General features: G+C 65.6%; 91 protein-coding genes, 1 tRNA gene and 1 riboswitch. Of the genes, 44 read left to right on the top strand and 48 right to left on the bottom strand.

What is annotated here, in order from left to right; all coding sequences use genetic code 11:
• From M529_RS48435 to M529_RS37735, 9 genes are all read left to right on the top strand, one after another.
• A partial coding sequence (locus M529_RS48435; protein WP_031295067.1) for an SPOR domain-containing protein occupies positions 1-963 on the top strand: 963 nt, incomplete at its 5' end.
• Between the two features lie 10 nt (positions 964-973).
• Complete coding sequence (locus tag M529_RS37770; protein WP_021318471.1) at positions 974-2,131, top strand: deoxyguanosinetriphosphate triphosphohydrolase; 1,158 nt, start codon at positions 974-976, stop codon at positions 2,129-2,131.
• A gap of 41 nt (positions 2,132-2,172) precedes the next feature.
• Positions 2,173-2,472, top strand: coding sequence for a hypothetical protein (locus M529_RS37765; protein WP_021318470.1), 300 nt, complete (start codon positions 2,173-2,175; stop codon positions 2,470-2,472).
• 58 nt (positions 2,473-2,530) lie between these two features.
• A riboswitch (glycine riboswitch) is annotated at positions 2,531-2,630 on the top strand.
• A 174-nt stretch (positions 2,631-2,804) separates the two neighbouring features.
• A complete protein-coding gene (gene gcvT / locus M529_RS37760) occupies positions 2,805-3,959 on the top strand; it encodes a glycine cleavage system aminomethyltransferase GcvT (protein ID WP_021318469.1) in 1,155 nt (384 codons plus the stop codon).
• A 21-nt stretch (positions 3,960-3,980) separates the two neighbouring features.
• A complete protein-coding gene (gcvH, locus tag M529_RS37755) occupies positions 3,981-4,352 on the top strand; it encodes a glycine cleavage system protein GcvH (protein ID WP_021318468.1) in 372 nt (123 codons plus the stop codon).
• Between the two features lie 44 nt (positions 4,353-4,396).
• Positions 4,397-5,755, top strand: coding sequence for an aminomethyl-transferring glycine dehydrogenase subunit GcvPA (gcvPA, locus tag M529_RS37750; RefSeq protein WP_021318467.1), 1,359 nt, complete (start codon positions 4,397-4,399; stop codon positions 5,753-5,755).
• On the top strand, positions 5,752-7,326 hold the full coding sequence (gene gcvPB, locus M529_RS37745) for an aminomethyl-transferring glycine dehydrogenase subunit GcvPB (protein WP_021318466.1): 1,575 nt from the start codon (positions 5,752-5,754) through the stop codon (positions 7,324-7,326). The genes gcvPA and gcvPB overlap by 4 nt, the downstream gene beginning before the upstream one ends.
• Positions 7,323-7,961: a DUF938 domain-containing protein gene (locus M529_RS37740; protein ID WP_021318465.1), complete on the top strand. Its 639-nt coding sequence runs from the start codon at positions 7,323-7,325 to the stop codon at positions 7,959-7,961. The genes gcvPB and M529_RS37740 overlap by 4 nt, the downstream gene beginning before the upstream one ends.
• Before the next feature lie 44 nt (positions 7,962-8,005).
• Complete coding sequence (locus M529_RS37735) at positions 8,006-8,881, top strand: hypothetical protein (RefSeq protein WP_021318464.1); 876 nt, start codon at positions 8,006-8,008, stop codon at positions 8,879-8,881.
• On the opposite strand, the gene M529_RS37730 is transcribed toward M529_RS37735, so the two are convergent.
• The 11 genes from M529_RS37730 to M529_RS37680 form a co-directional block, all read right to left on the bottom strand.
• On the bottom strand, positions 8,838-10,829 hold the full coding sequence (locus M529_RS37730) for an ATP-binding protein (RefSeq protein WP_021318463.1): 1,992 nt from the start codon (positions 10,827-10,829) through the stop codon (positions 8,838-8,840). The two genes, M529_RS37735 and M529_RS37730, sit on opposite strands and share 44 nt — an antisense overlap.
• A 113-nt stretch (positions 10,830-10,942) precedes the next feature.
• On the bottom strand, positions 10,943-12,205 hold the full coding sequence (gene spt, locus M529_RS37725) for a serine palmitoyltransferase (RefSeq protein ID WP_021318462.1): 1,263 nt from the start codon (positions 12,203-12,205) through the stop codon (positions 10,943-10,945).
• Between the two features lie 37 nt (positions 12,206-12,242).
• Complete coding sequence (locus M529_RS37720) at positions 12,243-12,485, bottom strand: acyl carrier protein (RefSeq protein WP_021318461.1); 243 nt, start codon at positions 12,483-12,485, stop codon at positions 12,243-12,245.
• A gap of 128 nt (positions 12,486-12,613) precedes the next feature.
• On the bottom strand, positions 12,614-12,892 hold the full coding sequence (locus M529_RS37715) for an ETC complex I subunit (RefSeq protein ID WP_021318460.1): 279 nt from the start codon (positions 12,890-12,892) through the stop codon (positions 12,614-12,616).
• A 55-nt stretch (positions 12,893-12,947) separates the two neighbouring features.
• Entirely contained in the window at positions 12,948-15,413 is a 2,466-nt protein-coding gene (gene hrpB / locus M529_RS37710; RefSeq protein WP_031295065.1) for an ATP-dependent helicase HrpB, read from the bottom strand.
• A gap of 42 nt (positions 15,414-15,455) precedes the next feature.
• The gene (gene ruvC, locus M529_RS37705) at positions 15,456-15,947 is read right to left on the bottom strand and encodes a crossover junction endodeoxyribonuclease RuvC (protein WP_021318458.1); all 492 of its coding nucleotides are present in this window, start codon (positions 15,945-15,947) and stop codon (positions 15,456-15,458) included.
• A gap of 22 nt (positions 15,948-15,969) precedes the next feature.
• A complete protein-coding gene (locus M529_RS37700; protein WP_021318457.1) occupies positions 15,970-16,713 on the bottom strand; it encodes a YebC/PmpR family DNA-binding transcriptional regulator in 744 nt (247 codons plus the stop codon).
• Positions 16,714-16,800: 87 nt separating this feature from the next.
• On the bottom strand, positions 16,801-17,295 hold the full coding sequence (locus tag M529_RS37695; RefSeq protein ID WP_021318456.1) for an arsinothricin resistance N-acetyltransferase ArsN1 family B: 495 nt from the start codon (positions 17,293-17,295) through the stop codon (positions 16,801-16,803).
• A complete protein-coding gene (locus M529_RS37690) occupies positions 17,292-17,618 on the bottom strand; it encodes a heavy metal-binding domain-containing protein (RefSeq protein ID WP_021318455.1) in 327 nt (108 codons plus the stop codon). The genes M529_RS37695 and M529_RS37690 overlap by 4 nt, the downstream gene beginning before the upstream one ends.
• A 29-nt stretch (positions 17,619-17,647) precedes the next feature.
• Positions 17,648-17,890: a DUF2312 domain-containing protein gene (locus M529_RS37685; RefSeq protein ID WP_021318454.1), complete on the bottom strand. Its 243-nt coding sequence runs from the start codon at positions 17,888-17,890 to the stop codon at positions 17,648-17,650.
• A 39-nt stretch (positions 17,891-17,929) separates the two neighbouring features.
• On the bottom strand, positions 17,930-18,229 hold the full coding sequence (locus tag M529_RS37680; RefSeq protein ID WP_021318453.1) for a DUF1244 domain-containing protein: 300 nt from the start codon (positions 18,227-18,229) through the stop codon (positions 17,930-17,932).
• Between the two features lie 105 nt (positions 18,230-18,334).
• Between M529_RS37680 and pyk the strand changes: the two genes are divergently transcribed.
• Positions 18,335-19,786 (top strand): pyruvate kinase, encoded by a 1,452-nt coding sequence (gene pyk, locus M529_RS37675; protein WP_021318452.1) that lies wholly within the window; start codon positions 18,335-18,337, stop codon positions 19,784-19,786.
• A gap of 50 nt (positions 19,787-19,836) precedes the next feature.
• On the opposite strand, the gene M529_RS37670 is transcribed toward pyk, so the two are convergent.
• The gene (locus M529_RS37670) at positions 19,837-21,126 is read right to left on the bottom strand and encodes a class I SAM-dependent methyltransferase (protein WP_031295062.1); all 1,290 of its coding nucleotides are present in this window, start codon (positions 21,124-21,126) and stop codon (positions 19,837-19,839) included.
• Positions 21,127-21,233: 107 nt separating this feature from the next.
• On the opposite strand from M529_RS37670, the gene dgcA reads away from it, so the two are divergent.
• Positions 21,234-22,211 carry an N-acetyl-D-Glu racemase DgcA gene (gene dgcA / locus M529_RS37665; RefSeq protein WP_021318450.1) on the top strand — a complete coding sequence of 326 codons (978 nt, stop codon included), beginning with the start codon at positions 21,234-21,236 and terminating at the stop codon, positions 22,209-22,211.
• Here dgcA and M529_RS37660 read toward each other — a convergent pair.
• The 3 genes from M529_RS37660 to M529_RS37650 form a co-directional block, all read right to left on the bottom strand.
• A complete protein-coding gene (locus M529_RS37660; RefSeq protein WP_021318449.1) occupies positions 22,205-22,603 on the bottom strand; it encodes a hypothetical protein in 399 nt (132 codons plus the stop codon). The two genes, dgcA and M529_RS37660, sit on opposite strands and share 7 nt — an antisense overlap.
• A gap of 126 nt (positions 22,604-22,729) precedes the next feature.
• A complete protein-coding gene (locus tag M529_RS37655; RefSeq protein ID WP_021318448.1) occupies positions 22,730-23,890 on the bottom strand; it encodes a mechanosensitive ion channel family protein in 1,161 nt (386 codons plus the stop codon).
• A gap of 21 nt (positions 23,891-23,911) precedes the next feature.
• Positions 23,912-24,919, bottom strand: a complete 1,008-nt coding sequence (locus M529_RS37650; protein WP_031295061.1) for a DNA topoisomerase IB — start codon at positions 24,917-24,919, stop codon at positions 23,912-23,914.
• Between the two features lie 108 nt (positions 24,920-25,027).
• Between M529_RS37650 and M529_RS37645 the strand changes: the two genes are divergently transcribed.
• Positions 25,028-25,582 (top strand): type 1 glutamine amidotransferase domain-containing protein, encoded by a 555-nt coding sequence (locus M529_RS37645; RefSeq protein ID WP_021318446.1) that lies wholly within the window; start codon positions 25,028-25,030, stop codon positions 25,580-25,582.
• Here the strand turns inward: M529_RS37645 and M529_RS37640 are convergent.
• Positions 25,542-26,264 (bottom strand): hypothetical protein, encoded by a 723-nt coding sequence (locus M529_RS37640; protein WP_021318445.1) that lies wholly within the window; start codon positions 26,262-26,264, stop codon positions 25,542-25,544. The genes M529_RS37645 and M529_RS37640 overlap by 41 nt on opposite strands.
• Entirely contained in the window at positions 26,261-27,628 is a 1,368-nt protein-coding gene (locus M529_RS37635) for a putative O-glycosylation ligase, exosortase A system-associated (RefSeq protein ID WP_021318444.1), read from the bottom strand. The genes M529_RS37640 and M529_RS37635 overlap by 4 nt, the downstream gene beginning before the upstream one ends.
• A gap of 198 nt (positions 27,629-27,826) precedes the next feature.
• On the opposite strand from M529_RS37635, the gene M529_RS37630 reads away from it, so the two are divergent.
• Together M529_RS37630 and M529_RS37625 are read left to right on the top strand one after the other, a co-directional pair.
• Positions 27,827-29,056, top strand: a complete 1,230-nt coding sequence (locus M529_RS37630) for a TIGR04063 family PEP-CTERM/XrtA system glycosyltransferase (protein WP_021318442.1) — start codon at positions 27,827-27,829, stop codon at positions 29,054-29,056.
• 47 nt (positions 29,057-29,103) lie between these two features.
• Positions 29,104-29,994: a hypothetical protein gene (locus M529_RS37625; RefSeq protein ID WP_031295060.1), complete on the top strand. Its 891-nt coding sequence runs from the start codon at positions 29,104-29,106 to the stop codon at positions 29,992-29,994.
• On the opposite strand, the gene M529_RS37620 is transcribed toward M529_RS37625, so the two are convergent.
• Positions 29,995-30,366, bottom strand: a complete 372-nt coding sequence (locus M529_RS37620; protein ID WP_021318440.1) for a hypothetical protein — start codon at positions 30,364-30,366, stop codon at positions 29,995-29,997. It abuts the gene before it with no gap.
• The gene (locus tag M529_RS50320; RefSeq protein WP_021318439.1) at positions 30,363-30,548 is read right to left on the bottom strand and encodes a hypothetical protein; all 186 of its coding nucleotides are present in this window, start codon (positions 30,546-30,548) and stop codon (positions 30,363-30,365) included. Before M529_RS50320 ends, M529_RS37620 begins: the two co-directional genes overlap by 4 nt.
• A 116-nt stretch (positions 30,549-30,664) precedes the next feature.
• Here M529_RS50320 and M529_RS37610 point away from each other — a divergent pair, with 116 nt between their 5' ends.
• Both M529_RS37610 and M529_RS37605 read left to right on the top strand, forming a co-directional pair.
• Positions 30,665-31,336 carry a S24 family peptidase gene (locus M529_RS37610; protein ID WP_021318438.1) on the top strand — a complete coding sequence of 224 codons (672 nt, stop codon included), beginning with the start codon at positions 30,665-30,667 and terminating at the stop codon, positions 31,334-31,336.
• 54 nt (positions 31,337-31,390) lie between these two features.
• Positions 31,391-32,308: an XdhC family protein gene (locus M529_RS37605; protein ID WP_021318437.1), complete on the top strand. Its 918-nt coding sequence runs from the start codon at positions 31,391-31,393 to the stop codon at positions 32,306-32,308.
• 3 nt (positions 32,309-32,311) lie between these two features.
• Here M529_RS37605 and M529_RS37600 read toward each other — a convergent pair whose 3' ends face one another.
• Entirely contained in the window at positions 32,312-32,497 is a 186-nt protein-coding gene (locus M529_RS37600) for a YbdD/YjiX family protein (protein WP_040600851.1), read from the bottom strand.
• Complete coding sequence (locus tag M529_RS37595) at positions 32,494-34,542, bottom strand: carbon starvation CstA family protein (RefSeq protein ID WP_021318435.1); 2,049 nt, start codon at positions 34,540-34,542, stop codon at positions 32,494-32,496. Before M529_RS37595 ends, M529_RS37600 begins: the two co-directional genes overlap by 4 nt.
• 138 nt (positions 34,543-34,680) lie before the next feature.
• Here M529_RS37595 and M529_RS37590 point away from each other — a divergent pair, with 138 nt between their 5' ends.
• Together M529_RS37590 and M529_RS37585 are read left to right on the top strand one after the other, a co-directional pair.
• The gene (locus M529_RS37590) at positions 34,681-35,919 is read left to right on the top strand and encodes an aminotransferase class V-fold PLP-dependent enzyme (RefSeq protein ID WP_031295059.1); all 1,239 of its coding nucleotides are present in this window, start codon (positions 34,681-34,683) and stop codon (positions 35,917-35,919) included.
• A gap of 92 nt (positions 35,920-36,011) precedes the next feature.
• Entirely contained in the window at positions 36,012-36,296 is a 285-nt protein-coding gene (locus tag M529_RS37585; RefSeq protein ID WP_021318433.1) for a DUF3175 domain-containing protein, read from the top strand.
• 25 nt (positions 36,297-36,321) lie between these two features.
• On the opposite strand, the gene M529_RS37580 is transcribed toward M529_RS37585, so the two are convergent.
• From M529_RS37580 to M529_RS37570, 3 genes are all read right to left on the bottom strand, one after another.
• Positions 36,322-37,683 (bottom strand): amidohydrolase, encoded by a 1,362-nt coding sequence (locus tag M529_RS37580; protein ID WP_031295057.1) that lies wholly within the window; start codon positions 37,681-37,683, stop codon positions 36,322-36,324.
• Between the two features lie 255 nt (positions 37,684-37,938).
• Positions 37,939-38,730, bottom strand: coding sequence for a 3-hydroxybutyrate dehydrogenase (locus M529_RS37575; RefSeq protein ID WP_021318430.1), 792 nt, complete (start codon positions 38,728-38,730; stop codon positions 37,939-37,941).
• Positions 38,727-39,905 carry a patatin-like phospholipase family protein gene (locus tag M529_RS37570; protein WP_031295056.1) on the bottom strand — a complete coding sequence of 393 codons (1,179 nt, stop codon included), beginning with the start codon at positions 39,903-39,905 and terminating at the stop codon, positions 38,727-38,729. Before M529_RS37570 ends, M529_RS37575 begins: the two co-directional genes overlap by 4 nt.
• 145 nt (positions 39,906-40,050) lie before the next feature.
• On the opposite strand from M529_RS37570, the gene ypfJ reads away from it, so the two are divergent.
• Positions 40,051-40,926 (top strand): KPN_02809 family neutral zinc metallopeptidase, encoded by an 876-nt coding sequence (ypfJ, locus tag M529_RS37565; protein ID WP_021318428.1) that lies wholly within the window; start codon positions 40,051-40,053, stop codon positions 40,924-40,926.
• 51 nt (positions 40,927-40,977) lie between these two features.
• On the opposite strand, the gene M529_RS37560 is transcribed toward ypfJ, so the two are convergent.
• Positions 40,978-41,157: a hypothetical protein gene (locus M529_RS37560; protein ID WP_330217784.1), complete on the bottom strand. Its 180-nt coding sequence runs from the start codon at positions 41,155-41,157 to the stop codon at positions 40,978-40,980.
• Between the two features lie 76 nt (positions 41,158-41,233).
• On the opposite strand from M529_RS37560, the gene M529_RS37555 reads away from it, so the two are divergent.
• From M529_RS37555 to M529_RS37540, 4 genes are all read left to right on the top strand, one after another.
• Complete coding sequence (locus M529_RS37555) at positions 41,234-43,936, top strand: bifunctional [glutamine synthetase] adenylyltransferase/[glutamine synthetase]-adenylyl-L-tyrosine phosphorylase (RefSeq protein ID WP_021318426.1); 2,703 nt, start codon at positions 41,234-41,236, stop codon at positions 43,934-43,936.
• On the top strand, positions 43,936-44,397 hold the full coding sequence (gene bcp / locus M529_RS37550) for a thioredoxin-dependent thiol peroxidase (RefSeq protein WP_031295055.1): 462 nt from the start codon (positions 43,936-43,938) through the stop codon (positions 44,395-44,397). Before M529_RS37555 ends, bcp begins: the two co-directional genes overlap by 1 nt.
• Positions 44,394-45,203 carry a ferritin-like domain-containing protein gene (locus M529_RS37545; protein WP_021318424.1) on the top strand — a complete coding sequence of 270 codons (810 nt, stop codon included), beginning with the start codon at positions 44,394-44,396 and terminating at the stop codon, positions 45,201-45,203. The genes bcp and M529_RS37545 overlap by 4 nt, the downstream gene beginning before the upstream one ends.
• Positions 45,204-45,312: 109 nt before the next feature.
• On the top strand, positions 45,313-46,035 hold the full coding sequence (locus M529_RS37540) for a M23 family metallopeptidase (protein WP_031295054.1): 723 nt from the start codon (positions 45,313-45,315) through the stop codon (positions 46,033-46,035).
• Positions 46,036-46,155: 120 nt separating this feature from the next.
• Here the strand turns inward: M529_RS37540 and M529_RS37535 are convergent, their stop codons facing one another.
• Genes M529_RS37535 through M529_RS37520 form a run of 4 tightly spaced genes read right to left on the bottom strand, consistent with a single transcriptional unit; the run spans position 46,156 to position 50,748 of the window.
• Positions 46,156-47,502: an acetylxylan esterase gene (locus M529_RS37535; RefSeq protein WP_161626354.1), complete on the bottom strand. Its 1,347-nt coding sequence runs from the start codon at positions 47,500-47,502 to the stop codon at positions 46,156-46,158.
• A 20-nt stretch (positions 47,503-47,522) separates the two neighbouring features.
• On the bottom strand, positions 47,523-48,398 hold the full coding sequence (locus M529_RS37530; RefSeq protein WP_021318421.1) for a Nif3-like dinuclear metal center hexameric protein: 876 nt from the start codon (positions 48,396-48,398) through the stop codon (positions 47,523-47,525).
• A complete protein-coding gene (locus M529_RS37525) occupies positions 48,398-49,312 on the bottom strand; it encodes a Nif3-like dinuclear metal center hexameric protein (RefSeq protein ID WP_021318420.1) in 915 nt (304 codons plus the stop codon). Before M529_RS37525 ends, M529_RS37530 begins: the two co-directional genes overlap by 1 nt.
• Before the next feature lie 5 nt (positions 49,313-49,317).
• The gene (locus tag M529_RS37520) at positions 49,318-50,748 is read right to left on the bottom strand and encodes an alpha/beta hydrolase family protein (RefSeq protein ID WP_021318419.1); all 1,431 of its coding nucleotides are present in this window, start codon (positions 50,746-50,748) and stop codon (positions 49,318-49,320) included.
• 115 nt (positions 50,749-50,863) lie between these two features.
• On the opposite strand from M529_RS37520, the gene erpA reads away from it, so the two are divergent.
• The 3 genes from erpA (at position 50,864) to M529_RS37505 (ending at position 52,614) form a co-directional block, all read left to right on the top strand.
• Complete coding sequence (gene erpA, locus M529_RS37515) at positions 50,864-51,190, top strand: iron-sulfur cluster insertion protein ErpA (protein ID WP_021318418.1); 327 nt, start codon at positions 50,864-50,866, stop codon at positions 51,188-51,190.
• A 59-nt stretch (positions 51,191-51,249) separates the two neighbouring features.
• Positions 51,250-52,023, top strand: a complete 774-nt coding sequence (xth, locus tag M529_RS37510) for an exodeoxyribonuclease III (RefSeq protein WP_021318417.1) — start codon at positions 51,250-51,252, stop codon at positions 52,021-52,023.
• Positions 52,024-52,089: 66 nt separating this feature from the next.
• A complete protein-coding gene (locus M529_RS37505; RefSeq protein WP_021318416.1) occupies positions 52,090-52,614 on the top strand; it encodes a DUF2239 family protein in 525 nt (174 codons plus the stop codon).
• Between the two features lie 4 nt (positions 52,615-52,618).
• Here the strand turns inward: M529_RS37505 and M529_RS37500 are convergent, their stop codons facing one another.
• Together M529_RS37500 and M529_RS37495 are read right to left on the bottom strand one after the other, a co-directional pair.
• Positions 52,619-53,497, bottom strand: a complete 879-nt coding sequence (locus M529_RS37500; RefSeq protein ID WP_021318415.1) for a bestrophin family protein — start codon at positions 53,495-53,497, stop codon at positions 52,619-52,621.
• Between the two features lie 22 nt (positions 53,498-53,519).
• Positions 53,520-53,753, bottom strand: a complete 234-nt coding sequence (locus M529_RS37495) for a hypothetical protein (RefSeq protein ID WP_021318414.1) — start codon at positions 53,751-53,753, stop codon at positions 53,520-53,522.
• A 229-nt stretch (positions 53,754-53,982) separates the two neighbouring features.
• Here M529_RS37495 and M529_RS37490 point away from each other — a divergent pair, with 229 nt between their 5' ends.
• A complete protein-coding gene (locus M529_RS37490; RefSeq protein WP_021318413.1) occupies positions 53,983-54,921 on the top strand; it encodes a LysR family transcriptional regulator in 939 nt (312 codons plus the stop codon).
• Here M529_RS37490 and M529_RS37485 read toward each other — a convergent pair.
• The gene (locus M529_RS37485; RefSeq protein ID WP_031295052.1) at positions 54,903-56,060 is read right to left on the bottom strand and encodes a hypothetical protein; all 1,158 of its coding nucleotides are present in this window, start codon (positions 56,058-56,060) and stop codon (positions 54,903-54,905) included. The two genes, M529_RS37490 and M529_RS37485, sit on opposite strands and share 19 nt — an antisense overlap.
• Positions 56,061-56,203: 143 nt before the next feature.
• On the opposite strand from M529_RS37485, the gene M529_RS37480 reads away from it, so the two are divergent.
• Positions 56,204-57,271, top strand: coding sequence for a fatty acid desaturase family protein (locus M529_RS37480; protein ID WP_021318411.1), 1,068 nt, complete (start codon positions 56,204-56,206; stop codon positions 57,269-57,271).
• Between the two features lie 40 nt (positions 57,272-57,311).
• Here the strand turns inward: M529_RS37480 and lptG are convergent, their stop codons facing one another.
• Together lptG and lptF are read right to left on the bottom strand one after the other, a co-directional pair.
• Positions 57,312-58,412 carry an LPS export ABC transporter permease LptG gene (gene lptG, locus M529_RS37475; protein WP_021318410.1) on the bottom strand — a complete coding sequence of 367 codons (1,101 nt, stop codon included), beginning with the start codon at positions 58,410-58,412 and terminating at the stop codon, positions 57,312-57,314.
• Between the two features lie 4 nt (positions 58,413-58,416).
• Entirely contained in the window at positions 58,417-59,637 is a 1,221-nt protein-coding gene (gene lptF / locus M529_RS37470) for an LPS export ABC transporter permease LptF (protein ID WP_021318409.1), read from the bottom strand.
• 139 nt (positions 59,638-59,776) lie between these two features.
• Between lptF and M529_RS37465 the strand changes: the two genes are divergently transcribed.
• Both M529_RS37465 and M529_RS37460 read left to right on the top strand, forming a co-directional pair.
• The gene (locus M529_RS37465; RefSeq protein WP_031295051.1) at positions 59,777-60,265 is read left to right on the top strand and encodes a DUF2141 domain-containing protein; all 489 of its coding nucleotides are present in this window, start codon (positions 59,777-59,779) and stop codon (positions 60,263-60,265) included.
• Between the two features lie 6 nt (positions 60,266-60,271).
• Positions 60,272-61,240, top strand: a complete 969-nt coding sequence (locus M529_RS37460; RefSeq protein WP_021318407.1) for a diacylglycerol/lipid kinase family protein — start codon at positions 60,272-60,274, stop codon at positions 61,238-61,240.
• A gap of 40 nt (positions 61,241-61,280) precedes the next feature.
• Here the strand turns inward: M529_RS37460 and M529_RS37455 are convergent, their stop codons facing one another.
• Positions 61,281-62,177 carry a diacylglycerol/lipid kinase family protein gene (locus M529_RS37455; protein ID WP_021318406.1) on the bottom strand — a complete coding sequence of 299 codons (897 nt, stop codon included), beginning with the start codon at positions 62,175-62,177 and terminating at the stop codon, positions 61,281-61,283.
• A 71-nt stretch (positions 62,178-62,248) separates the two neighbouring features.
• On the opposite strand from M529_RS37455, the gene M529_RS37450 reads away from it, so the two are divergent.
• Positions 62,249-63,136: a metallophosphoesterase family protein gene (locus M529_RS37450; RefSeq protein ID WP_021318405.1), complete on the top strand. Its 888-nt coding sequence runs from the start codon at positions 62,249-62,251 to the stop codon at positions 63,134-63,136.
• Positions 63,137-63,175: 39 nt separating this feature from the next.
• Here M529_RS37450 and M529_RS37445 read toward each other — a convergent pair whose 3' ends face one another.
• Entirely contained in the window at positions 63,176-64,024 is an 849-nt protein-coding gene (locus M529_RS37445; RefSeq protein ID WP_021318404.1) for a class I SAM-dependent methyltransferase, read from the bottom strand.
• A gap of 41 nt (positions 64,025-64,065) precedes the next feature.
• Here M529_RS37445 and M529_RS37440 point away from each other — a divergent pair, with 41 nt between their 5' ends.
• The 5 genes from M529_RS37440 to M529_RS37420 all read left to right on the top strand — a co-directional run bounded on the left by M529_RS37440 (position 64,066) and on the right by M529_RS37420 (position 66,527).
• Positions 64,066-64,806, top strand: coding sequence for a ComF family protein (locus tag M529_RS37440; protein WP_040600855.1), 741 nt, complete (start codon positions 64,066-64,068; stop codon positions 64,804-64,806).
• Between the two features lie 46 nt (positions 64,807-64,852).
• Positions 64,853-65,110: a glutaredoxin 3 gene (gene grxC / locus M529_RS37435; protein ID WP_021318402.1), complete on the top strand. Its 258-nt coding sequence runs from the start codon at positions 64,853-64,855 to the stop codon at positions 65,108-65,110.
• 5 nt (positions 65,111-65,115) lie between these two features.
• Complete coding sequence (locus M529_RS37430; protein WP_021318401.1) at positions 65,116-65,946, top strand: carbon-nitrogen hydrolase family protein; 831 nt, start codon at positions 65,116-65,118, stop codon at positions 65,944-65,946.
• On the top strand, positions 65,943-66,416 hold the full coding sequence (locus M529_RS37425) for a DUF1178 family protein (RefSeq protein WP_021318400.1): 474 nt from the start codon (positions 65,943-65,945) through the stop codon (positions 66,414-66,416). The genes M529_RS37430 and M529_RS37425 overlap by 4 nt, the downstream gene beginning before the upstream one ends.
• Before the next feature lie 34 nt (positions 66,417-66,450).
• Positions 66,451-66,527: transfer RNA gene (locus M529_RS37420), tRNA-Arg, on the top strand.
• Positions 66,528-66,604: 77 nt separating this feature from the next.
• On the opposite strand, the gene M529_RS37415 is transcribed toward M529_RS37420, so the two are convergent.
• From M529_RS37415 to M529_RS37400, 4 genes are read right to left on the bottom strand one after another with little or no spacing between them, the layout of a single operon-like run.
• On the bottom strand, positions 66,605-69,109 hold the full coding sequence (locus M529_RS37415) for an ABC transporter permease (RefSeq protein ID WP_021318399.1): 2,505 nt from the start codon (positions 69,107-69,109) through the stop codon (positions 66,605-66,607).
• Positions 69,110-69,133: 24 nt separating this feature from the next.
• Positions 69,134-69,826 (bottom strand): ABC transporter ATP-binding protein, encoded by a 693-nt coding sequence (locus M529_RS37410; protein ID WP_040600846.1) that lies wholly within the window; start codon positions 69,824-69,826, stop codon positions 69,134-69,136.
• An 11-nt stretch (positions 69,827-69,837) separates the two neighbouring features.
• Positions 69,838-71,154, bottom strand: a complete 1,317-nt coding sequence (locus tag M529_RS37405) for an efflux RND transporter periplasmic adaptor subunit (protein WP_021318397.1) — start codon at positions 71,152-71,154, stop codon at positions 69,838-69,840.
• A 52-nt stretch (positions 71,155-71,206) separates the two neighbouring features.
• Positions 71,207-71,425 (bottom strand): hypothetical protein, encoded by a 219-nt coding sequence (locus tag M529_RS37400; RefSeq protein ID WP_236617691.1) that lies wholly within the window; start codon positions 71,423-71,425, stop codon positions 71,207-71,209.
• Between the two features lie 150 nt (positions 71,426-71,575).
• Between M529_RS37400 and M529_RS37395 the strand changes: the two genes are divergently transcribed.
• Complete coding sequence (locus tag M529_RS37395; protein WP_021318395.1) at positions 71,576-72,985, top strand: sigma-54-dependent transcriptional regulator; 1,410 nt, start codon at positions 71,576-71,578, stop codon at positions 72,983-72,985.
• Complete coding sequence (locus tag M529_RS37390; protein ID WP_021318394.1) at positions 72,975-74,315, top strand: sensor histidine kinase; 1,341 nt, start codon at positions 72,975-72,977, stop codon at positions 74,313-74,315. Before M529_RS37395 ends, M529_RS37390 begins: the two co-directional genes overlap by 11 nt.
• Before the next feature lie 25 nt (positions 74,316-74,340).
• Here M529_RS37390 and M529_RS37385 read toward each other — a convergent pair whose 3' ends face one another.
• From M529_RS37385 to M529_RS37355, 7 genes are all read right to left on the bottom strand, one after another.
• Positions 74,341-75,345 (bottom strand): aldo/keto reductase, encoded by a 1,005-nt coding sequence (locus tag M529_RS37385; protein ID WP_021318393.1) that lies wholly within the window; start codon positions 75,343-75,345, stop codon positions 74,341-74,343.
• The gene (locus tag M529_RS37380; protein WP_021318392.1) at positions 75,345-76,301 is read right to left on the bottom strand and encodes a Gfo/Idh/MocA family oxidoreductase; all 957 of its coding nucleotides are present in this window, start codon (positions 76,299-76,301) and stop codon (positions 75,345-75,347) included. Before M529_RS37380 ends, M529_RS37385 begins: the two co-directional genes overlap by 1 nt.
• A 27-nt stretch (positions 76,302-76,328) precedes the next feature.
• Positions 76,329-77,240 carry a class III extradiol dioxygenase subunit beta gene (locus M529_RS37375; protein ID WP_021318391.1) on the bottom strand — a complete coding sequence of 304 codons (912 nt, stop codon included), beginning with the start codon at positions 77,238-77,240 and terminating at the stop codon, positions 76,329-76,331.
• Position 77,241: 1 nt separating this feature from the next.
• The gene (ligA, locus tag M529_RS37370) at positions 77,242-77,688 is read right to left on the bottom strand and encodes a protocatechuate 4,5-dioxygenase subunit alpha (RefSeq protein ID WP_021318390.1); all 447 of its coding nucleotides are present in this window, start codon (positions 77,686-77,688) and stop codon (positions 77,242-77,244) included.
• Positions 77,685-78,710 carry an amidohydrolase family protein gene (locus M529_RS37365; RefSeq protein ID WP_021318389.1) on the bottom strand — a complete coding sequence of 342 codons (1,026 nt, stop codon included), beginning with the start codon at positions 78,708-78,710 and terminating at the stop codon, positions 77,685-77,687. The genes ligA and M529_RS37365 overlap by 4 nt, the downstream gene beginning before the upstream one ends.
• A 3-nt stretch (positions 78,711-78,713) precedes the next feature.
• Positions 78,714-79,571 carry an NAD(P)-dependent oxidoreductase gene (locus M529_RS37360; RefSeq protein ID WP_021318388.1) on the bottom strand — a complete coding sequence of 286 codons (858 nt, stop codon included), beginning with the start codon at positions 79,569-79,571 and terminating at the stop codon, positions 78,714-78,716.
• Positions 79,572-79,638: 67 nt separating this feature from the next.
• The gene (locus M529_RS37355) at positions 79,639-80,802 is read right to left on the bottom strand and encodes a LysR family transcriptional regulator (RefSeq protein WP_021318387.1); all 1,164 of its coding nucleotides are present in this window, start codon (positions 80,800-80,802) and stop codon (positions 79,639-79,641) included.
• A 97-nt stretch (positions 80,803-80,899) separates the two neighbouring features.
• On the opposite strand from M529_RS37355, the gene ligK reads away from it, so the two are divergent.
• From ligK to M529_RS37335, 4 genes are all read left to right on the top strand, one after another.
• Positions 80,900-81,574 carry a 4-carboxy-4-hydroxy-2-oxoadipate aldolase/oxaloacetate decarboxylase gene (ligK, locus tag M529_RS37350; protein ID WP_021318386.1) on the top strand — a complete coding sequence of 225 codons (675 nt, stop codon included), beginning with the start codon at positions 80,900-80,902 and terminating at the stop codon, positions 81,572-81,574.
• Positions 81,567-82,619, top strand: a complete 1,053-nt coding sequence (locus M529_RS37345) for a 4-oxalomesaconate tautomerase (protein ID WP_040600845.1) — start codon at positions 81,567-81,569, stop codon at positions 82,617-82,619. The genes ligK and M529_RS37345 overlap by 8 nt, the downstream gene beginning before the upstream one ends.
• Complete coding sequence (locus M529_RS37340; protein ID WP_021318384.1) at positions 82,612-83,487, top strand: amidohydrolase family protein; 876 nt, start codon at positions 82,612-82,614, stop codon at positions 83,485-83,487. The genes M529_RS37345 and M529_RS37340 overlap by 8 nt, the downstream gene beginning before the upstream one ends.
• A 165-nt stretch (positions 83,488-83,652) precedes the next feature.
• The gene (locus M529_RS37335) at positions 83,653-84,261 is read left to right on the top strand and encodes a TetR/AcrR family transcriptional regulator (protein WP_021318383.1); all 609 of its coding nucleotides are present in this window, start codon (positions 83,653-83,655) and stop codon (positions 84,259-84,261) included.
• Positions 84,262-84,607: 346 nt separating this feature from the next.
• Here the strand turns inward: M529_RS37335 and M529_RS37330 are convergent, their stop codons facing one another.
• Positions 84,608-85,957: an IS1380-like element ISSp1 family transposase gene (locus tag M529_RS37330; protein ID WP_013039775.1), complete on the bottom strand. Its 1,350-nt coding sequence runs from the start codon at positions 85,955-85,957 to the stop codon at positions 84,608-84,610.
• 308 nt (positions 85,958-86,265) lie between these two features.
• Here M529_RS37330 and M529_RS37325 point away from each other — a divergent pair, with 308 nt between their 5' ends.
• Positions 86,266-86,670 (top strand): hypothetical protein, encoded by a 405-nt coding sequence (locus M529_RS37325; protein WP_021318382.1) that lies wholly within the window; start codon positions 86,266-86,268, stop codon positions 86,668-86,670.
• On the top strand, positions 86,667-87,191 hold a 525-nt coding region (locus M529_RS37320; RefSeq protein WP_021318381.1), incomplete at its 3' end, for an efflux RND transporter periplasmic adaptor subunit. The genes M529_RS37325 and M529_RS37320, both read left to right, overlap by 4 nt.

Raw genomic sequence — 87,191 nt, 5'->3', positions numbered from 1 at the left:
GCGACAACGCCTGCGGCCGAGACGACTCCGCCGGCCCAACAGAGCGCAGCTGCCACGCCGCAGGGGACCAATGTGGCAGCGGCTCAGCTTTCCCCCGCCCAGGTTCCGCAACGGCCGACCCCGCCCCAATCCGCTCCGCCGCAGCCCTCGCCTTCGCAGCCGGTGCGCCAGGCCATGAACGAGGTGCAGGGGCCGCCGACACCGGGCTTCGAATCCGTCGACGGAACAGCGGCGCCGGCCTCTACCGCGCCCGCGCCAACTACCAGCCAGCCCGCAGTCGCGGCCCAGCTTAACGCCATCACCCTGGCGCGGGCTTCCGCGCCGCCGTCCACATCCTCATCGCCGCCGCCGCTCGCGCCGTCGGCGCCGCAGCCTGCTCCCACGACCGTTCAGCCGTTGCCGGCTCAGCAACCTCCCGCGCAGCAACCCCCGGCGCAGCAGCAGCAGCCCAATCCCGAAGCGACGCGCAGCCTGGCCGATATCATCCGCGCCATCGATGTGCCGGATGCGGAACGCCAGTCCACCGTTGCCGCCGTCGATCTGGCCGAAGTGGAGAGGATGCAGACCGCCCGCCGCGCCGAGCGACAGGCAGCCGCCGACAAGGCGAAGAAGGCGGCAGCTGCAAAGGCCAAGGCGGAAGCGGACGCCAAGGCGAAGAAGGAAGCGGAGGAAAAGGCGCGCCTCGCCGCCAATCCATCGCGCAACTGGCTGCAGATCGGCACGGGCGCGAACAAGAGCGCGCTTGCCTTCACTATGCGGAACCTCCGCAAGAAATATGCGGACATTGCGCCGCAGGATGCCTGGACCGCGAGTTGGGGGCGGACCAACCGCCTGCTGGTCGGCCCCTTCGCCAGCTTCACTCGCGCCAAATCGCTGGAGGAGAAGCTGAAGGCGGACGGCGCCGATGCCTTCGCCTGGCGGAGCGACGCGGGAGAGGTGGTCGAACGGCTGCCGGGCAAGTAAGGAGCGGCGCATGACGACGCTCGCCTCCTATGCCTGCCATCCCGCCCGCAGCCGTGGCCGCCTTCATGCCGAGCCGGGCGGCGAGCTGCGCGGCCCGCGCGACATCTTCCAGCGCGACCGCGACCGCATCATCCACTCAATCGCCTTCCGCCGCCTGCGTCACAAGACGCAGGTCTTCGTGTCACCCGACGGCGACCATTTCCGCGTCCGGCTGACCCACAGTCTGGAGGTCGCGCAGATCGGCCGCACCGCCGCGCGCACGCTTTGCCTCAACGAGGATCTGACCGAGGCGCTGTGCCTGGCGCATGACATCGGCCACCCGCCCTTCGGCCATGCGGGGGAGGATGCGCTGGAAGCCGCGCTCGACGATCATGGCGGCTTCGATCATAACGCGCATACGCTGCGCACGCTGATGCTGCTGGAATCGCCCTATCCGCGCTTCCGCGGCCTCAATCTCAGCTGGGAGATGCTGGAGGGGCTCGCCAAGCATAACGGGCCGGTCGACCGCCCGGGCTGGGCGATGCGGGAGGTCGATGCGCTGTTCCCGCTCGACCTTGCGAGCCACGCTTCGCTTGAGGCCCAGCTCGCGGCGCTGTCCGACGACATCGCCTATGACAATCACGACATTGACGACGGGCTGCGCGCCGGGTTGCTGACCCTGGACCAGCTGCTGTCCGTGCCCCTGGTCAGGCGGTGCTGGGACAGGGTGCGTGCCCGCTATCCCGACGTGCCGGAGGACCGGCTGCTGCGCGAACTGGTGCGCGAGCAGATCGGCGTCATGGCGACGGACCTGATCGAGACCACGCGGGCCAACATCGCCGTCTCGGGGGTGGAGACGGTGGAAGACGTCCGTTCTCTCGGCCGGCCTCTCGTCTGCTTCTCGCCCGAGCTGACGGCGCAGGAGCGTGAGCTCAAGCGCTTCATGTACGCCACGCTCTACCACCATCCCACGCAGCTTGCGGCGGCGGACCGGGCGCGGGTGATCGTGACCGACCTGTTCCGCGCCTATCATGCCCGCCCCGAACTGATGCCGGCCGAATGGCACGGCGAATGTGCGCTGGAGGAACCGCAGCGCAGCCGCCATGTCGCCGACTTCATTGCGGGGATGACCGACCGCTACGCCGAAAAGCGGCACGCGGAAATCCATGGCGCTCTGGCGATCGCCTGATTAGGCTTTTCGCGCATCTCCCGCGGCACAGGAACAACTTCATGCCCCTCCATCCTCAGGTCGCTGCCTTTGTGGCGCAGCTCGACGATCTTTCCGCCCTGCTCCGCGCCCAGGGCGACCGCCGCTGGTCCGACCGGATCGACCTGTGCCGCGCGCTGGTCGCTGACTCCAATTTCGCCGGGGTCGAGCGTTTCCTGGCCCTGTTCGAAGGGCCAGACAGCCTGGCCGACCTGCGCTTCGGCGATCCGGAAGCGGACGCCCGCCTCGCCGACTGTCTGTCCGCGGCGCGCAGCTTTGCCGAAAGGCTGGCGAGCGAGGAGCGGGACGCGAAGGGCGATTGACGCGGCGGCCCGATTGGGCAATGCGTGAAATCGTCTCCGGTTAAGAGGATTCGCGGCCGGGCATGATGCGGGAGAGCATGGTGCGCCTTTCAGGCGACGCTGTCGCCGAAGGAGCAACCGCCCCGGAATCTCTCAGGCCAAAGGACCGCATCATGGGCAGGCACTCTGGAAAGCGGACGCGTGCACGCGCCGTCCCACCGAAGGGGTAAGCCAGCCGGCCTCGTGCCGCTGGTCAAAGCTCTCAGGTTCCGTGACAGAGGGGGTGGCAGGCGCGATGGCCCGATTCGGGGCGGCGCGTCCTTGTCGCAACCCTCCACGTAAAAGGCTGCCCCATGACCGGCAAGGATGACGTCGCCACCCTGGAAGAAGAACTGCCGCTGGTCGAGCTGCCGCTCGATGCGTGGCACCGCGCGAAGGGTGCGCGCATGGTCGGCTTCGCTGGCTATCACATGCCCATCCAGTATGAAGGCATCATGGCCGAACACGCCTGGACCCGCGAGCATGCCGGCCTGTTCGACGTCAGCCATATGGGCCAGCTCGGCTTTTCCGGCGAGGGCGTGGACGAGGCGCTGGAAGTGCTGCTGCCGAGCGACATCAAGGGGCTGAAGCCCTTTCGCCAGCGCTATTCGATGCTGCTGGACGAGGAAGGCGGTATCCTCGACGACCTCATGGTCTCGCGCCTCGGCGACGGCGCGTTCGACGGCGCGGAAATCTACATGGTCGTGAATGGCGCGACCAAATATGACGACATCGGCTGGATGATCGAACATCTGCCCGACGAAGTCGTCATGAATCATATGGACGAGCAGGCGCTGCTTGCGCTTCAGGGCCCGGAAGCAGGCGATGCGATGGCGGCGCTGGTGCCCGGGACCGCCGAGCTGCTGTTCATGCAGTCGGGCCTCTTCACCTGGCGCGGCGTTCCGCTATGGATCAGCCGGTCGGGCTATACGGGGGAGGACGGGTTCGAAATCAGCGTGCCAGCGGACTCGGTGCAGCTTCTGGCCGACGCCCTGTGCGCCCTGCCGCAGGTGAAGCCGGTCGGCCTCGGCGCCCGCGATTCGCTGCGGCTGGAGGCAGGCCTGCCGCTCTATGGCCATGATCTCGACTCGCGTGTCAGCACCATCGGCGCGGACCTGGGCTTCGCGATCCAGAAGCGCCGGCGCGAGGAGGGTGGCTTCATCGGCCATGCCCGTGTTCTGAAGGAACTGGCCGATGGCCCCGGCACCAAGCGCGTGGGCCTGACCATCGAGGGCCGCCTGCCCGCCCGCGAGGGCGCCCAGATTTATTCCGGCGCGAACCTGGTTGGCGAAGTCACGTCCGGCGGCTTCGCGCCGACCGTCGGCGCGCCCATTGCCATGGGCTGGGTCAGCCTGCCGCATGCGGCGCTTGGCACGGCGCTTGAGATCGAGGTGAGGGGCAAGCGCATCGGTGCCACGGTGGCGCCGATGCCGTTCGTGCCGCACCGTTACCGCCGCGCGAAATCCTGAACGTCCGAGGGGAGAAGCAAGATGAGCCGTTATTTTACCGACGAGCATGAATGGATCGACGTTGCGGGCGAAATCGCCACCGTCGGCATTACCGACTATGCGCAGGAGCAGCTGGGCGACATCGTGTTCGTCGAGCTGCCGGCCGAAGGCGCGGTCTTCGAGAAGGGTGACGATGCCGCCGTGGTCGAATCCGTGAAGGCCGCGTCCGACGTCTATGCGCCGATTTCCGGCGAGGTGGTCGAGGCCAATGGCGCGCTCGAGGACGAGCCCGCCCTGGTGAACAGTGATCCGGAGGAGGACGGTTGGTTCTTCAAGCTGCGCGTCGCCGATGCCAGCGAGCTGGACGGCCTGATGGACGAAGCCGCCTACAAGAAGTTCGTCGCCTCCCTTTGATGCCTGATAACCCCTCCCTTTGCGGGGGAGGGGGGAGAAGAAGAATGCGCTACCTACCCCTTACCGACGGCGACCGGCAGGAGATGCTGTCCGTCATCGGCGCGTCCTCGATCGATGATCTGTTTGTCGACGTGCCGACGGAGGCTCGCCTGGCCGACAAGATCGCCGGTCTGCCCGACCATGCAAGCGAGTTGTCGGTTGAGCGCCACATGGCGGCGCTTGCCCGGAAGAACCTGTCGGCAGGGGAAGCGCCCTTCTTCCTCGGCGCGGGCGCGTACAAGCACCATGTTCCTGCCAGCGTCGATCATCTGATCCAGCGCGGCGAGTTTCTGACCGCCTACACGCCCTATCAGCCGGAAATCGCACAGGGCACGCTCCAGGTGCTGTTCGAATTCCAGACGCAGGTCGCGCGCCTGCTGGGCTGCGACGTCGCCAACGCTTCCATGTATGACGGCTCGACCGCCTGCTGGGAGGCGATCGGCATGGCGCGCCGCGTCACGAAGCGCGCCAAGGCGCTGCTGTCTTCCGGTCTCCACCCCCATTATGTGTCGGTCGCCAGGACCATGGCGAAGTTCACCGGCGACGCGCTGGTGTATGAGACTCCTAAGCTGGAAGCTGCGACCGACATCGACGCGCTGATCGCCGCGATCGACAAGGATACCAGCTGCGTCGTCGTCCAGTATCCCGACATCCTGGGCCGCATCGCAGACCTGACCCCGCTCGCCGACGCCGCCCATGAGGCGGGCGCGCTGCTGGTCGCGGTCGTGACGGAGCCGGTCGCGCTGGGCGCGATCCAGGCCCCGGGCCATATGGGCGCGGACATCGTCGTGGGCGAAGGCCAGTCGATCGGTGTCGGCCTGCAGTTCGGCGGGCCTTATCTGGGCCTCTTCGCCTGCAAGCAGAAATATGTTCGCCAGATGCCGGGGCGCCTGTGCGGCGAGACGTTCGACGCGGCGGGAAAGCGCGGCTTCGTGCTGACGCTCTCGACCCGCGAGCAGCATATCCGCCGCGAAAAGGCGACTTCCAACATCTGCACCAATTCCGGGCTGTGCGCGCTGGCGTTCAGCATCCACATGACCCTGCTGGGCGAGAAGGGCCTGCGTGAACTGGCTGGGCTCAATCATGCTATGGCAGTCGAGACTGCGGACAGGCTGGTGCAGGTACCGGGCGTGAAGCTCCTCAACGACAGCTTCTTCAACGAGTTCACGCTCATCCTGCCTAAGGATGCGCGCGAGGTCGTGCGCCGGCTGGCGGATCGGGGCGTGCTGGGCGGTGTATCGCTCGGCCGCCTGTTCCCCGATGCGCCGGAGATCGGAAAAGGCCTGGTCGTGGCGGTCACCGAAACCGTGACGCCGGAGGATGTCGAAGCCTTTGCCAAGGCGCTGGAGGAGGAATTGGCATGACCATGCTCAAGGAAGGCCGTCCCACCGCGCCCGAGCCCGTGAAGGAAGCGCATATGGCTCCCGCGACTGCCACTGGAAACCGTGCGCTGATGCTGGAAGAAGCGCTGATCTTCGAGATCGGCTCGGTTGACACCACCGGCGTCGATTTCCCGGACGCGCCGAAGGTGGAAAGCCGTCTCGGCGGCCTCGCCCGCACCGATGCCATCGGCCTGCCTGGCCTGTCGGAGCAGGAGACGGTGCGCCACTATACCCGCCTCAGCCGCCAGAACTATGCCATCGATCTCGGTCTTTTCCCGCTCGGCAGCTGCACGATGAAGCACAACCCGCGCCTCAACGAGAAGGTGGCGCGGATGCCCGGCTTCGCCGACATCCATCCGCTCCAGCCGCAGTCGACGGTGCAGGGTGCGCTCGGCGTGATCAACGAATTGGCCTTCTGGCTGATCGACCTCACCGGCATGCACGGCGTCGCCATGACGCCCAAGGCCGGCGCCCATGGCGAACTGTGCGGCCTGCTCTGCATCCGCGCCGCGCTGGAGGCGCGGGGCGACGCGCGCCAGGTCGTGCTGGTGCCCGAAAGCGCCCATGGCACCAACCCGGCGACGGCCGCCTTCTGCGGCTATCAGGTGGAGAATATTCCGGCGACGCCGGAGGGCCGCGTCGATCTCGCCGCGCTGGAGGCGCGCCTTGGCCCCGACGTGGCGGCGGTGATGATCACCAATCCCAACACCTGCGGCCTGTTCGAACGCGACATGAAGAAGATCGCCGATGCCGTCCATGCGGCGGGGGCCTTCGTCTATTGCGACGGCGCGAACTTCAACGCCATTGTCGGCCGCGTCCGTCCCGGCGACCTGGGCGTCGATGCCATGCACATCAACCTGCACAAGACCTTCTCCACCCCCCATGGTGGTGGCGGTCCCGGTTCCGGCCCGGTGGTGCTGTCGGAGGCGCTCTCGCCCTTCGGTCCGCTGCCCTATACCGCCCGCATGGCCGACGGCACGATTCACCTGATCGAGGAGGAGAATGTCGGTGAGGAAATGCCGCAGAGCTTCGGCCGCATGTCCGCCTTCCATGGCCAGATGGGCATGTTCACCCGTGCGCTGACCTATATCCTCAGCCACGGTGCCGACGGCCTGCGGCAGGTGGCGGAGGACGCTGTGCTGAACGCCAACTATGTGCTGCGCAGCCTGGAGGACGTGCTCGATGCGCCCTTCGGCGCCAGCGGCCCGTGCATGCATGAGGCGCTGTTCAGCGACAAGGGACTGGCCGAGGGCTTCACCACGCTCGACATCGCCAAGGGGCTGATCGACGAAGGCTTCCACCCGATGACCATGTATTTCCCGCTGGTCGTTCATGGCGCGATGCTGGTCGAACCGACCGAGACGGAGAGCAAGGCGGCGCTCGACCAGTTCATCCTGGCGCTTCGCAGCCTTGCCGAGCGTGCCCGTGCGGGTGACGAGGCGCTGAAGGGCGCCCCCTATCACGCTCCACGCCGTCGCCTCGACGAGACGCTCGCCGCGCGCAAGCCGGTACTGACCTGGAGCGAGCCGGAGCTGGCGCAGGCGGCGGAATGAGCGCCTGGGTTCCGGGCGAGGCGGACGCCGTGGCGGGAAAGCGCCATGCGCCCGCCACGCTGCGGAACAGGGACGCGATCGTCGCGGTTCTGAAGGACGCGCTGCCATCCTCCGGTCTCGTGCTGGAGGTGGCGAGCGGCAGCGGCGAGCATGCGGTGCATTTCGCCGCCGCCTTCCCCTCGCTACAGTGGCAACCCAGCGATCCTGACCCTGCGGCGCTCGCTTCGATTGCCGCCTGGACGCAGGAAGCCCGTTCCCCGAACGTGCGCGCGCCGCTTCACCTGGATGCAGCGGCACCCGCGTGGCCGATCGACCGGGCCGATGCCATCCTCTGCATCAACATGGTCCATATCAGCCCGTGGGACGCGACGCTCGGCCTGCTTGGCGGTGCGGGTGCCCTTCTCCCGGCGGGTGGCCTGCTCTATCTCTACGGGCCCTATCTGCGCGAAGGGGTGGAAACCGCGCCCAGCAATCTTGCCTTCGATGAATCGCTGAGGAGCCGCGACGCGCGCTGGGGCCTGCGCCGGATGGAGGATGTCGTGGCGGCGGCCGATGTTCAGGGGCTGACGCTGCAAGGGCTGGTGGAGATGCCCGCGAACAATCTCTCGCTGCTCTTCCGCAAAACCCGACCTTGATGGTCGCCTTCGACAAGTCGCGGCCGAACGGATAAGCGCTCATCATGCCCAGCCCGCTTCTTTCACTCGTGACGGCCGAGCTTTCCGCGCCGGCCGACCCGCGCGCCGCCGCGATGGCGCGTGCGCTCGCGGCAAAATATCCCCAGGCCGCCCGCGCTGTGCTGTTCTACGGTTCCTGCCTTCGGGAGAGGAACCTCGATGGACTGATGCTCGATTTCTACCTGATCGTCTCGGACTATGGGGCCGCCTATGGCAAGGGTTGGCTGGCGCGGGCCAATCGGCTGATCCCGCCCAATGTCTTTCCGTTCGAGCATGACGGGCTGATCGCCAAATATGCCGTGCTGTCGGAGGCTGACTTCGCCCGGCTCTGCGGACCGCAGGCGGACAATGTCTCGGTATGGGCGCGCTTTGCCCAGCCTTCGCGGTTGCTCTGGACCTCTGACGAGCAGGCGAGGGCAGGGGTGATCGCCGCCGTAGCACTGGCCGCGCCGACGCTCCTGTCCCTTGCGCGGCCCATGGCGAAGGGAGAGGACGTGCTGGCGCTCTGGCGCGCCGGTTTCACACTCACCTACAATGCCGAGTTGCGCGCGGAGCGGAAAGGACGGTCGCTGTCGATCGTCGATGCCGACCCGGAACGCTATCGCGGCTTCGGCGAGGCGGCCGTTGCTCAAGGCTTGCCGCCGTCCCCCCTCGATCCCCTCCGGCATTGGCGCAGGCTTCAGCGCCGGGGGAAGTGGCTCTCCATCGTTCGCCTTGCCAAGGCGAGCTTCACTTATGCGGGCGGGATCGATTATCTCGCCTGGAAGATCAACCGGCACGCAGGCACGGCAATCGAGATCCGGCCCTGGCAGCGGCGCTGGCCGCTGCTCGGCGCGCTCACTCTGCTGCCGCGGCTCTTCCTTCGGGGCTCGATTCGTTGAGCGCGGCAGTCAGCGCCGCAGACAGGCCCGCCAGCGTATAGGGCTTGCGCAGCACGATATGGTCCTCGAAATCGGGACTCTCGATTGTGTCGCCGGCATAGCCGGTGACGAACAGCACCGGCAGGTGCCGATGCGCCGCGGGCAGCGCCTTGATCATTTCCGGACCGGTCATGTCCGGCATCAGCACGTCGCTCAGGATCAGGCCGATATCGGCATTGTTGTGGAGCAGCTTCGCCGCCTTCGACGGATGATCGCAGGGGATGGGCAGGTGGCCCAGCTCCGCCAGCGCCGCCATGGTCTGGTTGAGCACGCGCGGATCGTCTTCCACCACCAGAATGCGCGTGGGTGGGTGCAGCGTCTGCTCGCGCTCCTGCATCGACGAAACGTCGGCTTCCTCCTCGCCCTCTGCCGTCCGGCGCGGCAGATAGATGTGCACGCTCGTGCCTTTTCCTGGTTCCGACTCGATCTGGATTTCGCCCTTGCTCTGCCGGACGAAGCCGAAGATCTGGCTGAGTCCGAGGCCCGTGCCCTTGCCCACCGGCTTGGTGGTGAAGAAGGGCTCGAACACGCGCGCGACCACTTCGGGAGTCATGCCGCAGCCGTCATCGGTGACGGTCAGCACGACATAATCGCCAGCCGCGCATTCGCCGATCTCGCCAGCGCTCAAGGACGCCCGGCCGGTGGAGATGGTCAGCGTTCCGCGCCCGTCCATCGCGTCGCGCGCATTGACGCAGAGGTTGAGGATGGCATTTTCCATCTGGTGCTGGTCGACGAAGATGCGCCAGCCCTTGGCCTCTTGCTCGAAGCGGACCCGGATCGCGTCGCCGATCGTGCGATCGATCAGGTCGGCCATGCCCGACACCAGCGAATCGGGGTCCGCGGCGCTCGGCAGCAGCGGCTCGGAGCGGGCGAAGGCGAGCAGCCGCCGCGTGAGCGCGGATGCGCGATTGGCTCCCTCCATCGCATTGTCGAGGTGACGGGACGCCTCTTCAGGCTTCAGCCGCAGCTTGCGCTTGGCAAGTTCCAGGCCGCCTACGACCACGGCAAGCATGTTGTTGAAGTCGTGCGCGATACCGCCGGTCAGCTGGCCCACCGCATCCATCTTGTGCATCTGGCGCAGATTTTCCTCGGCGGCAGCGCGTTCGGCAGACTCCTTTTGCAACTGATCATAGGCTTGGGACAGCTCGGCCGTACGGTCGCGAACGGCGGCATCCAGTCGGTCGGCACGTTCTGCTTCCGCCTCCGCCTGGTGACGGGCATTGCGCCGCTCGGTCCAGGCGGCGTTGGCAAGCCAGGCGACGAACAGCACGCAGACGAGCAGCGCCAGCCCCAGCAGCCGGGAGGTACGCGTCACCCAATCGTTGCGGTCCCCTGCGAGCGAAACGGCCAGGCTTCGTTCCCGCAGCCGGGCATTCTCCGCATCGATGACCAGCTTCAGCAGGCCGGTGATGCGGCGCAGGTCCTGCGATTTGCCCGCCTCGTGAAAGCGCGCCAGCGCCGTCATCTTCTGATCATAGGTGGTACGCAGGCCGATGTCGCTCAGCGTCTTGCCTCGGGCAACGAATGCCTGCCGCAGCGCGCGCACATTCGTCTCCTGCCAGCCGGAATTGCGCGTGGCATAGGTCAACGATTTGAGTTGGCTGGCGGCATAGCGCCACTGGTCCTGGAACAGCCGCCCCGTGTCGGGATCGAGGCTGATGACATAGCGCGCAAGCGTGACCTCGGCGCGCGCGGTCGTCGCTTCGAAACCGCGCGCCAGAGCGATTACCTCATAGCTTTGCTGCTGTTCCTGAAGCGCGCGCCGATGATCCGTCGATGCCTGGCTTGCGCTGTAGAGGAGGGCGCCGAGCGCGCCGACGATCAGGATGACCAGGAGTGGCGGCAGCAGGCCGCGAAGCCGCGACCGCCATTTGCCCCCCGTGCCGTTCGAGTGATCGCCGTCCGCCATCAGGCCACCTTTAGACGAACCGCGGCAAAGACGAAACAAGGCTGGTTAATGGTTCCGCGCGTTTCGTCGATTTATCGCGCAGGGAAACCGGGCCGGCGAAACCGCGGCCCCGATCAGCGGATCACGCCTACCGTACGCCCTGCGGCCGCGAATATGCCGATGATCTGCTCGACCTGCTCGTCGCTATGCTCCGCGCAGAGCGAGCAGCGCAGCAGGAAAGTACCGGCCGGGGTAGCGGGGGGACGCGCCATATTGACGTAGAGGCCCAGTTCCAGCAGCGCCTGCCACATCGCCACGGCCTGCGTCTGGTCGGTCAGGATCACGGCGATGATCGCCGATTGGGGTTCCTTGGTCCCCAGCGTGAAGCCGAGATCGGTCAGGCCCTGGTGCAGTCGCTGGCTATTCTTCCAGAGGTGCGCGCGCTTTTCCCCCGCAAGCATCAGCTTACGGATGCTGGTCGCGGCGGTGGCGACCACGCTGGGGGGCAGGCTGGCGGTGAAGACATAGGGGCGACAGACCAGCCGCAGCACTTCGAACTTGGGATGGTTGGAAACGCAAAAGCCGCCGACGGTGCCAACCGACTTGGAAAAGGTGCCGACCACGAAGTCGACGTCCTTCTCGACGCCCTGCTCCTCATAGACGCCCCGGCCGTTGGCGCCGAAAAATCCCATCCCATGGGCTTCGTCCACCAGGATCATGCAATTGGGGTGCTTGCGCACCGCGGCGATCATGTCCGGCAGCGGCGCAACGTCGCCCAGCATCGAATAGACGCCCTCCAGCACGACCAGTTTCTGCGCATCAGCGGGCAGGCGGCCAAGCCGCTTGTCCAGATCTTCGACACTGTTGTGACGAAACCGGACGATTTCCGCATCGCCCAGGAAGCAACCGTCATAGATGGAGGCATGGCTGTCTGCGTCGAGGATGACATAGTCGCCCTTGCCCGCCAGGGTGGAGATCATGCCGAGATTGGCCTGATAGCCGGTCGAAAAGACCATCGCGCCGGAGGTGCCGTAGAAGTCCTTGAGCGCTTCTTCTACTTCCTTGTGGCCCTGATAGGTGCCGTTGAGCACGCGGCTGCCGGTGGTGCCGGAGCCGAATTCGTCCAGCGCCCTCTTGCCCGCTGCGACAACATCCGGGTCAAAGGTCATGCCCATATAGTTGTAGGTGCCGAGCAGGATGGTCTCCTTGCCCTTGATGATGGCCAGCGTCGGCGACTTCACCTCATCCATCACAATGGCGAAGGGATCGCGCACGCCGGTCGCCAGTAGCGCCTCGCGCTCGGCGATCAATGCGTCGAACTTGGAAAACAGATCCCGTGCATTAGACATCTCCGCAGGCGTGCGGGCATCGTGCGCGGTGGCGGTGGCTTCAGTCATAAATCCAGTCCGTTCAGATCACGGAAAAAAAGGAAGCTCAGCCTCTCAGCTTCGCCACCGCATCGACCAGCTGGCCGACGGTCTCGATCTCGGCCTGCATGTTCATGGTGATGATGATGTCGAACTCGTCCTCAATGGCGGCGACGAAGTCCATCACGGTCAGGCTGTCCCACTCCAGATCGCCGGCGAAGGTGGTGGCCTCGCTCAGCTCCACGCCTTTCTTGTTGAAGGGCGCGATCTGCGCGGCGACACTGTCGAAAATCTGCTCGCGATCCGTCATATTCTTTTCATGTCCGTCAAAGGGCGACTTCTGCCGCGTTCCCCTGCTCTTTGGCAAGGGAATAAGGCGGCAATCGGGCGGGATGGCGGCCTAAGGCGTGCTGCCGCTGCCGTGAGAGGTAATCCCACTCAGCGAAAATTGTCGGCGTAGGCCTGAATCTTGAGCGTCTTGGGCGCGGTCGGAAGGACGGTGTAGGCGATGCCGCGGCGGTCGGCATAGGCGCGGGCCGCTTCCTCCGAGGGGAATGTCAGCTTCACCTGCTGTTCCGTGTCGCCGGAGCCGGCCCAGCCGGTCAGCGGGTCGGGCTTCTTCGCTTCGGTGGGCACATGCTCCAGGACCCATTTACGGGTCAGCGCCTTGCCGGACTGCAAGGCGTTCTTCTGAATCTGGTAGATGCGCGCGGCCATCGTTTGCGGGACTCCCTGACTGGTAATCCCGCGTTGCACCAGCGGCGCGGGAGAATCAAGATTTCCCACGCGCATCGGCCTTTTTCGTCCGCAAGGTGGCAGCCGCGCCTGTCGGATCGTCGGGCCAGGGATGTCTGGGGTATCGCCCGCGCATCTCCTTGGCGACATCACGCCAGTTGCCCGCCCAGAAACCGGGCAGGTCGCGCGTCGTCTGGATCGGGCGTCCGGCGGGGGAGGTGAGCGAGAGGACGAGCGGGATGCGCCGGGAACCGATCGTCGGATGCTCGGCAAGGCCGAAGAGCGCCTGGACCCGCAACTCGACACGCGGTCCGCCTTCGGCCGCATAGTCGATTGCATGGCTGCTGCCCGCCGGCGATCGGAAATCGGGCGGAGCAAGACGATCGAGCTGTTGCTTGCCGTCCCATCCGATCAGCCCTTCCAGCACGCCCGAAAGCTGCGAGCGGTCGATGTCCGACAGGCGTCGCTTGCCGGAAAGGAGAGGGGGCAGCCATTGGTCGAGATTCTCCAGAAGCGCCTCGTCGGACAGCGCCTCCACGCCGGCATAATCGGCCCGCATCCGCAGTGATCGCGCGGCGTCGGACCAGGGCAGCAGTTCCAGCCCGCCCTGCCGGACGCCTTCTATCAGCGCTGCGGCGACGGCTTCCGGGTCGGGTCGGTCGTCCGACCCACTCGATAGCCGCACCGCGCCCAGCCGTCGCTCCCGCAACGCCTCAACGCCGCTATTGGCCGGGCGAAAGCGCACGGTTCGATGCTCCTTCACGCGGTCGCCGAACAGCGCCAGCACATCGGTCTCCGTGATCGGCCCGGCGGACAGGATGCGCGCGCCGGCTGCGCTACCCTGTACCTCGCCCACCGCCAGCCATTCCTCACGCGCGAGCGGCGACAGCGGATCTAGCCGGAAGCCCCGCCCTCCGACACTCGCCCAATCGGCGCCGTCGGCTGAGCGGCGCCTCGACACACGATCGGGAAAGGCAAGGGCGAGGCAGAGGCCGACGCCATCCTGGGTCCTGCTTTCAAGCGATTGGATAGGGGAGGAGGACGCGTGATGCTTGACGAGGCCGGCCCACCGTTTCGCCAGCGCCCGCGCCGCCTCGGCCCGCTGGCCGCCCTCGCGCCGCCAGCGTTGGCGGCGCAGCGTCAGGTCGGTGTCCTGCCCGCCGATGCCGCGCTCGCCCAGCAGCACCGCCACCTCGGCGGCAAGCTCGGCGAGGCCCATCTCTCCTGCCCGCACGAGCATATGGCCGATGCGCGGCGCCAGCGGCAGCCTCGCCAGCGCCTTGCCGTGCGCCGTGATCCGGCCGTTCTCATCCAGCGCTTCGAGGACGGTAAGCCGCGAGCGGGCTTCCGCGACGGCGGCGGCAGGCGGCGGATCGAGCCAGCGCAGGCTGGCCGGATCGGCAACGCCCCACAGTGCGCAGTCGAGCAGCAGGCTGGAAAGGTCGCTTTCCATGATCTCCGGCGGATCGAAGGGCGGCATGCCCGCTGTCGCCGCAGCCTCCCAGAGGCGATAGGCGACGCCGGGCCGCTGGCGCGCGGCACGCCCGGCGCGCTGGGTGGCGGCCGCCTGGCTCGCTCGTTCGGTGACCAGCCGGGTCACGCCGGCCGCCCGATCGTAGCGCGGCCGGCGGGCAAGCCCGCAGTCGACCACGATCCGCACTCCTTCGATCGTCAGGCTGGTCTCGGCGATCGAGGTGGCCAGGATGACCTTGCGCCGTCCCTCCCGCGAAGGGCGGATGGCGGCGCGCTGGGCCGCCGGTTCCAGTCTGCCGTGCAGCCTGTGGACCTCGACCTCGGCGTCGTCCAGTCGCTCTGCCGTGCGCTCGATCTCGCCGACGCCGGGCAGGAAGGCAAGCAGGTCGCCCTCCGCCTCTTCCGCCAGGGCGCGGCGGACGACGGCGGCCATCTCGTCCTCGATGCGCTTCTCGGCGGCGCGGCCGACATGGCGCAGCTCCAAGGGCTGGATCCGCCCCTCGCTCTCGATCACCGGCGCGTCCCCCAGCAGCTCCGCGAAACGCGCGCCGTCCAGCGTGGCGGACATCGGCACGATCCGCAGGTCGGGCCGCAGCGCGGCCTGCGCGTCGAGCGCCAGGGCGAGGCCGAAGTCGCTATCCAGGCTCCGCTCGTGCACTTCGTCGAACAGCACGGCCGACACGCCCGCCAGCTCCGGATCGTCTTGGATACGACGGACGAAGATGCCCTCGGTCAGCACCAGCAGGCGGGTGCGGGCCGACTGCCGGCTGTCCATGCGCGTGGCATAGCCGACGAGGCCGCCGGGCTGCTCGCCCATCAGCTCCGCGATCCGCTCCGCCGCGGCCCTTGCCGCCAGCCGCCGGGGCGAAAGCAGCAGCACCTTTCCGGTGCACCATGGCTCGCCCAGCAGCGCCGGAGCCACTGCCGTCGTCTTGCCCGCGCCCGGCGGCGCGACCAGTACCGCGTTGCTGCCGACGCGCAGGGCAGCGAGCAGATCGGGCAGCACGGCATGGATGGGAAGATCGCTCATCGTCTTCATGCTCTGCCGCGTATCCGGCGCGGGCGCAAAACCCTATTTGCTCGGGATGCGCCGGGCGCTCGCCAGATGGTGCGCATGGGTGATGGCGACGGCGAGAGCATCGGCGGCGTCAGGCCCTGCGATCTTCACCCCGGGCAGCAGCCGGGCCACCATGGCGTGCACCTGCTCCTTTGACGCGTTGCCTACGCCCACCACGGCCTTCTTCACCAGCCGCGCGGCATATTCGCCGACGTCCATGCCGGACCGTGCTGCTGCCAGCAGGATCACGCCCCGAGCCTGGCCCAGCTTTAGCGTCGATTGCGGGTTCGTATTGACGAACACTTCCTCCACAGCCACGCCGTCCGGCCGATGCTCCAGGATGAGATTGGTCAGCGCCATGTCGAGCGCCATCAGACGGGTAGGGAGAGACAGCGCGCTATCGGTCCTGATCTGCCCGTTGCCGACATGGGTCAGGCGGTTGCCATCAGCGGAAATCAGGCCCCAGCCCGTGGAGGCAAGGCCGGGGTCGAGGCCCAGGAGAAGCATCAGCGATACTCCGGCCTCCCAGTTACCCGAGCTTCTCCATCACCGCGTCCGAAACCTCGTAATTGCCCCAGACGGTCTGGACGTCGTCATCGTCCTCCAGCGTGTCCACCAGCTTCATCAGCGTCGCTGCACTGCCTTCATCGACTTCGACGGTGGTCTGCGGCTTCCAGGCGAGCTTCGCGCCCTCGGCCGGGCCGAGCTTGGCTTCGAGCGCCTTCGCAACCTCGTGCAGGGCGTCCATGGCGGTCCAGATCTCGTGCTCGTCCTCGTTCGACGACACGTCTTCGGCACCCGCTTCCAGCGCCGCCTCGAAGATCGCATCGGCGTCGCCCGCGCTCGCCGGATAGGTGATCTGGCCCATCCGGTCGAAGCCGTGGCTGACTGCGCCGGATGCGCCGAGATTGCCGCCATTCTTGGAGAAGGCGGTGCGTACATTGGTCGCGGTGCGGTTGCGGTTGTCGGTCAGCGCCTCGACGATGATGGCGACACCGCCGGGGCCATAGCCCTCGTAACGGACCTCCTCATAATTCTCCATGTCGCCGCCCGACGCCTTGTCGATGGCGCGCTGGATATTGTCCTTGGGCATGGACTGGGCCTTGGCGGCGTTGATCGCCAGACGCAGGCGGGGGTTCATGTCGGGGTCCGGCAGGCCCATCTTGGCCGCAACGGTGATTTCGCGGCTGAGCTTGGAGAACATCGAGGAGCGCTTCTTGTCCTGCGCGCCCTTGCGATGCATGATATTCTTGAACTTGGAATGGCCTGCCATGGTCCTGACTTCTTGTCTGCCGGTCTGAAAGGGATGGGCGCCCTTACACCAGCGACCACCCTCAGGGCAACCGCCAGAGGAGGCCCATCATACCAGGCGCTGCCACCAGCCCACGTCGCGCCATCCGCCCAGCTTCCATCCGACCTCCCGATAGATGCCGACGGGGGTGAAGCCCATCGCCTCATGCAGGGCGATGCTGGCTGCATTGGGCAGGGCGATGCCCGCGAACACGGCATGATAGCCCCTGTCTTTCAACAGCGGCAGCAGTGCGACGTAAAGCGCTCTACCCACGCCGCGGCGGGCAAAGGCGGGATCGACATAGATGGCGACATCGGCGGACGTCGCATAGGCGGCGCGGGTGCGATGCGGGCTGCCATAGGCATAGCCCACGATCTGCCCGTCCGCCGTCTGCGCCACCAACCAGCCATGCGACGTGCCGTAGTCGGCGATCCGGCGTGCCATCTCGGCCGGATCGGGCGGATCGGTCTCGAAACTGACCCAGCTGTCGGTGACGAAGGGCGCGTAGAGTGCCGCGCAGGCAGCGGCGTCGGCCGCTTCCGCCTGGCGAACGGCCAGCGTCAATAGAGGATCGCCGTGCCGGAAGCCGACACCATCAGCATCGACCCGTTGGACCCGATCACTTCATAGTCGAGATCGACGCCCACGACGGCGTTGGCGCCCATTGTGGCGGCGCGCATGCGCATTTCGCCGATCGCCTGTTCGCGGGCGCGCTGAAGAACATCCTCATAAGCGCCCGACCGGCCGCCCACGATGTCCCGGACGCTGGCAAACAGGTCACGGAACAGGTTGGCGCCGACGATCACCTCGCCGGTGACGATGCCGAGATACTCCTTTGCGGGCCGCCCTTCCAGCGTGGGGGTGGTGCTGACGATGATCTCGGACATGGGCGCTCTCCTTCCGTTTCGATACGCTCTTATTCCATGCCCAGCGCAGCGAGGTAAGTCTGGAGGATCGCCTCCATCTCCTGGCGGTCGTGCGGCTGCATCTTCCGCAGGCGGACGATCTGGCGCATGATCTTGGGATCATAGCCGTTCGCCTTTGCTTCCAGATAGACGTCCTTGATGTCGTCGCCGATGCCCTTCTTTTCCTCCTCGAGACGCTCGATGCGTTCGATGAGAAGGCGTAGCTGATCGGCGGCGACGTTGCCCTCGCTCATGATAATCTCCAGTGGGTGTGAATCGGTTGGCGCATGCTCCTAATGGCTGTCGGCGTTCTTCGCCACACTCTCCTTCATTCTTTCGATCTGTTCGGGACTGGCCTCGCTCTGATGGCGCGCCTTCCAGTCGGCGAAGGGCATGCCGTGGATGATTTCGCGCGCTTCATCCCGGCTTAGCGATCCGTCCGCCTCCGCGATCCAGTCGGCTAGGCAGTTGCGGCAGAAGCCCGCTATTCCCATCAGGTCGATGTTCTGCACATCGGTGCGATGCTGCAGATGTGCGACGAGACGGCGGAAGGCGGTTGCGGCGACCGCGTCGTTGAGTATGCTATCAGCCATGGGCGGGTTCCTCGCTCTTTCTACATCATCCTGTCGTGCAGCACGGATAATCCATAACGACGCCCTGGCAAGCCGGGGACGAACTTGACGGTCAGGAGCCTGAAGATGACACGTTTGCCGCCCCGTTCGCGCAAGGTCCGTATCCTTGCGACCCTCGGTCCCGCAAGCGACACGGTAGAAATGATTCGCGCGCTCTTTGTCGCGGGGGCGGATGCCTTCCGCATCAACATGAGCCATGGCGCCCATGAGGACCATGCCGCGCGTATCGCTGCAATCCGTGGGCTGGAAAAGGAATTCAACCGTCCGACGACGATTCTGGGCGACCTGCAGGGGCCGAAGCTACGCGTCGGCACCTTCGCCAGCGGCCTTGCGGTGCTGGAGACGGGGATGCCGTTCGTGCTGGACCGCGATGAAACGCCGGGGGACGCCCGGCGCGTCAACCTGCCGCATCCGGAAATCTATGAGGCGCTGGTGCCTGAAACGCGGTTGCTGCTGGACGACGGCAAGCTGGTGCTGCGGGTCAAGACAGTGGACGACCGGCGGATCGAGACCGTCGTGGAGGTCGGCGGCGCACTTTCCAACCGCAAGGGCGTCAACGTGCCCGACGTGGTCGTGCCGGTCCCGGCGCTGACCGACAAGGACCGGCGGGATCTGAGCTTCGCGCTGGAGCAGGATCTTGACTGGATTGCACTCAGCTTCGTGCAACGGCCGGAGGATCTGGCTGAGGCGCGCAAGCTGATGGGCGGGCGCGGCGCGCTGATGGCGAAGATCGAGAAGCCGTCGGCCGTGCAGCGGCTGGAGGAGATCATCGAACTGGCGGACGGCGTGATGGTGGCGCGCGGCGATCTGGGCGTCGAACTGCCGCCCCAGGCCGTTCCGCCGCTGCAAAAGCAGATCGTCGCCACCGCACGTCGCATGGGGCGGCCCGTAGTAGTCGCGACCCAGATGCTCGAATCGATGATCAAGGCGCCCACGCCGACCCGCGCCGAGGTGTCGGACGTCGCCACCGCGGTCTATGACGGCGCCGACGCGATCATGCTGTCCGCCGAGACCGCGGCGGGCGACTGGCCGGTCGAGGCGGTCGCGATGATGGACAGCATCGCGCACAGCGTCGAGCGCGATCCCGGCTATTTCGCGCGGCTGCACTTCACGGAAACCAAGCCCGACGCAACCACGGCCGACGCGCTGGCCGAGGCGGCGGGCAGTATCGTATCGGTCGTGGGCGGCAGCGCCATCACCTGCTTCACCTCGTCGGGCAGCACGGTCCGGCGCGTCGCGCGCGAGCGGCCGCTGAGCCCCATCCTGGCCCTGACGCCGCGTCAGGACACGGCGCGCAAGCTGGGCCTCACCTGGGGCGTCCATGCTATCCGCACCAAGGATATCGGCACGTTCGAGGAAATGATCGGCAAGGCGCGCCGCATGGCGCTGCGCCACGGCATGGCCGAGAAGGGCGGCAAGATCGTGGTGCTGGCGGGCGTGCCCTTCGGCATCCCCGGATCCACCAACGTGCTGCATGTCGCGACGATCCGGGGCGATGAGCTGAAGGGCCGGGAATAAGCGCGCACTTCGCTTTCGACAGTTCAACGAGGGGTGCCAGATCGGGGACGTCACCCCGCTGGCGCTACCTGCGCGGCCAGCGCCAGCAGCCGGTTGGCCTTTGTCCGTCCCGTGAGGGCATAGGCCATGCTGCCTGCCTCCCAATAGGCGATCGTATCTCCTGCGCGGTGTGCCAGCAGCGGACGCCCTTCGGCGGGGGTTTCTGCGCGGTCGGCGAAGAAGGAGAGCTGCTCCCCCTGGGGCGTTACCAAGGATACCGCGATAGAGGGACTGTCGGCGGTAGGGAACAACTGCACGTCGGAGATCCGCCAGTCGCTCGGCAGGGCGGGCAGCACGATGCCGGTCGTCCGCTCGATCTCCTGCGGGTCGAGCCGCTGGCTCTCAACCTGCGAGGGCATGGCTAGCCGCAGCAGTCCGGCCCGGTGCGAGGCTGCCGCCTCGTCAAGAAAGGTCTCGGCCTGCGCAGGCTGCGGGAACTCGCCCAGCGCGCCCCGGGCGATCCATCCGGTCGCGATCAGCGCCGCGATTCCTGCCGCGCGCGCGACATGGTGCCAGCCGCGGCCGGCCTCATTGTCATTCACTGCCGGCATCGACACGTCGCGGCGCCGCCCGACCAGCGTCCCCTTTGTCCCGTCCTTCACCAGGCGAAAATCCATATGCGGCCAGCGCTCACGCCAGCGTCGCGCCACCAGCCGCTCGCCCGGCCGCGCAGCGTCGTCCAGCAGCACCACACCGCCGGGTGACAGGCGGGAAAACAGGCTGTCTGCCGCCCCGCGCACCAGGGGATGCACTGCCCAGGGCGGCCCATCGATGATCAGCAGGTCGATGCTCTCGGGCAGGGTGTCGATCGCATACCAGCGGCCCGGCCAGTCGCTGCTCTTCTTCGTCAGCGGGGCATGGCGCAGGTCGGCCTTCAGACCTTGGTCCGCCAGCCATTGCCGCGTGGCGTCGACGAAGCCGCCATGCTGGTCGAAGCTGTGCAGTTGCCCGCCGCCATGCAGCGTCAGCGCCTGCGCGGCGACCAACGTCGATGCACCCGCGCCCAGTTCCACCACATGAGCGGGTCGCAGCCGCGCGATTTCCCGCACGATATGGCGCAGGAAGCCCATGTCGGCCTTCCAGCTACCTAGATGGGGCAGTGCGTCATGGGCCAGGCCCAGCTCGTCCAGTAGCGCGCGCTTGTCCGCCTTGCGTCCGCCCGACAGGCTGGCCAGCAACCAGGGCCAGCCGATTGCACCGAATGCCATGCGCCATGCGAAATCCGACAGCCGTTCGCCATGGTCGATGTCTTCCAGCCGTTCGGCAAGGGGCAGGAAGCCGGTCAATTCGCGTGACGTCACAGGTGCATGTCCTCCATAGGCCGCAAGGCGGGGGGACTATGCGTCGGCTTTGCTTTCCCGCATAGACCTTTCGCTTCCTCCTTCCCGTCATTCCGCAGGAAACGCCGATGACCCGCATCCTTTCCGCGACCGTCGAACGCTGGCCGGTCGCAGGCGCCTTCATCATCAGCCGGGGCGCCAAGACATTCGTGGATGTCGTGATCTGTACTGTGGGGGATGGGGAACATGTCGGCCGGGGCGAGGGGACGGCGATCTATTATGAGGGCGAGACAGCGGAAGGCTGCGCGGCGGCGATCAATGCCTATGCCGGACCGCTGGATCGGGAGGTGCTGCTGGAGGCGATGCCGCGCGGAGCTGCTCGTAATGCACTCGACTGCGCGTTGTGGGATCTGGAGTCGAAGCGCGCGGGGAGGCCGGTCTGGCAGCTCGCGGGCCTGTTGGAGCCAGGGTCGCTCCCCACCGCCTTCACCATCAGCCTGGGCGATCCCGCGCGGATGGAGGCCGATGCGCGCGCCGCCGCGGCGCGCGGTTTCGGCCTGCTCAAGTGCAAGCTCACCGGCGAAGGCGACCAAGAGCGCATCGCCGCCGTGCGCGCCGGCGCTCCGGGCGCGCGGTTGATCGTCGACGCGAACGAGAGCTGGCATGATCTCGACATCGCGGCCGAGGCGGACGCCCTTGCAGCCTTGGGCGTCGAGATGGTGGAGCAGCCCGTCCGCCATGGCGAAGAGCAGCGGCTTGTAGGCGTCGCCGCGCGCCTGCCGCTCTGCGCCGACGAAAGCTGCCATACGCGCGTCGATCTCGACCGACTGGGCGATTTCGACGCGATCAACATCAAGCTCGACAAGGCCGGAGGGCTCACCGAGGCTCTCGCGCTGGCGCGCGAGGGCCGGGCGCGGGGTTTCCGCATCATGGTCGGCTGCATGCTGGGCACCTCGCTCGGCATCGCGCCGGCCGCGCTGGTGGCGCAGGTGGCGGACTGGATCGATCTGGACGGCGCGCTGCTGCTGGCTGAGGACCGGCCGGGCGGGCTGGCGGTGCAGGACGGGATGCTGCATCCCGGGACCCTTTGGGGCCTGGGTCAGTAGCCCAGCGTCAATCCCGCCGCGTAATAATGGGGGCCGACATTGGCCTTCACCCGGATCTTGGGAAGCAGCGGCATGGCGAGCGTTGCATAAGGCCTCGCCTCGTCGGCGCTGACGCGAAGGCCGGCGCCGATGGTGGCGGAAAGGGGGATGGTATAAGCCGCCTCGACCCGGCCGTAGAGCCGGGTATCGCCGTCCCGCAGATAGACGCCGCCGCCCGGCGTCAGGCTGAAGCCCGCAATGCCCAGCGCATAGCCAGCGCCCAGTTCCGCACCCCAATGGCCGTCCGCGCGCCCGTAATTGGCTTCAGCCCCGAGGCCTTCGGCAGCGGCGGGTGAAGCGAAGGCGGCGAGCGCCAATGCAAGGCAGGCGGCGGAAATCTTTGCAGAAGCCATGGGCGTCCCATCCGTTGAACAGAAGCCAGTCGGTTAGTGGGGGACGGCTGCTGGCACAAGCGAATCAGGCCCGGCCGAATCGAAACTGCGGCGGGGCGAAGCAGAAGAAGGAAGGAGTTCGGGGCCTTATCCCTCGACGCGCCGTACCGGCTGCACCTCGGGATAGGGCATGATCATCCTGCCGTCGGGCGCTGCGGTAAAACTCGTCTGGGTCGGATAGGCGAACTCAATCCCTTCGGCGTTGAAGCGCTTCCAGATGGACAGGCCGATGCGATGGCGCGCCTGAAAATAATCGTGCGTGTCCGGATCGGGTACGTCGAAATTCAGCTCATAGTCGAGCGAACTTGCGCCGAAGCGCACCAGTCCGGCATTGACGAACAGGAAGCCCTCATCCTCGACGATCCGACGCAGCAGGGCAGGGATGGCCTCGGCCTTCTCCTCCGGCGTCTGGTAGACGATGCCGAGCGCGAAGGTGACGCGGCGCTGCGTCAGCGTCTGCAGGCTGGTGATCTCCTTCTGCAGCAGGTTGGCGTTGGAGATCACCTTCTTCTCGCCGGTCATGGCGCGTAGCCGCGTGCTCTTGAGCCCGATCTTCTCGACCCGGGCGGTGGTCTGGTCGTAAGTGATGACTTCGCCTCGGCGGAACGGTTTGTCGAAGATGATGGAGAGCGCCGCGAACAGGTCTGAGAAGATGCCCTGCGCAGCGAGGCCGATGGCGATGCCGCCAATACCGAGGCCCGCGACCAGGCCGGTGACGTTGACGCCCAGATTGTCCAGCACGACGATCAGGGCGATCGCGAACAGGGCCACGGTCACCAGTACGCGGATGAGGCCCATGGCATTGGCCAGAGTCTCGCCCTGGCCGTCCTCCGCCAGGGTCCGGCGTTCGATCAGGCCCAGCACGATCTCGCGGGTCCAGAGCGCCACCTGGAAGACGGCGGCAATGGTGAAGAGGAAGACGATCGTCTTGAACAGGAGTTCGGGCGGGCGGGCATAGCCCGCGACCAGTCGCGCTGCGACCATCACCATGAAGAAATGCGTGGTCCGGGCGACCGCGCGACCCGCGACATTGGCGAAGCCCAGCGTGTCGCCGGGCTTGCCGCGCCAGCGCTTACCCACCTGCCGCAGCGCCGCCAGCAGCATGTAGAGCGCGACGCCCGCCCCGATCGCGATCAGGATTTGCAGTGAATGGGTGGAAAACCACGCGATGGTCGCATCCCACATCTCCCCCATGCTGAGCGCTCGGACCTCAATGACGGGGAGGGCGGGGTCGGTCTTGTCGGCCATGTTTGTCCTTCGGTCGGCGCGTCAGGCTGCCATTGCCATGGTGGGCGCGCAAGCCGCCTCCTCCAGAAAGGCGATAAGCCCCCGTTCGGCCCGTGACAGATAGCGTGTCCTCCGCGGGAGGCGAAGCCCTTCGCGCCACTCATCCTGCCCGCTCTTGCACAGCTCGATCAAGGCGGGATGGATATAGCTCTTCCGACTGATCGCCGGGGTGTTGCCCAGCGCCTGCGCGACGGGCGCGATCAATTCCGTGAGCGAGACGGGGCCGGAAGACAGGGTGTCGAAGGCAATGGTCGATGCCCCCCAGGTGCGGAAATGTTTGGCGGTGAAGGGAGCACCCATTGCCTGAGCAATATAGGCGTTGACGTCGCTCGACGTGATCGGCCGGGCGACGCCTTCTTCATCCAGATACTGGAACAGGTGCTGGCCCGGCAGGTCTTGTACCGCCCGCACGAAGCGCAGCAGCCGGTTGTCGGTGACGGTCAGCTCATGCTCGCGCCCCGATTTGGCGCGGTACCGCAGCCGCAGGGCCCGACCGGAAAGATCGACATGGCGGCGGCGCAGCGTCGTCGCGCCGAAGCTCTTGTTGGCGGCGGCATACTGCTCGTTGCCCACCCGCACCTTGGCAAGGTCGAGCAGGCGCACCACTGCTGCTAGGGTGCGTTCCTTGCGTAGGCCCCGCCGCGACAGATCGGCTTCGATTCGGGCGCGCAGCCGGGGCAGGGCATGGCCGAAGGCCGCGCAGCCAGCATATTTCTCCGCCTCCCGCGCGGCACGAAATACGGGATGGTAGCGATATTGCTTGCGTCCGCGATCGTCATAGCCGGTCGCCTGGATATGGCCGGTGGGCGACGGACAGAACCAGCAATCGCGATAGGCTGGCGGCAGGGCGATGGCGTTCAATCGGTCGATCTCGTCCCGGTCGGTGATGCGCCCGCCAGCGGGATCATAATAGGCCCATCCCCGCTTCAGCGCGCGCCGCGTGATACCAGGCAGGCTGTCGTTGCAATGTTCGATCAGGTTTTGCGGCATGGGTCTCTCGTCGCGGAAAAACCCGCCGTTCATCGCTTCGTTCCGCAACTCCGCCGGCCATGGCCCGTTGATCCACCATTCCCCTAACCCAGGCAAAGGAGGCGCTTCATGCCCGCCATCGACCAGTCCCATATTCTCATCATCGCCACCGATGGCTTCGAGCAGTCGGAGCTGTTCGAACCGCGCGATCGCCTTATCGCCGCGGGCGCAGAGGTGACGCTCGCCGCGCCTGAGAAAGCGCCGATCCAGGGCATGCAGCATGACGAGAAGGGCGACACCATCACGCCGGACATCGCGCTCCAAGAGGTACGGATAGAGGACTATGGCGGCTTGGTCCTGCCGGGTGGCGTCGCCAATCCCGACACGCTGCGCACCGATGCGAAAGCAGTCGACATCGTCCGTCGCTTCGTGGAATCGGGCAAGCCCGTCGCCGCGATCTGCCATGGCCCTTGGCTGCTGGTGGAGGCAGGCGTGGTATCAGGCAGGACGGTGACGTCCTGGCCCTCCGTGCGTACCGACCTTGCCAATGCCGGTGCGACAGTGGTGGACCGGGAGGTAGTAGTAGACCGCAATCTCATCACCAGCCGCAAGCCGGACGATATCCCCGCCTTTGTCGATGCCTTCAGGCGGGCGGTGACGGCAGGGCAGGCTGTTCCGGCCTGATGCGGCCTGCGCCGCTCCCGATCTGCCAGGGCAGGGGGCGGCGTCGCACCACTGACAGCTGCGCGAGCGCCAGCGCCGCGCAGAGCACCCCGGCTGGGAATGCGAAGGGCAAGCTTGCCGGCGCTAGTATCGCTGCTGCCAGCGCGGCAGTGCAGCCGCTTGTCGCGATCAGCGCGGAGCGAGCTTCGCCGTCGGGGCCGCGCAGCCAGAATACCCCGCCTGCCAGCCCCAGAGCGAAGGCAGTTACGAAACGCGCGGCAAGGCCTGGCTCCGCAAAACCGCACCCCAGCAAAAGCAGCAGCATCGCGATGGCCAAGCCTGCGCGCGGCATGCGGCTGAGCACATGGGCGGCGATCGGATAGACGACCAACTCGCTCATCCCCACGCCCGCGAGCACCGACAGCGCCAGCTGCGCCCGCCCTGGCTCAGCCATCAGGGCCACTGCCGCGATGCCGGCCCAGGGCAGCAGCCGTCCCGGCGCCATGCGGACATGGCTGACCCATCCGCGCCAACCGTTGCGCAGGTCCCAGCGCCGGTCGGCCAACCTCAGCTGGAAGGCGGTGATGACGAACAGTGCCTCGATCCCCCAACGGATCAGCGAAGGCCCTACCAGCGGCGAGGCCAGCACCAGGCCCAGCAGCAACCCGTGGGCGATGCCCAGCGCGCGAAGGTCGCTTTTCATGCCAACGCCCCCTGCGGCAGTGCCCGGGCCGGAGCGATCATCGGCGCGCGCGCTGCCGCCTTGCGCCGGCGCGTCAGATAGGTGTCCAGCCCGATCTGCAGGGCCAGCAGCATGAAGATGAAGGGCTGATATGCGATACCCACGAAAAGCGACCCGACCATGTAGATGATATGTCCTTGTTGTAGCGCGAGGGCGAGCGGGGCAATCCACGTCTCGTTCGCTTTGTCCGTTTTTCGGTAGAGGCGCCGCACCGCCTCGGTGCGGATGAAGGTGGCGATGTGCAGCAGCGCCCACAGGAAGAAACCGAAATAGCCCTGTTCGCCCAGCAGTTCGAAATAGGCGCTGTGATAGGCGCGGCCCCGGTCGGTGACCAGCCGGCGCTCGATCCGGCTGCCGCCCGAATCGGTAACGGTGCTCTGTGCGAAATAGGTGAAGCTGTTCTGGAGGTAATTATCGAAGCCGCCGCCATTGGGGTGCTGCTTCACATAGTCGAGCGTCCACATCCACACCGCGACGCGGGTCGAGGCGCTCTCGTCGCCCTGATGGTTTTCGATCGTCGACATGCGCTGGGTGAAGCTCGCCGGCAGGAAGGGGATGGAGGCCAGCGCCGCAAGCGCCATCAGCGGCCCGTAGATGAAGCGCCGCTTCGAGCGAAGCAGCATCAACCCCGCCAGGATGACGATGCAGACGAGGCCGGTGCGCGCCTCCGTGCCGACGGGCATCAGCAGGCATGCAAAGCACAGGCAGTAGGCGAATCCCTTCGTCTTCCAGTCCTGCGGAAAGATCGTGCCATGATGCGCCAGCCACAGGATCAGCGGGATCAGCGATATGGCAACGCAGGAGATGATGCTGCCTTCGTAGAGGCCGCTGTTGTTCTCCACCATCAAGTTGAGCACGCCATAGCCGCCGCCCGACAGCGCGGTCTTGATGCCGCCGTTGATGATGATCGTGCTGGCGCACAGCACCATGAACAACGCCAGAGCCTCGATCCGCAACCGCGTGCGCAATATCACTGGCAGGAAGGCGCCGACCAGGATCGCTTTCCACACCCAGGCCCATTTGGTGAGCGCCTCAACCGGGAAGTCGGCGGTCAGAGTCGTGAACCCGCACCAGGCGAGCAGCAACAGCATCAGCGCCTGCCGCATCGAGAAGCGACAGTCCTTCTTGTCGTCAAACAGTAGCCAGGCGCCGATCGCCGCGGCGAAGGACAGGGCGGATATGGGAATCGAGTTCAACAGGAAATAGGACAAGCGCTGCGGCGAGACGATATCGATATAGGCATAGACCGCGAAAAGCAGGAACGGCCGGCGGAATCCCAGCAGGAAGAAGGCGCCCAGGAAGGCGACGAAGAACAGGTCACGCATCGGCCGCGCTGTCCTCCGGATCGCGGTCGAGGTCCGGTCGCGATAGCAGCCGCCAGGCGGCGAGCAGGATCACGCCATGGCTGACCAGCAGGGACAGGGTATCGATCATCGCAGTTGCAGGGCTCCCATGCGCATGGGAACCTCCTAGCGCCGCAGAGTTGACGGGCCGTTAATCCTTTTCCGGCAAAGACTTCCGTCATGACGACCCGCATCCTGCATGTCCTCGACCACAGCCTGCCGATGCACAGCGGCTATACTTTTCGTACCCGCGCGATCCTGCGCGCGCAGATCGCCAAGGATTGGGACGTGCGCGGGATTACCGGCCGCCGCCATGGGGCGAAGGGGCCGGACGAGGAAATCATCGACGGCCTGCACTTCCATCGGACTCCCGGCCGCCCCGCGACCGGCAATGCGCTGATGCGCGAATGGCGCGACATGGGCGCCCATGCCGATGCCATCGACAGGCTGGTGCGCGACTGGCGGCCCGACATTCTTCATGCGCATTCACCGGTGCTGAACGCCATGGCGGCGCAGCGCGTCGCGAAGCGCCATGGCATCCCCATGATCTACGAGATCCGCGCCTTCTGGGAGGATGCGGCGGTCGGCAATGGCACCGGTACCGAAGGAAGCCCGCGCTACTGGCTCACCCGCCAGCTCGAAACCCATGCGGTGCGCGCGGCCGACGCCGTGGCGGTGATCTGCGAAGGGCTGCGCGGCGACCTGCTGGCGCGGGGCATCGACCCGGCGAAGATCATCGTGTCGCCCAATGGCGTCGACATGGACCAGTTCGGCACGCCCGTACCGCGCGACCCGGCGCTGGCCGCGAAGCTGGGGCTGGAAGGCGCCGATGTCGTCGGCTTCATCGGCAGCTTCTACGATTATGAAGGGTTGGACGACCTGATCGCCGCCATGCCCCGTCTGGTGCGCGCGCGGCCTCAGGTGAAGCTGCTCCTGGTGGGCGGAGGTCCGTGCGAACAGGCGCTGCGCGACCAAGCATCGGCTTCGCCCGTCGCGGACCATATCCTGTTCATCGGCCGCGTGCCGCATGACGAGGTCGAGAGATATTATGCGCAGGTCGACATCCTCGCCTATCCGCGCAAGGCGATGCGCCTCACCGACCTGGTGACGCCGCTCAAGCCGTTGGAAGCGATGGCGCAGGGCCGGCTGGTCGCGGCGTCCAGCGTCGGCGGCCATCGCGAACTGATCGAGGACGGGATCACGGGGACGCTGTTCTCACCGGACGATCCGACGGCGATCGCGCAGGCGCTGTCGGGTATGTTCGCCGATCGCGGCTTCTGGAACGCGCGCCGCGCCACCGCCCGCGCCTTCGTGGAGAAGGAGCGCAACTGGGCATCGAACATCGTGCGTTACGAACCTGTTTACCAAAGGCTGCTAACCCGCCCGGATCGGGCGCGCACGGCGGCTTGACGGGAATGGCGACGATGCCGCTCGGCGCCTTTGGAGGGATCAGGGCGATGGCCGCGCTGACAGGCGCGGCTGCGGCGATCGTGGTCCTCGCCATGCCGGTCGGGCTGGTGGAGCTGGTTGTGGCGTCGAGTGGCCTGTCGGAGGCGCTGCCTGCAGCCGCGCCGCCGCTGGGGCTCAAGGCGCGGCTGATCCTGTCGGGCTTCGTCGCGCTCATGGCCGCCGGACTGGTGGACGTGATGCGGCGGAGCCAGAGGGATACGGCACGGCAAGAGGAAAATCAGCGGCGGCGCTCAAGTCCGCCAGGAGCAAGGAAAATGGGTTTCGCACTGTCAAAGCTTACGTCGCTCGCCCGAGGGCGCTCCACGGCGTCGCCCGAAGGGCAACCGTCGCTGCGCCGCGCCGATGCGCACCCCGATGCGCCGCCGCGGCCGCCGATCTTCGCCAGCCGCGATTTCGACGGCGTCGATATCTTCCCCCGCGCCGAGCCCAGCCGCCGCCGCCTCGTCGTGAATGGGGAGTCTGAGCAGCAGTTGCGTGTCTCGACCTTGGCCACGCCGGCAGCATTGGCTCCCCAGCCGGTCGAAGAGATGCCGCAACCCAGCTTTGCGCAGCCGGCGGGTTCCTCCTTCGTCGCCGCGACAGAAATGGTTAGCGCTGCCCAGCCTAGCTTTACTCATCCTGTAGCGCAGGAACAGGGCGAGCGTGTCGCTGATCTGGCATTGCCTCCCGTCAGCCCCGAACTGTCACTCAGTGAACTCACCGCACGGCTCGAGCGCAGCCTGGCGCGGCACGCCCAACCGGGCGCGTCGCCGCGGGTCATCGCCGATATGCCGATAGTGCCCCCCGTGCCGGTGCGAGAGGCCGTGTCTCCCGACGTCGACGATGCGCTCCAAGCGGCGCTGGGCGCGCTACGTTCGATGACCGGGCGGACGCGCTGATTACCAGTCCTCGATCGTCAGCGCCGAGAGTTCCAGTCGCTTGCCGTCCTCGTCGGGGTGCACCGAATCGACCGTGATGTCCGCCACGAAATGGCCGGTGAGCTTCCATTCCGCCTCCTCGATCCCCTCGGCAAAGCGCCGGCACGCCGAGGCGGCATCCCTGCCGCCGAAGCGCAGCGTCACGGCATGGCGTCGCCCCTGAAACAGCGCCGACGCCCAAGGGCGGCTCGTCGCACGCAGGACCGTGGCCTCCGATCCTGCTCGCGCCGCCAATTGCACCAGCAGGCGGGGGAGGGGATCGGCGCCGCGTAGTCCCGGCGTACATATTCCGACCGGGATGACCGCCGCGAATCGATGATGAGCGCTTGTCATTGGCCCCGGCTCCTGCGATATGTGTTCATGAAATGTTCCACCCGTCTCCTCACGCGATCACCGGGCTCGCGACCCTGACGCAGGTCGAAGACCAGGCGCGGGTCGCGCACGGCCTCTCGCCCGAACCGGGTTGGCGGGATGTTGTTTTCCGACAGGAATCTTTCGACGGTCCGCAACAGCATGGTTCTTGTTCCTCCTCTTCTAGGTCGACTCGCCAACTGCAAGCAGATAGGTTTATTCCTATTTCATGCCACATTTCCTACTTGTCTAGGAAAAATCCTTCGGCTATGGACAGAAAATGATCAGCCCTGCGGAAGACCCTCGAAGCCTGCTTGATCGGCTGATTGCCGAGCGGGGGGAGAATTATGCCGATCTTTCCAGGCTGCTTCGCCGCAATCCCGCGTATATCCAGCAGTTCATCAAGCGCGGTACGCCGCGTAAGCTGGATGAAGAGGATCGTCGCATCCTGGCCCGCTATTTCGGCGTGGCGGAGGAATTGCTCGGTGGCCCGGCCAGGCGCGAGCCGGTCATCCCGCGACAGCGCGGCCTTCCGTCGGTGGTCACCGTCCCGCGCCTCACTCTGGGCGCCTCGGCAGGCGGCGGATCGCTCGACGAGGATGAACGGGCAGCCGGCATCATGGCCTTCGATGCTGCCTGGCTGCGCCACTTGGGGGTGAAGCCCCAGCGCGTCTCCGTCATCCGAGTCGACGGCGAATCGATGGCGCCGACTCTCAGCGACGGCGACGACATCATGGTCGACCATGAAGATGGCGCGATGCGCCTGCGCGACGGCGTCTATGTGCTGCGGCTCGACGGTGTGCTGATGGTGAAGCGGATCGCCATGGGACCGTTGCGCGGCCAGTTCAGCGTGCTCAGCGACAATCCCCATTATCCCGACTGGACCGACATCGATCCGGCGCTGGTCGATATCGTTGGACGGGTTGTCTGGACGGGGCGGCGGCTGGCATAGCTTGGCGCGGCCCTGCTGCGGGCCTATGTCCGCTGGCGGATGGAGGCTGCTTGCATGAACGACAATGGCGGGGTGATCCGCAAGGCTGTGGAATGGCGCGGTGCGCCGATGGCGCTGGCGACAGTTGTGTCCACCTGGGGGTCGGCGCCACGGCCCCGCGGCAGCCATATGATCGTGCATGCCGACGGGCGGCTGGAAGGCAGCATTTCGGGCGGCTGTGTCGAAACCGACGTGCTGCAGCGCGCGGCGGAGGTGATCGCCGGACGATCTGGCCATGTTGTGACCTATGGCGTGGCGGATGGCGAAGCCTGGGCGGCAGGGCTGCCCTGCGGCGGCGAGATCAGCGTGCTGGTCCAGCCGGTCGGGGACGGGGGCTTTCCGCCCGCGCTGTTCGACCGGATCGCGGCCGCAAGTGAGATGGGCAGGGCGCTGACCCTCTCGACTGACCTGAAGACCGGTAAGACCGTGGAGGGCGCGGTCGAAGGGTGGTTCCAGAATCGCTACGACCCGCCGCGCCGGCTCCTGATCGTCGGCGCGGTGCAGATCGCCCAGTCGCTCGCACCGCTGGTCGGCACGATCGGCGTGACCCCGGTGGTGATCGACCCGCGCGGACGCTTCCTGACGCAGGAACGCTTCCCCGGCATCGAACTGGACGACCGCTGGCCCGACGAAGCGATCGCTGCGCGCCATCCGGGTGAATCGACCGCGGTCGTGACGCTCAGCCACGACATCAAGATCGACGATCCCGCGTTGGCGGCAGCGTTGCGCGCGCCCACCGGCTATATCGCGGCGCTCGGTTCGCGCCGCAGCCAGGCGGCGCGGCTGGATCGGTTGTCCGACATGGGCTTCGGCCCGGACGACCTCGCCCGCATCGATGGCCCCGCCGGCATCGACATCGGCGCCATCGGCGCGTCGGAAATTGCTTTGTCGATTGCCGCCGGCATGGTGGCCGCCTTCAACGCGACTCGCTGATCCTCAGCAGCATTTGCCGCCGTTCTTCCCGCCATAGCGGGCCTCCTGCCGCTCGCGGAACAGCGCCGCCTCGCTCAGCACCGGAGTATCGGGATGATGCTCGCGCATGTGGCGCAGATAGGCGTCATAGTCCGGTGCACCGACCATCGCCCGGCCCATTCGCCGCAGCGTGAGGAGAAAGCCGCTCATTCGGCCGGCACCAGATGGGCGGGGATTTCCCGCGCGGTCGGGCCATTCGTCCGCCTTGCGGCGAGGCAGGTGCGGATCGTGAAGAACAGCACGCCCAGCACCACCGCCATGAAGATCGCGCACAGCGCCGCGTCGACCCGGTCGTTGAGGACGATCTTCTCCATCTCTGACATCGACTTGGCCGGCGCCAGCACCTGGCCCTCCGCCGCTGCAGCGCCGAACTTCGCCGCATGGGCCAGGAAGCCGACCTTCGCGTCCGCTGAGAAGAGCTTCAAGAAGCCGGCGGACAGGGTGCAGGCCAGCAGCCATGCCGCGGGCAGCGCCGTCACCCAAGCATAACGGTCCTGCTTCATCCGGAACAGCACCGCCGTGCCGAGCATCAGCGCGATCGCGGCCAGCATCTGGTTGGAAATGCCGAACACCGGCCAGAGCGTGTTCACCCCGCCCAGCGGGTCGGTCACGCCCTGGTAGAGGAAGAAGCCCCAGGCCGCGACGCACAGCGCGGTCGCGACCAGGCCGGGCAGGGGGCTGCTGGTGTTCTTGAACCCCGGCACCGCCAACGCGATCAGGTCCTGCAGCATGAAGCGGCCCGCGCGCGTCCCCGCATCCACAGCGGTCAGAATGAACAGCGCCTCGAACAGGATCGCGAAATGATACCAGAAGGCTTTCATCGCCGGACCGCCGAAGACATGGCTGAAGATTTCCGCCATCGCCACCGCCAGCGTCGGCGCGCCGCCCGCGCGGCTGATGATCGTATGCTCGCCCACATCCCTGGCGGTCTGCGTGATGAGGTCGGGCGTGATCGGAAAGCCCATGGCAGTGACGGCCGCTGACGCGCTCGCGGCATCCGCGCCGATGGCGGCGGCCGGGCTGTTCATGGTGAAATAGATGCCGGGGTCGAGGATCGAGGCGCCCACCATCGCCATGATCGCCACGAACGCCTCCATCAGCATCGCGCCATAGCCAATCAGCGGCGCGTCGGCCTCGCTCGAGATCAGCTTGGGCGTGGTGCCGCTGGAAATGAGCGCATGAAAGCCCGACACCGCGCCGCAGGCGATGGTGATGAACAAGAAGGGGAAGAGTCCGCCGGCCCAGACCGGCCCGTTGCCGTTCGCGAACGGGGTCACGGCGTGCATCTTCAGGGGCGGCGCCATGATGACGATGCCGATGGCGAGCGCGGCGATCGCCCCGATCTTGAGGAAGGTCGACAGATAGTCGCGCGGCGCCAGCAGCAGCCAGACCGGCAGCACCGATGCGACCGCGCCATAGCCGATCAGGATCCAGCAGAGCTGCACCGGCGTGAAGGTGAAGGCCGGGCCCCAGACCGGTGACTGCGCAATGGCCTGCCCATAGACGATCGCGGCCAGCAGCCCGACGAGGCCAAGCAGGCTCACCTCGCCAATCCGCCCCGGCCGCACCCAGCGGGTATAGACGCCCATCAGGATGGCGAGCGGCACGGTCGCCGCCACGGTGAACATGCCCCATGGGCTTTCGGCCAGTGCCTTCACCACGATCAGTGCCAGCACGGCGAGGATGATGACCATGATCATGAAGGCGCCGAACAGGGCGATGGTGCCCGCTGCCTGCCCCATCTCCATGCGGATCAGCTCACCCAGCGACCGTCCGTCGCGACGCATGGAGACGAAGAGGATCATGAAGTCCTGCACCGCGCCCGCCAGCACCACGCCGACGATGATCCACAGCGTACCGGGCAGATAGCCCATCTGCGCCGCGAGCACAGGTCCGACCAGCGGCCCCGCGCCGGCGATCGCCGCGAAATGATGGCCGAACAGCACGGTGCGATCGGTCGCCACATAGTCCATCCCGTCCGCGCGCCGGATCGCGGGTGTCGGCCGGGCGGGATCGAGCCGCATCACCGTCCGCGCTATGAACAAGGCATAATAGCGGTAGGCGACCAGGAAGCAGCTCACTGCTGCCGTCACGATCCACAGCGCATTGACCGCCTCGCCGCGCGACACCGCCAGTACCGCCAGCGATGCCGCGCCGATGCAGCCAAGCAGGATCCAGGGAATATGCCGGGTCAAGACGCTCTCCTGCGCGGTTTTGTGCCAGGCGCACAGTAGGGCGGACGACGGGAAAGACAATCACCCTCCCGTCATGATGGCGGATCGGACGGCGATGCTCGTCAGGATCAACGGGTTCGACCGGGCAGGGGGATGGTCATGCAGTCTTCGTCATCGGATATATCGCGCCGCGGCCTGCTGGGCGCGGCAGCCGCGGCGGGCGCCGCCCTGCCGCTCGCCGCACGGGCGGCGCAGGCGTGGCCCGACATTCGCGGCCAGTTCCTGCTCGCGCCCGACCTGCGCTATTTCAACGCCGCCAATATCGGCCCGGCCTTCCGTAGCGCGGTCGCCGCCCATGTCCGTGCCACGCAGGAGTTTCAGGCCAATCCCTCACCCCAGTATCGCGAGAAATATCCGGTAGAGGCCGACGCGCTGCGCGTCCGCATCGGCAAACGGCTTGGCGTTACCGCGCAGGAGATCGCGCTGGTGCGGAATTCCAGCGAAGCGAATACCGTCGCCGTGCGCGGGCTGGCATTGAAGGAGGGGGACGAGGTCATCCTGACCGACCACAATCACCCGTCCACCATGGAAACCTGGAAGCTGCGCGCCGAGCGGGAGCAGCTGGTGCTCAAGATCCTGCCGGTGCCGGTCTATGCGAAGAGTGCGCAGGAGGTGGTTGATCTCTTTGCTGCCGCGATAACGCCGCGGACCCGCGCCATCTTCCTTTCACATATGTCCAATGTTTCCGGCCTCATCTTCCCCATCGCAGAGATCGCGAAACTGACCCGGCCGCGCGGTATCTGGCTGCACGGCGACGGCGCGCAGAGTTTCGGCTGGCTTCAGCTGGACCTTGCTGCGCTGGGCGTCGATTCCTATTCAGGCAGCACGCACAAATGGATGATGGGGCCGCTGGAAGGTGGCATCCTCTATGTCCGGCGCGAGAGCCAGCCGCAGCTTCAACCGGTGATGCTCAGCCACGGCTATTGGCTGACCGACCCGGCCAATCTGCAGACTGCACAGAAATATGAGATTCTCGGCCAGCGCGACGATCCCAAGCTCGCTGCCATCGCTGCGACGCTCGATGCGCACGAGGCGATTGGCGAGGCGGAGGTCGAGCGACGCACCTTCTCGGTGGCCGCGGCGATGCGGGACATGCTGCTTGCCCTGCCGGGCGCGAAGCTGATCGGCACCACCACGCCCGGCCTGGCAGGCCCGGTGTTGACACCTACCTTCCCCGGCAAGGACGTTGCCGCCATTCGGCAGATGCTCTGGACGAAGGGCAGGATCGTGGTCGCGGGGTCGAAGGCCGACGGCCAGCCGACCATTCGCTTTTCACCCCATATCTACAACGGCCCCGACGACATCGCCGCCGTCGCCGATCTGCTCCGCAGCGTCTGACGAACCCACCCGCGAAGGCGGTCTGCTTGGGAAACCCGATGCATGGTAAGGCGTTTCGTCATGAGGGCGCGTATCAGCAGGAAGGCAGGGCAATGCGGGCGAAGAAATGGTCCCAGGATGTCACGGAGCGGAGCGATGCCCTCGACCTGGAGCGCGATGTCTTCACCCTGGACGACCCGCGCCGGATCGCAGCCTCGTTGAAGCGCTCAGCCGAGCAGAGCCGCCGTCGAAAGGCCACGCCCTTCCGCTCGGCCATGTCGATGCTGACCTTTTACATCAACGGTGCCGGCAAGGATCTCGACGCCCACCAGCGCAGGGTGCTGGAGCAGGCAAAGGATGAGCTTCGCACCGCCTTCGGCAAACCTCGTAAGGCCTGAGCGGGGCGTTCCCGGCTCTCCCGCCTCACTCCTTTTTCAATATGTCCAGCGCCAGCACGGTCAGTGCCTCGCTGGCAGTGGCCACCACCTTGTCGGCCTGCGGCGCCCAGAACGGGCTGTGGAGCGAGGGAAGGGAGACCTCGCCCGCCGCCGCCTGCGCCATCTGGTCTGCAGGGACGCCTCCGACCCAGAAGATGAAGCTCTCGATCGACTTGTCCGCGCGGTAGAATCGACCGAAATCCTCGCCGCCCATCACGGGCGGGGTCTTGACGACACGCCCTTCCACGAAATGGCCCTTGAGCAGGGAGCCCATCCGCTCCGCGAATTCGGGCGGGTTATAGGTGGAGGGGGTGAATTCGTCCTGCACGGTGACGACCGGCATTCTGTCATCCGCCACGCCGGAAGCGATCGCCTCTCCCTTCGCGATGCGCTCAATCCCCTTGATCAGCTTCGCACGGGTCTCGTCCGAATAGCTGCGCACGGTGAGCAGCAGCTTTGCTTCGTCGGGGATGATGTTGTGCTTGGCGCCGGCCTGGAAGCTGCCGACGGTGACGACGGCTGGGTCTTGCGGATCCTGTTCGCGGCTGACCAGGGTCTGGAGCGCGGTGACGATCCGCGCACCCAGCACGATCGGATCCTTTGTGGTCTGCGGATAGGCCCCGTGACCGCCAGTCCCCTTCACCACTATGTCGACGCTGTCGACATTGGCGAGCGCATAGCCGGGCGTATAGCCGATCACTCCGGCCTGCAGGTTGGCGGCATCGTGGAAGGCGATGGCGTGGGTCGGCTTGGGAAAGCGGGTGTAGAGCCCATCCTCCAGCATCAGCCGCGCGCCGCGCCCGACTTCCTCCGCGGGCTGAAGGATCATGACCAGCGTGCCTTTCCACTGGTCCTTCATCGTCGACAGCAGCTTCGCGGTCTCGATGAAGGCGGTCATGTGCGTGTCGTGGCCACAGGCATGCATCACACCGGTCTCGACCCCTTCCGGCGTCTTGGTGCGCACCTTGGATGCGAAATCCAGGCCGGTCTGCTCGACCACGGGGAGGCCGTCCATGTCCGCGCGGATCAACAGCACCGGGCCCGATCCGTTCTTCATCACCGCGACGACGCCGGTCCCGCCGACCTTCTCCGTCACGTCGAACTTCATCGTCTTCAGGCGCCTTGCCAGCTTGGCGGCGGTGTTCACTTCCTTTTGCGACAGTTCCGGATTGGCATGAAGGTCGCGGTACAGGGCCATCAGGCCTTCCATATCCTTAACGATGGTGGTCGCGATCGCATTCGCCGGGGGAGAGATGGCGGGAGCTGGAACGGGGGCCGGGCTGATTTGGGCGGCGGCGACGGACGAAAGGCTGACGGCGGCCAGAACGGCCGTGAGCGCATGGCGCATGTGCATAATCTCCCTTGCTGGGGCAGAGCATAAGGCGATTTTCCGCACGTTAAAGGGGGCTTAGGCCCTCCGTCCGGAAAGCAAGGGTGCGCAGGCAGCGCCGAACAATCGCACCGAGCGGGAGGGCTTGGGGAGAGGCGCGGTTCACAACGCGGCCTGCGCAGCAAGAAAACAGGGCGCGCGCGGCGCTGTTCCCGGGTGCCGATAACCCATGTAAGCGGACGCGTCGTTCGTGCGTCCCCCCAGCGCAAACGGCTATTGCGCCGTCCATCCTCCGTCGATGCTGAGGTTCGCGCCGGTAATGTTTGTCGCCGCCTCGCTGCACAGGTAGAGCGCCATGGCGGCGACCTGCTCGGCGGTAACGAACTGCTTCGTGGGTTGCCCGGCGAGGAGAACGTCGTTCATCACTTGCTCGCGCGTCATGCCGCGAGCCTTCATCGTGTCGGGAATCTGGTTTTCGACCAGGGGCGTCCAGACATAGCCGGGCGAGATGCAATTGGCCGTGATGCCGAAGGTGGCGACTTCCAGCGCAATCGTCTTGGTGAAGCCGGCGAGCCCGTGTTTCGCCGTGACATAGGCGCTTTTGAAGGGCGACGCTACCAGTGAGTGGGCACTGGCGGTCTGGATAATGCGACCCCATTTCCTGGACTTCATATAGGGGATCGCCAGCCGCGAGGTGTGGAAGGCAGCGTTGAGGTTCAGCGCGATGATGAGGTCCCATTTGTCGAGCGGAAACTCCTCGACCGGGGCGACATGCTGCATGCCGGCATTGTTGATCAAGATATCGACGCCACCGAACAGGTCCGCCGCTTCCTTCATCATCGCCTCGATCTGGTCCACCTTGGTCAGGTCGTGGCCGGAATAGTGCGCTTTCGCGCCGCTCGCCTGCTCCAGCGCCTGCCTTTCCGCCTCGATCGCCGCGGGATCGCCGAAGCCGTTAATGACCACGTTCGCACCTTCCGCCGCGAGCGCCTTGGCATAGGCGAGGCCGATGCCCGACGTGGATCCGGTGACGAGGGCGGTCTTGCCGGAAAGGGACGTGCTCATGCCTGCTTCTCCTTCAGGTGATCGGGTGAATCGAGGTCGAAGGTTGCGCTTCGGCCGTCCAGAATGTTGCGCGCGATCAGATCGCCCTTGTGCATGACTTCCTCTACCGCGTCCCGGCCCTGGCTCCAGTGATCGAGCATCGTCGTGCGGGAGAATTCGAAATCCTTGGCGCCGCTTTCCCAGTTGCGGCTGCGGTAGATCAGGTGGACGATGTTGACGGCGCCGCAATCCAGCATGTCGCGCAGCTTGCGCGCATCCGGATCGTCCTGCAGGTCGGGTGGCAGCTTGTCGAGCAGGGCCTTGATCGCGGCATGCTCGTGGCGCAGGCGCAGATACTGGTCGGTCACCTGGCGGGTGCGGCTGGAATATTGGATATCCTTGGTCCGCGAATAGACGTCGGTCATCTGGCGGGGCATCGGGCCTTCCGCCGGGAACAGGTCCACCTGGAAGATCAGCATGTCGTCGGTTTGATGATCCAGCACATGGGCGAGGGGAGTGTTCGACACGATGCCGCCGTCCCAATACCAGCGCCCGTCGATCTCCACCGGCGGAAGGCCTGGCGGCAGAGCGCCCGACGCCATGATGTGTCTTGCGTCGATGCGGGTATTGCCTCCTGGACCGCGCGTGTCCCAATAGGCGAAATTGCCGCTTTCCACGTCGACCGCCCCGACCGACAGGCGGACCGGCCCGTCATTCAGCAGATCCCAGTCCACGCAGGCGTCGAGCGTGTCCTTGAGCGGCGCGCTGTCATAGAAGCTGATCGCACCCGACGTGCCTTCCGGCATCAGCATGGCCGGCCATAGGCGGGGGCGGAACATGCCCGGCACACCAAAGGTTGCCACGGTGCCCGCAGCCAGCAGGTGCGCGGCCTCGCGAATATGGTCGATTTCCGGCAGGATGACGTTGGGCATCCCGCCCGAAACGGTGCGCCAAAACTTCCGCAGACGGCTGAGCCGCTTGTGCGGCGGGTTGCCCGCGATGATCGCCGCGTTGACGGCGCCGATGGAGATGCCCGCGACCCAGGTGACATCAATCCCGAGTTCGTCGAGCCGTTCGTAGATTCCGGCCTGGAAGGAGCCCAACGCGCCGCCGCCCTGGAGAAGCAGCGCCACCTGGCGTGGGAGTGGAAGGGGAGTTGCCGCGCGCAATCTGCGCGGTGGATCGGTATCGGCCATGACGCAGTGCAATATAGGGTTCGGCGCCCGCTTTCCAACTTAATGTATCGTAAGAAAGCAGTCATGCTGGCAACCAATTTCATGCCGCAGCCGTTCCAACACCTGCCCGAATCGCGTAGGCAGGGCGAAAGAAGCGAGGGATGCCATGCGGCTGGACGACGAACAGGAAAGCAGCCATTTCGAGGTGCAGGACGGACGAGGGGGCGGCTTCGGCGGTGGCGGCCTGGGCGGGTTCGGCATGCTGCTGCCTCTGATCGGCAGCCGGTTCGGTTGTGGTGGCATCGCGGTGGTGCTGATCATCATGCTGGTGATGGGTATCAATCCGCTGAGCCTTGTCGGCGGCGGCCAAGCGCCGCAGGTGCAGACCAGCAAGCCCGCAGATGCGGAACTGAGCGACATTCAGCGCACCTCGCTCCGGGTGCTCGGATCGACGGAAAGGCGCTGGGGGGACATTTTCCGCGCCCAAGGACAGCAATATGAGCCGCCGACCCTGGTCTTCTACAGCCAGAACGGTCAGTCGGGTTGCGGCGCGGCGCAATCAGCCATGGGGCCCTTCTACTGCCCGGCAGACCACCGCATCTATCTGGACACCGATTTCTTCCGGGAGATGGAAACGCGCTTCAATGCGCCGGGCGACTTCCCTATCGGCTATATCATCGCGCATGAGGTGGGCCATCATATCCAGACCCTGACCGGCATCGCCGATCAGGTGCGCAATGCCCAGCGTCGGGTCAGCGAGGCGGAGGGCAACGCGCTGCAGGTGAAGATGGAATTGCAGGCGGACTGCTATGCCGGTGTATGGGCCGCGCGCGACACGAACCTGATGGAACCGGGCGACCTGGAGGAGGGCATGCGCGCCGCCGAGGCGATTGGCGACGACACGCTGCAGAAGGCGGCCGGACAGCGGCCCGTGCCGGAAAGCTTTACCCACGGCACCAGTGCCGATCGGATGCGATGGCTGCGGCGAGGCCTTCAGACCGGTGATCCGGCAAAGTGTGATACCTTTGCGGAAGGCGCATGAATCGGTGCGAGGCAACCCCTTTGGACCTTATGGGGCTTGTCGCGGGGCCGGTCAGCCCAGCTTGGAGAGCAAGGCGAGCATATCGTCAGGCAGGGTGTCAGGCCGGGGGCGATAGGTCGAACGCAGGGCGCGGCCCACGCCTTCATACGGCGTCGGCAGGCCGACGGTGACGATCCGGCCCTTCGAGCCTTCCTGTTCCTGTGCCGATCGGCCGATTGATTTGCGCTGCATTTCCATATGCTGGAAACGGCCATGGTGGCCAAAAGTTTCTGGTCTTTGGCGCGGAGGCAGGCAATAGGCCGGAAGCATGAACGAGAGGATCGCCGATCGCCGGCCGGATCTGGAAGTCCGGATCCGCGCTCATTCGCCTTTTCTGGCGCGCCAGCTCGACCGCTTCCCCGAGGTAGCAGGCCTGGTAACGGCGGGGGATTTCGAAACCGCCCTGTCCGTCGTGGACACGGTGGCAGGTTCCGGCGATAGTGTAGCGCGCAGCCTGCGGCGGCGGCGCGGAGCGCTCGCGCTGGTCACGGCGGCGGCGGATCTTTCCGGCGCATGGGATCTGGATCGGGTGACGCGCACTCTGTCCGATTTCGCCGACCGGGCGCTGGACGAGGCGCTGGCAGCGGCCTTTCGGGAGCGCTATCCCGATTCCGAACCGCGCGGCTTCGCCGTCCTCGCACTAGGTAAGCACGGCAGCCGGGAACTCAACTATTCGTCCGACATCGACCCGATCCTGCTCTACGATCCTTTGACGCTGCCGCATGGCGAGCGGGAGGACCCCGCCGATGCAGCGGTGCGGCTCGGCCGGCGGATGAGCGAGTTGCTGACGGCGAGGGACGGGGACGGCTATGTCTTTCGCGTCGACTTGCGTTTGCGGCCCTCGCCCGAGGCGACGCCGATCGCCCTGCCAGTGGAGGCGGCGATCGGCTATTATGAATCGACCGCTCTGGGCTGGGAGCAGGCGGCCTTCATCCGCGCCCGGGCGGCGGCGGGTGACAGGACGGTCGGCGATTATTTTCTTCGCGCGATCCGGCCGTTCGTGTGGCGGCGCAGCCTGGACTTCGGTGCGATCGACGCGATCGTCGACATCAGCCGTCGCATCCGCGACCATTATGCGCAGGGACAGGCCTTCGGTCCGGGCTATGACCTCAAGCGCGGTCGCGGGGGCATCCGCGAAGTGGAGTTCTTCGCCCAGGTCCACCAACTCATTCACGGTGGGCGAGACCCTTCGCTGCGCCCGGGCGGTATGCGGGAGGCACTGCGTGCGCTCGCGGCGGCAGATGTGATCGAAGCGGATGTCGCCGCCAGGCTGGACGAAGCCTATGTGCTGTTCCGCACCGTCGAACACCGGCTGCAGATGGTCGAGGACCGGCAGACGCATGAACTTCCCAAGTCGTCCGATGCACTGGATAATGTCGCACGGTTGCATGGCCTTGCCGGCGGCGAAGCGCTGCTGGACGAACTGCGTCCGCATGTCGACTGGGTCGGGCGCAATTACGACCGGCTTACGCCGGTACAGGACAATGACGCGCTGTCGCAGAACGAGGATAGGCTGAAGGCCCAGCTTGCCGACATCGGTTTTACCGATGTTGAGACGCCTTTGGCGCGGATCGGGCGCTGGCGCGGTGGCGGCGTCCGCGCCTTGCGGAGTGCGCCGGCGCGCGAGGCGCTGGAGGGGCTGCTGCCTGGGCTGATGCTGGCGCTGGCCAAGGCGCCCGATCCGGTGCGGGCGCTAAACCGGCTCGACGATATGATTGCCCGGCTGCCGAGCGCGATCAATTTCTTCAAGCTGCTGGCGGCGCGGCCGGGCCTCGCGGAACTACTGGCCGAGATATTGAGCCATGCCCCGACGCTGGCCGACGCGTTGGGTCGGCGGGCGGAACTGCTCGAGGGGCTCATCGATGCTTCGACCTTTGATCCGCCGCCGTCGGTGGATGTGCTGGCCGGGCAATTCGCCGCGCTGGAGGCGGGCGAGGACTATCAGGCGCTGCTCGACCGGGTGCGCCAGCGGGTCGGCGACCGTCGCTTTGCGCTGGGCGCGCAGATCATCCGCGGCGGCGACCCGCTGGAGGCGGGGCGGGGCTATTCCCGGGTTGCCGAAGCGGCGATCGAGGCGCTAGCAAGGGCCACTGTTGCCGAGTTCGAGGTGGTGCATGGCAAGGTGCCGGGGGGCGAGATGGTCATCCTGGCGCTCGGCCGGCTCGGCGGTGGAGTGCTGACCCATGCCTCCGACCTCGATCTGGTCTATCTCTTCACGGGCGATTTCCTGGCGGAATCGAACGGTCCGCGGCCACTCGGCGCGACGCAATATTTCAATCGCCTGGGACAGCGCATTACCAACGCGCTGTCGGTACATACCGCATCGGGGCCGCTGTACGAGGTGGACACGCGGCTGCGGCCGTCCGGAGCGCAGGGGTTGCTGGCGGTCAGCCTCGACAGCTTCGCCCGCTATCAGCGCGAGGAGGCCTGGACCTGGGAGCATCTGGCGTTGACGCGCGCGCGGCCGGTCTTCGGATCATTGGCCGCGCGCATGGCGCTCGACGCGATCCTGATTGAGACGCTGGAGCGGCCGCGCGACTTCGACCGGCTGGCGCGTCATGCGGTGAAGATGCGTGCCGACATCGCGCGCCACAAGCCGCCTGCCGGCGAGCTTGACGTCAAGCTTGTGCCGGGCGGGCTGGTCGATCTGGAATTCCTGATCCACGTCAGCCAGTTCCGCCATCGCATGGCGTTCGATCCGGACCTGTCGAAGGCATTGGCGCAATTCGTCTCGGCTGGACATCTGCCGCAGGGGCTGATCGCCGCCCACGACCTCATCACCCGCTTCCTCATCGTGTCGCGGCTGGTGTCGCCGGGGTCGACCGAGCCAGCCGAGGCGACACGCCCGCTGGTTGCCCGGGCTTGCGGCGCAGCCGACTGGCCCAGCCTGCTTGAAAGCATCGCGCAGGCCCGGCAAAGCGTCGAGGCGAGTTGGCGCGCGTTTGCCGCGCCCTATGAGGAGACCGCATGATGCTGGAGCAAGGCGCAACCGTGCCCGCCGGGGTGCTGAAGGATGCGGAGGGGGCCACGTTCACTCTGGAACGCTACCGGGGCAAGCCGCTGGTAGTCTATTTTTATCCTAAGGCGGACACGCCCGGCTGCACCAGCGAGGCGAAGGATTTCACGTCGCTCGCTGCGGACTTCGCCGTGATCGGTGTGCCGGTGGTCGGCGTGTCGAAGGACAAGCCGGCAAAGCTGAAGAAGTTCGCCGAAAAATATGCCCTGGGCGTAGTGCTGGCTTCAGACGAGGAGGGAGTGGCCTGCGAAGCGTTCGGCACCTGGGTCGAGAAGTCGCTCTATGGTCGCAAATATATGGGGATCGAGCGGGCGACGTTTCTGATTGGCGCGGACGGCACGATCTTGCGCGTCTGGCCCAAGGTGAAGGTCAAGGGCCATGCGGAAGAGGTGCTGGAGGCGGCGAAGGCGCTTTGATCCTGCCTGATGCCACAGATTCGGTAGGCGCAGCCTGCGCCCGGGTGCTCCTGACGCCGGATCCGCACGCGAAGCTAATGGCTGCCCGGGCGGTGGCGCGTGCCTGGCGGCAGGGCAGGCTGGCGCATCGGTTCGATACGGTCATGCCCGATCGTCCGGCGCGTCCCGACGCGCCGCAGCTGCTGCCGCCCAATCGCATGCCCAAGCGCGGCAGGATCGGCTCGGAAAGGGCGCGCGTCGCTATGCTGCATGCCCTGGCGCATATCGAGTTCGTTGCGATCGATCTCGCCTTCGATCTGATCGGCCGTTTCGGCGGGGAGTTTCCGCCCGCCTTCGTCGATGACTGGATGCGCGTGGGCGCGGAGGAGGCGATGCATTTCGCCCTGCTCGACCGGCGATTACGGCAGATGGGGAGCCGTTACGGCGCGCTGCCTGCGCATGACGGGCTGTGGGAGGCGGCCAGCGAGACGGACAGTAACGCGCTCGCTCGGCTGGCCATCGTGCCGATGGTGCTGGAGGCGCGCGCGCTCGATATCACGCCGGTCACGGTGCAGCGGTTCGAGGCGGCAGGCGACCCAACCTCCGCCCGTATGCTGCGGCGAATCATGACCGATGAGATTCGTCATGTCGCAGCGGGGACGATCTGGTTCAAGCGGGCGACGAACCGAATGGGGCTCGACCCGGCCAAACATTACCAAAAGCTTGTGAAACGCCATTTCCGGGGAAGTCTGAAACCTCCATTCAACGACTCGGCGCGTCGGCAGGCCGGTTTGACGTGTGACTTCTATGTCGCGCTTGCAACATGAGCGCGGATTTGCAGTCTTCCGGGTGCGGGGTTTGATCCACGGATCATCGGTATGAACACGGGGAGCGCCGAAAGGTCAAAAGACCTTCGGTGATATAGTCGGGGTCGGCATGGTTATTTCTAAAAATATTCGTGATGCGCGTTGGTTCCATGGTGCCGCAAAGGCCGTGAAGTTTCTGGGAGGGGCAGCGATAGCGAGCGCGTTGTGCGCGGCCGCCCCCGCTCAGGCCGGCACGGACGATGATCCCTATGGCGATGCGTCGGAAATCAACACCAGCCCGCTGGGCCCGGCTGACGTCGGCTTTTCGACGCTGTTCGCCAGCCTCCAGCGCATGGATGGCCAGGCCAAGTCCGCCGCCTATATTCCCTCCGGTCGTCCCGTTGAGAAGCTGTCCCTGACTTCGAACTTCGGCGTTCGCTCCGACCCGTTCAATGGGGGGGCCCGCATGCACAAGGGCATCGATATCCCCGGTCCGATGGGTACGCCGATCTATGCCACTGCCGACGGCATCGTCAGCCGGTCCGGTTGGGCCAGCGGCTATGGCAACCTCGTCCAGATCTCGCACGGCAGCGGCATGGAAACGCGCTACGGCCATATGTCGAAGCTGCTCGTCGCACCCAACAGCTATGTCCATCGTGGCCAGGTGATCGGCCTGATGGGCTCGACCGGTCGCTCCACCGGCAGCCACCTGCATTATGAGGTGCGGGTCGATGGTCAGGCGATCAACCCGATCCCGTTCGTCGCCGGCCCGGATTATCTGGTGGCGATGAACACCAAGCCGCCCGTCGCCATGGGCGGCCCGACCAAGGCCCAGGAAAAGGCCGCCGACTAGGGCACGCACTCACGGGTAATGGGCGCGGGCTGGCGGATCGGAAGGCTGCCGTGAAGCGCGCCCGCCAATCCCTTACGGCCTTGATGAGTGAAGGCGCGAGCAAGCTATTCCGGGGGGCTTCTATTCAGATCCCGCCCAATCGCGTCGCGGTACGAAGCGGCCGGTGCGCTTGATCTCGTCCAGCACCTCGCGCGAACGGCGGTAGTAATCGCCTTCCTTCTGCGGCGTGATGTGGTTGTGGTCGCTCTCCACCATCGGCACCGGCTCCTTGGCTCCCGGGATCTGCGCGAGAGCGGTGAAGATCCCGACGGGCGGCGACGTCTCATCAAGAAAGCCGACACCCGCCAGCACCGGCGCCTGGATCCTCGAAGCGAAGTTCACGGTGTCGAAATAGAGCGCGGTATTCGCGATTGCCGGATTGGTCACATTCCAGTTCGGATAGCCCGCCTTGGCCCCGTACAGATCGCCATTGGTGAGCGCGCCGGAGGGAACGTTGATCAGTACCGCCGTCACATGGTCGGGATTGAGGCCAGCGGTCGCGAGGCTCTGCTGCCCGCCCATGCTGGTACCCATCAGCACGATCGTCTTGCCGTCCCAGTCGGGGCGGCTGCGGATATAGTCGAGCGCGCGCGTGTCGCGGAGATACATGTTGAGAAAATAGGAGGTCTCGCGGCTTTCCGCTCCGATCCTGGCATAGTCGCGCGGCGCCGTGGCCTCGGTCGGCGCCATGTCGTGCGAATCGACGTTGAACGCCAGCCAGCCCTCGGCCGCGCGCGCGGTCGATGTCTCGGGCACGAGCGGATAGACGCCGGCATATTGGAAGATCACCAGCGCCGGATATCTGCCCGGCTTTGTCGGCTTGGCGAGATAGCCGCGGACATGGCTGCCGAGGCTGTCCAGCGTCACTGTCGACAGTTCGACGCCGGACTCGGTGGTCGCGGTCGGCTCCAGCACCGGGTTGATCGGCACCTTCCTGAGTTGCGCCAGCTTGCCTGCCCAGAAGGCGTCGAAATCGGCCGGACGCGCGGCCGCGGGCTTGAGCGACAGCGGCGCGACCGCTGCGGCTACGGCGAGCCGGTCGCGCTCCTGCGGCGTCAGCTGCGCGATGTCGATGGGCTCCGGTCCGTCGGTCAGCGGGGTCAACTGCATCCGCAGCATTCCCGGCCGATCCAGTCTTGTTTCGATCGTGCCGACGCCGCCCTTCAGGTCGATGGTGCCGCTGGCGATCACCGTGCTGTTGTTCTCCCGGATCTCATAGCCGAAACGCTGGGGGCCAAGGCCCAGCGGCACGCGCAGCGTCCAGCCGACTCTTTCTCCCACGGCATAGATGCCATTGCGATGGAATGGCTCGAAGGTGACGGCCGGGTTGAAGCTGCCTACGGCGGGGCGCGGTGCGGCTGGTGGCGTCTGCGCCGGGGCGGTGGCGGCCAGCATCAGCGCGATTGCGCCGGTTACGGCATGTCTCATCTTCATTCCCCGCCTCGCCATCATGCTTTTCCCGCGCCCATGGGCTTCAGCGTCCAATAGGGTTCGGGCTGCGCGAAGAATGTCACCGGCACTTCGGGCACGAAGCCTTTCAGCCATTCGGCGCAATAGCGCATTCCCCCTTCGACCGACTTGGCCTGGCCGAGCAGGATCAGCCCTTTCCTGAGGCCGGTCGCGATCATGTCCTGCGCATATTCGACCGCTTCCCATTCGCGCGTATAGCCGCATATGACGACGTCCACGTCGCTGTTGAGCAGCTTGATCGTGGGCAGCTGGGCGGCATTGCCCCAGCTTGCAGCGACGCGGGAGACTGGGAGCTTCGGATCGCCGACCACGCGCAGGGTGCGGTCGTCCAGCTTCTCGGCCAGCTCGCGCGCGAGCCCCAGCAATGTGGTGGGTGACAGCAGGAAGCGGTCGATGTCCCCGCCCGGCGCGCGTCGGGATTCCCAGTCGAGCGCCCGCGCCATGCCGACCGAAATGCCGTCGGGCACGCGGTCGCGGAAATGGTCCCGGAAGTGGAACACCACCATGTCATGCGCGCGCAGGAAGTCGCGCTTCGCCTGGAAGCCGGGATAGGCGGTCGCGCGCTCCAGATTGTCGGTTTCCGACCAGAACGGCCCGTCATAGGCGACGACAAGGTTGCACCCCGCCTCCGATGCCGCGCGAAGCCCCTCCATCGACGCGATGGCCATCGTCGCGATGCCCTTGACGATGGTGGTCGGATCGCCGGCGACGATCCGGTCGACCGTCTTCGGCCGCGCCGCGACATCACCCTGCGCCAGGATGCGATCGACGATCTGGAGCGCGGTAGGCGGGCCTGCAGGACGGGGCTGGAAAGGCGAGGCGGCAGCCGCGGGGCTAGCGGGAGGCTGGAGCATCAGGCGAGTCTCGTGTCGATTTCGAACACCGGCCGGTCGATGTTCCAATAGGGCTCGATGATCGGCACATAGCGGACGGGCACTTCGGTGACAAAGCCCTTCAGCCATTCGGCGCAGGCCTTCATCCCCCATTGCTCCGACAGCACATGGCCCAGCACGATCAGCGCCTTTTTCCGGCCGGAGGCTACCGCATCGCGCGCATAGGCGATCAGGTCCCAGTCCTGCGTCTCGCCGATCACCAGCACGTCGGCCTCGCTTTCCAGGAAATCGATGCCGGGGAAGGCCGAGCAATTGCCCCAGCTTTCATAGACGACCGACACCGGCAGCGCCGGATCGCCGATGATGCGAAGAGTGCGGTTGCCCATCCGCCGCTGAAACTCCCGGGCGAGCGCCATCAGGGTGGTCTGCGGGATGGTGAACATCCGCTGGTTGTCGGCATGCATGTAGCGCGACCAGCCCATCAGCTGCATGGTGCCGAGGTTGATCCCGTCGATCGGCCGCAACGCGTGCCAGTGATCGTGGAGGTGATAGGAGACCATGTTGTGCGCGGCCAGGAAATCGCGCTTGCGATGGTAGAGCGGGTCGTCCTGGATATAGGTCAGCGTGTCCTGGTGCGACCAGTAGGTGGACTCGTGCGTGAAGACGAGGTTGAGGCCCTGTCGCGCCGCGGCCTTCAGCGCGTCGAAGGTCGCCATCATCGTCGTTACGATGCCGGTGACCACGGTGTCCGCCGAACCCGATTTATAGCCGTCGACCCCGCCCTCGCGCCACGGCCCGCCGACATGCTGCTTCATCCGCTCGATCACCGCGCCGGCGGTCAGCCCGGACGCGGCGAAGGCGGAGCTGCCGGCGATCATCCCGGCAGCCGCACCGCCCGCCAGCAGGCCGCGGCGGGAGAAAGTCAGATCCTTCATGGGCTTCACCTGTCGAAATAGCGGGACGCGAACGCGATGAAATAGGGCCAGTTCGGCGCGGGCGTATGCCCCCATTCATGCTGGCGGAAAGCGATATCGCCATCGTCGACCAAAGTCTTCATCGGCGGGAAGGTAGCGGTGCCCAGCCCCTTCCGGCCGAGCAATTCCCATGCCGGGCTGGCGGCCGATGCCGCCATGAACATCCCCTGCGCATCCTGCCAGGCGTCTCCAGGCATATATTCCGGCTCCGTCAGCAGCGCGCCGCCGCCGATGAATATGGGGCGGGGCGCCACCAGCGCGATAAACTGGTGGCTGTCGACCGGCAGCTCGTCAGGCGAATGGCCGACCGCCGCATATTTCAGGAAATTGCCCGCGAACCAGTGAAACTCGTTCGGGGCGGCGAGGTTGGCGACGGTTTCGCCATAGTTGCGGCGATAGAGGTTGGCGCCGCCCGCGCCCGAACTGCTGATGAAGCCGATGGCGATCCGCGGGTCGTCCGCCATCGCGACCAGCGCCGCCTTGCCTCCGCGCGAATGGCCGAAGGTGCCGATCCTGCGCGGATCGACGTCCCTGTCAGTGACGAGATAGTCCACCGCGCGCGCCTGCGCCCATGCCCAGGCGCGCAGCACGCCCCAGTCGGTCAGCGAGCGCGGCTTGCCCTTGTTGACAAGGCCGATGATCCCCTTGTCCAGACCGGCGCCATTGTCCGCCTGGATGTCCGTGGTGTTCATCCAGACGAAGCCCCAGCCCTTCTCCAGCAGCAGCTGGGCGCTGTCGGGCGGATCGGCGGGGGCCGCCAGCAGATGGGTGACCTGACCGGGCGCGGGCGCTGGGCGGGCGAATGTCGGCCGCGGCCGGACCGACCCGCCGCCGATGATCACGGGCACGCGCCGACCCTGGGCCGCCGCCGGGGTGACCACATCGAGCTGGATATCGACCGTGATCGCCGGATAGGCGGAGTTGTCGACATGGCCGGTGACGTGCTTCACGATGGCTTCGACCCCTGCCACTGTCTGGCGTTCCGTACCGGTTACTCTCCAGCTGACCTTGGGGATATGCGCCGGATAGCGGCCATAGACCTGGTCGTCGAACAGCGCCTTGATCTCCGCGCGGCGCTGCGGCCAGGTGGCCCGTGTCACCCCGGCGCCGTTCTGCATCTTCAGCAGCGGCGGCAGCGCGGGATAGGGATTGGCGCGGGCCTCGTCATAATTGGCGTTGCACGGCTTGTCGGGTTCGAAGGCGCTGACGGGAGGCTGCATCGCGGCGATTCCCAGCAACTTCATCTCCCGAGCGCGCTCGGCGGCGGAGGCTTCGGCGATCGGGTTGGCGGGCGTCGCTGCCGGACAGGCTTCGGGGCTGGTGCCTGGGGATTGCGCGTGCGCGCCGGTCATCATGAGGAGCGCCAAGGCCGCGCCCCGCCGTCCGGCCGTCCACATCGGCATTCCTCCCCGCCGTGTAAATCCTATAGGATTCTTCTGTGCCCCGGCCCCGTCGATGTCAAGCGATCAGCCTTTCCTTGCCCCGCGCCCTGCCAGATCCTATCTACATGCCATGGCTGATATTGCGCTCACCCCTTCTGCCGCCGCTCGCGTCGCGGCCATCGCCGCCAAGCAGGGCAAGCCGGCCATCCTGCGGCTGGCGGTCGAAGGCGGTGGCTGCTCGGGCTTCCAGTATCGCTTCGGCCTGGCGGATGCCGTCGAGCCCCAGGATGTGACGGTCCAGACCGACGGCGTCACGCTGGTAGTGGACGATGTCAGCATCGACCTGGTGCGCGGGGCCGCAGTGGACTTCGTGTCCGATCTGGGCGGCGCCGCGTTCAAGGTGACCAATCCCAACGCGACCGCGGGCTGCGGTTGCGGTTCGAGCTTCTCGGTCTGAGCGGACCCTTGTCGAGTCCGCCTCCCTCCCTCTAGGAGGAGTGGGAGGAGACCCGACCGATGCGCATCGCCACCTTCAACATCAACGGCATCAAGGCGCGCCTGCCGCGCCTGCTGGAATGGCTGGGCGAGACGCAGCCGGACGTCGCCTGCCTGCAGGAGATCAAGACATCCGACGACACCTTCCCGATCAAGGACATCGAGGAAGCGGGCTATGGCGCGATCTGGCACGGGCAGAAAGGTTTCAACGGCGTCGCCATCCTGGCGCGGGGCGAGACCCCGGTCGAGGTGCGCCGTGGCCTGGAAGGCGAGCCGGAGGATGAGCATAGCCGCTATATCGAGGCCGATGTGAAGGGGGTGCGGGTGGCGTCCATCTACCTGCCCAACGGCAACCCCCAGCCTGGCCCCAAGTTCGACTACAAGCTGCGCTGGATGAAGCGGTTGCGCGACCGCGCTACGGAAATCTGGGCGGAGGAAGTGCCGGCGGTGCTGGCTGGCGACTATAATGTCATCCCGCACGACCGCGACGTCTATTCGGTCAAGGCCATGGCCGACGATGCGCTGATGCAGCCGGAAAGCCGGGCCGCCTACCGCCGGCTGCTGGGCGATGGTTGGACCGACGCGATCGCCAGCCGGCATCCGGCCGGCGGGGTGTGGACCTATTGGGACTATCAGATGAACGCCTGGCCGCGCGACGCCGGCTTCCGCATCGACCATCTGCTGCTGAGCCCCGCCGCTGCGGACCGCCTGCTGGACGCGCAGGTGGACAGGGATTTCCGCGGGCGGGAGAAGGCGAGCGATCATGCCCCCACCTGGGTCGAACTGCAGGAATGATTTTACCCGGATCATATTGACTCTATTAAATCCGGGTAATAATGGCGGTGCCGAAGGAGATTCGGCATGACACGCACATTGACGGCCTTTGCGGGGGACCTGTGGATCGCCACCGGCGATGAGGAGGAGGTACGCGCCGCCTTGCTTGCCATGGGCGACCAGGCTCAGGCGTTGCTGCTGTTCGACGATTCGACGGGGCGGCAGGTGGACATTGATTTGCGTGGTGGCACGGCGGCGGCGGAGCAGCGTGGGCGCGGACGGCCCAGGCTGGGTGTGCAGGCGCGTGAAGTGACGCTCCTCCCCCGTCACTGGGAATGGCTGGCGACGCAGCCAGGCGGCGCGTCCGCTACCTTGCGGCGTTTGGTGGATGCGGCGCGCAGGGAAGGGACGGAGCGGCCCTCGCCGCGCGCTGCCATGGATGCGGCCTATCATTTCATGACCGCCATTGCCGGGGACCGTTCCGGTTACGAGGCGGCGATCCGGGCGCTCTATGCTCGCGACCGCGCAGGCTTCGAGGAGGCGATGGCGCGATGGCCGTCGGCGATCCGCGACCATGCGATCGCGCTGGGAGAGGCTGCCTTCGTCGCCTGATATCCTACCAGAGCACGCCGTCGACCGGATCGATCAGGGGAGGGGGATCCTGACCGATCGACTGGCGCAGGTCGCCCTCGATCATCGTCGTGACGCTGAGCAGAGGAAGGTCGTGGATCGTATTGGCGAAGGGATCGACCAGGTCATCGCCGATCTGAAGCACCGCCAGATACATGAACCCCGCCATCGCCGAGCCAATCGGCGTCGCGACACCCAGCGTTTCGACCAGGCCGACCGGTAGAAGGATACAGAACAGCCGCGTGAAGAATTTGGGGAAGCTGCGATATTGCGCGGGTAGCGGTGTGTTCTTCAGCCTTTCCATGCCGCCCTGGGCATTCGACATGTCGACCAGCATCGCTTCGAGCCGGCTCTGCTGGATGGTGTCGATCCATCCCTGGCGCACGGCGTCGGCCATCCGCTTGTCGGACCCCTCCAGCAGCGCATTCGCGGGATTGCGGCGGGACAGTTCGGGAACATCATCACATCCCAGCACACGCTGGACATCGGGCGCCGGGTCCTGGCGACGCAGCTGGCACCGCAGCGCATGGACATAGGCGATATGGCGCTGGACCAGTTCGTCTGCCAACTCCCGGCCGCACGAGGGCAGATAGGCCAGGATGGCGCGCGTGAAGCTGCGCGAGACATTGACCATCCCGCCCCACAGGATGCGGCCTTCCCACCAGCGCTGATAGGCGGAATTGACCCTGAATCCCAGGATCAGCGCCAGCGCCGTGCCGAAGATGGTCAGCGGCAGCGCCGGTGCCCGGAATGGCGACAGGAAATAGAAGATGGTGACGGCAAGATCCCAGAAGAACAGCGCGATGAGGGCGCTCCAGGCCTTCTGGAATGCCTGACGTATACGCGGTGTATGGCCAACGATCATGATGTAGCTTGGGGAAGCGGATTCAGGCGCCCATCTCGTCATCGTCAAGCCGCAACCAAGCATGGCGCAGCGCGAGGGCACCCATGATGCCCGCCGCCTTGATCGTTGCGATATGAAGCGTCGGCGTCATGTGCGCCACGCACAGCCACAGGAAAACCAGCCCCATAAGCAGGGCGGCCCAGAGCGGCAGAAATTCAATGTCGTTCCAGGCAATGGCGGAGCGGGCGCAGCGTCCGGCGCGGGCAAGGGCCAACATATCAATTCTCCTCAACAGGATGGCGGGAAGTCATGGGAGAAAGGATTGATGCGGTGCACAAGTGCGGGTCAACTGGCTTTGCCCTTTGCAAACCAGCCTTGCGGATGACGCAAATACCGCAATTTTACGTCACAAATCAGATGGAAAGGGGACAGATGGAAATGCTTTCATACCATCTTGCAACAGGCTCTCTATTGCGCTGCAGCGCATCTCGCATAGCTGTGGAAGCATGCCTGACCGCTTTTCCGAAATCCTGTCCTTCATAAAGATCGCCGAATCGGGGAGCCTGTCGGAGGCCGCCCGCCGGCTCGGTCTCTCGCTGGCGGCCACCAGCCGGCGCCTGTCGCAGTTGGAAACGAGGCTGGGTGTTGCCCTGGTGCGCAGAAACAGCCGCAACCTGACGCTGACAGAGGAAGGAGCAGTGTTCTACGAGCGGGCCGGGCAGGCGCTGGCCGATATGGATCACGCAGAATCCGCAGTGATGCGGGCTGCGACCGAGGCCGCCGGGGTGCTGCGCGTCGTCACGACGGTGAGTGTCGGCCGCTCGCGCTTGGCGCCCATGCTCCAGCACTATGCGATGCTCCATCCGGAAGTGACGATCCACGTGGAAACGGCGGCGCAGCTCGGCAACATCGTGGAGACAGGGCATGATATCGCGATCTGCTTCGATCCGCCCGCCGACTCCGCGCTCACGATGAAGCGCCTGGCGGATAACCCCCGCGTGATCTGCGCTTCGCCGGCCTATATCGCGCGCAGGGGCGAGCCCCGGCGCATTATGGACCTGACGATGCATGACACCATTGCCGTCGAAAGCGGCCAGCAGGATGCCTGGCGCATGATCGACCTCGCAGGCGTGCGGCCGCGCCGGACGCTGCGCACCAATGATGGGGAGGTGGCGCGGCTGTGGGCGCTGGACGGCGCCGGCGTGGTCATCAAGTCGCTCTGGGATGTGGCCGAAGACCTGCGCGCCGGCCGGCTGCAGCAGGTGATGAAGACCATCGTCCTGCCGTCGTCGCCGATCGTTGCCCTTTACGTCGCGCGGCAGGGCGAGACCGCCAAGGTGCGCAGCTGCGTCGACTTTCTTGCCCGGTGCCTGCGACAGGAACGGGGCGAGACAATTGCTGTCTCAGGACAGACCAGCCCTGCGCCTCAGAGAGCCTTCTCGTAGATCTGGTAGACCTTGTTGACCTTGCTCTCGATGGCATCGGCGATGGCGTTCATGCCCTGGTTGTCGTCCAGAACCCAGCCGATCTCGCCACGCTCCGCGCCATAATGGGCGGTCGCGTTGCGGCGGATATATTCGATCATCATGAAGGCGAGCTGGCTTGCGAGGCGCGAGGCCTGAAGCCGCTGCACCACGCCCATCAGCGGCACGCGCATCGTCCTCGACCGCGGCTTGCGCAGCCACAGCAGCAGCTTCGCCCAGCCGAAGGGGAAGAGCGAACCCCTGAGCGGCTTCAGCGGCTCGTTGAGGTCGGGCAGCGTCATCATGAAGGCGACCGGCTCGCCGTCCAGCTCCGCGATCATGATGAGGTCGTTGAACACCAGGGGCTTCAGCTTCTTGCCGGTGAAGGCGACTTCCGAATCGGTGATCGGCACGAAGCCCCAGTTCTTCCCCCACGCATCGTTCAGGATGTGGAGGATGATCGCCGCCTCCTCATCGAACCTCGACTTGTCGACATTGCGGATGCGGATGCGCTCGTTCTTCTCGCCGGAGGAGACGATGCGCTGGATCAGCGGCGGGAAGTTCTTCGTGATGTCCAGCTCATAGGTCTTGAGCTGCTTGACCGGGCGATAGCCGGCCCCTTCGATCATCGCCTGATAGGCGGGGCTGTCATGGCCCATCATGACCGTGGGCGGATGGTCGTGGCCCTGGATGAGGAGTCCGGGTTCCTCCCAGATCGACAGCGAGATGGGGCCGAGCACGCGGGTCATGCCCTTGCCCCGCAGCCAGTCCTCCGCTGCCGCCAGCAGCGCCTTTGCCGCCGCGTCGTCATCCGCCTCGAACAGACCGAAATGGCCGGTGCCCGGCCCCATGCCTTGCTCGACCGGCATGCCGGTGGCGAGATGGTCGATATGGGCGGAGATGCGGCCGACCACCCGGTCGCCCCGCCGCGCCAGGAAATAGCCGGCTTCGGCATGTTCGAAAAAGGGGTTCTTGCCCGGGGTGATCAGGTCGTAGGCCTCCTGCTTCAGGGGCGCGACCCAGTTCGGATCGTTCGCATAGAGGCGCCAGGGCAGCTCGACGAAGGCCTTGCGGTCGGCCTTGGAAAAAACAGGAGAAATCACCAGATCAGTATGCGCCATGGCAGTACCCTTGATAGCTTTGCCGAGCAGTTCGGCGCTTGTTTCGGGATTGTCAATCAGGGGCTGTCCGCATGACGCCAAGATGGCGATCCTGTCATGGTGTTGCCACGATTGTAGCGCATTTCCGCGATAGGAGCGACGACATGACTGTGCATGATCCCGTTCTTGCGGCCGCTTCGCGGACGCATTCCGCCATTCCCGATGATGCGGCGATGCTGCGCGCGGCGGCGGATCTGACCCGTGAATTGTCGGTTGCGAAGCCGGGCATCTACTGGCCCGACATGCTGGCATCGGCCCTGCTGGGCTGGTCGGCCCTGGCTGGTGCGATCCTGGCAGGCAGCACGCCGCTGGCGGTGCTGTGCGGCCTCGTGGCGGTGCTGGCGCTTTACCGGGCGGCGAGCTTCATCCATGAGCTGACGCATATCCGCAAGGGTGCCCTGCCCGGCTTCCGCCTGGGCTGGAACCTGCTGGTGGGTATCCCGCTCATGATCCCCTCCTTCATGTACGAGGAGGTGCATACGCAGCATCATGCGCGCACCCGCTACGGCACGGCGAACGATCCGGAATATCTGCCGCTGGCGCTGATGAAACCCTGGTCGCTGCCGCTCTTCATCCTCGTCGCTGCGCTGGCGCCGGTCGGCCTTATCCTGCGCTTCGGCCTGCTGACGCCGCTCTCCATCCTCGTGCCGCCGCTGCGGCGGATCGTGCGGGAGCAATATTCGGCGCTGTCGATCAACCCGGCCTATCGCCGTCGCGCGCCGGAGGGCGAACTGGCGCGGCGCTGGGCCTGGCAGGAGACCGGCGCCTGCGCGGCCGCCCTCGCTCTGGTCGCCAGCGTCTTCGTCTTCGGCTGGAAGCCGCTGCTTGTTTACATGGCGGTGCATTCGGCCATGACGGTCATCAACCAGCTGCGTACCCTGGTCGCCCATCTCTGGGAGAATGAGGGTGAGGCGATGACGGTGACCGCGCAATATCTCGATTCGGTGAACGTGCCGCCGCCCGCGCTGCTCGCGCCGCTGTGGGCGCCGGTGGGGCTGCGCTATCATGCGCTGCATCACCTGCTGCCGAGCGTTCCATATCATGCGCTGGGCGAGGCGCATCGCCGGCTGATGGCGACCCTCGACCTGGACTCACCCTATCGCAAGGGCAACTATGCCGGCATGCTGCCTCTGATCGGCAAGATCGCCCGGAGCACCATGGGGCGGGCCTGAAATCCGGCGCTCCCGCCTTCCGGCGGGTGCGCGGGATCGGTCATTCCTCCGTTCGGAACAGGACGGTTTCCCCGAGCAGCAGGAACAGGAAGAAGGGCGCCCAAGCGGCGAGAAAGGGCGGATATGCGCCCAGATTGCCCATCGCCAGCGAGAAATTGTCAGCGACGAAGTAAGCGAAGCCCAGCGCCATGCCCATCACGGCACGGATGAAGAGCTGGCCCGAGCGCGCGAGGCCGAAGGCCGCGACCGAACCCAGGATCGGCATCAGCAGTGCGGAGAGCGGACCGGACAGCTTGTGCCACAGGCTTGCTTCCAGCTCCGCAGTGGGCCGTCCGGCGTCGTGCAGGTCGGCGATCGCTGCCTGCAGTTCGGAGAAGGTGAGCGCATCGGGATCGACCTTCGCCAGTGTGAACTGATCGGGACGGATATCCTTGCCGAATCGCACAGTTCCGAGGTCCCGCGCGGTGCCCCGCGAGACATCGAACTGCTTTGCATCCTCCAGAACCCAGCTCTTCGAAGCCGAGTCATAATGACCTTTGGGCGCACGGATGATCGTTGTCAGGCTGTTGCTGACGCGGTTGAAGATCTCGACGCCGCGAAGCTGCACCGCCGTACCCCGCCCCGCCACGATCCGCGCGGTCACCAGATTGTTGCCGTCCAGCACCCAGGGGTTGGCCTTGACGCCGCTGTCGGGCGGAACCGGGCCATAGTCGACGGCCTGCCAGGCGCTCAGCATTGCCGTCGACCGCGATACCACCCGTTCGTTGAAGGCGAAGCTGATGATCGCGACACCCAACGCCGTAACGATCAGCGGCGCCAGGATCTGGTGGGCGGAAAGCCCCGCCGCCTTCATCGAAATGATCTCGCTGTTCTGGTTCAGCGTCGCCAGCATGATGAGCGTGCCGAGCAGGACCGAGAAGGGCAGGAAGGTGGCCACGATCTGTGGCGCGCGCAACGCCGCGTAATGCCAAAGCTGCGGATCGCCATTGCCCGGATAGGCCAGCACATCGCCCGATTCGCCGAGCAGGTCGAGCGTCAGCAGGACGGCAACGAGCATGGCCAGCACCGCGAACGTGCGGGTGAGGAACAGTCGCGCCATATAGAGGCTGATCTGCCGCGACGGGAAGAAGTCGAACTGCATGGGATCAGGTCTCCGCTGTCGCCGCTGTGGCGCGCCGCCGCCGGTTGCGTCCGAACCGGAGCAGGCGGGCGACCTGCTTGCCCAGCTTGCCGAAAGCGAATTCCAGCGCCGCAATCGGTTGGCCGCCAGGGCGGTGGGCGATCACATGGTACATCCAGAAGATCAGCGCCGCGGCGAGCACGAACGGCCCCCACAGCGCGAGGATCGGGTCGACCTTGCCCAATGCGCCCACGCTTTCCCCATATTGGTTGATCTTGTGATAGGTGACGATGAAGACAATCGACAGGAAGACGCCGAGCGCCGAGGTCGATCGCTTCGGCGGGATCGCGAAGGCGAGCGCGGCGAGCGGTAGCAGCATCATCATCACCACCTCCACCATGCGGAAATGGAAATTGGCGCGTACCTCGTTGCGCAGCTTGTCCGGCGTGGACTTGTCGTGGCCGATCACCACCAGTTCGGGAATGGTCTTTTCCCGGTCGACGTCGCGACCGCGGAAATTTTCGATCTGCGGCAGGTCGATCGGCAGGTCGTGGCTGGAGAAGGAAAGGATGCGGGGCGTCTTGTACTTGGGCGCATCGTTCACCAGCACGCCATCACGCAGGCGGAAGATGATGACGTCGGGATCGTCGGTGGCGAGGAAGGTGCCCTGCGCCGCCGTCACCGCCAAGGTCTGTCCGTCGCGCCCTACCGCACGCACGAAGATGCCCTGGAGGTTACGGCCCTCGTCCAGGCTGCGCTCGATCCGCAGCGTCATGCGCTTGCCGAGGCTCGTAAACTCGCCCACCTTGATCGAGGCACCCAAAGCGCCCGAGCGCAGCTCGAACCGCAGCGCTTCATAGGCGTGGCGGGACAGCGGCTGGACAAAGCCGACGATGCCGAAATTGATCAGCGCCAGCGCGATCGCGTACATATAGGGCACGCGCAGCAGCCGGCCGTAGGACAGGCCCACCGCCCGCATCACGTCCAGCTCGGAGGAGGTGGCGAGCTTGCGGAAGGCGAGGAGGATGCCGAGCATCAGCCCGATCGGGATCGCCAGCGACATATATTCGGGCAGCATGTTGGCGAGCATCCGCCATACCACGCTGACAGGGCCGCCCTGCGCCGCCACGAAATCGAACAGGCTCAACATCTTGTCGAGGACGAACAGCATCGCGGCGATCACCAGCGTGCCCAGCATGGGCATGAAGATCAGGCGGGCGAGATAGCGGTCGATGGCGGTCATCATTTCAACTTATCGTCGTTCCATCACCATGATTTGGCCGCAAACTCTTTCCATATGCGGGACAGGAAAGAGTTGCGGGGGCGAACAGGGGCTCGCCGTCCGACCCTGTCGGGCGGCTATAGCTTCCAGGAGTCTGTTGGTCATGTTGAAAGTTTCGATGGGCCTGATGTCGGTGGCGACCTTGTTCGCCGCTGCCCCGGCGTTGGCCCACGGCGAAGAGATTACGAACGATCTGGCTCGTTGCGGTACCGAGGCGCACGGGCCGGCGGTGCTGGTCGACGTGCGCGGTTTCGCGGCGGCGACCGGCCGCGTGCGCGTGCAGTCCTATCCCGGCACCCGTTCCGCCTGGCTCGCCAAGGGCGAGTGGCTCAACCGCATCGACACCGCGGTCAAACCCAGCAACGGGGCCATGCGCTTTTGCTTGCCCGTGCCTGAGCCGGGCCGATATGGCATTGCCGTGCGCCATGACCGCGACGGCAACGGCAAGACCGATATATCGCGCGATGGCGGCGGTTTTTCCAACAATCCGTCCATCAACATCTTCAATCTGGGCAAGCCCTCCGTGGACAAGGCCGCTTTCTACGCGGGGCCGGGCGTGACCAGGATCACCATCAATCTCAAATATATGTAGGTCTTCATGGTCCGGGTCGCGCTGCTTTCCAATCCCAAGTCCACGGGCAACCGGCAGACGCTGCCGCGGGTGCGGAGCTATTGCGCGAACAATCCCGACATCTTCCACTATGAGGTGGAGCATGTCGACCAGATCGGCCGGGCGCTTCAGACCATCGCCCGGGTCGATCCGGCCGTCATCGTCATCAACGGTGGCGACGGAACGGTGCAGGCGGCGCTGACCGAGCTGTACCAGGGCGAGCATTTCGTGGGACGCGTGCCGCCGATCGCGGTCCTGCCCAACGGCAAGACCAACCTCATTGCGCTTGACCTCGGCATCCATGGCGATCCGATCCGGGCGCTGGAGCGCATCGTGGAGATCGCGAAGGCGGGCGTCGACGAGCATGTCGTCGCGCGCGAGTTGATCGCCCTGTCCGACGGCCGGGCGGAGACGCGGCCGGTGCTGGGCATGTTCCTGGGCGGGGCGGGGCTGGCCGACATCATCCTCTACTGCCGCAACCAGATCTATCCGCTGGGCCTGTCCAACGGCCTCAGCCATTTGCTGACCGCGGTCGCCGTACTGTTTTCCCTGCTGTTCGGTATCCGCGCGCGTTTCCTGCCGCCGTCGAGCAGGCCGGTGCGCATCTCGCTGATCCGCGATGGGGAACTGGTGGGCCGTTTTTCGGTACTGATCGTCACAACGCTGGAGCGGCTTCTGTTCGGCACCCCCACGGGCAACAGTTCCCGCGGCAACATGAAGCTGATGGCGGTCGACCAGAGCCTTCCCGCATTGCTGCGCCTGTTCTGGGCCAGCGTCTTCAAGCGCGTCGGCAAGGCGCACATGCAGGGCATTCATCTGCAGCAGGGCGACACCATCCGTATCGAGGGAGACCGCAGCAGCGTCATCCTCGACGGTGAGCTGTTCGAGGCGTCGGAGGGGCATCCGATCGTGCTGCGCTCGACCGAGCCAGTGCCGTTCCTGCGGCTGGCGGCATAGGTCATTACGCCAGAGCTCCTGCGGAAGCAGGAGCACGACGTCAGGAATACGCTGGCACCGCCACCTCGACCGCGCCTTCCGCCACCTTCACGGTCACGGGCGTGCGTGCCAGCACCTCGCCGTCGATGGAGATGCGCTGCGGCGGCACGGTCGACAGGCGAAAGCTGCGGCCATGATATTCCCGTGTGTGGGCGTTCCGGTCCCTCAGCTTGAAGAACTTCGCGTACCAGTCCCATGCCAGCCGTGCATGGCTGCGGCCCACCACCGCCTGGATGACGATCTCTCCACTGTCGACGTCTGCATCGTCGGAGAGCTCCACGCCGCCGTGGAAGGGGCCGTTGAGGATGCGCACCTCGGTCGACCAGAGACGTTCCTCCCTTTCCCCATCGTCGATTACGAGACGGAAGGCGCGAAAGCCTACCGTGCATTTGAGCGCCCACACCAGATAGCCTGTGCGGCCGAGATAGCGCTTAAGCTGGTGCGGTACGGTCTGGCCGATCATGGGGGAAAGGCCTAGCGAGGCGGCGTTCACGAAGTAATCACCGTCGATCATCCCCAGGTCCACGCGCCGCCGGGCCCCGTGGGCGATCGCCGCCACCGCCCCGTCGAGATCGAGCGGCAGGCCGAGCGTCCGGGCGAAGCTGTTGGCCGTTCCGAGCGGCAACACCGCAAGGACGCATCCGGTGCCCACCAGTTCATCGACCGTGCCCGACAGCGACCCGTCGCCACCGCCCACGACCACCATCGGCGCGCCCGCCTTCACTGCCTTGCGAACGGTTTCGTTCAGTCGCTCGGGATCTTCCACCGCGTCGGCCGAAAGCAGAACGATTCCTGCGGCCTCCAGCTTTTCCTTCGCCTCCTGAAACAGCGCCTGGCCGCGCCGAGACTGCGCGTTGACGATCAGCGCGGCTTCGCGCGGCAGGGGTTTCGTTTCCATGCCATAACAACGCGTGGCGCGGGATTCGGCTCCGGATCGAAACCCACGCCGCCTCCGTGGGTTACCTTCACATGGCCCGCATCGCTCATTTGTCCGACGTTCATTTCGGCGCCCATGATCCGAAGATCGCTGCCGCCGCCGAAGCCTGGCTGCAGGAGCGGCGTCCCGACCTGGTCGTCATCAGCGGCGACTTTACCCAGCGCGCCCGCGTCGCGCAGTTCCGCGCGGCATCGGCCTGGCTCAACCGCCTGCAGGCGGCGGGCCTGCGGCTGCTCGTCATTCCCGGCAATCACGACGTGCCGCTCTACGATGTAGTGCGCCGCTTTTTCACGCCGCTGCGACGCTACAAGCGCTACATCAGCAACGATCTCTGTCCGTTCTACGAGGATCACGAGGTCGCCATACTGGGTATCAATACGGCGCGGTCGCTGACGATCAAGGACGGGCGGATCAACCATGAGCAATTGGACTTGCTTCGCGCCCGCTTCGCGTCGGTGCCCGACGAGAAGACCCGCATCCTTGTCACTCACCACCCCCTCTTCGCCATGCCGATCGGTCGGGGCGGCGAACTCGGCGAGGCGGTCGGCCGTCATGAAGACGCAGTGCGCGCGGTGTGCGAAGCGGGCGTCCATCTGACGCTTGCTGGCCATTTCCACCGCACCTATGCCGAGGCGGCGGATCAGATGGTGGCGTATGCCGGCGGGGCGCTCGTGATCCAGGCGGGCACCGCGACCTCCACCCGGCTGCGCAACGACGAACCGCAGAGCTTCAACTGGCTCCACGTCCGTCGCAATGACGAGATCGAATTGCAGGTGGTGGTTTGGGACGGCGCGAGTTTTCAGCGCGGAAGCCATGTCGAGTATCGCCATGATAGCGAGGGATGGTCGAGGCGCGATATCATTGACCCACCCGCTGCGGGACGGATGAGCCAGGAGCAGTTGCGACAGGTGGCGGGATAGAAATTGGCTCGCCAGCCGTCCGTATGGTCCCTGGTCTCCTCAATGTTTCTGCTTGAGCGCATCTGCCAGCGACACTGTCGCGCTCCCGCGCCGCGCCGGCCGGGCCTGGCTCGGATCCGGTTTCCAGCCCGACAGGTAGAGGATCGCCATTTGCTCGGCTGTCCGTCCGTCCGGATCGGCGGCATCCGCAAAATGAGTGGCCGCGCCCATCAACGCCTCGCGCCGCAGGGCAGGCGCCCGCGAATGCAGTACATTGCTCGCCCCCATGCCGCGCAGGTCGTGCATCAGCCGAAGGATATCGCCATAGCGGATCGTCAGCGTCTCGCTGTCCGCCACCGGCATGGCGAAGCCGGCGCGGCTCAGAAGATCACCGGCCGATCGGACGTCCACCTGCGGATGGATATGCTGGCCGGGCCGGTCGCCTTCGCCTGCCATCAGCGCTGCGCGCAGCCGCGGCAGGGTGCCCGCGCCCGTGAAGCCCGCCAGCATCAGCCCGTCCGGGCGCAGCACGCGGCGCATCAGGATCAGCGCGCCAGGAAGGTCGTTGACGCTTTCCAGCGTCCCGCAGGCCAGCACCAGATCGAAGCTGTCGTCGGCGAAGGGCAGGGCATCCTCGTCGGCCTGCACGCCGCCCTGCGCGCGCGCTGCAAGGAAGCCCGGATCGGCGCAGGCGACGCGCCTGCCTGTCGCCTCCAGCGCCGCCCGCGCGCTGTCGTCGGGGCAGCCGATTACCAGTACCTCGGGCAGGTCGCGCTGCACATCGGCCAGCCGGTCGAGCAATTCTTCCAACATCGTATGATAGAGGAAAGCGTGATCGGCGAACTGGGTCATCATCCGGTCGCGGCGACGCGCGCGCAGGGCACGATCGAAGATGTCGGGGGTGTTCATGGCGGGCCTTGTGCATCGGGGGCGGAGCGGGGACAAGGAAGATCATGTCGCTCCTCCGGCTTCTCAAGAGGGCTGCCGCGCCCGCGCTCGATTATGCGCTGCCGCCGCGCTGCCCGGGCTGCGGCGCCATCGTGGAGGCGGACCATGCTTTCTGTCTGTCCTGCTGGAGCGGCATGGAGTTTCTGGGCGATCCCTGCTGCGCGCGCTGCGGCGTGCCGTTCGCGCATGACAGGGGGGAAGCCGCGGAGTGCGGCGCTTGCCTCGCCGATCCGCCGCCCTTTGACGGCGCGCGGGCGGTGCTCGCCTATGGCGATGTCGCCCGGACGGTCGCGCTGCGACTGAAATATGGCCGCCGCATAGGTCTCGCGCGGCTGATCGCCCGGCAGATGATGCGGCATGTCGCGGTCGATGAGGCGGCCGTCATCGTCCCGGTGCCACTGCATCGCTGGCGGCTATGGATGCGGGGTTTCAACCAGTCGGCGCTGATCGCCGATCATCTGGGACGCTTGACGGGCCTGCCGGTGGACAAGTTGTCGCTGGTACGCAAGCGACGCACCCGGCCGCTACGCGGCATGAACCCGGCGCAGCGTGCCAGGGCGGTGCGCGGTGCGTTCGCGATGCAGGAGGGGCACGGGCTCAAGGGGCGTGCCGTGCTGCTGATCGACGACGTGCATACCAGCGGCGCGACCGCCGCCGCCTGCGCGCGCGTTCTGAAGCGTAGCGGCGCGGCTCGCGTCCACCTGCTCTGCTGGGCCCGCGTGCTGCCCGGCGCAGCCGATTGACAAAGCGCGGCCAACCCCCAATTTCGGGGGTATCAAGGAGCATAGAATGGCGAAGGTCGAAATCTATACGAAGGCGTGGTGCGGCTATTGCGCCCGGGCGAAGGCGCTGCTGGAGGGGAAGGGCGTCGCGTTCGAGGAATATGACATCACCATGGGCGGCCCCAAGCGCCAGGAGATGCTGGATCGGTCCAACGGCGGGACGACAGTGCCGCAGATCTTCATCGACGGGCAGCATATCGGTGGTAGCGACGATCTGGCTGCTCTCGATCGGCAAGGCCGGCTCGACCCCCTGCTCGGTCTGTGACTACCATGCGCGCGGCGCTGTTCCAGATGACCAGCGGGATCGACCCTGCTGCCAACGCCGCCGCGATCGCGAAGATGGCCGCCCGGGCGAAGAGCGAGGGGGCGGATATGCTCCTCACGCCCGAAATGGCGGGCTATCTGGACCGCGATCGGCAGCGTGCCGCCGGGACGCTGAAGCCCGCTGCCGAGGACATCGTTCTGGCCGCGGTGCGTGACGCGGCGGCGAAGCATGGCTTGTGGATCCATCTCGGTTCCATTCCCCTGAAGGACGAGCGCGCGGACGGACGCTGGGCCAATCGCAGCTTCATGATCGACGATAAGGGCCAAATCCGGGCGCATTACGATAAGATCCACCTGTTCGACGTCGACCTTGCCACCGGGGAAAGCTGGCGCGAATCCTCGGTCTATGGACCAGGGGAGCAGGTGGTCGCGGTCGACACGCCCTGGGCGCGCATGGGCTTTTCCATCTGCTACGACATGCGCTTTCCCGACCTCTATCGTGCGCTCACCAATGCCGGGGCGACGGTGCTGTTGGCGCCGGCCGCCTTCACCGTGCCCACGGGGCGGGCGCACTGGCATGTCCTGCTTCGCGCCCGCGCGATCGAGGCGGGCTGCTTCGTGATCGCCACTGCCCAGGTTGGCCACCATGCCGATGGGCGCGTGACCTATGGCCACAGCCTGGTGATCGATCCCTGGGGCGAGGTGCTGCTTGACATGAAGGAGGAAACCGGGCTCGGATTTGCCAATCTCGACCTTTCGCGCATAGAGGATGTGCGTAGCCGCGTGCCCGCTATCGCCAACCGCCGCAAAATATCCGAGGAAGTGTCCCTGACGTGATCGTGTTCGACCTGAAGTGCCGGAGCGGGGGGCATGTCTTCGAAGCCTGGTTCGGCTCCAGCAAGGATTATGAGGATCAGAAGGCGCGAGCCCTGCTCGCCTGCCCTGTCTGCGGCGACGCCGATGTGGGGAAGGCGGTGATGGCCCCTGCCGTGGCTCCCAAGGGGAGCAGTCAGCCGGTCTCGGCCGAAGCCGCTTCGCCCCAGGCCCCGGTCGCCATGGCTGGCGATGTCGTGCGCCTACAGGCGATGATGAAGGCCATGGCGGAGGCGCAGCGCAAGGCGCTGGAGGGATCGCAATGGGTCGGCCGACAATTCGCCGAACAGGCGCGCGCCATGCACTATGGCGAGCAGGAGCGCACCACCATTCATGGCGAGGTCGCGCCGGATGAAGCGAAGGCGCTGGTTGCCGAAGGGGTGGAGGTGGCGCCGCTGCCCTTTCCCGTCATCCCGCCCGAAGCGAAGAATTGACCGCACGTCTCCTGCATAATAGAGCCGCAGCCGGGCGCCCATAGCTCAGCAGGATAGAGCGTCGGATTCCTAATCCGAAGGCCACAGGTTCGAATCCTGTTGGGCGCACCACCCATTCTGACATTGTTAGGGATCATGAAGCAGAACCGCTGGCCATTGCATCATGGCGGAGTTCCCGCACTGCTCCCTCATTCATAGCGCAAGGCGTGAATGGGGTTTGTGCGTGCCACGCGGAAGCTGTGGGCGCCGATTGTCGCCACCGCGATCAGCAGCGCCAAGCCGCCCGCCAGCAGGAAGGGCAGGGGCGTCAGTGTGATGCGCGCGTCGAATCCGTTCAGCCAGTCGCGCATCACCCACCAGGCGACCGGCCAGGCGATAAGGTTGGCGATGAGCACGGGGCGGCTGAACTGCCAGACCAGTAATTGGACGATCCGCAAGGTACTGGCGCCGAGCACTTTGCGGATGCCGATTTCCTTGGTTCGGCGCTGAGCGGTGAAGGCCGACAGTCCGAACAGCCCGAGGCAACCCACGATCACTGCCAGCAGGGCGAAAGCGGCAAAGGCCTGGGCGCGCGCTTCCTCCGCGTGATAGAGATCGCGCACGATATCGTCGCCGAACTTGGCGCTGAAGGGGACTTCGGGTGCCAGCCGCTTCCACACCGCTTCGATCCGGGCGAGCACGGCGGCCGGGTCGCCACTGTAACGCACCAGCATTTCGTTATGGCGTGCCCGATCGTAGAAGAAAAAGATGGCGTCCATCGGATCGCGGACGGAACGGAAACGGGAGTTCTGGACCACGCCGATGATGGTGACCGGGACGCTTCCGCCAAATTCATCCTGCACCAGACCCATGCGAACCTGCTTGCCGATGGCTTCCTGCGGCGAACGGAAGCCGAGACGCTGGACCGCCAGTTCGTTGATCACCGCATTGGCGCCGCGTGCGGCAAAGGCGCGCTCGGCTGCGGGATCCTGCGGAATGGGGCGGTAGGAATCATCGATTGGGCGGTTGATGTCGAAGGGCCGTCCGGCCAGAAGCCTGATGCCCATGGTGTCGAAGAACTTGGTATCGACCTGATAGACGCCCATGTTGATCGGGTTTTCGCGACCCGGGACGATAACGCCCGCGTTGGTGTTGTTCTTGGTGTCGATACCGATCGTCGTGCGGCCCGTTGCCACAACCCCGTCGACCTTTTCGATCTCACGCACGATCGTATCCATGACCGGCGCGAGCTGACGGCGGCTGATGCCGGAAATCTGGATCAGCCCCTCGCGCCTGTAGCCGGGATCGGAATGGCGCGCGTACAATGTCTGCGCATAGACGACGGCCGTGCAGATGATCAGGCCGATGGATACTGCGAATTGCGCCACGACCAGGGCGCTCCGCAACCGGCCCGATCCTTCCGCATCGGCCGCCGACTTGTTCGCCTTGAGCACGCGGGCGGGCTGGAAACGGGAGAGATAGAAGGCCGGATAGGCGCCGCCGGCAACCCCGACGACGAGCACCAGCCCGAGGATGGGCAGAATCAGGCCGTCGCTGCCGAAATAATGCAGTGTCAGGTCCGCACCCAGGAATTGGCTGACCAGCGGCAGCAGCAATTCGGTCAGCGCCAGCGCGACCAGCATCGCGACGGCCGACATCAGGACGGATTCGCCGATGAACTGCAGGATCAACTGGCGACGATTGGCGCCCAGCACCTTCCGCAGCGCTACTTCGCGAGCGCGCTGGCTGGCGCGCGCGGTCGCCAGGTTGACGAAATTCACGCAAGCCATGCCCAGGATCAGGACAGCGACGATGGCGAAGGTGATGATCGATCGGCGATCGTTGCCCGGTGACATCGAACCGCCTTGGGCATGGCCGAGATGGACGTCCCGGACGTTGACCAGCGCGAAGTCCATATCATCGCCCTGGTTCAGGCGGCGGCCCCCGAAAAACTCGTCAGGGATGTTGCGCTTTTCCCATTGCGGCAGCTGGGCGTTGATCGCCGCGACATCTGCACCCGGCTTCAAGCGGACATAGACCCAGCCCGACTGCCAGCCATATTGCCGCAGGAAGTCGGGCGTGTCGGCCCAGTAGCTGACGGGATCATAGCGGGCGAGCATCGAGATTTTCAAATGCGACGCCTTGGGCAAGTCCTTCAGCACGCCAGTCACGCGATAGTCCGCCGACATGCCCCGCGAGATCAGGGTGAGGGTCTGGCCCATCGGGTTCTGGTCGCCGAATCGGCGCTGCGCTTCACTTTCGGTCAGCACCATATCACCGGGCTTGGCGAGCGCGGTGCGCGGGTCACCTTTTACCAGGGGAAGATCGAGCACGTCGAACACCGGCCCGTCGACATATTTCATGTCGCTGATTTCGCTCGCTTCGCCATTGCGCAGCACCACCGGCCCGGCGGTCAGAAGATGCACCGCGGCCGCGATCTGCGGAAAATCCTTCTTCAGCGCCGCCTGCGCGACATAGGGGGCCATTTGCAGATTGTCCCGCTCGCCGCTGTTCGGATCGGTGTAGTAGGTCTGAAACTGGAAAGTCCGGTCCGCTTCGGGCAGCCACGCATCGAAGGTCAGCTCGTTGCGAACGAACAGCAGGATGATGAGGCAGGCGGCCATGCCCGTGGCCAAGCCCAGGATGTTGATCGCCGCATATGTCCGGCTCTTCAGCAGCGACCGCAGGCCAACGGTCAGATAGTTGCGCCACATGGCTCTTCTCCGTGCGTGGGGATGTCAGGCGGCGCGGCGGCGTTCCTGCAGGATGCGGCCGTCCAGCATGTGGACGACGCGGCTGGCGTAATCGGCATGGGCGGGCGAATGGGTGACCATGACAATGGTCGCGCCTTCGGCGTTGAGCGTCTGGAGCATCTTCATCACCTCCTCGCCATGGCTGGTGTCGAGATTGCCCGTGGGTTCGTCCGCCAGGATAAGGCGCGGCTCGGCCACCAGGGCGCGGGCGACGGCGACGCGCTGCTGCTGACCGCCCGACAGCTGGTTGGGCCGATGGCGGGCGCGATGGGCGATGCCCACCCGGTCCATCACCGCCGCGACCTTGGCCTTGCGGACGGCCGGCGGCATTGCATGGTAGAGCAGCGCCAGCTCGATATTCTCCGCAACTGTCAGCTCGTCGATCAGGTTGAAGCTCTGGAAGATGAAGCCGAGATGGGTCTTGCGGATGCCGGCCAGCTTGGGTTCGGGCAGGCCGCCGACCTCGATCTCGCCGAAGCGATAGGAACCGCTGGAAGGACTGTCGAGCATGCCGATCACGTTCAGCAGTGTGGACTTGCCGCAGCCTGACGGCCCCATGATCGCGACGAACTCTCCTTCAAAAATATCGAGATCGATCGAGTCCAACGCGGTCGTTTCGACCATGTCGGTCCGGTAGACACGGCTGAGTTCCCGCAGGCTGAGCATCGCTTGAGTCATGTCTTTGCCTTTCACTTCTTTTCCAGGACCAACCGATCCTTGTCGGCGAACCCGGTATAAGGGGATGTGAGCACCTTCTCGCCGGGCTGGAGGCCGTCGAGGATTTCGATGAAGTCGGCGTTGCGGCGGCCCAGCCGGACCGCGCGCTTCACCGCTTCGCGGCCGTCGGGCGTCACCACGAACACCCAGCTGCCGCCGGTATCGTTGTAGAAACTGCCGTTGGGGATCAGGCGCGCACGAACGGGGTCGCCCAGGGTGAGCTTCACCTGTAGCGTCTGGCCGCGCTGGATCTGCGGTGGTTCGCCGTCGAGAAATTGCAGGTCGGTCTCGAACTGGCCGTTGCGCACCGTCGGGTAGATTTTCGCGACCTTCATGCGATAGGTCTTGCCGTTCCATTCGACAGCAGCGGCCTGGCCCAGCTGGACGCGGGGCAGATAATATTCGTCGATTCCGGCGACCAGCTTGTTGCGGCCGGGGCTGTCGATCTGGCCCAGCCGTTCGCCCCGAGCCATGGACTGGCCGACCTGGATCGAGAAGGCCGAGACGGTGCCGGCTACCGGCGCGCGCAGGTCCAGCGCCTCCAGGCTGGCCCGCGCAACCGCCAAGCTCGACTGCAGAGTTTCGGCCGAGGCCCGCAACTGAGCCAGCTGGCTCGATTGCAGCCGTTCGTCGGTGCGCTGGGTCTGCGCCAATACGGCACGACGATCGCGCTGGTAGGCAAAGGTGTCGCGTGTATCGGCGAAGGTCCGGCCGGCCACGAAACCGCGCTCAGCCAGCGGAGCCTCCCGCTCATATTGCCGCTGCGCCTTTTTGAGGTCGAGTTCGGCTTCCAGCAAGGCCCGGCTGTTGGCCAGGCGGTTCTGCGACAGCGCCAGTTCCTGGCTGCGCATCGAGTTGAGCTGCTGCGTCACCTCGGTTTGGCGGGCGAGCACCGAGAGCTGCAGTTCCGCATTGGACAGGCGCGCAAGCAACTGGCCTTTCTGGACGGTCGCGCCGTCCTCAACCAGTACCTCCTCGACCCGTCCGCCTTCGATCGCATCCAGATAGACGGTGATGAGCGGGGTGACGCGGGCGCGCAGAGGAAGGAAATCGTCGAACCGGCCTTGCGTGACGGTCGACACGATGATGCGATCCGCCGGAACGGTCTGACTGTCGCCTTGCGGCATATAATACCAGCCGAGGCCGAGCAGGGTGACGGCGCCCATGGCACCCAGCGCGATCTTCGCGCGCAACGGCAGCGTCCGGCGTGCCACGACCCGATCCATGGCACCGCCGCTGCGGGGCTGATCCAATGGCTTCGTATCAGCCTGCATGCTGACGACGCTCACGCCCCAACGCTCCCCTGTCCGATTTCGGTCATGTTTTGTCCGATTTCGAACATCAGGCGAGATAAGGCGTGCAGCGCGCGGCTGCTTCCATGCCACCATGACGGCGGACACATTCCGCCGCGGCGCTTTTCGCCATCTCGCAACCGACGGGATGCGACGCCGCCCGTGGCGCGATCATCACCAGCAAAACCGCGGCGAGCCCGAAGGTTGCGGCAAGCATCTTGGGTAGCGAGAAGCCAGGCTGGCGGTGCATCGTCGGTCTCCGGTTCAACAGGGGGCAGCGCCCTTTGCCGGACTCCTTTCGCAAATCGCGTGCCAATCCCCGCGCGCACGGGATTTTCTGGAGGACGAGCGCCACAGGCGGCATTGGCATGGATATTGATTGCACGCTTCTGGACAGGCGCTGTACGGAAGCGGACACATGACCCAGGCGAAGCCTTTTGAACTGTGCGTGGTCATCGACGACGATGACGACATATTGCTGGCAGCACGCCTGCTGCTGCGGAGCATCTTTACCGAAGTCCTGACCTATTCCGACCCGGAGGCCGCCTATGCTGCGATCGGGGGGCGGACGCCCGAAGCGATCCTGCTCGACGCCAATTTCTCGCGCGGGGCGACCAATGCGGCGGAGGGCTTCGAATGGCTCGGTCGCTTCCTGCAGCGGGATCCCCAAGCCGTGATCGTGATGATCACGGCGCATGCCGGTGTCCAGATCGCCATCGAAGCGATGAAGCGGGGCGCGACCGACTTCGTTACAAAGCCCTGGTCGAACGAGCGGCTGCTTGCCACGGTCCGCACAGCCGCGTCCTTGCGCGCTTCCCGCAGAATAGCGGCGGAACGGGATGAGGTGGCGCTCATCGCCGCCGCACCGTCGGGGGAGACGCCTCTGTTGGGAACATCGCCCGCCATGGCGCGGGTCCAGCAGCTTATCGACCGCGCGGCGCCCACCGATGCGAACGTCCTGATCCTGGGCGAGAACGGCACGGGAAAGGAACTGGTCGCACGCGAACTGCATCGCCGATCCCGCCGTTCGGACCGGATCATGCTGACGGTCGATCTGGGCGCGGTCGCGGAAAGCGTGATTGATTCGGAACTGTTCGGCCATGTGAAGGGGGCGTTCACCGATGCCAGGACCGATCGGATCGGTCGGTTGCAGGCGGCGGATGGCGGCACGCTCTTCCTCGACGAGATCGGTAACCTGCCGCTGCATCTGCAGCCCAAGCTGCTGACCGCGCTGGAGCAGCGCAAGGTCACGCCGGTGGGCGCCAACAAGGCGGTGCCGGTCGACATTCGCGTGATCGCCGCCACGAACCTCAGCGCAGGACAGATCGCCGATGAGCGGCGCTTCCGCCAGGATCTGCTGTTCCGGCTCAATACGGTGGAGATCATGCTGCCGCCCCTGCGCGAGAGACGGGAAGATATTCCCGCGCTTGTTGCTCATTTTCACGCCCTCTATGCCCGCAAATATATGCGCCCGGTTCATCCGATCGCGACGGACCTGATGGCGGCGCTGGTCGCCTATGAGTGGCCGGGCAATGTCCGTGCTCTGCGCCATGCGATCGAACGGGCGGTGATCCTGGCTGGGGACGCGCCCTTTACGATCGAGGACATCCCTTTGCGCCCGCAAGAGGGTACCGCGCCGGTGCGGATCGACCGGGCAGCGGTGGTGGAGGCTGCGCCTGCGCCCGACGACATGAATCTGGAGCGGGTCGAACGCCGGCTGGTGGAGGCCGCGCTGACGAAGCATGGCTATAATATCTCCAGCGCGGCGGCCGAACTGGGCCTGACCCGCGCCTCCCTCTATCGCCGCATGGAAAAACATGGGCTTTGATCGCCATTACTCGGCAGGCTTGGCTCTCCGCCTTGCCATCACGATGGCCTGCCTCGCGGCGCTTGCCTGGTCGCTGCTGACGCCCGATCTGGGCGCGGTCCGCATCCTGTGTTCGATCGGTGTCGTGGCCAGCGGCCTCGGCCTGTGGCGTCATGTCCGGCGGACCAATTTCGAACTGGCCCGCTTCGTCGAGGCGATCGAGTTCGGCGACTTGCAGGCCCGCTTCGCGCGCCCCGGGTCGGACAGTGGTTTCGACCAGCTGGGCGAAGCGCTCGATCGCGCCATTCGCAAATTGCGGGACGAGCGCGTGCGGTTGCAGGAGGCATCACGGTTCTACGAGGCGCTGGCCGACGACGCGCCCGCCGCCCTGCTGACGATCGACCCGGACGGCCGAATCGAGCCAGTCAACAAGGCCGCGCGCAAGTTGTTCAACCGCCATGTCGGCGTGCGCCCGGACGACTACGCTCCCTATGGCGGCGATTTCGCGGCAACCCTGACCGGCCTGGAGCCTGGTCGCAGCCAGACCATGCTGATTGAAACCGACATTGGGCCTCAGCGCGTGTTGGTCCGCTGCGCCAGCCTGACCCGATTTGGGGGCGCGACGCGGGTGATCGCCGTGCAGGTGATCCAGCAGGCGCTGAACGCGGTCGAAGTGGCGGCGCAGAGCGATCTGATCCGCGTGCTGACCCACGAGATCATGAATTCGATGACCCCCGTGACGTCGCTGGCGCGTACGGCATCGGACCTTATGGCGCAGGCCGATGCGAACGGTGATCCCCTGATCGCGGATGCCCGCGCGGCGGTCGATACGCTGGCGCGGCGTGCCGATGGGGTCATGCATTTCGTGGAAACCTATCGCACGATCACCCGTCCGCCGCAGGTTCACCGCCGCATCTTCGCTGCGCGCCCCTTTGCCGACGAACTGGCCAAGCTGTTCGTCGCCGACGATGATCGATCACGCATCCGGCTGGATGTCGGTGTCACGCCGGACGATCATCGCATTGACGCAGATCCCGATCTGTTGGCGCAGGTCGTCATCAATCTGTTGCGCAATGCAGCCGATGCGGCGGAATTGTATCGCGACCAGCCGGAGGTTTCGCTCACCATCTCGCTCGCCGGCGCCGGACGTACCCGGATCGAGGTGGCGGACAATGGCAAGGGAGTGCCCGAAGAACTGCGCCATGACATCTTCCTTCCCTTCTTCACCACCAAGAAGACCGGCAGCGGCATCGGCTTGAGCTTGGCGCGACAGGTGCTGCTCGCGCATGACGGCAGCATCGAGATCGACAGCGCGCCTTCAGGCGGCGCGTTGTTCAGGCTCATATTCTAGGTTGATCTCTGCCCGGATTACGGCGCTATGTCCGGCTTGATGGACCGAAATCCTCGGTGTCGATCGTGCCTCGCATGGTTTCCGGATAGCGGTGTCCGTGGACGCTATCCTGATTGATGAGCGCGCCAATACGGTCGAGCATTTCGGGCGCCACGAGCAGGTCGCTCGCCGCATGATTCTGGTCAAAATGCTCCGAGGAACGCGTGCCGGGAATGGCGTGGACATGGCTTCCACGCGAGAGAACCCAGGTCAGGGACAATTGCGCGGGCGTCATTCCTGCCTCGGCGGCGAGAAGGTCGAAACCATCGATAAGCTTGCGGTTATCGGCCCAGTTTTCGGGCGTGAAGCGCGGGTGGGAGCGTCGCAGGTCTTTCTCCACCAGCGCGCCCACGTCCCGCAATTCGCCCGCCAATGCGCCTCGAGCCAGGGGAGAGAATGCCACGAGGGCGATCCCCAACTCTCGCGTCGTCTCCAAGACGCCGAGTTCGACATTCCTTGTCCATGGCGAATATTCGGTCTGGACGGCCGCCATGGGATGGACTGCATGCGCCTCCCGCACATGGGCGGCAGACCATTCGGATACGCCATAGGCGCGAATTTTCCCCGCCTCTATCGCGCGGACCATGGCACCCACGGAGTCCGCAATCGGCACCTTCGGATCGAAACGGTGCATGTAGAACAGGTCGATATGATCCGTGCCGAGCCGCTTGAGGCTCGCGTCCAGGGATGCCGTTATCGATGCCGGGCTGCAATCCACGCCCCGGCGCGGACCGTCTACGAGAATGCCGGTCTTGGTCGCGAGCAGGAAGTCCTCGCGCCGATCCATGATCGCTTCGCCGAGAATCTCTTCGCTGACCCCGTCGCCGTAGATATTGGCCGTGTCGAAATGGTCGCAGCCCGCGTCCAGCGCATGTCGGAAAAGCGCGACAGCGTCCTCGCGCGATGGCGGTTTTCCGTAGGCCCATGCGATATTCATGCAGCCGAGGCCAACCGGCCGAACCTGGCGGCCGGCGAGGACGCGGGTCGTCATCAGGACCAGCCGTCCTGTGCTTCAAGGCTGGCGGCGAGTTCGCCGATCACCCGGTAGCAATCGAGCACCTGCCCCACGGAGGAGTTCGGCTCGCGGCCTTCGCGGATGGCAGCGATGAATTCGCGGTCCTGCAATTCGATGCCGTTGTTCGATACGGCCACGCCTGTCAGGTCGATGGGTTCTTCCTTCCCGTTCACTAGGTCGTCGTAACGGGCAATATAGGTGCCATTGTCGCTGATATAGCGGAAGAAGGTGCCAAGCGGGCCGTCATTGTTGAACGACAATGAGAGCGTGCAGATCGCGCCAGTTTCCGCCTTCAGCTGGATCGACATGTCCATCGCGATGCCCAGGTCCGGATGCTTGGGGCCTTGCAGCACATTGGCGGCCACGATCCTGCCGGACTGGTAGGCGAACAGATCGATCGTATGCGCGGCGTGGTGCCACAGCAAATGGTCGGTCCACGAACGGGGCTGGCCCTTGGCATTGATGTTCTTCCGGCGGAAGAAATAGGTCTGCACGTCGAGCTGCTGCAAGGTCAGTTCGCCTGCAGCGATCTTATTGTGCACATATTGGTGCGAGGGATTGAAGCGCCGGGTATGCCCGACCATGCAGACCAGCCCCGTCTCCTTCTGCTTGGCCACGACCGCTTCCGCATCGGCCCAGCTGTCCGACAGCGGGATTTCCACCTGGACATGCTTGCCCGCGTCCATGCAGGCGATGGCTTGCGCGGCGTGCATCTGGGTGGGCGTGCAGAGGATCACCGCATCGACGTCGGGCAGGGCGAGCGCTTCGGAAAGATCGGTGCCGGAGTGCGGCGCGCCATATCTGGCGGCGACATCCGCCGCCTGTTCCGCCGAGCGGCTGATGACCGAGGCGATTTCAACCCCGTCGATATTCTTGAGGCCGTCGAGATGCTTCTCACCGAAAGCACCCGCACCAACGAGGGCAATGCGCATGATATTCTCCTTGGAATTACTATTATTTCAGATCGCGCCCTGGGCAGCCGCATCATTGCCTTCCAGCGTGGGGCTAGGCGGCACGGTGCCGTCCACCGGTTCGAGCACGATATGCCCGATCGCGGTGTTGGAGCAGGGCACGTGATAATGGCGATGCAGCGCGCGGGTCTCCCGCCCCAGCGCTCCGCGCATGATGAGCCACATGACCATTTCGATCCCCTCCGAACCAGTTTCGCGGAGATATTCGATGTGCGGGATCGAACGCAGCGCCTGTGTGGTGCCGATCATGCCGTCCAGGAACATATTGTCCCACTCGGCATTGATGAGGCCCGCGCGCGCGCCCTGAAGCTGATGGCTCATGCCGCCGGTGCCCCAGATATGCACTTTCAGATCCTCGCCGTTGAACGATTGCACGGCTCGGGCGATCGCTTCGCCCAGCGCCCAGCAGCGATTGCCGGACGGCGGCGGGTAGGTGACGACGTTGACGGCCAGCGGGATCACCTTTGCCGGCCAGGCCTCCGGCGCGCCATACATCATGGTCAGCGGAACGGTCAGCCCGTGGTCGACGTCCATCTCGTTGATGATGGTCATGTCGAATTCGTCAAGGATCAAGCTTTGCGCGATGTGCCAGGCAAGGTCTGGATGGCCTTCGACATCTGGCACCTTCCGCGGGCCCCAGCCTTCGTCGGCGGGGCGGTAACGCTCCCCGCAGCCGATGGCGAAGGTCGGTATGATCTTCATGTCGAAGGCGCTGGCATGATCGTTATAGACCAGGATAACGACATCGGGCCTGTTTTCCGGCTTCGCGATCCATTCGCGGGTCCAGTCATAGCCCTGAAAGATCGGGCTGAAATAGGCGTCGCGATCCTTGCCGGTGTCGGCGGCGACGCCCAGCAACGGCACATGGCTCGAAGCGATCCCTGCGGTAATGCGGGCCATGTCAGCGCGTCTCCTCATTTTCGACCGAGCCTTGGGCTTCCCGGTTCGCCTTGATCGACCTTACGCCCTCCGGGGAGCGTCCGCCCGCGTCCATCATCGCCTTATACTCCTCGACGCTCATGCCGGTCATGGTCGAAACCGCCTGAACAAAGCTGAGGCCGTCGGTCGAAAAAAGCTTCGACAGGAAATAGATATTTCCGCCAAGGTCGAGCAGGCGGTTATAGTCGCGCGCCAGCACGGCCTGCTTCTGCTCTTCCGTCATTGGCCATTCGTCGAGATAGGCTCGTTCATCCGACAGCCAGCGGGCGCGGTTTTCCGCTTTCATCAGGCTCATGGCGAACTGATTGAGATGGTAGCCTTTGCGCGCGCGCGCTGCAGTGTAGACCCGCGTCCCGGGGATATCGTCGAACTCGCCGAGATACTGATGAATGTCGCGCGGCCCGGTCACAGTCCACGTTCCTTGAGAATGGCGTCCAAACGCGGAAACACCTTGCGCGTATTGCCTTCGAAGATGGCGTGACGCTCCGCATCGCTGATGTCGAGTGCGTCGATGTAGCGTTTGGTGTCGTCGAAATAATGGCCCGTCATCGGATCGATGCCACGCACGGCGCCGACCATCTCCGAACCGAACAATATGTTCTTGTTGTCGATCACATCGGCCAGCAGGTTGATCCCCGGCTGATGATAGACGCAGGTGTCGAAGAAGACGTTGTTCATGATGTAGTCGTCGAGGCTGGGCTTCTTCAGCATATCGGCCAGTCCGCGATAGCGCCCCCAATGATAGGGCACCGCGCCGCCGCCATGGGGAATGATGAAGCGGAGGCGGGGGAATTTCGCGAACAGATCGCCCTGCATCAGCTGCATGAAGGCCACGGTGTCTGCCGCGATGTAGAAGCCGCCGGTGGCGTGCATCGCCGGGTTGCACGATCCCGAGACGTGGATCATCGCCGGCACGTCGAGTTCCGACATGGCTTCATAGATCGGGAACCAATATTCGTCGGTCAGCGGGGGATGCTCGAAATGACCGCCGCCCGGATCGGGATTGAGATTGCAGCCGACGAAGCCCAGTTCCTCTACGCAGCGGCGCAGTTCCCTGACGGACGCCGTCAGGTCCGCCCGGGGCGATTGCGGCAGCATGCATACGCCCGCGAAAGTATCGGGAAACATCTGCACCACTCGCGCGATCAGGTTGTTGCAATGGAACGCCCATGCTTCCGAAATCGCCTGGTCGCCGACATGATGCGCCATGGCGGACGCGCGGGGGGAGAAGATGGTGAGGTCCGCGCCGCGTTCCTTGATGAGCCTGAGCTGGTTCTGCTCGATCGTCTCGCGGATGTCCTCGTCGGGGATGTCCGGATAGGGAGGGATCGGCTCGCCGGCCTTGAAGGCGGCGATCTGGGCTTCGCGCCAGGCGTCATGAGCCTTGGGCAGGACGGTGTAGTGACCGTGACAGTCTATGACGAGCGACATGGCTCAGCTTTCTTCCCTGGATAAGGCGTTGATGGCGGCCAGCTTCGCAGGGAGGCCGTCCGGCGGCGGATGGATGGAGAGGTCCCCCAACACCTGTTGGCGGCGGACGGTGCCGTCCGTCATCAGCGGCGTGATACCCAGATCGCGGAGCATCCGTGCCGCTTCCGCCATTTCGGCGGCGCGGCGTCGACCGTGAACCAGCATACGGTCGAGATTATAGTCGGCGCGCTCTGTCCAGCTTATCGTCTTCTCGCTGGCATCGAGCGATGCCAGCACGGCGTCGGCCACATCTTCCGCATACGCAGCCAGCATCATCTCGGCAGTAAGCGCTTCCAGTCCCTTCACCATAACCGAGCGCACGAGCTTGATCGCGGAAGCGCGGCCGATGGCGTCGCCGACGATTTCGGTTCTGGTAAAGCCTGCATACTGCAATAGCCGGTCTGCGTCGGCCGCATCCGGCCCGGCAATGGCAAGCGGCACCGCCATGCGGGCAGGATTGACCGGCGCCATCACAGCCACGTCAACATAGCGCGCTCCGGCATCGACAAAGTAGCGCGCGGCTTCCCGTTTGGTACCTGGAGCGACCGAGTTCATGTCGCAGAATATGGCGTCGGGAGCGATAAGACCGGCGCATTGCCGGGCGACGTCCAGCGCCTGGTCTGCCGTGACCAGCGACAGGATGAGGGATGCGCCAGAGACGGCCTGCCCAGCGCTGTCGCATGGTGTCACACCCAACTGCGCGATCACAGGTCCACGCTCTGCCGCAACATCATAGGCAGCGGCCCGCGCCGCCCATTGCGCGGCGCTGGCAAATGTGGATCCGGCCTCGCCGAAGCCGATCAGGGCGATGGTTCCTGTCATCCGGCCCTAGGTGCGGGGGTGGGCTTCCCCCATCAAATCGGAACTGGTGAAAGACGATAAGGCTGCGCTAATTCTGAACAGCGCCGCAATCGCTGGCGGCCGCTTCCAGATCTGCGAAAAATTCCGATTGGACCTGAGTTGGCAACAGCGAGGCACGCGTCGTCATGCCGATGGTCCGCGCAAAACGTTCGGGCAGGCGGGCAAGCGGCCGCAGCCACTTCGCCTCGACCTCCACGGATACCTGATCGGGCGAAAGCAGGGTGATGAAGTCGGTGCCCATCAGCACCTGCCGGATCATCATGACTGATCCCGATTCGATCGGTACGGACGGCAGGGGCAGGCCGAGCTCGGTGAAATAGCCTTCGAAACTGTCCCGCAGCGGCGTGCCGCGAGGGGCGAGGGTGAAGGGAAAACGGGCCATTTCGGCGCCGCTCGGCACGGCGCCTGCCAATGGATGATCATGGCGTGCATAGAATGCTGGAACATCGTCAAACAGGCGATGCTGAGCCAGATCCGGTTCCATGAGCGGTTCCCGCAGGGCGCCGACCATGACGTCGATCAAGCCGTTGCGCAACGGCTCGACCAGTTCCGCGCGCGATCCCTCGACGATGGTCAGCCGCACCTGCGGCCTGCGAGCGAGGAAGCGGGCGACGGCGGCAGGCAGGATGTGCGCGCGCGACAGCGGCATGGCGCCGATGGCGATGCGCCGTGTTTCGTACCCGCGAAGCGCCATCACTTCGGACAGCCCGGCTTCCAGTTCCACTTGAGCCAGCCGAAATTCGCGCGCAAGCTGATTGCCGGCTTCGGTCGTGATGGCGACCTTTCCCCGCCTCGCAACCAGCGTCCGCCGGAGGGCGAGGGCCAGATCGCTGACGGCGCGGTGAATGGACGGCACCGAAAGGCCGGTGGCCTGGCTGGCGCGGGTGTAGCTGCCGGTTTCGGCGACGGCCAGCATGGCGCGCATGCGCGACATGGTAACGTGCGGGCTGCGTATATGGGTCAACGCCGCAGCGACGCGCGGCGCGAGAATATCCCCCGCATCGGTCGGGATCATGCCGTCATGGCGACGTTCGAACAGCGGTAAGCCAAGAAGGTCTTCCAGCCGGCTTAACGCCTGCGTTATCGCCGGCTGGCTGAGATTGACGGCGGTCGCGGCGGCGTTCACCGTTCCCAGTGAGGCAATTCGTTCCACGGCATGCAGGTGGCGAAGGTTGAGCGCCCAGATGTCCATCTGGTCACATTTAGCCAAATCCAATTGCATTTTCCAAACTTCTCTTTCCGTCGGGCGTCGACCTCCGCCATCTCGGGGGCAAAGAGGAGTGCATCGCATGAGTGGTATCGTCGTTCAGAATATCGAGCGCGCCGGCCCGGACGTGATCGACGGACTGGCCCAATGCGGTGTCGCAACCGTCCACGAAGCGCAGGGCCGCACCGGATTGCTCGCAAGCTACATGCGGCCGATCTATAGCGGCGCGCGCATCGCCGGCTCTGCGGTGACGATCAGTGCAGCGCCCGGCGACAACTGGATGGTGCATGTCGCCATCGAACAGCTGAAGGCGGGGGACGTCTTGCTGCTTGCGCCGACCAGCCCCTGCGAAGATGGCTATTTCGGCGATCTCCTCGCGACCAGCGCGCAGGCGCGGGGGTGCAGGGGCCTTATCATCGATGCAGGGGTGCGTGACGTGCGCGACCTTACCGAAATGGCGTTCCCGGTCTGGTCCAAAGCGATCTGTGCACAGGGCACGGTCAAGAACACGCTGGGTTCGGTCAATGTGCCGGTGGTCTGCGCCAATGCGCTGGTCAACCCGGGCGACGTGATCGTGGCCGACGACGACGGCGTCTGCGTCGTGCCGCGCGACAAGGCCGCCGACGTGCTGGTGGCTGCGCAGGCGCGCGAGGCGAAGGAGGCGGAGAAGCGGGAGTTGCTGGCGCAGGGCGTTCTCGGCCTCGACATGTATCAGATGCGCGAGCGTCTTGAGCGGGAGGGCCTCAAATATGTCTGAGGTTCCCTGCATGTGGATGCGGGGAGGGACGTCCAAGGGCGGATATTTCCTGAAGGACGACCTACCAACCGACATAGCCGCGCGCGACGCTTTCTTGCTCGGCGTAATGGGATCGCCCGATCCCCGCCAGATTGACGGCATGGGCGGGGCCGATCCGCTGACCAGCAAGGTGGCCGTGGTGTCCAGGTCGGCCCGTGAAGGGATCGACGTGGACTATCTGTTCCTCCAGGTTTTCGTGGACAAGGCCGTCGTCACAGATGCCCAGAATTGCGGCAATATCCTTGCCGGCGTCGGGCCCTTCGCCATCGAGCGCGGGCTGGTGGCGGTTGCCGGCGCCGAGACGCGGGTCGCCATCCATATGGAAAATACCGGGCAGGTTGCGGTGGCGACCGTGCAGACGCCCGATGGGGCGGTGTCCTACAAGGGCGATGCAGCCATCGACGGCGTGCCAGGCACCCATGCGCCCGTGCCGCTGGAATTTCGCGACACAGCAGGATCTTCCTGTGGCGCATTGCTGCCGACCGGTAATGCCGTTGATGTGGTCAACGGGACGCGCGTCACGCTGATCGATAATGGTATGCCGTGCGTGGTGATCAAGGCGGAGGATGTGGGTGCGACCGGCTACGAAGATCGCGACACGCTGGACGCCGATACGCAGCTCAAGGCGCGGCTGGAAGCCATCCGCCTGGCCGTGGGCGAGCGGATGAACCTGGGCGACGTCACGGATAAGTCCGTGCCCAAGATGATGCTGGTCGCGCCGCCGCAGAAGGGTGGGGCGGTAACGGTCCGCAGCTTCATCCCGCACCGCGCCCACGCAACCGTCGGCGTCCTTGGCGCCGTCTCCGTCGCGACGGCGTGCCTGCTCGACGGATCGCCCGCGGCCGAAGTGGCGCACATTCCGGACGGCGCCCGCAAAACGCTGTCGGTGGAGCATCCGACCGGGGAGATGACCTGCGTTCTCCAAACCGACGAAGATGGCGCTGTTGTCAGTGCCGCCCTGCTGCGCACCGCGCGCAAGCTGATGGATGGTATCGTCTATGTCTGATCGTATTACTTCCTGGCATGCCTCTCCGTCGAAGCCAAGCTATGCGCCGCCTGCCGGCGCGATCGACGCGCATTGCCATGTGTTCGGACCGATGGCGCAGTTCCCCTTCAGCGCGAAGGCCAAATATCTGCCCGAGGATGCGGGGCCGGACATGTTGTTCGCCTTGCGCGACCATCTGGGGTTTTCGCGTAATGTTATCGTGCAGGCCAGCTGCCATGGCACCGACAATGCGGCAACCCTTGATGCGATCGCCAAAAGCGCAGGGAAGGCACGCGGCGTCGCGGTCGTCGATCCGGCGATTTCGGAGACCGACCTGACGGCGCTGCATGAAGGTGGCATTCGCGGCATTCGCTTCAACTTCCTCAAGCGGCTCGTCGACGATGCGCCGAAGGACCAATTCCTGGAGGTGGCGAAGCGCCTGCCGGCAGGCTGGCATGTCGTGATCTATTTCGAGGCCGACATATTGGAGGAACTGCGCCCCTTTATGGACGCCATTCCCGTACCGCTCGTTATCGACCATATGGGCCGACCCGATGTTATCCAGGGGGCGGCGGGCGCCGACATGAAGGCCTTTCGCGCCCTGTTGGACAGCCGCGAGGATATCTGGTTCAAGGCCACCTGCCCCGACCGGCTCGACCCGACGGGCGACCCGTGGAATGCCTTTGCCGGCGCCGTCGCACCGCTGGTGGCGGACTATCAGGACCGCGTGCTGTGGGGCACCGACTGGCCGCATCCCAATATGCAGGACACCATTCCCGACGACGGGCATCTTGTCGATATGATCCCGCGTATCGCACCGACCGCGGACCTGCAGCAGAAGTTGCTCGTCTCCAATCCGATGCGCCTATATTGGCCCGAGGAGCTTTGATGCGGCGCGAAGTGCTCCACAGGAGCACCTTGACTGTTCGTCAGACCGACAGGCCGACATAATACCCGTCTTGGCTCTGCCGGAACTCCAGGCGACGCGTGTCATTATGTTAGTTGGCAATCGCGACTGGACGTGCCATGCGCGTATCACTATATACCGATCGGTATGGAAATCACGATGCAACAGGTGAGAGGGCGTCCGCGGGAGTTTGATCCCGAGCAAGCCCTGTCGGCGGCGCTCCAGGTCTTCTGGGAACGCGGTTATGAGGGCGCGTCGCTCACTGAGCTCACCGAGGCGATGGGCATCACCAAGCCCAGCCTCTATGCCTGTTTCGGCAACAAGGAAGCCCTGTTTCGCAAAGCGTTGGACCTCTATGAGCGGGACAAGCTCTGCTATATGCGTTCCGCGCTGCAGGAGCCGACAGCGCGCGCGGTGGCGGAGCGGCTGTTGCGCGGTACGTTGGCGATCCAGACCGGCGGCGGCGATCCGCGCGCCTGCCTGGGCGTCATCAGTATGGTCGCCTGCACGACGCAGGCCGATTCGATCAAGCATGAGGTGGTAGCGCGCCAGGCGTCCTCTCACAGCGCGCTGGTCGAACGCTTTGAACGCGCGCGCGAAGAAGGCGACCTGCCGACGCATATCGATCCCAAGGCGCTGGCCTCCTATCTCACCGCAGTGATGCAGGGGATGGGGGTTCAGGCTGGCACCGGAGCGAGTGCGGAGCATCTGCAGCAACTGGTTGAGACCACGCTTCAGATGTGGCCCAGCAAATAATTCCCCGTTCTCAACACAGTGCGGCCTGCGCGACTTTTCTGAAATTTTTTACTTTTCGGTACAGAAATACGGTTGACGCGTTGCTGCAGCGCATTATATACCGATTGGTATTGAACTCGGAGGGGCAAGTCCCGGAGGAGGTCGCATGCAGGCACATTCACTGAGCACGCGCCTCTAGCCTCTCTTATTCACGACGCTCGGTTTCGGGCCCGCTCTGGGCATTTGCTGCGGCTGGCTGTATTGCGCGGACGACCGGCATCGCTGGCGTTTGTTTCACCGCATTCGGATTGATGGGCTTTTCGGGTTGAAGGGCTGGGCTCGGAGTTCTGCGGCGCTGCCGCATGGGCTACGTCGGCGCAGGCTTCAGCCGGAGAACGAGGGCGCGGAACAGGTCGGCATCCGGACAGGCGGAAGCGAAGGCAATGCGGATGCGGCTAGCACTTTCTACGACGCGCGCAGCGACCTTGAGCAGCCGCAGGCGCAAGGTGGTAAACTCCGCGCTTGCCAGAGCAGCGGTCCTGGGCATCGCCTGCTGGATGCGCCATAGCAGCCAGTATGCGGCAGTGTGCAGTATCAGGCGCATCTGATTGGCATTGGCCGAGCGGCACGAGGTTCGGTCGCTGGCGAGCTGGGACTTGTGGCGCTTGATCAGGTTCTCGGCCTGACCACGCGCGCAGTAGAGCGTGTCGTAGATGTGCTCGGCCGATCCTGTTGCCAACGAGGTGACGACATAGCGGATGTCCATGCCCAGCGTGCTGGCCTCGATCCGTGCAACGACGCGACGCTGGCACTTCCAGGTCTTTGCCCCATAGCGGGTCTCGGCATAGTTGCGCAGGACGGGACACTGACGCTGGGCGCGCTTGACCGCGCAGGCATCGGCGACCGCAACAATGGCGGGATCGGCGCGCAGCGCTGAATTGGTGGGCAGGCCGAACACGTAATCGACGCGGGCCGCATCGCAGTAGGCCATGACCTCGGGTCGACCATAGTGCCCGTCGCCGCGGATAGTGATGTGGGTATCGGGCCAATTACGGCGCAGGTGACGCACCAGGCGTCGGATGTGCCCCGCCGCCTCCTTTCCAGAAGGCGTCTTGCCTGTGCGCAGCAGCATGGCCACCGGCCTGCCGGTCGCGGTGTCGTAGATATGGATCGGTAGGAAGCAGCGCTCCCCATGATGCCCGTTCCAGAACGAGAGCTGTTGATAGCCATGCACGACGTCGCACGTGTCGTCGATATCCAGCGTGACCGCTGTCGGAGGGGCGGGATAGCTGGCGCAGTAGATGTCGATCATCGCGGCCATCATGCTGGCCAGTTCGCGCGTAGTCGGTGCATTTTCCCACCGGCTCATCGTCGGTTGGCTGGCCAGCCCCGCGCCCGATTCCGGCAGCTTGCCGAGCGCCAGGCGGAAGCCTGGATCGTCGCGCAGAGCATCGAGATCATCGGCATCCTCATAGCCGCACGCAATCGCGAACACACGGGCACGCAGAATGTCATCCAGGCGATGGATCACCCGCGCTGGATCGCGCGGATCGGCAATACAAGCCGCCAGGCGCTGGCAAATCCCCATCGCGCGCTCGGCCTGTGCAAGCAGTAGAACACCGCCATCCGAGGTAAGCCGGCCACCGTCGAACGCAGCTGTGATTTTCTTGCGGCCGACTGCTGGGAATCCAAATGAGCTTGCGATATCATCGTTCATGGCGGGTGTGGCCCGTGGCATTTTCTGCCCTGCGGCAGGTTCGGCTTAGACACCCAGTTCCTAATTCAGATCAGAGGCTTACGCCACTCCCGCCAACCCTTCAGGACACTTTTGGTGAATAAGGCGGGCTAGGGGCGCTCCCGCGGTAAGCCGGACAACGGCGCCGCTTTCATTCAGGTCTTCGGTTTGCGTCGGCCGGGCTTGGCCCGGCGTTTGGCGCAGCCGTTCTTCCGTTGCGGACCGGATGGTGATCCGGCCCCATGCTGGTGTCGTGGCGCCGCAGCGGATGCGCACAAGGGGACATGCACATGGCTTATATCGATTTTGCCCAGCCGCTGCCGGCGGCTGGGGAGGGGCTTTCCTTGCCCATGGTCCGGGATCGGATCAAGGCCGCCGCATCGGGTTTTACCCGCCAGGAATGGCAGGTCGTACGACTGGCCCGCACCGACGGGCTCGGCTCGCTGCGCGCGCCCGGTCGCTGGTCGCGCCTCAAGGAAATGATCTTCGGGCCGCAGCCGCATTTCCGACTGGCCAGCGAGAGGCTGGAGGCGCTGCGGCGCCTCTCGGTTGAAAGCTGGCACAATGGTTTCGCGGTTCGCGCTTCCGCCATCAAAGCCTTTCGCGACGCCGGTTTCAGCGAGGGACAGCTCGAACTGCTGCTCTCCGCCATCAGCCTGGCGCGCGCCACCTTCACACGACGGAGTTTTGCATGAACATGCTCGGACCCATTCCAGCCGAGACCCAGGACGACGCGCAGCCGCAGGGCGGGCGCTGGCGCAGGCGGCATATCGCCTGGGCCGCGCTGGCGCTGGCGCTGGTAGGCGGCGTCGCGTGGAAATATGCCGGCCAGCCCAGCGCCGAGGCGGCGGCCTCGCCGATCGTCACCGTGGGCGTCTCCGCGCCGCTGATGCGGCAGGTCGTGCAGTGGGACGACTATGTCGGCCGTTTCGCGCCCAGCCAGACGGTGGACGTGCGCCCGCGCGTGTCGGGTCAGGTGACGGCCATCCATTTCCGCGACGGTGACATCGTGGGCAAGGGCCAGCTGCTCTTCACCATCGACCAGCGACCGTTCCTCGCCGCGCTGGCCGAGGCCCGCGCCAACGTCGCGAGCGCGCGCAGCACGCTTACGCTGGCGCAGTCCGACTATGCCCGCGTCCAGCGGCTGAACGGCGACGAGGCCGTTTCTGCCGCCGAGATCGACGCGCTGCGCGCACGGCTCCAGGCGGCGCAGGCC

Source organism: Sphingobium ummariense RL-3, assembly GCF_000447205.1.
GTDB classification, from domain to species: domain Bacteria; phylum Pseudomonadota; class Alphaproteobacteria; order Sphingomonadales; family Sphingomonadaceae; genus Sphingobium; species Sphingobium ummariense.
This window is presented reverse-complemented; position numbering and strand designations above follow the sequence as displayed.

Coding starts and splice junctions, on each gene's coding strand:
- M529_RS37610 (WP_021318438.1), top strand. CDS start 30,665: ATGATCAGCCCTGCGGAAGACCCTCGAAGCCTGCTTGATCGGCTGATT.
- M529_RS37460 (WP_021318407.1), top strand. CDS start 60,272: ATGGTCCGGGTCGCGCTGCTTTCCAATCCCAAGTCCACGGGCAACCGG.
- M529_RS37740 (WP_021318465.1), top strand. CDS start 7,323: ATGAGCGCCTGGGTTCCGGGCGAGGCGGACGCCGTGGCGGGAAAGCGC.
- M529_RS37555 (WP_021318426.1), top strand. CDS start 41,234: ATGAACGAGAGGATCGCCGATCGCCGGCCGGATCTGGAAGTCCGGATC.
- M529_RS37620 (WP_021318440.1), bottom strand. CDS start 30,366: ATGACAAGCGCTCATCATCGATTCGCGGCGGTCATCCCGGTCGGAATA.
- M529_RS37585 (WP_021318433.1), top strand. CDS start 36,012: ATGCGGGCGAAGAAATGGTCCCAGGATGTCACGGAGCGGAGCGATGCC.
- gcvH (WP_021318468.1), top strand. CDS start 3,981: ATGAGCCGTTATTTTACCGACGAGCATGAATGGATCGACGTTGCGGGC.
- M529_RS37520 (WP_021318419.1), bottom strand. CDS start 50,748: ATGTGGACGGCCGGACGGCGGGGCGCGGCCTTGGCGCTCCTCATGATG.
- M529_RS37635 (WP_021318444.1), bottom strand. CDS start 27,628: ATGCGTGACCTGTTCTTCGTCGCCTTCCTGGGCGCCTTCTTCCTGCTG.
- M529_RS37720 (WP_021318461.1), bottom strand. CDS start 12,485: ATGACGGATCGCGAGCAGATTTTCGACAGTGTCGCCGCGCAGATCGCG.
- xth (WP_021318417.1), top strand. CDS start 51,250: ATGCGCATCGCCACCTTCAACATCAACGGCATCAAGGCGCGCCTGCCG.
- M529_RS50320 (WP_021318439.1), bottom strand. CDS start 30,548: ATGCTGTTGCGGACCGTCGAAAGATTCCTGTCGGAAAACAACATCCCG.
- M529_RS37490 (WP_021318413.1), top strand. CDS start 53,983: ATGCCTGACCGCTTTTCCGAAATCCTGTCCTTCATAAAGATCGCCGAA.
- ypfJ (WP_021318428.1), top strand. CDS start 40,051: ATGCGGCTGGACGACGAACAGGAAAGCAGCCATTTCGAGGTGCAGGAC.
- M529_RS37765 (WP_021318470.1), top strand. CDS start 2,173: ATGCCCCTCCATCCTCAGGTCGCTGCCTTTGTGGCGCAGCTCGACGAT.
- M529_RS37715 (WP_021318460.1), bottom strand. CDS start 12,892: ATGGCCGCGCGCATCTACCAGATTCAGAAGAACGCCTTGCAGTCCGGC.
- M529_RS37700 (WP_021318457.1), bottom strand. CDS start 16,713: ATGGCAGGCCATTCCAAGTTCAAGAATATCATGCATCGCAAGGGCGCG.
- M529_RS37375 (WP_021318391.1), bottom strand. CDS start 77,240: ATGGCCCGCATTACCGCAGGGATCGCTTCGAGCCATGTGCCGTTGCTG.
- M529_RS37410 (WP_040600846.1), bottom strand. CDS start 69,826: ATGACTCAAGCGATGCTCAGCCTGCGGGAACTCAGCCGTGTCTACCGG.
- gcvPA (WP_021318467.1), top strand. CDS start 4,397: ATGCGCTACCTACCCCTTACCGACGGCGACCGGCAGGAGATGCTGTCC.
- M529_RS37600 (WP_040600851.1), bottom strand. CDS start 32,497: ATGAGCGGCTTTCTCCTCACGCTGCGGCGAATGGGCCGGGCGATGGTC.
- M529_RS37430 (WP_021318401.1), top strand. CDS start 65,116: ATGCGCGCGGCGCTGTTCCAGATGACCAGCGGGATCGACCCTGCTGCC.
- M529_RS37345 (WP_040600845.1), top strand. CDS start 81,567: ATGTCTGAGGTTCCCTGCATGTGGATGCGGGGAGGGACGTCCAAGGGC.
- M529_RS37445 (WP_021318404.1), bottom strand. CDS start 64,024: ATGAACACCCCCGACATCTTCGATCGTGCCCTGCGCGCGCGTCGCCGC.
- M529_RS37450 (WP_021318405.1), top strand. CDS start 62,249: ATGGCCCGCATCGCTCATTTGTCCGACGTTCATTTCGGCGCCCATGAT.
- M529_RS37360 (WP_021318388.1), bottom strand. CDS start 79,571: ATGACAGGAACCATCGCCCTGATCGGCTTCGGCGAGGCCGGATCCACA.
- M529_RS37325 (WP_021318382.1), top strand. CDS start 86,266: ATGGCTTATATCGATTTTGCCCAGCCGCTGCCGGCGGCTGGGGAGGGG.
- erpA (WP_021318418.1), top strand. CDS start 50,864: ATGGCTGATATTGCGCTCACCCCTTCTGCCGCCGCTCGCGTCGCGGCC.
- M529_RS37680 (WP_021318453.1), bottom strand. CDS start 18,229: ATGGCTGATAGCATACTCAACGACGCGGTCGCCGCAACCGCCTTCCGC.
- gcvPB (WP_021318466.1), top strand. CDS start 5,752: ATGACCATGCTCAAGGAAGGCCGTCCCACCGCGCCCGAGCCCGTGAAG.
- bcp (WP_031295055.1), top strand. CDS start 43,936: ATGCTGGAGCAAGGCGCAACCGTGCCCGCCGGGGTGCTGAAGGATGCG.
- M529_RS37385 (WP_021318393.1), bottom strand. CDS start 75,345: ATGACGACCCGCGTCCTCGCCGGCCGCCAGGTTCGGCCGGTTGGCCTC.
- lptF (WP_021318409.1), bottom strand. CDS start 59,637: ATGATGACCGCCATCGACCGCTATCTCGCCCGCCTGATCTTCATGCCC.
- M529_RS37500 (WP_021318415.1), bottom strand. CDS start 53,497: ATGATCGTTGGCCATACACCGCGTATACGTCAGGCATTCCAGAAGGCC.
- hrpB (WP_031295065.1), bottom strand. CDS start 15,413: ATGAGCGATCTTCCCATCCATGCCGTGCTGCCCGATCTGCTCGCTGCC.
- spt (WP_021318462.1), bottom strand. CDS start 12,205: ATGACTGAAGCCACCGCCACCGCGCACGATGCCCGCACGCCTGCGGAG.
- M529_RS37455 (WP_021318406.1), bottom strand. CDS start 62,177: ATGGAAACGAAACCCCTGCCGCGCGAAGCCGCGCTGATCGTCAACGCG.
- M529_RS37340 (WP_021318384.1), top strand. CDS start 82,612: ATGTCTGATCGTATTACTTCCTGGCATGCCTCTCCGTCGAAGCCAAGC.
- pyk (WP_021318452.1), top strand. CDS start 18,335: ATGACACGTTTGCCGCCCCGTTCGCGCAAGGTCCGTATCCTTGCGACC.
- M529_RS37485 (WP_031295052.1), bottom strand. CDS start 56,060: ATGGCGCATACTGATCTGGTGATTTCTCCTGTTTTTTCCAAGGCCGAC.
- M529_RS37690 (WP_021318455.1), bottom strand. CDS start 17,618: ATGTCCGAGATCATCGTCAGCACCACCCCCACGCTGGAAGGGCGGCCC.
- M529_RS37605 (WP_021318437.1), top strand. CDS start 31,391: ATGAACGACAATGGCGGGGTGATCCGCAAGGCTGTGGAATGGCGCGGT.
- M529_RS37465 (WP_031295051.1), top strand. CDS start 59,777: ATGTTGAAAGTTTCGATGGGCCTGATGTCGGTGGCGACCTTGTTCGCC.
- M529_RS37640 (WP_021318445.1), bottom strand. CDS start 26,264: ATGAAAAGCGACCTTCGCGCGCTGGGCATCGCCCACGGGTTGCTGCTG.
- ligK (WP_021318386.1), top strand. CDS start 80,900: ATGAGTGGTATCGTCGTTCAGAATATCGAGCGCGCCGGCCCGGACGTG.
- M529_RS37395 (WP_021318395.1), top strand. CDS start 71,576: ATGACCCAGGCGAAGCCTTTTGAACTGTGCGTGGTCATCGACGACGAT.
- lptG (WP_021318410.1), bottom strand. CDS start 58,412: ATGCAGTTCGACTTCTTCCCGTCGCGGCAGATCAGCCTCTATATGGCG.
- ruvC (WP_021318458.1), bottom strand. CDS start 15,947: ATGCTTCTCCTGGGCCTCGACCCCGGCCTTGCCTCCACGGGCTGGGGC.
- M529_RS37570 (WP_031295056.1), bottom strand. CDS start 39,905: ATGGCCGATACCGATCCACCGCGCAGATTGCGCGCGGCAACTCCCCTT.
- M529_RS37330 (WP_013039775.1), bottom strand. CDS start 85,957: ATGAACGATGATATCGCAAGCTCATTTGGATTCCCAGCAGTCGGCCGC.
- M529_RS37525 (WP_021318420.1), bottom strand. CDS start 49,312: ATGAAGGATCTGACTTTCTCCCGCCGCGGCCTGCTGGCGGGCGGTGCG.
- grxC (WP_021318402.1), top strand. CDS start 64,853: ATGGCGAAGGTCGAAATCTATACGAAGGCGTGGTGCGGCTATTGCGCC.
- M529_RS37645 (WP_021318446.1), top strand. CDS start 25,028: ATGCCCGCCATCGACCAGTCCCATATTCTCATCATCGCCACCGATGGC.
- M529_RS37415 (WP_021318399.1), bottom strand. CDS start 69,109: ATGTGGCGCAACTATCTGACCGTTGGCCTGCGGTCGCTGCTGAAGAGC.
- M529_RS37530 (WP_021318421.1), bottom strand. CDS start 48,398: ATGCTCCAGCCTCCCGCTAGCCCCGCGGCTGCCGCCTCGCCTTTCCAG.
- M529_RS37560 (WP_330217784.1), bottom strand. CDS start 41,157: ATGCAGCGCAAATCAATCGGCCGATCGGCACAGGAACAGGAAGGCTCG.
- M529_RS37505 (WP_021318416.1), top strand. CDS start 52,090: ATGACACGCACATTGACGGCCTTTGCGGGGGACCTGTGGATCGCCACC.
- M529_RS37735 (WP_021318464.1), top strand. CDS start 8,006: ATGCCCAGCCCGCTTCTTTCACTCGTGACGGCCGAGCTTTCCGCGCCG.
- M529_RS37365 (WP_021318389.1), bottom strand. CDS start 78,710: ATGTCGCTCGTCATAGACTGTCACGGTCACTACACCGTCCTGCCCAAG.
- M529_RS37655 (WP_021318448.1), bottom strand. CDS start 23,890: ATGGCCGACAAGACCGACCCCGCCCTCCCCGTCATTGAGGTCCGAGCG.
- M529_RS37335 (WP_021318383.1), top strand. CDS start 83,653: ATGGAAATCACGATGCAACAGGTGAGAGGGCGTCCGCGGGAGTTTGAT.
- M529_RS37495 (WP_021318414.1), bottom strand. CDS start 53,753: ATGTTGGCCCTTGCCCGCGCCGGACGCTGCGCCCGCTCCGCCATTGCC.
- gcvT (WP_021318469.1), top strand. CDS start 2,805: ATGACCGGCAAGGATGACGTCGCCACCCTGGAAGAAGAACTGCCGCTG.
- M529_RS37685 (WP_021318454.1), bottom strand. CDS start 17,890: ATGAGCGAGGGCAACGTCGCCGCCGATCAGCTACGCCTTCTCATCGAA.
- M529_RS37380 (WP_021318392.1), bottom strand. CDS start 76,301: ATGCGCATTGCCCTCGTTGGTGCGGGTGCTTTCGGTGAGAAGCATCTC.
- M529_RS37770 (WP_021318471.1), top strand. CDS start 974: ATGACGACGCTCGCCTCCTATGCCTGCCATCCCGCCCGCAGCCGTGGC.
- M529_RS37590 (WP_031295059.1), top strand. CDS start 34,681: ATGCAGTCTTCGTCATCGGATATATCGCGCCGCGGCCTGCTGGGCGCG.
- M529_RS37730 (WP_021318463.1), bottom strand. CDS start 10,829: ATGGCGGACGGCGATCACTCGAACGGCACGGGGGGCAAATGGCGGTCG.
- M529_RS37540 (WP_031295054.1), top strand. CDS start 45,313: ATGGTTATTTCTAAAAATATTCGTGATGCGCGTTGGTTCCATGGTGCC.
- M529_RS37355 (WP_021318387.1), bottom strand. CDS start 80,802: ATGGACATCTGGGCGCTCAACCTTCGCCACCTGCATGCCGTGGAACGA.
- M529_RS37535 (WP_161626354.1), bottom strand. CDS start 47,502: ATGAGACATGCCGTAACCGGCGCAATCGCGCTGATGCTGGCCGCCACC.
- dgcA (WP_021318450.1), top strand. CDS start 21,234: ATGACCCGCATCCTTTCCGCGACCGTCGAACGCTGGCCGGTCGCAGGC.
- M529_RS37480 (WP_021318411.1), top strand. CDS start 56,204: ATGACTGTGCATGATCCCGTTCTTGCGGCCGCTTCGCGGACGCATTCC.
- M529_RS37630 (WP_021318442.1), top strand. CDS start 27,827: ATGACGACCCGCATCCTGCATGTCCTCGACCACAGCCTGCCGATGCAC.
- M529_RS37625 (WP_031295060.1), top strand. CDS start 29,104: ATGGCCGCGCTGACAGGCGCGGCTGCGGCGATCGTGGTCCTCGCCATG.
- M529_RS37580 (WP_031295057.1), bottom strand. CDS start 37,683: ATGCGCCATGCGCTCACGGCCGTTCTGGCCGCCGTCAGCCTTTCGTCC.
- M529_RS37575 (WP_021318430.1), bottom strand. CDS start 38,730: ATGAGCACGTCCCTTTCCGGCAAGACCGCCCTCGTCACCGGATCCACG.
- M529_RS37390 (WP_021318394.1), top strand. CDS start 72,975: ATGGGCTTTGATCGCCATTACTCGGCAGGCTTGGCTCTCCGCCTTGCC.
- M529_RS37650 (WP_031295061.1), bottom strand. CDS start 24,919: ATGCCGCAAAACCTGATCGAACATTGCAACGACAGCCTGCCTGGTATC.
- M529_RS37660 (WP_021318449.1), bottom strand. CDS start 22,603: ATGGCTTCTGCAAAGATTTCCGCCGCCTGCCTTGCATTGGCGCTCGCC.